This window comes from Micromonospora sp. NPDC001898, from assembly GCF_042891255.1.
Lineage (GTDB): Bacteria > Actinomycetota > Actinomycetes > Mycobacteriales > Micromonosporaceae > Micromonospora.
This window is the reverse complement of record NZ_JBIATC010000001.1, coordinates 274,132-385,908: the sequence shown is the minus strand read 5'-3', so window position 1 is coordinate 385,908 and position 111,777 is coordinate 274,132. Positions and strand designations below refer to the sequence as shown.

109 protein-coding genes, 1 pseudogene and 1 riboswitch (2 of these 111 cut by a window edge) are annotated in these 111,777 nt (G+C 73.8%); of the genes and pseudogenes, 48 read left to right on the top strand and 62 right to left on the bottom strand.

Going from position 1 to position 111,777, the window contains the following annotated elements:
* Positions 1 to 585 carry the 5' portion of an ROK family protein gene (locus ACFYZF_RS01865; protein ID WP_387014795.1) on the bottom strand. The gene continues 180 nt to the left of window position 1, outside the view, so only the first 585 of its 765 coding nucleotides appear in the window; its start codon is at positions 583 to 585; the stop codon falls past the left edge of the window.
* A 108-nt stretch (positions 586 to 693) separates the two neighbouring features.
* Here ACFYZF_RS01865 and ACFYZF_RS01860 point away from each other — a divergent pair, with 108 nt between their 5' ends.
* The 3 genes from ACFYZF_RS01860 (at position 694) to ACFYZF_RS01850 (ending at position 3,527) form a co-directional block, all read left to right on the top strand.
* On the top strand, positions 694 to 2,331 hold the full coding sequence (locus tag ACFYZF_RS01860; RefSeq protein WP_387014792.1) for an ABC-F family ATP-binding cassette domain-containing protein: 1,638 nt from the start codon (positions 694 to 696) through the stop codon (positions 2,329 to 2,331).
* A gap of 39 nt (positions 2,332 to 2,370) precedes the next feature.
* Positions 2,371 to 2,688 carry a hypothetical protein gene (locus tag ACFYZF_RS01855; protein WP_387014790.1) on the top strand — a complete coding sequence of 106 codons (318 nt, stop codon included), beginning with the start codon at positions 2,371 to 2,373 and terminating at the stop codon, positions 2,686 to 2,688.
* Positions 2,689 to 2,801: 113 nt separating this feature from the next.
* Positions 2,802 to 3,527 carry a methyltransferase domain-containing protein gene (locus ACFYZF_RS01850; protein WP_387014787.1) on the top strand — a complete coding sequence of 242 codons (726 nt, stop codon included), beginning with the start codon at positions 2,802 to 2,804 and terminating at the stop codon, positions 3,525 to 3,527.
* Between the two features lie 41 nt (positions 3,528 to 3,568).
* On the opposite strand, the gene ACFYZF_RS01845 is transcribed toward ACFYZF_RS01850, so the two are convergent.
* Entirely contained in the window at positions 3,569 to 5,044 is a 1,476-nt protein-coding gene (locus tag ACFYZF_RS01845; protein WP_387014784.1) for an amino acid permease, read from the bottom strand.
* 331 nt (positions 5,045 to 5,375) lie between these two features.
* Between ACFYZF_RS01845 and ACFYZF_RS01840 the strand changes: the two genes are divergently transcribed.
* Complete coding sequence (locus ACFYZF_RS01840) at positions 5,376 to 7,040, top strand: glycoside hydrolase family 10 protein (RefSeq protein ID WP_387014781.1); 1,665 nt, start codon at positions 5,376 to 5,378, stop codon at positions 7,038 to 7,040.
* Between the two features lie 54 nt (positions 7,041 to 7,094).
* On the opposite strand, the gene ACFYZF_RS01835 is transcribed toward ACFYZF_RS01840, so the two are convergent.
* Positions 7,095 to 9,977 (bottom strand): ATP-binding protein, encoded by a 2,883-nt coding sequence (locus ACFYZF_RS01835; RefSeq protein ID WP_387014778.1) that lies wholly within the window; start codon positions 9,975 to 9,977, stop codon positions 7,095 to 7,097.
* Positions 9,978 to 10,191: 214 nt separating this feature from the next.
* Positions 10,192 to 10,407: a zinc ribbon domain-containing protein gene (locus ACFYZF_RS01830; RefSeq protein WP_387014776.1), complete on the bottom strand. Its 216-nt coding sequence runs from the start codon at positions 10,405 to 10,407 to the stop codon at positions 10,192 to 10,194.
* A 38-nt stretch (positions 10,408 to 10,445) separates the two neighbouring features.
* On the opposite strand from ACFYZF_RS01830, the gene ACFYZF_RS01825 reads away from it, so the two are divergent.
* The 3 genes from ACFYZF_RS01825 to ACFYZF_RS01815 all read left to right on the top strand — a co-directional run bounded on the left by ACFYZF_RS01825 (position 10,446) and on the right by ACFYZF_RS01815 (position 16,564).
* Positions 10,446 to 12,077 (top strand): lytic transglycosylase domain-containing protein, encoded by a 1,632-nt coding sequence (locus ACFYZF_RS01825; RefSeq protein ID WP_387014774.1) that lies wholly within the window; start codon positions 10,446 to 10,448, stop codon positions 12,075 to 12,077.
* Positions 12,078 to 12,149: 72 nt separating this feature from the next.
* The gene (locus ACFYZF_RS01820) at positions 12,150 to 13,166 is read left to right on the top strand and encodes a GNAT family N-acetyltransferase (RefSeq protein WP_387016012.1); all 1,017 of its coding nucleotides are present in this window, start codon (positions 12,150 to 12,152) and stop codon (positions 13,164 to 13,166) included.
* A 122-nt stretch (positions 13,167 to 13,288) separates the two neighbouring features.
* Complete coding sequence (locus ACFYZF_RS01815) at positions 13,289 to 16,564, top strand: lamin tail domain-containing protein (RefSeq protein ID WP_387014771.1); 3,276 nt, start codon at positions 13,289 to 13,291, stop codon at positions 16,562 to 16,564.
* Positions 16,565 to 16,620: 56 nt separating this feature from the next.
* On the opposite strand, the gene ACFYZF_RS01810 is transcribed toward ACFYZF_RS01815, so the two are convergent.
* From ACFYZF_RS01810 to ACFYZF_RS01785, 6 genes are all read right to left on the bottom strand, one after another.
* Positions 16,621 to 17,121, bottom strand: a complete 501-nt coding sequence (locus tag ACFYZF_RS01810) for a helix-turn-helix transcriptional regulator (protein ID WP_161686104.1) — start codon at positions 17,119 to 17,121, stop codon at positions 16,621 to 16,623.
* A gap of 568 nt (positions 17,122 to 17,689) precedes the next feature.
* Entirely contained in the window at positions 17,690 to 18,673 is a 984-nt protein-coding gene (gene hemB / locus ACFYZF_RS01805) for a porphobilinogen synthase (protein ID WP_387014767.1), read from the bottom strand.
* A gap of 18 nt (positions 18,674 to 18,691) precedes the next feature.
* A complete protein-coding gene (locus ACFYZF_RS01800) occupies positions 18,692 to 20,272 on the bottom strand; it encodes a uroporphyrinogen-III synthase (RefSeq protein ID WP_161686108.1) in 1,581 nt (526 codons plus the stop codon).
* Positions 20,269 to 21,237 (bottom strand): hydroxymethylbilane synthase, encoded by a 969-nt coding sequence (hemC, locus tag ACFYZF_RS01795; protein ID WP_387014763.1) that lies wholly within the window; start codon positions 21,235 to 21,237, stop codon positions 20,269 to 20,271. The genes ACFYZF_RS01800 and hemC overlap by 4 nt, the downstream gene beginning before the upstream one ends.
* Complete coding sequence (locus ACFYZF_RS01790) at positions 21,234 to 22,577, bottom strand: glutamyl-tRNA reductase (RefSeq protein ID WP_387014760.1); 1,344 nt, start codon at positions 22,575 to 22,577, stop codon at positions 21,234 to 21,236. Before ACFYZF_RS01790 ends, hemC begins: the two co-directional genes overlap by 4 nt.
* Positions 22,574 to 23,347 (bottom strand): redox-sensing transcriptional repressor Rex, encoded by a 774-nt coding sequence (locus ACFYZF_RS01785; protein ID WP_350887746.1) that lies wholly within the window; start codon positions 23,345 to 23,347, stop codon positions 22,574 to 22,576. Before ACFYZF_RS01785 ends, ACFYZF_RS01790 begins: the two co-directional genes overlap by 4 nt.
* Positions 23,348 to 23,699: 352 nt before the next feature.
* On the opposite strand from ACFYZF_RS01785, the gene ACFYZF_RS01780 reads away from it, so the two are divergent.
* Positions 23,700 to 24,995 carry a sensor histidine kinase gene (locus ACFYZF_RS01780; RefSeq protein WP_387014758.1) on the top strand — a complete coding sequence of 432 codons (1,296 nt, stop codon included), beginning with the start codon at positions 23,700 to 23,702 and terminating at the stop codon, positions 24,993 to 24,995.
* 47 nt (positions 24,996 to 25,042) lie between these two features.
* Entirely contained in the window at positions 25,043 to 25,699 is a 657-nt protein-coding gene (locus ACFYZF_RS01775) for a response regulator (RefSeq protein WP_387016010.1), read from the top strand.
* A 10-nt stretch (positions 25,700 to 25,709) separates the two neighbouring features.
* Here the strand turns inward: ACFYZF_RS01775 and ACFYZF_RS01770 are convergent, their stop codons facing one another.
* The 3 genes from ACFYZF_RS01770 to ACFYZF_RS01760 form a co-directional block, all read right to left on the bottom strand.
* Positions 25,710 to 26,360 carry an HAD family hydrolase gene (locus ACFYZF_RS01770; protein WP_387014755.1) on the bottom strand — a complete coding sequence of 217 codons (651 nt, stop codon included), beginning with the start codon at positions 26,358 to 26,360 and terminating at the stop codon, positions 25,710 to 25,712.
* 64 nt (positions 26,361 to 26,424) lie between these two features.
* The gene (locus tag ACFYZF_RS01765) at positions 26,425 to 26,679 is read right to left on the bottom strand and encodes a glutaredoxin family protein (protein ID WP_350887738.1); all 255 of its coding nucleotides are present in this window, start codon (positions 26,677 to 26,679) and stop codon (positions 26,425 to 26,427) included.
* Positions 26,680 to 26,819: 140 nt separating this feature from the next.
* Positions 26,820 to 27,314 (bottom strand): hypothetical protein, encoded by a 495-nt coding sequence (locus ACFYZF_RS01760; protein WP_387014751.1) that lies wholly within the window; start codon positions 27,312 to 27,314, stop codon positions 26,820 to 26,822.
* A gap of 495 nt (positions 27,315 to 27,809) precedes the next feature.
* On the opposite strand from ACFYZF_RS01760, the gene ACFYZF_RS01755 reads away from it, so the two are divergent.
* The 3 genes from ACFYZF_RS01755 to ACFYZF_RS01745 all read left to right on the top strand — a co-directional run bounded on the left by ACFYZF_RS01755 (position 27,810) and on the right by ACFYZF_RS01745 (position 31,088).
* The gene (locus ACFYZF_RS01755) at positions 27,810 to 28,760 is read left to right on the top strand and encodes an ECF subfamily RNA polymerase sigma factor, BldN family (RefSeq protein ID WP_387014748.1); all 951 of its coding nucleotides are present in this window, start codon (positions 27,810 to 27,812) and stop codon (positions 28,758 to 28,760) included.
* 374 nt (positions 28,761 to 29,134) lie between these two features.
* The gene (locus tag ACFYZF_RS01750; RefSeq protein WP_387014746.1) at positions 29,135 to 30,028 is read left to right on the top strand and encodes a DUF5667 domain-containing protein; all 894 of its coding nucleotides are present in this window, start codon (positions 29,135 to 29,137) and stop codon (positions 30,026 to 30,028) included.
* Positions 30,029 to 30,212: 184 nt separating this feature from the next.
* On the top strand, positions 30,213 to 31,088 hold the full coding sequence (locus tag ACFYZF_RS01745) for an HAD family hydrolase (protein WP_387014743.1): 876 nt from the start codon (positions 30,213 to 30,215) through the stop codon (positions 31,086 to 31,088).
* 20 nt (positions 31,089 to 31,108) lie between these two features.
* On the opposite strand, the gene ACFYZF_RS01740 is transcribed toward ACFYZF_RS01745, so the two are convergent.
* The 6 genes from ACFYZF_RS01740 to ACFYZF_RS01715 all read right to left on the bottom strand — a co-directional run bounded on the left by ACFYZF_RS01740 (position 31,109) and on the right by ACFYZF_RS01715 (position 35,556).
* Positions 31,109 to 31,945, bottom strand: a complete 837-nt coding sequence (locus tag ACFYZF_RS01740; RefSeq protein WP_387016009.1) for a lysophospholipid acyltransferase family protein — start codon at positions 31,943 to 31,945, stop codon at positions 31,109 to 31,111.
* 287 nt (positions 31,946 to 32,232) lie between these two features.
* Complete coding sequence (locus ACFYZF_RS01735; RefSeq protein ID WP_387014740.1) at positions 32,233 to 33,306, bottom strand: NAD-dependent epimerase/dehydratase family protein; 1,074 nt, start codon at positions 33,304 to 33,306, stop codon at positions 32,233 to 32,235.
* 119 nt (positions 33,307 to 33,425) lie between these two features.
* Positions 33,426 to 33,527, bottom strand: a complete 102-nt coding sequence (locus ACFYZF_RS01730) for a 30S ribosomal protein bS22 (protein ID WP_007465623.1) — start codon at positions 33,525 to 33,527, stop codon at positions 33,426 to 33,428.
* Positions 33,528 to 33,763: 236 nt separating this feature from the next.
* Positions 33,764 to 33,973 (bottom strand): helix-turn-helix domain-containing protein, encoded by a 210-nt coding sequence (locus ACFYZF_RS01725; protein WP_007465625.1) that lies wholly within the window; start codon positions 33,971 to 33,973, stop codon positions 33,764 to 33,766.
* A gap of 537 nt (positions 33,974 to 34,510) precedes the next feature.
* On the bottom strand, positions 34,511 to 34,972 hold the full coding sequence (locus ACFYZF_RS01720) for a VOC family protein (RefSeq protein ID WP_387014738.1): 462 nt from the start codon (positions 34,970 to 34,972) through the stop codon (positions 34,511 to 34,513).
* Positions 34,969 to 35,556, bottom strand: a complete 588-nt coding sequence (locus tag ACFYZF_RS01715) for a DinB family protein (protein WP_387014736.1) — start codon at positions 35,554 to 35,556, stop codon at positions 34,969 to 34,971. The genes ACFYZF_RS01720 and ACFYZF_RS01715 overlap by 4 nt, the downstream gene beginning before the upstream one ends.
* A gap of 62 nt (positions 35,557 to 35,618) precedes the next feature.
* On the opposite strand from ACFYZF_RS01715, the gene ACFYZF_RS01710 reads away from it, so the two are divergent.
* Positions 35,619 to 36,617: a helix-turn-helix transcriptional regulator gene (locus ACFYZF_RS01710; RefSeq protein WP_387014733.1), complete on the top strand. Its 999-nt coding sequence runs from the start codon at positions 35,619 to 35,621 to the stop codon at positions 36,615 to 36,617.
* Here the strand turns inward: ACFYZF_RS01710 and ACFYZF_RS01705 are convergent.
* Together ACFYZF_RS01705 and ACFYZF_RS01700 are read right to left on the bottom strand one after the other, a co-directional pair.
* Complete coding sequence (locus tag ACFYZF_RS01705; protein WP_387014731.1) at positions 36,593 to 37,897, bottom strand: hypothetical protein; 1,305 nt, start codon at positions 37,895 to 37,897, stop codon at positions 36,593 to 36,595. The genes ACFYZF_RS01710 and ACFYZF_RS01705 overlap by 25 nt on opposite strands.
* 62 nt (positions 37,898 to 37,959) lie before the next feature.
* Positions 37,960 to 38,880, bottom strand: coding sequence for a proline dehydrogenase family protein (locus tag ACFYZF_RS01700; protein WP_387014726.1), 921 nt, complete (start codon positions 38,878 to 38,880; stop codon positions 37,960 to 37,962).
* 110 nt (positions 38,881 to 38,990) lie between these two features.
* Here ACFYZF_RS01700 and ACFYZF_RS01695 point away from each other — a divergent pair, with 110 nt between their 5' ends.
* From ACFYZF_RS01695 to ACFYZF_RS01685, 3 genes are read left to right on the top strand one after another with little or no spacing between them, the layout of a single operon-like run.
* A complete protein-coding gene (locus ACFYZF_RS01695) occupies positions 38,991 to 39,269 on the top strand; it encodes a hypothetical protein (protein ID WP_387014724.1) in 279 nt (92 codons plus the stop codon).
* A gap of 1 nt (position 39,270) precedes the next feature.
* The gene (locus ACFYZF_RS01690) at positions 39,271 to 40,452 is read left to right on the top strand and encodes a glutathionylspermidine synthase family protein (protein WP_387014722.1); all 1,182 of its coding nucleotides are present in this window, start codon (positions 39,271 to 39,273) and stop codon (positions 40,450 to 40,452) included.
* 4 nt (positions 40,453 to 40,456) lie between these two features.
* Positions 40,457 to 41,029: a CGNR zinc finger domain-containing protein gene (locus tag ACFYZF_RS01685; RefSeq protein ID WP_387014719.1), complete on the top strand. Its 573-nt coding sequence runs from the start codon at positions 40,457 to 40,459 to the stop codon at positions 41,027 to 41,029.
* Between the two features lie 56 nt (positions 41,030 to 41,085).
* Here ACFYZF_RS01685 and ACFYZF_RS01680 read toward each other — a convergent pair whose 3' ends face one another.
* Positions 41,086 to 41,892: a sugar phosphate isomerase/epimerase family protein gene (locus tag ACFYZF_RS01680; RefSeq protein WP_387014716.1), complete on the bottom strand. Its 807-nt coding sequence runs from the start codon at positions 41,890 to 41,892 to the stop codon at positions 41,086 to 41,088.
* A gap of 76 nt (positions 41,893 to 41,968) precedes the next feature.
* Positions 41,969 to 42,913, bottom strand: coding sequence for a Ppx/GppA phosphatase family protein (locus ACFYZF_RS01675; protein ID WP_387014713.1), 945 nt, complete (start codon positions 42,911 to 42,913; stop codon positions 41,969 to 41,971).
* A gap of 74 nt (positions 42,914 to 42,987) precedes the next feature.
* Here ACFYZF_RS01675 and ACFYZF_RS01670 point away from each other — a divergent pair, with 74 nt between their 5' ends.
* Positions 42,988 to 43,794 (top strand): hypothetical protein, encoded by an 807-nt coding sequence (locus ACFYZF_RS01670; protein WP_387014710.1) that lies wholly within the window; start codon positions 42,988 to 42,990, stop codon positions 43,792 to 43,794.
* Positions 43,795 to 43,855: 61 nt separating this feature from the next.
* On the opposite strand, the gene ACFYZF_RS01665 is transcribed toward ACFYZF_RS01670, so the two are convergent.
* Both ACFYZF_RS01665 and ACFYZF_RS01660 read right to left on the bottom strand, forming a co-directional pair.
* Complete coding sequence (locus ACFYZF_RS01665; protein ID WP_387014708.1) at positions 43,856 to 44,539, bottom strand: response regulator; 684 nt, start codon at positions 44,537 to 44,539, stop codon at positions 43,856 to 43,858.
* A 22-nt stretch (positions 44,540 to 44,561) separates the two neighbouring features.
* The gene (locus ACFYZF_RS01660) at positions 44,562 to 45,860 is read right to left on the bottom strand and encodes a sensor histidine kinase (RefSeq protein ID WP_387014705.1); all 1,299 of its coding nucleotides are present in this window, start codon (positions 45,858 to 45,860) and stop codon (positions 44,562 to 44,564) included.
* Positions 45,861 to 46,073: 213 nt separating this feature from the next.
* Between ACFYZF_RS01660 and phoU the strand changes: the two genes are divergently transcribed.
* A complete protein-coding gene (gene phoU, locus ACFYZF_RS01655; protein WP_387016007.1) occupies positions 46,074 to 46,727 on the top strand; it encodes a phosphate signaling complex protein PhoU in 654 nt (217 codons plus the stop codon).
* Between the two features lie 59 nt (positions 46,728 to 46,786).
* On the opposite strand, the gene ACFYZF_RS01650 is transcribed toward phoU, so the two are convergent.
* Entirely contained in the window at positions 46,787 to 47,554 is a 768-nt protein-coding gene (locus ACFYZF_RS01650) for a phosphoglyceromutase (protein WP_387014703.1), read from the bottom strand.
* A 151-nt stretch (positions 47,555 to 47,705) separates the two neighbouring features.
* On the opposite strand from ACFYZF_RS01650, the gene ACFYZF_RS01645 reads away from it, so the two are divergent.
* Together ACFYZF_RS01645 and ACFYZF_RS01640 are read left to right on the top strand one after the other, a co-directional pair.
* Entirely contained in the window at positions 47,706 to 48,980 is a 1,275-nt protein-coding gene (locus tag ACFYZF_RS01645) for an MDR family MFS transporter (RefSeq protein WP_387014700.1), read from the top strand.
* 158 nt (positions 48,981 to 49,138) lie between these two features.
* Positions 49,139 to 50,428, top strand: a complete 1,290-nt coding sequence (locus ACFYZF_RS01640; protein WP_387014697.1) for an MFS transporter — start codon at positions 49,139 to 49,141, stop codon at positions 50,426 to 50,428.
* A 492-nt stretch (positions 50,429 to 50,920) separates the two neighbouring features.
* Here the strand turns inward: ACFYZF_RS01640 and ACFYZF_RS01635 are convergent, their stop codons facing one another.
* From ACFYZF_RS01635 to mshA, 3 genes are all read right to left on the bottom strand, one after another.
* Positions 50,921 to 51,778 (bottom strand): hypothetical protein, encoded by an 858-nt coding sequence (locus ACFYZF_RS01635; protein ID WP_387016005.1) that lies wholly within the window; start codon positions 51,776 to 51,778, stop codon positions 50,921 to 50,923.
* A gap of 287 nt (positions 51,779 to 52,065) precedes the next feature.
* The gene (locus ACFYZF_RS01630) at positions 52,066 to 52,602 is read right to left on the bottom strand and encodes a YbjN domain-containing protein (protein ID WP_387014695.1); all 537 of its coding nucleotides are present in this window, start codon (positions 52,600 to 52,602) and stop codon (positions 52,066 to 52,068) included.
* Positions 52,603 to 52,699: 97 nt separating this feature from the next.
* Positions 52,700 to 54,064, bottom strand: a complete 1,365-nt coding sequence (mshA, locus tag ACFYZF_RS01625) for a D-inositol-3-phosphate glycosyltransferase (RefSeq protein WP_387014693.1) — start codon at positions 54,062 to 54,064, stop codon at positions 52,700 to 52,702.
* A 191-nt stretch (positions 54,065 to 54,255) separates the two neighbouring features.
* Here mshA and ACFYZF_RS01620 point away from each other — a divergent pair, with 191 nt between their 5' ends.
* The gene (locus ACFYZF_RS01620) at positions 54,256 to 55,023 is read left to right on the top strand and encodes an SDR family oxidoreductase (RefSeq protein ID WP_387014691.1); all 768 of its coding nucleotides are present in this window, start codon (positions 54,256 to 54,258) and stop codon (positions 55,021 to 55,023) included.
* Between the two features lie 42 nt (positions 55,024 to 55,065).
* On the top strand, positions 55,066 to 55,845 hold the full coding sequence (locus ACFYZF_RS01615) for a class I SAM-dependent methyltransferase (RefSeq protein WP_387014688.1): 780 nt from the start codon (positions 55,066 to 55,068) through the stop codon (positions 55,843 to 55,845).
* 16 nt (positions 55,846 to 55,861) lie between these two features.
* On the opposite strand, the gene ACFYZF_RS01610 is transcribed toward ACFYZF_RS01615, so the two are convergent.
* The gene (locus ACFYZF_RS01610) at positions 55,862 to 56,953 is read right to left on the bottom strand and encodes a UDP-N-acetylmuramate dehydrogenase (protein WP_387014685.1); all 1,092 of its coding nucleotides are present in this window, start codon (positions 56,951 to 56,953) and stop codon (positions 55,862 to 55,864) included.
* A 68-nt stretch (positions 56,954 to 57,021) separates the two neighbouring features.
* Here ACFYZF_RS01610 and ACFYZF_RS01605 point away from each other — a divergent pair, with 68 nt between their 5' ends.
* The 5 genes from ACFYZF_RS01605 (at position 57,022) to ACFYZF_RS01585 (ending at position 61,681) form a co-directional block, all read left to right on the top strand.
* Entirely contained in the window at positions 57,022 to 57,780 is a 759-nt protein-coding gene (locus tag ACFYZF_RS01605) for a maleylpyruvate isomerase family mycothiol-dependent enzyme (protein WP_387014682.1), read from the top strand.
* A gap of 127 nt (positions 57,781 to 57,907) precedes the next feature.
* Positions 57,908 to 59,287 carry a GH1 family beta-glucosidase gene (locus tag ACFYZF_RS01600; RefSeq protein WP_387014679.1) on the top strand — a complete coding sequence of 460 codons (1,380 nt, stop codon included), beginning with the start codon at positions 57,908 to 57,910 and terminating at the stop codon, positions 59,285 to 59,287.
* A 19-nt stretch (positions 59,288 to 59,306) separates the two neighbouring features.
* A complete protein-coding gene (locus ACFYZF_RS01595) occupies positions 59,307 to 60,314 on the top strand; it encodes a LacI family DNA-binding transcriptional regulator (protein WP_387016003.1) in 1,008 nt (335 codons plus the stop codon).
* A gap of 57 nt (positions 60,315 to 60,371) precedes the next feature.
* The gene (locus tag ACFYZF_RS01590; protein WP_387014677.1) at positions 60,372 to 60,788 is read left to right on the top strand and encodes a RidA family protein; all 417 of its coding nucleotides are present in this window, start codon (positions 60,372 to 60,374) and stop codon (positions 60,786 to 60,788) included.
* Positions 60,785 to 61,681 carry a GNAT family N-acetyltransferase gene (locus tag ACFYZF_RS01585; RefSeq protein WP_387014674.1) on the top strand — a complete coding sequence of 299 codons (897 nt, stop codon included), beginning with the start codon at positions 60,785 to 60,787 and terminating at the stop codon, positions 61,679 to 61,681. Before ACFYZF_RS01590 ends, ACFYZF_RS01585 begins: the two co-directional genes overlap by 4 nt.
* A 411-nt stretch (positions 61,682 to 62,092) precedes the next feature.
* Here the strand turns inward: ACFYZF_RS01585 and ACFYZF_RS01580 are convergent, their stop codons facing one another.
* The 3 genes from ACFYZF_RS01580 to ACFYZF_RS01570 all read right to left on the bottom strand — a co-directional run bounded on the left by ACFYZF_RS01580 (position 62,093) and on the right by ACFYZF_RS01570 (position 64,091).
* Positions 62,093 to 62,605, bottom strand: a complete 513-nt coding sequence (locus tag ACFYZF_RS01580; protein ID WP_387014671.1) for a hypothetical protein — start codon at positions 62,603 to 62,605, stop codon at positions 62,093 to 62,095.
* Positions 62,606 to 62,707: 102 nt separating this feature from the next.
* Positions 62,708 to 63,220 carry an O-acetyl-ADP-ribose deacetylase gene (locus tag ACFYZF_RS01575; RefSeq protein ID WP_387014670.1) on the bottom strand — a complete coding sequence of 171 codons (513 nt, stop codon included), beginning with the start codon at positions 63,218 to 63,220 and terminating at the stop codon, positions 62,708 to 62,710.
* A gap of 1 nt (position 63,221) precedes the next feature.
* Positions 63,222 to 64,091 (bottom strand): EI24 domain-containing protein, encoded by an 870-nt coding sequence (locus ACFYZF_RS01570; protein ID WP_387014667.1) that lies wholly within the window; start codon positions 64,089 to 64,091, stop codon positions 63,222 to 63,224.
* A gap of 64 nt (positions 64,092 to 64,155) precedes the next feature.
* Here ACFYZF_RS01570 and ACFYZF_RS01565 point away from each other — a divergent pair, with 64 nt between their 5' ends.
* Positions 64,156 to 65,145, top strand: coding sequence for a helix-turn-helix transcriptional regulator (locus ACFYZF_RS01565; RefSeq protein ID WP_387014665.1), 990 nt, complete (start codon positions 64,156 to 64,158; stop codon positions 65,143 to 65,145).
* 149 nt (positions 65,146 to 65,294) lie between these two features.
* Positions 65,295 to 65,987, top strand: coding sequence for a DNA polymerase beta superfamily protein (locus ACFYZF_RS01560; RefSeq protein ID WP_387016002.1), 693 nt, complete (start codon positions 65,295 to 65,297; stop codon positions 65,985 to 65,987).
* Positions 65,988 to 65,994: 7 nt separating this feature from the next.
* Here the strand turns inward: ACFYZF_RS01560 and ACFYZF_RS01555 are convergent, their stop codons facing one another.
* The 4 genes from ACFYZF_RS01555 to ACFYZF_RS01540 all read right to left on the bottom strand — a co-directional run bounded on the left by ACFYZF_RS01555 (position 65,995) and on the right by ACFYZF_RS01540 (position 68,616).
* On the bottom strand, positions 65,995 to 66,882 hold the full coding sequence (locus ACFYZF_RS01555; protein WP_387014662.1) for an alpha/beta fold hydrolase: 888 nt from the start codon (positions 66,880 to 66,882) through the stop codon (positions 65,995 to 65,997).
* Positions 66,879 to 67,196 (bottom strand): DUF2516 family protein, encoded by a 318-nt coding sequence (locus ACFYZF_RS01550; protein WP_387014659.1) that lies wholly within the window; start codon positions 67,194 to 67,196, stop codon positions 66,879 to 66,881. Before ACFYZF_RS01550 ends, ACFYZF_RS01555 begins: the two co-directional genes overlap by 4 nt.
* A gap of 80 nt (positions 67,197 to 67,276) precedes the next feature.
* Positions 67,277 to 68,002 (bottom strand): hypothetical protein, encoded by a 726-nt coding sequence (locus ACFYZF_RS01545; protein WP_387014656.1) that lies wholly within the window; start codon positions 68,000 to 68,002, stop codon positions 67,277 to 67,279.
* Complete coding sequence (locus tag ACFYZF_RS01540) at positions 67,999 to 68,616, bottom strand: helix-turn-helix domain-containing protein (RefSeq protein ID WP_387014654.1); 618 nt, start codon at positions 68,614 to 68,616, stop codon at positions 67,999 to 68,001. Before ACFYZF_RS01540 ends, ACFYZF_RS01545 begins: the two co-directional genes overlap by 4 nt.
* Before the next feature lie 112 nt (positions 68,617 to 68,728).
* On the opposite strand from ACFYZF_RS01540, the gene ACFYZF_RS01535 reads away from it, so the two are divergent.
* A complete protein-coding gene (locus ACFYZF_RS01535) occupies positions 68,729 to 69,526 on the top strand; it encodes an alpha/beta fold hydrolase (RefSeq protein WP_387014651.1) in 798 nt (265 codons plus the stop codon).
* A 53-nt stretch (positions 69,527 to 69,579) separates the two neighbouring features.
* On the opposite strand, the gene ACFYZF_RS01530 is transcribed toward ACFYZF_RS01535, so the two are convergent.
* The 6 genes from ACFYZF_RS01530 to mtfM all read right to left on the bottom strand — a co-directional run bounded on the left by ACFYZF_RS01530 (position 69,580) and on the right by mtfM (position 74,003).
* Positions 69,580 to 70,539 (bottom strand): asparaginase, encoded by a 960-nt coding sequence (locus ACFYZF_RS01530; RefSeq protein ID WP_387014649.1) that lies wholly within the window; start codon positions 70,537 to 70,539, stop codon positions 69,580 to 69,582.
* 94 nt (positions 70,540 to 70,633) lie between these two features.
* Positions 70,634 to 71,467, bottom strand: coding sequence for a 3-keto-5-aminohexanoate cleavage protein (locus tag ACFYZF_RS01525; protein WP_387014646.1), 834 nt, complete (start codon positions 71,465 to 71,467; stop codon positions 70,634 to 70,636).
* Between the two features lie 56 nt (positions 71,468 to 71,523).
* The gene (locus tag ACFYZF_RS01520; protein WP_387014643.1) at positions 71,524 to 72,636 is read right to left on the bottom strand and encodes a YgfZ/GcvT domain-containing protein; all 1,113 of its coding nucleotides are present in this window, start codon (positions 72,634 to 72,636) and stop codon (positions 71,524 to 71,526) included.
* Entirely contained in the window at positions 72,633 to 73,109 is a 477-nt protein-coding gene (locus ACFYZF_RS01515; protein ID WP_387014640.1) for a Fur family transcriptional regulator, read from the bottom strand. The genes ACFYZF_RS01520 and ACFYZF_RS01515 overlap by 4 nt, the downstream gene beginning before the upstream one ends.
* A gap of 65 nt (positions 73,110 to 73,174) precedes the next feature.
* Entirely contained in the window at positions 73,175 to 73,768 is a 594-nt protein-coding gene (locus ACFYZF_RS01510) for an FABP family protein (RefSeq protein ID WP_387014637.1), read from the bottom strand.
* A gap of 130 nt (positions 73,769 to 73,898) precedes the next feature.
* Positions 73,899 to 74,003 (bottom strand): small membrane protein MtfM, encoded by a 105-nt coding sequence (gene mtfM / locus ACFYZF_RS01505; RefSeq protein WP_036376929.1) that lies wholly within the window; start codon positions 74,001 to 74,003, stop codon positions 73,899 to 73,901.
* A 23-nt stretch (positions 74,004 to 74,026) separates the two neighbouring features.
* Between mtfM and ACFYZF_RS01500 the strand changes: the two genes are divergently transcribed.
* Positions 74,027 to 74,389, top strand: coding sequence for a DsrE family protein (locus ACFYZF_RS01500; protein WP_350888332.1), 363 nt, complete (start codon positions 74,027 to 74,029; stop codon positions 74,387 to 74,389).
* 31 nt (positions 74,390 to 74,420) lie between these two features.
* Here the strand turns inward: ACFYZF_RS01500 and ACFYZF_RS01495 are convergent, their stop codons facing one another.
* From ACFYZF_RS01495 to ACFYZF_RS01485, 3 genes are all read right to left on the bottom strand, one after another.
* Positions 74,421 to 75,269, bottom strand: coding sequence for a hypothetical protein (locus ACFYZF_RS01495; protein WP_387014633.1), 849 nt, complete (start codon positions 75,267 to 75,269; stop codon positions 74,421 to 74,423).
* Between the two features lie 370 nt (positions 75,270 to 75,639).
* Entirely contained in the window at positions 75,640 to 76,650 is a 1,011-nt protein-coding gene (locus ACFYZF_RS01490) for a hypothetical protein (RefSeq protein ID WP_387014630.1), read from the bottom strand.
* A 56-nt stretch (positions 76,651 to 76,706) separates the two neighbouring features.
* Entirely contained in the window at positions 76,707 to 77,057 is a 351-nt protein-coding gene (locus tag ACFYZF_RS01485; RefSeq protein ID WP_387014628.1) for a PadR family transcriptional regulator, read from the bottom strand.
* Between the two features lie 447 nt (positions 77,058 to 77,504).
* Here ACFYZF_RS01485 and ACFYZF_RS01480 point away from each other — a divergent pair, with 447 nt between their 5' ends.
* Positions 77,505 to 78,308, top strand: coding sequence for an SDR family oxidoreductase (locus ACFYZF_RS01480; RefSeq protein ID WP_387014625.1), 804 nt, complete (start codon positions 77,505 to 77,507; stop codon positions 78,306 to 78,308).
* A 138-nt stretch (positions 78,309 to 78,446) separates the two neighbouring features.
* Here the strand turns inward: ACFYZF_RS01480 and ACFYZF_RS01475 are convergent, their stop codons facing one another.
* The 6 genes from ACFYZF_RS01475 to ACFYZF_RS01450 form a co-directional block, all read right to left on the bottom strand.
* The gene (locus tag ACFYZF_RS01475) at positions 78,447 to 78,686 is read right to left on the bottom strand and encodes a winged helix-turn-helix domain-containing protein (RefSeq protein WP_387014622.1); all 240 of its coding nucleotides are present in this window, start codon (positions 78,684 to 78,686) and stop codon (positions 78,447 to 78,449) included.
* A gap of 364 nt (positions 78,687 to 79,050) precedes the next feature.
* Positions 79,051 to 79,371: a DUF1416 domain-containing protein gene (locus tag ACFYZF_RS01470; RefSeq protein WP_387014620.1), complete on the bottom strand. Its 321-nt coding sequence runs from the start codon at positions 79,369 to 79,371 to the stop codon at positions 79,051 to 79,053.
* A gap of 3 nt (positions 79,372 to 79,374) precedes the next feature.
* Complete coding sequence (locus tag ACFYZF_RS01465) at positions 79,375 to 80,223, bottom strand: sulfurtransferase (protein WP_350888343.1); 849 nt, start codon at positions 80,221 to 80,223, stop codon at positions 79,375 to 79,377.
* Positions 80,224 to 80,427: 204 nt separating this feature from the next.
* Complete coding sequence (locus tag ACFYZF_RS01460) at positions 80,428 to 80,499, bottom strand: Ms5788A family Cys-rich leader peptide (protein ID WP_387016000.1); 72 nt, start codon at positions 80,497 to 80,499, stop codon at positions 80,428 to 80,430.
* 110 nt (positions 80,500 to 80,609) lie between these two features.
* A complete protein-coding gene (locus ACFYZF_RS01455; protein ID WP_387014618.1) occupies positions 80,610 to 81,398 on the bottom strand; it encodes a DUF2993 domain-containing protein in 789 nt (262 codons plus the stop codon).
* A gap of 164 nt (positions 81,399 to 81,562) precedes the next feature.
* Complete coding sequence (locus ACFYZF_RS01450) at positions 81,563 to 82,618, bottom strand: hypothetical protein (RefSeq protein WP_387014615.1); 1,056 nt, start codon at positions 82,616 to 82,618, stop codon at positions 81,563 to 81,565.
* 268 nt (positions 82,619 to 82,886) lie between these two features.
* On the opposite strand from ACFYZF_RS01450, the gene ACFYZF_RS01445 reads away from it, so the two are divergent.
* The 7 genes from ACFYZF_RS01445 to pstB all read left to right on the top strand — a co-directional run bounded on the left by ACFYZF_RS01445 (position 82,887) and on the right by pstB (position 90,152).
* A complete protein-coding gene (locus tag ACFYZF_RS01445; RefSeq protein ID WP_387015998.1) occupies positions 82,887 to 83,585 on the top strand; it encodes a winged-helix domain-containing protein in 699 nt (232 codons plus the stop codon).
* Positions 83,586 to 83,822: 237 nt separating this feature from the next.
* Positions 83,823 to 84,713 (top strand): polysaccharide deacetylase family protein, encoded by an 891-nt coding sequence (locus ACFYZF_RS01440; protein ID WP_387014612.1) that lies wholly within the window; start codon positions 83,823 to 83,825, stop codon positions 84,711 to 84,713.
* Positions 84,714 to 84,811: 98 nt separating this feature from the next.
* Positions 84,812 to 85,738, top strand: coding sequence for a mycothiol synthase (gene mshD, locus ACFYZF_RS01435; RefSeq protein WP_387014609.1), 927 nt, complete (start codon positions 84,812 to 84,814; stop codon positions 85,736 to 85,738).
* Positions 85,739 to 86,025: 287 nt separating this feature from the next.
* Positions 86,026 to 87,132 carry a phosphate ABC transporter substrate-binding protein PstS gene (pstS, locus tag ACFYZF_RS01430; RefSeq protein ID WP_387014606.1) on the top strand — a complete coding sequence of 369 codons (1,107 nt, stop codon included), beginning with the start codon at positions 86,026 to 86,028 and terminating at the stop codon, positions 87,130 to 87,132.
* A 46-nt stretch (positions 87,133 to 87,178) separates the two neighbouring features.
* Entirely contained in the window at positions 87,179 to 88,270 is a 1,092-nt protein-coding gene (gene pstC, locus ACFYZF_RS01425) for a phosphate ABC transporter permease subunit PstC (protein ID WP_387014603.1), read from the top strand.
* A complete protein-coding gene (gene pstA, locus ACFYZF_RS01420) occupies positions 88,267 to 89,355 on the top strand; it encodes a phosphate ABC transporter permease PstA (protein ID WP_387014601.1) in 1,089 nt (362 codons plus the stop codon). Before pstC ends, pstA begins: the two co-directional genes overlap by 4 nt.
* A gap of 20 nt (positions 89,356 to 89,375) precedes the next feature.
* Complete coding sequence (gene pstB / locus ACFYZF_RS01415; protein ID WP_387014599.1) at positions 89,376 to 90,152, top strand: phosphate ABC transporter ATP-binding protein PstB; 777 nt, start codon at positions 89,376 to 89,378, stop codon at positions 90,150 to 90,152.
* A 129-nt stretch (positions 90,153 to 90,281) separates the two neighbouring features.
* On the opposite strand, the gene ACFYZF_RS01410 is transcribed toward pstB, so the two are convergent.
* Positions 90,282 to 91,115 (bottom strand): NUDIX hydrolase, encoded by an 834-nt coding sequence (locus ACFYZF_RS01410; RefSeq protein ID WP_387014596.1) that lies wholly within the window; start codon positions 91,113 to 91,115, stop codon positions 90,282 to 90,284.
* Positions 91,116 to 91,194: 79 nt separating this feature from the next.
* Between ACFYZF_RS01410 and ACFYZF_RS01405 the strand changes: the two genes are divergently transcribed.
* Positions 91,195 to 92,163, top strand: a complete 969-nt coding sequence (locus tag ACFYZF_RS01405) for a Gfo/Idh/MocA family protein (protein ID WP_387014594.1) — start codon at positions 91,195 to 91,197, stop codon at positions 92,161 to 92,163.
* A 47-nt stretch (positions 92,164 to 92,210) separates the two neighbouring features.
* Here ACFYZF_RS01405 and ACFYZF_RS01400 read toward each other — a convergent pair whose 3' ends face one another.
* The 4 genes from ACFYZF_RS01400 to ACFYZF_RS01385 form a co-directional block, all read right to left on the bottom strand.
* Positions 92,211 to 93,218, bottom strand: a complete 1,008-nt coding sequence (locus ACFYZF_RS01400; RefSeq protein WP_387014591.1) for an anion permease — start codon at positions 93,216 to 93,218, stop codon at positions 92,211 to 92,213.
* 4 nt (positions 93,219 to 93,222) lie between these two features.
* A complete protein-coding gene (locus ACFYZF_RS01395) occupies positions 93,223 to 93,849 on the bottom strand; it encodes a DUF47 domain-containing protein (RefSeq protein WP_161686268.1) in 627 nt (208 codons plus the stop codon).
* 154 nt (positions 93,850 to 94,003) lie between these two features.
* Complete coding sequence (locus tag ACFYZF_RS01390; RefSeq protein WP_387015996.1) at positions 94,004 to 94,960, bottom strand: PPK2 family polyphosphate kinase; 957 nt, start codon at positions 94,958 to 94,960, stop codon at positions 94,004 to 94,006.
* Between the two features lie 137 nt (positions 94,961 to 95,097).
* Positions 95,098 to 95,604 carry a DUF402 domain-containing protein gene (locus ACFYZF_RS01385; protein WP_387014588.1) on the bottom strand — a complete coding sequence of 169 codons (507 nt, stop codon included), beginning with the start codon at positions 95,602 to 95,604 and terminating at the stop codon, positions 95,098 to 95,100.
* Positions 95,605 to 95,714: 110 nt separating this feature from the next.
* Between ACFYZF_RS01385 and ACFYZF_RS01380 the strand changes: the two are divergent.
* Positions 95,715 to 97,904: pseudogene (locus ACFYZF_RS01380) on the top strand (ATP-dependent DNA helicase); the annotation flags it as partial.
* 72 nt (positions 97,905 to 97,976) lie between these two features.
* Here the strand turns inward: ACFYZF_RS01380 and ACFYZF_RS01375 are convergent.
* The gene (locus ACFYZF_RS01375; RefSeq protein WP_387014585.1) at positions 97,977 to 99,338 is read right to left on the bottom strand and encodes an AI-2E family transporter; all 1,362 of its coding nucleotides are present in this window, start codon (positions 99,336 to 99,338) and stop codon (positions 97,977 to 97,979) included.
* Positions 99,339 to 99,479: 141 nt separating this feature from the next.
* Between ACFYZF_RS01375 and ACFYZF_RS01370 the strand changes: the two genes are divergently transcribed.
* Positions 99,480 to 99,827, top strand: coding sequence for a GroES family chaperonin (locus tag ACFYZF_RS01370; RefSeq protein WP_387014582.1), 348 nt, complete (start codon positions 99,480 to 99,482; stop codon positions 99,825 to 99,827).
* Between the two features lie 136 nt (positions 99,828 to 99,963).
* Positions 99,964 to 100,131: a hypothetical protein gene (locus tag ACFYZF_RS01365; RefSeq protein ID WP_350888362.1), complete on the top strand. Its 168-nt coding sequence runs from the start codon at positions 99,964 to 99,966 to the stop codon at positions 100,129 to 100,131.
* A gap of 18 nt (positions 100,132 to 100,149) precedes the next feature.
* On the opposite strand, the gene ACFYZF_RS01360 is transcribed toward ACFYZF_RS01365, so the two are convergent.
* Complete coding sequence (locus tag ACFYZF_RS01360) at positions 100,150 to 101,643, bottom strand: PrsW family intramembrane metalloprotease (RefSeq protein WP_387014578.1); 1,494 nt, start codon at positions 101,641 to 101,643, stop codon at positions 100,150 to 100,152.
* 24 nt (positions 101,644 to 101,667) lie between these two features.
* Positions 101,668 to 101,787, top strand: a riboswitch (SAM riboswitch).
* Positions 101,788 to 101,834: 47 nt separating this feature from the next.
* On the opposite strand from ACFYZF_RS01360, the gene ACFYZF_RS01355 reads away from it, so the two are divergent.
* On the top strand, positions 101,835 to 103,106 hold the full coding sequence (locus tag ACFYZF_RS01355; protein WP_387014576.1) for an aminotransferase class V-fold PLP-dependent enzyme: 1,272 nt from the start codon (positions 101,835 to 101,837) through the stop codon (positions 103,104 to 103,106).
* A gap of 7 nt (positions 103,107 to 103,113) precedes the next feature.
* On the opposite strand, the gene ACFYZF_RS01350 is transcribed toward ACFYZF_RS01355, so the two are convergent.
* Positions 103,114 to 104,373, bottom strand: coding sequence for an aromatic acid exporter family protein (locus ACFYZF_RS01350; RefSeq protein ID WP_387015994.1), 1,260 nt, complete (start codon positions 104,371 to 104,373; stop codon positions 103,114 to 103,116).
* A gap of 66 nt (positions 104,374 to 104,439) precedes the next feature.
* Here ACFYZF_RS01350 and ACFYZF_RS01345 point away from each other — a divergent pair, with 66 nt between their 5' ends.
* Positions 104,440 to 105,102: a metal-dependent phosphohydrolase gene (locus tag ACFYZF_RS01345; protein WP_387014573.1), complete on the top strand. Its 663-nt coding sequence runs from the start codon at positions 104,440 to 104,442 to the stop codon at positions 105,100 to 105,102.
* Between the two features lie 263 nt (positions 105,103 to 105,365).
* Here ACFYZF_RS01345 and ACFYZF_RS01340 read toward each other — a convergent pair whose 3' ends face one another.
* Complete coding sequence (locus ACFYZF_RS01340; RefSeq protein ID WP_387014570.1) at positions 105,366 to 105,638, bottom strand: DUF4031 domain-containing protein; 273 nt, start codon at positions 105,636 to 105,638, stop codon at positions 105,366 to 105,368.
* A gap of 35 nt (positions 105,639 to 105,673) precedes the next feature.
* On the opposite strand from ACFYZF_RS01340, the gene ACFYZF_RS01335 reads away from it, so the two are divergent.
* Positions 105,674 to 107,074 carry an FAD-binding oxidoreductase gene (locus ACFYZF_RS01335; RefSeq protein WP_387014568.1) on the top strand — a complete coding sequence of 467 codons (1,401 nt, stop codon included), beginning with the start codon at positions 105,674 to 105,676 and terminating at the stop codon, positions 107,072 to 107,074.
* A 24-nt stretch (positions 107,075 to 107,098) separates the two neighbouring features.
* On the opposite strand, the gene ACFYZF_RS01330 is transcribed toward ACFYZF_RS01335, so the two are convergent.
* Positions 107,099 to 108,967 (bottom strand): glycerol-3-phosphate dehydrogenase/oxidase, encoded by a 1,869-nt coding sequence (locus ACFYZF_RS01330; RefSeq protein WP_387014566.1) that lies wholly within the window; start codon positions 108,965 to 108,967, stop codon positions 107,099 to 107,101.
* Positions 108,968 to 108,994: 27 nt separating this feature from the next.
* Here ACFYZF_RS01330 and ACFYZF_RS01325 point away from each other — a divergent pair, with 27 nt between their 5' ends.
* Positions 108,995 to 111,484 carry a S8 family serine peptidase gene (locus ACFYZF_RS01325; protein ID WP_387014563.1) on the top strand — a complete coding sequence of 830 codons (2,490 nt, stop codon included), beginning with the start codon at positions 108,995 to 108,997 and terminating at the stop codon, positions 111,482 to 111,484.
* Between the two features lie 147 nt (positions 111,485 to 111,631).
* Positions 111,632 to 111,777 carry the 5' portion of a GNAT family N-acetyltransferase gene (locus ACFYZF_RS01320; protein WP_387014560.1) on the top strand. 793 nt of this gene lie beyond the right edge of the window, so 146 of the gene's 939 nt are visible here — the first part of the coding sequence; it begins with the start codon at positions 111,632 to 111,634; its stop codon lies off the right edge, out of view.

The window sequence follows — 111,777 nt, the reverse complement described above, 5'->3', positions numbered from 1 at the left end:
CACCACCTGCCGGATCCGGCGGGACCAGAACGCGTCGCCGAGGCGGCGGCGCTCCGGCTCCCCCACGTACGTGTCGTAGGTGGTGCCCCAGCGCACCGGGGCGTGGGACAGCTCCAGGTGCGGGGCGAGCACGCCGCCGTCGAAGACGGCACTGCCCAGCCCGGTGCCGAGGGTCAGCACCAGCTCCAGGCCGGTGCCGGCCACCACCCCGGCGCCGTGCACCTCGGCGTCGTTGAGCACCAGGGCGGGCACCCCGAAGGCGTCGGCGACCGCCGTACGCGCGTCGAAGCCGGACCACTCGGCCAACAGGTCGGGGTCGACCCGGCTGCGGGGGCCGGCCCGGGTCACGTAGTGCGGCGTGGCCACCACCACGCCGTGCCGGAGCATGCCGGGCATCCCGACGGTCACCCGGTCCGCCGTGGGCAGCCGGCCGCCGAGGTCCAGCAGGGTCTTCACGAACAGCGCGGGCGGCAGGGGGTACGGAGTGGGCTCCCGCAGCGGCCGGGCCCGCATCGTCCCCGCGCCGTCGAGCACCGACGCCTTGATCCCGCCGCCGCCGCAGTCGATCGCCAGAGTCGTCGCCACGCCGGTGAGTCTGCCCCGCGCGGGGCGGGCGCGGGTGCCGGGTGCCGGAACCGACCGCCGGACCGGCCGCCGAACGCCGATGGGCGCGACCGATAGGCTTGCCTTCTCATGAGCGCGACGATGGTGGTCAAGGATCTCGACGCCGGACACGGGGAGCGGCTGCTCTTCGCCGGGCTGGACCTGGTGGTCGCCCCGGGCGACGTGGTCGGCCTGGTGGGGGTGAACGGGGCGGGCAAGTCGACGCTGCTGCGTACCCTTGCCGGGCTGCTGCCGGTCGAGGCCGGCAGCGTCACCCTCAGCCCGCCCACCGCGGCGGTCGGGCACCTGCCGCAGGAGCCGGAGCGCCGGCCGGGCGAGACGTTGCGGGACTTCCTGGCCCGGCGGACCGGGGTGACGGCCGCCCAGGCTGCGCTGGACGCGGCCACCGAGGCGCTGACCGCCGGGGCGCCGGGGGCCGACGACGCGTACGCCGACGCGCTGGAGCGCTGGCTGGGCCTCGGCGGGGCGGACCTGGAGGAGCGGGCCGAGCAGGTGGCCGCCGAGCTGGGCCTCGCCGTCGACCTGGACCACCCGATGACCGGCCTCTCCGGCGGGCAGGCGGCCCGCGCGGGGCTGGCCTCGCTGCTGCTCAGCCGGTACGACATCTTCCTGCTCGACGAGCCCACCAACGACCTCGACCTGGCCGGGCTGGACCGGCTGGAGCAGTTCGTCACCGGGCTCCGCGCCGGCACGGTGCTGGTCAGCCACGACCGGGAGTTCCTCAGCCGCACGGTGACCCGGGTGCTGGAGCTGGACCTGCACCAGCAGCAGGTCCGGCACTACGGCGGCGGCTACGCGGCGTACCTGGAGGAGCGGGAGGTGGCCCGCCGGCACGCCCGCGACGAGTACGACGAGTACGCCGACACCCGGGCCGGGCTGGAGGCCCGCGCCCGCACCCAGCGGTCCTGGATGGAGAAGGGCGTGAAGAACGCCCGGCGCAAGGCCACCGACAACGACAAGATCGGCCGCAAGTTCCGCTCCGAGGCGAGCGAGAAGCAGGCGGCGAAGGCCAAGCAGACCGCGCGGCTGATCGAACGGCTGGACGTGGTCGAGGAGCCGCGCAAGGAGTGGGAGCTGCGGATGGAGATCGCCGCCGCGCCCCGCGCCGGCGCCGTCGTGGCCTCGCTCCGCGACGCCGTGGTACGCCGGGGGGACTTCACCCTCGGCCCGGTGACCCTCCAGGTCGACTGGGCCGACCGGATGGCGATCACCGGTGCGAACGGGTCCGGCAAGACCACCCTGCTCGGGGCGTTGCTGGGCCGGCTGCCGCTGGACGCCGGGCACGCCGCGCTGGGCCCCGGCGTGGTGGTCGGCGAGGTCGACCAGGCCCGGGGGCTGTTCCTCGGCGGCCAGCCCCTGCTGGACGCGTTCCAGCTGGCCGTACCGGAGCTGGCGCCGGCCGACGCGCGGACGCTGCTGGCCAAGTTCGGCCTACGGGCCGACCACGTGTTGCGGCCGGCGGCGTCGCTGTCGCCCGGCGAGCGGACCCGGGCGGCGCTGGCGCTGCTCCAGGGGCGCGGGGTGAACCTGCTGGTGCTCGACGAGCCGACCAACCACCTCGACCTGGCGGCCATCGAGCAGTTGGAGGCGGCGCTGGCCGAGTACCCGGGGACGCTGCTGCTGGTCACCCACGACCGGCGGATGCTCGAAGCGGTGGCCGTCAACCGCCGGGTGCGGGTGGACGCGGGACGGATCGCCGAGGACTGACGGCGTGCCGACCGGCGGTCCCGGGGTGACAATGACCCCATGCTCAAGTGGGAGTACGCGCTGTTGGTCCGCCGTCGCCAGGCGGCCAGCACCGACACCGGCTGGGAGATCGTCTTCGTCTGGTACGGCCCGGACGGCTCGATGGTCGACGTCACCCCGTACGGCGACACGTCGCTGGCCCATCTGAACCGGGCCGGCGACCAGGGCTGGGAGTTGGTGGCGATGAGCGAGGACCCGTCCATGCCGGGCAGCAGCGAGCTGCACCGCTACCACCTCAAGCGGCCCAAGGCGGCCACCCCGTCGCCCCGGCAGCGGATCCGGGGCCCCGGCCGCCCGGTCCGCCGCTTACCCGGCTGACCCGCCGCCTGCCCGGCTGACCGCCACCTGCCAGGCTGATCCGCCCGCAACGGGTCCGCCCCGGCGGGCATAGCCCCGGCGGATCCGGGTAACGCGGCCGGCGGAGGTGGCCCATGGTCGCGCTGGCCCTGACCCCGCCCTCGGCCGAACGGCTGCGGGCGGTCGACGACTTCCTCGCCGAGGCGTGGGCGGAACAGGCGTCCCACGACGAACGGCTGCGCGACCTCGCGGTGCGGGTGCGCTTCGACCAGGGGGTGGCCCACCTGACCGGCGAGGTCGACGACCCGGCGCAGCTCCGGCTGGTCCGGGACCTGGTCGGCCGGCTCGCCGGGGTGTTCGGGGTCTGGGGCCGGGTCCGGGTGGCCGGCCGGGACCCGGTCGTGGTCGACCTGGGCTGCGGCGGCACCAAGCAGTACCCGGGCAACCTGGGGCTGGACCTCTTCCCCGCCCCGGGGGTGGACGCGGTGGCCGACCTGTCCGGCTCGCTGCCGCTGGCCGACGACTCGGTGGACGTGCTCTTCGCGGTGCACATCCTGGAGCACCTGATCGACTTCCTGCCCCTGGTGGACGAGTGTCACCGGGTGCTCCGGCCGGGCGGTGTGCTGCATGTGATGAGCCCCTGGTGGGGGCACGTGAACGCGGTGGCCGACCCGACCCATGTCCGGCTGCTCGACGTGCAGACGTTCAAGGGCATCTGCCTCCAGCGCCCGCCGGGCAACCCGCGTTGGTACCCCCTGCACGCGGGCTGCGACGGTGCCAGCATCTTCGCCGACCTCACGCCCCTCCCCCCGAACGCCACCCCACCACCCACCCCGCACCTCGCCCGCTTCTTCACCTGACCCCCACCCACCCCGGGTCCGGGGTGGGGCGGGGAACGTGGTCAGGGGTTGGCGTGGGTGGCGAGTCGGTTGCGGCGGTAGCCGTAGCCGAAGTAGATGAGCGTTCCGAGCAGCATCCAGATCAGGAACCGGAGCCAGGTTTCCACCGACAGGTTGAGCATCAGGTAGAAGCAGGCCAGCGCGGAGACGATCGGCAGCACCGGGGAGAACGGAACCCGGAAGGGCCGGTCCAGGTCGGGGCGCTTACGGCGCAGGATCGGGACCGCGACCGACACGAGCACGAACGCGCAGAGCGCGCCGATGCTGACCAGGTCGGCCAGCGCGGACAGCGGCAGGAAGCCGGCGAGCAGCGCCACGGCCACGGTCATCACGGCCGAGATCCGGTACGGGGTGCCCCAGCGTGGATGGATCTTGGCGATCGACGGCGGGATCAGCCCGTCCCGGCTGATCGCGAAGCCGATCCGGCCCATGGCCACCAGTTGCACCAGGACCACGCTGGTCAGGCCGGCGACGGCGGCGATGGAGACGAGGACACCGGCCCAGCCCGCGCCGACCGCGTTGAAGGCGGAGGCGATCGGGGCGCCCCGGTCGATCTCGGTGTACGGGACCATGCCGACCACCACGAGCGAGACGCCGATGTACAGCACCGTGGAGATCAGCAGGGTGCCGAGCAGTCCCAGGGGAAGATCGCGCTTGGGCCGCCTGGTCTCCTCGCCGAGGTTGGCCACCGCCTCGAAGCCGGTGTACGCGAAGAAGACCACCGCGGCGGCGCTGAGCACCCCGACGAACCCGAAGACCGAGGGCTCCAGCCCGAACAGGGCCTGGGTGACGGGCTGCTTGATGCCGTCGTCGCCGGCCCCGGCGGGCTCGGACGGCGGGATGAACGGGGTGAGGTTCGCGGCCTTCACGAAGAACAGGCCGGCGACCACGACGAACACACAGATGGCCACCTTGACCAGCACGAGCAGGTTGGTCACCCGGGCGGACTCGCGGATGCCGACGATCGCCACGACGCCGAGCAGCAGAACAATGCCGATCGCTCCGAGGTTGACCACGCTGCCCTCCTCGCCGAACCAGGCGGTGGGCAGGCCGAACAGCTCGGCGAGGTAGCCGGACCAGCCCCGGGCCACCACCGCGGAGCCGAGGGCGAACTCCAGCAGCAGGTCCCAGCCGATGATCCAGGCGACGATCTCGCCCATGGTCGCGTACGCGTAGGTGTAGGCGCTGCCGGCGGCCGGGACGCTGGACGCCAGCTCGGCGTAGCAGAGGGCGGCGAGCAGGGCGACCACCCCGGCGATGGCGAACGAGATCACCACGCCCGGCCCGGCGCTGTCCCGGGCCTCGATGCCGGTGAGCGTGAAGATGCCGGTACCGATCACGATGCCGATGCCGAAGCCGGTCAGGTCGACGGCGCCGAGCCGGCGCTTCAGGCCGGGCCCGCCGTCGCTGCCGTCCGCCTCGCCCTGGGCTATCACGTCCCTGATCGGTTTGGTACGCAGCACGGACACCGCACTCACCCCTCCCACCGTGCGACCACCACCGCGGCGGCCGGTGACCGGCCAAGCTACCCAGCCGGCCGAGCCGCGAACCCCGACCGTCGGTGTCGGTGAGGTCACGGTCCGACAGATGGGTGGGTCACACCCGGGGCGATCGGGTGGCCGGTCGGCGCGGATCTGGCCGGAGGACTTGCGCCACCCCTGCCCGGTGTGAAAATTTCCTACCAGCGACAGATTTCCATCGGCGGATGTTGCCGAGGGTGTGTGCCACGCGCAACGGCCGGGGTCGGCCGCGCGGGGTCCGTCGCCACCCGACCCCGTCATGCCGAGCCCCAACGAAGGGACGCACCGGATGAAGGCAACTCGGCTCAGAGCCGCCGGGCTGGCCGTAGCCCTGCTCGGGGCGCTCGTCGCCGTCTCCCCCACGGCCGCCAGCGCGGCGGGGACCGACGCGAACGACGCCGCCACCACCTCCTGCACCACCGACCCGGCCACCCCGAAGCGACAGTTCCGGGCCATGTGGATCTCGTCGGTGGTCAACATCGACTGGCCGAGCAAGGCGTCCCAGACCGCCCCGGACCGGATCGCCGCCCAGCAGGCGGAGTACCTGGGCCTGCTCGACCTGGCGAAGAAGCTGAACCACAACGCGGTGGTGGTGCAGGTCCGGCCCACCGCCGACGCGCTCTGGCCCTCGCCGCACGAGCCGTGGTCGGAATACCTGACCGGGGTACGCGGGCAGGACCCGGGCTGGGACCCGCTGGCCTTCCTCGTCGCCGAGTCGCACAAGCGCAACCTGGAGTTCCACGCCTGGTTCAACCCGTACCGGATCTCCATGCCGGCTCCCGGCGGCGCGGGCGCGGACCTGGACAAGCTGGCCCCGAACCACCCGGTCCGGCAGCACCCGGAGTGGACCTTCGCGTACCCGCCGGCCGGGGTCGCCGGCAGCCGGCTCTACTACAACCCCGGCATTCCCGAGGCCCGCGAGTTCGTCCAGACCGCGATGATGGACGCCGTCACTCGGTACGACGTCGACGGCGTGCACTTCGACGACTACTTCTACCCGTACCCGAGCGGCACCCACCAGGTGCCGGACGACGCGGCGTTCGCCGAGTTCAACCGGGGCTTCACCAATCGGGCCGATTGGCGGCGCGACAACATCAACCTGCTGATCCAGGAGATGAGCGCCAAGATCAAGGCCGCGAAGCCGTGGGTGAAGTTCGGGGCCAGCCCGTTCGGCATCTGGCGGAACAAGTCGGCGGACCCGCTCGGCTCGGACACGACCGGCAGCCAGTCGTACGACATCATCTCCGCCGACACCCGCAAGTGGGTGAAGGAGGAGTGGATCGACTACATCGTGCCGCAGCTCTACTGGTACATCGGCCAGTACCCGGCCGCCGACTACGCCCGGCTGGTGCCGTGGTGGGCCGAGACGGTGCGCGGCACCCGCGTACAGCTCTACATCGGGCAGGCCGACTACAAGAGCGGTGACCCGGCGTACGGGTCGTTCTGGATGAACCCGCGCGAGTTGTCGGACCACCTGACGCTCAACCGGTCGTACCCGGAGGTGCTCGGCAACTCGCACTTCTCCGCCGTACAGGTGCGGGCGAACCGGCTCGGCGCGACCGACATCTACGCCGCCGAGCACTACTCCCGCCCGGCCCTGGTGCCGGCGATGCCGCACCTGCCGGCCAAGCCGCTGCTGCCCCCGGTGGTGACCGGCGCGCAGCGGCAGGACGACGGCGTGCGGCTGAGCTGGCGGCAGTTGGCCGACGGCGTGGGCCCGCTCGGCAAGGCGGCCTCGTACGCGATCTACCGGTTCGACGGGAACGGCCTGGTCGGGAAGTGCGGCTTCGCCGACGCGTCCCACCTGGTCGGCACGGTCCGGGCCACCCCCGGCGCGGTGCAGTCCTGGGTGGACGCCACCGCCGAGGCCGGCCAGCGGTACACGTACCACGTGACCGCGCTGGACCGGCTGTACAACGAGAGTTTCGTCAGCCCACCGCGCTTCGTGCGCTGACAGTGGAAGCGAATGCCCCGGGCCGCCCCCAGCGGCCCGGGGCATTCGCCTGTCTCAACTGATGTCACCGGCTGCCGGCGGGTGGGCGGCCCGGGTCAGGCGCGTTCCGGGTGGCTCGCCGAGCGGCGGTCCGGTTCGTGAGCCGAGTTGGCGCGGTACGGCCGGGCCGGCGCTCCGGAACCGGGTCGAGTCCGCGCCCAGGTCGGGGTGCTCCACCGCCAGAGCCAGCGCCGCCGCCTCCTCCAGCCGCAGCTCGCCGCCCTCGCCGTACGCGTCGTCGAAGGCCGCGTCGCCCAGCGTCCGGCGCAGCACCGCCTGCTGCTCCAGCCAGTACGGGCCGCAGATGCCGGGCGTCGACCGCATGCTCGCCCGAATCGCCTGGGCCGCGCCGAAGAGCCGGGCGGCGGTCAGCGGGTCGCCCCCGGCGGCACACCGCGCCGCGATCGCGTTGAGGGTGTCGCAGGCCCGGCGGTGGAACCCGTGGGTCATCCGGGAACGCAGCGCGACCAGTAGGTGTTCGTGCGCCGCGACCAGGTCACGCCGGGCCAGCGCCACCAGGCCGAGCAGCATGTCGACCGACCGTCGTCCCCGGTAGGCCGGGCGGGCCGCCTCGACCGGACGGGCCGCGCCGAGCAGTTCCGCCGCCTCCGCCAGGGCACCGCGCCGCCAGAGCAGCTCGGCGAGGCTGAACACGGCGAGCAGCGCGTCGGGGACGACGTCCCGCTCGTGCGCCCAGTCGATGACCTCCCGGCAGACCCGCTCGGCCTCGGCGAACTGTCCCATGTCGATCAGCGGCCCGGCCCGCCCGGCCAGCACCCGGGCCAGCAGGCCGGCGTCGCCGGCCTGCCGGGCCACCGCCTCGGCCCGCTGGGAGTAGCGCAGTTCCTCGGTGAACTCGCCGTCCGCACCGGCGTGCAGCGAGTGCATGTGGTACGCCGCCGCCAGCTCGTCCTCCGGGACGACCTCCCCGGTCTCGGCCATCCGGCCGTACAGCCGGAACAGCCAGAGCCGCCCTTCCCGGGCCAGCCCACGTTCCCGCCACCACTGGTCCAGCCCACCGGCCAGGCGCAGCCCCGCCCGGGCGCTGCCGCCGGTGGCACACCAGCGCAGGGCGGCCCGCAGCTCGCCGGCGAGCGGGTCCAGGGCGTACAGGGAGAGGGTGACCGGCCGACCGTCCGGCCCGAGATGCGCCTGCCGCAACGCGTGCGCGGACCACGCGAGGTGCCGGTCCCGGGCGGCCCGCTCCTCCCCTGCCTGCACCAGCCGGCGCGCCGCGTACGCCCGGATCGGGTCGAGCATCCGGTAGGTGCCCCCCGCGGCGTGCGGCTCGGCCTGGATCATGGACTTGTCGACCAGCACCGACAGCGGGTCGATCGGGTCGTCGTCGAGCAGCCACTCCACGGTCGGCAGGTCCACCGGCCCGGCGAAGACCGCGAGCCAGCGCAGCAGCCGGGCCGCCCGGGGCCCGATCGTCCGGTAGGACCAGGTGACGGTGGCCTGCATGGTGAGGTGCCGCTCGCGGGCCGAACGCCGCATCGCCCGGACGGCCGGGGTGGGCGGCGCACTGCCCCGGGACGCCGCCACCAGGTCGACGGTGTCCTGCTGGTTGCCCGTCCAGCCGCGCTCGGGCCGGGGCGGGCCGGGGTCGTCCCGGCCGGCGTCCAGGGTGCCCAGCACGTCGTCCAGGCGCTCGGCGAGCTGCCCCACGGAGAGCACCCGCAGCCGGGCGGCGGCCAGCTCGATGGCGAGCGGGAGCCCGTCCAGTCGCCGCACCACCCGCCGCAGGTCCGCCGCCTCGGCCGGGTCCGGCTGCCGCCCGCCCCGGGCCGCCACCGTTCGGTCCAGCAGCAGCGCCACCGCATCGCTCTCCGCGCCGTCGGGCCGGGGCTCCACGGACAGCGGCGGGATCCGCCACACCACCTCGCCGGGCAGGCCGAACGACTCGCGACTGGTGGCGAGCACCCGGGTTCCGCCCCCGCCGGCGAGCAGCCGGGAGATCAACTCAGCTGAGGCGGACGGCTGGGCGTCGCAGGTGTCGAGCAGGACCAGCATCCGGCGGGCGGCGGCGTACTCGACGAGGGTGTCCACCATCGGGCGGCCGGGCTCCGGACGCAGCCCGAGCACGGCGGCGACCGCGAACGCCACCAGCCCGGGGTCGGTCACCGCGGCGATGTCGACGAACCAGACCCCGTCCGGGTGGTCCTCCACCATCCCGGTGACCAGCTCGACGGCGAGCCGGGTCTTGCCCGCCCCGCCCGCACCGAGCACCGTGACCAGCCGGTGCCGCTCGACCAGGCGGCGCAGCTCGGCCCGTTCGGGCTCCCGGCCGACGAACGAGGTGACCTGGGTCGGCAGGTTGTGCGCCACCGCGTCGGCGGTGCGCGGCCGGGGGAACTGCCGCTCCAGGCCGGGCGCGACGAGTTGGAACAGTCGTTCCCGGTCGTCGAAGCCGCGCAGCCGGTACAGCCCGAGGTCGATGAGGGACGCGCCCGCCGGCAGTGGGTCGGCGTACCGGGCGGTGGACCCCGAGCAGAGCACCTGCCCGCCGTGCGCGGCGGCGGCTACCCGGGCGGCCCGGTGCACCTCGGCGCTGGCGTACTCGCCGTCGCGCGGCTCGGCCCAACCCGTGTGCAGGCCCATCCGGACCCGGGGCGCGGCCTCGGGTGCCGGCCAGTCGTGGGTGGACAGCGCACGCTGTGCGGTGAGGCAGGCGGTGAGCGCCACGCCGGCGTCGGGGAACGCGATGAAGAACGAGTCGCCCTCGGTCAGCAGCTCCGCGCCGTCGGTGCCGGCCAGGGTGTGGCGCAGCAGGCGGCGGTGTTCCCGCAGCACCGGGCGGTACTCCGGGCCGAGCAGCTGGGCCAGTCGTGTCGAACCCTCGATGTCGGTGAACACGAAGGTCACCCAACCGCTCGGGAGGTGGTTCCCTGGCGACATAAGTCGAACCTCCGCCCCCGTTACGACGGGTTCATGCTGCCCCATGTCCGCGCCGTCACGCATCGTGAGAACGGCCGGGCGGAATCAGACCCAAGGTTCCATCCAGGGCCGTAACCGGCAGGTCGGGCGGTACGCCCCGCGCGAAGAGCACGACGAGCGTCGGCTCTGCTCGGACGGTGCCGGCGGGCGGAACCGGCGGCCGGAGCGGACGGGGTCAGCAGCCGCAGCCCCCGCCGCAGCAGCCCCCGCCGGAGGGGGCCGGCGCGGACGTGCCGGCGCCGCCCCGACCGGTCACGGCCACTGCGGAGAGCAGCTTGACCGTGTCGTCGTGCCCCTGCGGGCAGGGCGCCGGCTCGCCGGCTTGCGCCATCGGACGGTTGATCTCGAACGTGTCGCCGCAAGCGCGACAGCGGAACTCGTACCGGGGCATGGCACAAGAGTACGACCGGTCCTGACGGGACGCGGGACATGGGTGATACTCGACGGGTGGTGGACGGCGAGGACAAGTCGACGGTTCGACCCCTGCGGCCGGCCGCGCCGCCCGAGGACCCGGGCGGGCACCCGGCGGGCGGCTGGCTGCCCCGCCCCCGCCGGCCCTGGCTGCGGTCGACGGCACCCGCCGACGCGGCCCCCCAACCCGCCGCCCCGCCACCGGCCGCCCCCCAACCCGCCGCTCCCCGGCCCGCCGACGCCTCGGGGCCGGCGGACGCCGGCCAGACCGACGCCGCAGCGGTGACCGGGCCGGAGGCCGGCACGACGGCGACGGCCGCCACGATGGCTGGACAGGGCGACCCCACCCACCCGGCAGAGCAGCCGGAGCCCGGCGCGCCGGCGACGGCCGCCACCACGGCAGCGACGGCCGACGCCGCCGACCCGACGGGGAGACCGGCCGGTGCCGCAGAGCAGACCGACGGCACCGAGCTGGCCGACGGCACCTCGAAGGCCGACACCGACAGGAAGACCGACACCGACAGGAAGACCGACACCGACGGAAGAGCCGACACCGACGGGAAGGCCGACACCGACGGGAAAGCCGCCGGGACCGGCAAGGCCGACGCCGACCAGAAGGCCGCCGGGAGCGACAAAGCCGACGAGGGCGAAAAGGCCGAGAAGGCCGACGCGACGGTCGCGGCCGGAGACGGGCGGGCGAGGAGGTCCCGGCGTCGGGTGCCGTTCGCCCACGCCGTACGCATGCCTCCGCCCCGGCAGGCGGCCCTCTCCGCCGCCCGGGCCACCCGGGCCTGGTCCCGGCGCCCGAGCGGCCGGCTCACCCTGCCCGGGCTGTTCCTGCTCGCCCTGGTCGGGGCGACCGCCGCGGCCGGCGCCCTGCTGGTGCCGGCGGCCGCGCCGGAGTCGCGTCCGGTCGCGGTCGACGCGACCGCCACCACCCCGGAGGGCGGCACGGCGGCGCCACCGGGCGGGGTGGTGCCCGGCGTCACCGGCACCGCGCTGCCGCCCGACGCGACGGCGCTGCCCGGCGCGACCCCGGGCCTCGGCGGCCTGCCGGGCGGGCCGGTGGTCACCGGCCGGCCCGCCGACGCGCTCGCCGGGTGGGCGCAACAGACCGGGGCGAAGGCCGGCATCTCGCCGGTGGCCGTCCAGGCGTACGGCTACGCCGAGCTGGTCCTCGCGCAGAGCAACCCCGGCTGCCGGCTGAGCTGGACCACGCTCGCCGCCATCGGGTACGTCGAGTCGCGGCACGGCCAGGCCAACGGCGCCAGCCTCGGCACGGACGGGCGGGCGCTCCCGGAGATCATCGGCGATCCGCTCGACGGCAACGGCGGCCGGTCGAGGATCCTGGACACCGACCGGGGGCTCTACGACCGGGACACCGTCTACGACCGGGCGATCGGGCCCATGCAGTTCATCCCGACCACCTGGCAGGAGATCGGCGCGGACGCGGACAACGACGGCCGCAAGGACCCGCACGACCTCGACGACGCCGCCCTGGCCGCCGGGAACTACCTGTGCAAGGGCGGCCGGAATCTGACCGTCCCGGGCGACTGGTGGGGGGCCATCCTGTCGTACAACGACGTACGCCGGTACGCCCAGGACGTCTTCGACAAGGCCAACGAGTACGGGTTGGCCAGTCGCACATGACGTGATCATCCGCATACATTGGCGAACTGGACACTTCCGTCACGCTGCCGTTAGCGGCAAGCTAGACGGGTGATGGTGCGCGAATGGGATCCCCGGACCGCGTCGTCCGCCGAAATCGCGTCGCTGCTGGACACGCTGAACGCGGTGCTGGCGGCCGACCTCCCGCAGGATCCGCCGTGGCAGGAGAGTTCCCTGCGGGAGTACCTCTCCGAGGTGATGCCCGGCGAGCGGCGGATCTCCTGGGTGGTCCAGGCCGAGCCGACCGCCGGGAACACGCCCGGCGCGATGCTCGGCCACGTCCACGTGTTGCTGCTCGGCGACATCGGCGTGCTGGAGGTGCTGGTACACCCGACGGCACGCCGCACCGGCCTGGGCCGCGACCTGGTCCGGCTGGCCGCCCGCCGGGTCTACCAGGAGGGGTTCCGGTCGATCGGGGTCGAGGTGGTCGGCGAGACCCCGGCGGTGGCGTTCTACGAGGCGCTCGGCTTCTCCCGGGAGTACGTGGAGACCCGCAGCGTGCTGGACCTGTCCGCGGTGGACTGGACGGCGCTGGCCGAGATGGCCACCGCCGTCGGCGCGGGGTACCGGCTGGAGTTCTGCCCCGGCGGCCCGCCCGACGACCTGATCGACGCGTACGCGCGGGCCAAGGCCGAGGTGCGCGACGTGGACGACGGCGAGCTGCGCCCCAGCTCGTACGACCCGCAGCGGCTGCGGGACAGCCTGGACACGCTGCACCGGCGAGGGATGAAGCCGTACATCGTGCTCGCCATCCACGAGCGCACCGGCGAGGTGGCCGGGCTGACCGAGGTGGTGGTGCCGGCGCAGCACCCGACCCGCGCCGACCAGTACGACACGATCGTGGTGCAGGGCCACCGGGGCTACGGCATCGACCGGGCGATCAAGGCGCGGATGCTGCTGGAGCTGCGCTCGGCCGAGCCGGAGCTGGCCGAGGTGCAGACCTGGAACGCGCAGGCCAACGAGGCGATGCTCAAGGTCAACGCCGAGCTGGGGTACCGCTCCGACCGGGAGTGGTGCGAGTACAGCGTGGACGTGGCCGAGCTGGTGCACCACCTCGACCCGGCCCGCTGACCCGACGACCCGGCGCGGAAGGCGTGGGTCAGGTATCCACCAATGCGCCCTAGGGGGATGGACGGCGGACAGCGCCGCGCCTTAACGTGCGTTGGTTCCCGACCATCCATCGTGGAGGCCCCATGCGCACGCGCCGCAGATACGCCGCGCTAGCGACCGCCGCTGCCGTCACCATCCCGGTCATCGGCATCGCACCCCCCGCGGCCAGCGCCGCGCCCACCGATTTGTTCATCTCCGAATACGTCGAAGGCTCGTCGAACAACAAGGCGATCGAGCTGTACAACGGCACGGGCGCCCCTGTCGACCTCGCCGGCGGCGGCTACCAGCTCCAGCTCCACTTCAACGGCAGCACCACGGCGACCACGCTGGCGCTGGCCGGCACCGTTGCCCCGGGCGACACGTTCGTGTTCGCCGCCGCCTCCGCCTCCCCGGCGATCCTCGCCCAGGCCGACCAGACCACCACCGCTAGCCTGTTCAACGGCGACGACGCGATCGTGCTGCGCAGGGGCGACGCCGTGGTCGACTCGATCGGCCAGGTCGGCGTCGATCCGGGCACCGAGTGGGGCAGCGGCCTCACCAGCACCGCCGACAACACGCTGCGCCGGCTGCCCACGGTGACCTCCGGCGACACCGACCCGTCGGACGCGTTCGCCCCGGCCGCCCAGTGGGCCGGCTTCGCCACCGACACCTTCGACGGGCTCGGCTCCCACACCGTCGACGGGGGTGGCCCCGTCGACCAGCCCGCCACCGTCACCTGCGGGGGCACGCTGACCACGGCCGCCGGCACCGCCGCCAGTCGCGAGGTCACCGCCACCGACCCTGACGACACGATCGTCGACCTGGCGGTCACCTCGGTCAGCCCGGCCCCGGCCACCGGCTCGATCACCCGGACCGGGTTCACCCCGGCCGACGCCGTCGGCGGCACCGCCCGCGCCACCGTCGCCACCAGCGCCGACCTGGCCGCCGGGGCGTACACGGTGACCCTGACCGCCACCGACGCCGACGGCGGCACCGCCACCTGCACGCTGGCCGTGACCGTGACCCGGGAGCTGACTGTCGGCGAGGTGCAGGGCCCGACCACCGACGCCGAGTCCGGCCCGGCCGACCGGTCGCCGCTCGCGCCGGCCTCCGGCAACGGCACCAGCAGCAGCCTGTACGACGTCAGGGGCGTGATCACCCAGCTCACCCTGGCCCGCACCTCGGCCGGGGCGGAGCAGCGCGGCTTCTTCCTGCAGAGCCGTGCCGACGCCACCGACGCCGACCCGACGTCCTCGGACGGCATCTTCGTCTTCGTGGGCTCCTTCACCTCGCTGCCCGGCGGCTACGTGCCGACCGTCGGCGACGAGGTGGTGCTCCGGGCCCGGGTGTCGGAGTACTTCAACTCCACCCAGCTCTCCGGCGCCTCCCTGGTCCGCAGGGTCGCCTCGGGGCTGGACGTGAACGCCGTCGTCACGGTCGACGACGCGGTGCCCCCGGCCGACATGGCCGCCGCGCAGCGGTTCTGGGAGCGGCACGAGGGTGCCCGGCTGCGGGTCCGCGCCGGCAGCGGCGCGGTGAGCGGGCGGGGCGTCTTCCCGTCCACGGCCGACGCCGAGACCTGGGTGGTCGACCGGGACGACCCGTTGCTGGACCGCGCCGACCAGTACGCCCGCCGGGTGTTCCGGGACGCGCACCCGCTGGACAACGACCCGACCCGGCGCTTCGACGACGGCAACGGCCAGCGGATCATGCTGGGCAGCATGGGCGTCAAGGGCGCCGCCGGGGACAGCACCGCGATCCTGCCGCCGTCGAGGACCTTCGACACCCTCGGCGAGGACGCGTACGGCGCGATCTACTACTCGTTCGAGAAGTACGGCGTCCAGGTCGAGGAGGCCGTCTTCGCCGCCGGCGCCGACCCGTCGCGGAACAACCCGCCGAAGCCGGCCGACCGGTCGCAGGAGATCGCGATCGCGACGTACAACGTGGAGAACCTGTACGACCACCGGGACGACCCGTTCGACGGCTGCGACTTCACCGGGAACCCCGGCTGCACCGGGGTCCGCCCGCCGTTCGACTACGTGCCGGCCAGCGAGGCCGACTACCGGGAGCACCTGGCCTCGCTCGCCGACCAGATCCGCACCGACCTGCACGCGCCGGACCTGATCCTGGTGCAGGAGGCCGAGGACCAGGACATCTGTTCCGTCTCCGGTACGGAGCTGGTCTGCGGGGACACCGACAACGCCGACGGCGCCCCGGACACCCTCCAGGACCTGGCGCTGACCATCGCCGCCGCCGGCGGCCCGGCGTACGCCGCCGCGTACGACCGGACCGGCGCGGACGCCCGGGGCATCACCGCCGGGTTCCTGTACCGCACCGACCGGCTGTCGCTGGCGGCGGCGACCGCCGCAGACCCGCTGCTCGGCTCCGCGCCGGTGGTGCCGTACCGGTCGGCGGGTCTGCCGTCCAACGCGGACGTGCAGAACCCGAAGGCGCTCAACGCGGTGCTGCCGGCCGACACCGACACCTCGACCGGCAAGGACGGCAACAACGTCTACACCCGGGCCCCGCAGCTCGGCAAGTTCCTGGTCCGGGCAACCCCCGGCGGCGCCGAGGGATACCACCTGTGGGCGCTGAGCAACCACTTCTCGTCCGGGCCGGACAGCCGGGTCGGGCAGCGCGCCGAGCAGGCCGCGTACGGTGCCGCGCTCGTCACCGCGATCCACAATTCGGACCGGAACTCCCGGGTGGTCTACGGCGGCGACCTGAACGTCTTCCCCCGCCCGGACGACCCGATCGCCACCGGGGCGGACCCGACCCCGTCGGACCAGCTCGCCTCGCTGTACGACGCGGGCCTGCACAGCCTCTGGGACGACCTGGTCGCCGACGTGCCGTCGTCCGCGTACTCGTACAGCTTCGAGGGGCAGGCGCAGACGCTGGACCACCTGTTCGTCAACGACGCGCTGCGCGACGACCTGGTCCAGGTCCGGGCGGCGCACATCAACGCCGACTGGCCGGCGGAGTTCACCGGGGACGGGTCGCGCGGCTCCAGCGACCACGACCCGCAGGTGGCCCGGTTCCGGTCCCGGGCGTCGCTGAGCGTCGGCGACGCCACGGTGGTCGAGGGCGACAAGGGCACCCGCCCGCTGACGTTCACCGTCACCGTGTCCCGGCCGCTGTCCCAGCCCGTGCTGCTCTGCGCCGCCACGTTCGGCACCACGGCGCAGGCGGGGTCGGACTACGACCCGTACGTCGGCTGCAAGACGCTCGCGGCGGGGCAGACCTCGCTGACCTTCGCGGTGACCGTGCGCGGTGACCGGAAGCGGGAGGCCGACGAGAAGGTGAACCTGCTGGTGGCCGGGGTTCCGGGCCTGCGCCTGGCCGACCCGCTCGCCGTGGGCACCATCGCCAACGACGACTGACCCCGCTCCGGCCGACGACGGCCCCCGCCCGGGTACCCGCCCGGGCGGGGGCCGTCTCAGTAACGCTCCCGCATGTCCTTCGGCGGTGGCACGTTGCGGTACTGCGCCACCCTCACCTCCCACTGGCTGCGTCGCCGACGCGCCTCGCGGTCCACCGGACAGCGGTGGAACGTCTCTGGTGGCCGGGCCAGGCCGTAAATGTCGGCCCACCAGTCGCCCGGCTCGGGGTCGAGAATTGTGTCCAGGTGGGACGGGTAGCGTCGCCCCGCACCGTCGCGGGTGTCGTCCCAGTCCGCCATCGGCTGGATCACCCGGCCGTCCTGGTCGACGACGGCGAGGTAAAGGCCGGCCGCGCCGAAGAGTCGTTCCAGCACCGCGAGGCTGGGTGTCATGGCGCCGGTCTCCACCCGGCCCACGGTCGACGGCGCCACCTTCGCGAAGCGCGCCATCTGGCGCTGCCCCAGGCCGGCGATGCGCCGAGCCTTGCGCACCAGCCCGGCGATGGGGAACGGCCCGACCGTCGGACCGGTCGGTGGTGGATCAAGTGCGGAAGCCATGCCGAAAGCCTGCCGACCCCGGCAGGCGGTCGACAATCCCTGTGGACAAACCTGTGGACAACTTGCCCTCATCAACGCGTCGCATCCTGGTTGCGGGGCATCTCTCGACACGCTGGGTAACGAAAGTAAGTCGAGCTGGAAAAACACTCTGCGTTACGCCGACCCCACCCTCCAACACCCCCGCGCACGCTTTGCTCTGCTGCCATCCAGGCAACACCAGCTGCGAACAGGATCGATGGCCGATCGCCACGTGGGCCCCTGTACGCGAGCGTGGACACTGAGTAACTGTTGCCTCCGCTGCAGCAGAGCAAAGGAACCGAGGAGGGGTGGGCGGAGATTAGTCAAGGTAACGCCGAGTGGCGGACTGGGGAACTGAAGGGCCCGCTCGGTACCTGCGACGATCAGGCGAGGGCGGTGCAACCGCGCGACACCGGCATCGGCATCGGCGACACCGCCGCGCTCATCGTGTTCCAGCACCTGCCGGTCGGGGTGCGCAATCCATCCCCTGCCCGGCTCCAGCACGCGCACGATGCCGCCGCGTCGCCCTCGCCGGCCGGCGCGGCGCGGCTCAGTAACGTCGGTCGAGCAGGGTGGCGGCCTCGACCGCCCAGTAGGTGAGGATGATCTGGGCGCCGGCCCGGCGGATCGAGGTGAGCGTCTCCAGCATCACCCGCTCCCGATCGATCCAGCCGTTCGCGGCGGCGGCCTCGACCATCGCGTACTCGCCGGAGACCTGGTAGGCCGCGACCGGGACGTCCACGGCGGCCCGGACCGCCGCCACCACGTCGAGGTAGGGCAGGGCCGGCTTGACCATCACCAGGTCCGCGCCCTCGGCGACGTCCAGCGCGACCTCGCGCAGGGACTCCCGCAGGTTCGCCGGGTCCTGCTGGTAGGTGCGTCGGTCGCCGTCGAGGGCCGACTCCACGGCGTCCCGGAACGGGCCGTAGAACGCGGAGGCGTACTTCGCCGCGTACGCGAGCACGGCGACGTCGGTGTGCCCGGCGGCGTCCAGGGCCCGGCGGACCACACCGACCTGGCCGTCCATCATCCCGGACGCCCCGACCATGCCGACCCCGGCGTCGGCCTGGGCCACCGCCATCTCGGCGTACGCGGAGAGGGTCGCGTCGTTGTCCACCACGCCGTCTCCGGTGAGCAGCCCGCAGTGCCCGTGCGAGGTGAACTCGTCCAGGCACAGATCGCTCATCACCACGGTCGCGTCACCCACCTCGGCGACCACGTCCCGGATGGCGACGTTGAGGATGCCCGCCGGATCGACGCCGCCCGAGCCGCGCTCGTCACGCGACGCCGGCACCCCGAACAGCATGATCCCGCCCACGCCGGCCTGGACCGCCTCAGCCGCCGCCTTGCGCAGCGAGTCCCGGGAGTGCTGGAGCACCCCCGGCATCGACGCGATCTGCCGCGGCTCGGTCAGCCCCTCCTTGACGAACATCGGCACGACCAGCTCGGCCGGGTCGACGCGGGTCTCGGAGACCAGCCGCCGCACGGCTGCGGTGCGGCGCAGCCGGCGGGGCCGGATCTCGGGGTACGGCATGGGGGGCCTCCCTAGCGACTAGCGGAACCTCAGGGCGGTCGGCCCCTGCACCTTCGAGCCGCGACGCTGCTTGGCCGGCATGGCGGCGAGCTTCTCGCGCAGCTCGACGGCGTAGGCGGCGAGCGCCTCCACCAGGTCGGGCACCGAGGCGTGCGGTGGCTGGACGTCGACCCGCAGGCCGAACTCCGTCGCGGTCTCCGCCGTCTTGGGCCCGATGACGGCAACAACGGTACGCGCGTGCGGCTTCCCGGCGATGCCGACCAGGTTCCGGACGGTGGAGGACGAGGTGAACAGCACGGCGTCGAACCCGCCCGACTTGATCGCGTCCCGGATCTCGGCGGGCGGCGGGGCGGCCCGGACCGTCCGGTACGCGGTCACGTCGTCGACCTCCCAGCCGCGCTCGGTGAGCCCGGCGGCGAGCGTCTCGGTGGCGATGTCGGCGCGCGGCAGCAGCACCCGGCCCACCGGGTCGAGGATCTCGTCGTGGGGCGAGAACTCGGCCAGCAGCCCCTCGGAGGACTGCTCCCCGGCGGGGACCAGCTCCGGCTGGATGCCGAACGCGCGGACCGCGTCGGCGGTGGCCTCGCCGATGCAGGCGATCTTGACCCCGCCGAAGTGCCGGGCGTCCAGCCCGTGCTCGGCGAACTTCTCCCAGACCGCCCGGACGGCGTTCACCGAGGTGAAGATCACCCAGGCGTACCGGCCGTCGACCAGGCCCTTGACCGCCCGCTCCATCTGGGCGGGGGTACGCGGCGGCTCGACCGCGATGGTCGGCACCTCGCACGGGATCGCCCCGTACGCGCGCAGCCGGGCACTCATCGCGCCGGCCTGCTCCTTGGTCCGGGGGACGAGCACCTTCCAGCCGTACAGCGGCCGGTTCTCCCACCAGCTCAACTTGTCCCGCTGGCCGACGCCCTCGCCGACGGTGAGCACCACCCGGCCGGTGAAGCCGAGCGCCGCCGCCACGAACGAGTCGACGGTCGACGTGGTCGTGTACTGGGTGTCCCCGGTGCCGTCGCCGGTCACCCCGACGCCGGTGGTGCCGTCGATCCCGGCGGCGAGCAGGCCGTCGCGGACCGCAGCCAGGTCGCCGGCGTCCACGGCGAGCGCGAGCGAGCCCCGGCCCACGGCCGCGGCCAGCGCGTCGAAGTCCAGCGTGGTGACGTCCTCGACGTCGGCGGCGGTGCGGACGCCCGGCAACGGCACGCCCGCGTACGTGGCGACGCCCTCGGCCTGGCCGACGCCCGGGACCACCTCGAAGTGCGCGGCGGTACGCGCGACCGCCTGCACCTCCTTGACCACCGAGTCGTGGCCGAACGGGTCACCGGCGACCAGGTGCACCGCGTTCTGGCCGGAGCGGGCGGCCGAGATCAGCACCTTCGCCACGTCTCCCGGCACGCCCTCCGCCGGGGTGAACTGGGCGTCGGACCGGGCCTGGGCGCGGACGGCGTCGAGCAGCGACTCGGGGACTCCCCGGTCGTACACCACCTGATCGGCGTCCACCAGGGCGTCGTGCGCCCGGCGGGTCAGCAGGCCCGGGTCGCCGGGACCGGCCCCGACGAACGCGATGCGACCGACGGGCTTACGGGTGCGGGTCATTCTGTGCTCCCAAATTGCTGGGTCCCCGGGCCGGCGTGTCCGTCTAGGCCGAGGATCGAGTCGGCGCCGAGGTCGAGGAGTTCAGCGGCGAGTGCCTTGCCGATCTCCGCCGCGTCGGCGGGCGTTCCGGTGCGGGACAGCCGAAGGTCTCTGGAACCGTCCGGGCTGATCACCGCCCCGCGCAGGTATATCTCCTCGCCGACGTCACCTTCGGCGAGTTCCGCATAGGCGGCCACGGGTGCGCTGCACCCGGCCTCCAGGGTGGCCAGCAACGCCCGTTCCGCGGTGACCGCGGCGCGGGACGGTGCGTGGTCGAGCGCAGCGAGCAGCTCGACCAGGTCCGGGTCGTCGACCCGGCACTCCACGGCCAGCGCGCCCTGGGCGGGCGCGGGCAGCATGAGCATCGGGTCGAGCGTCTCGGTGATCACGCCGGCCCGGTCGAGCCGGGTCAGACCCGCCCGGGCGAGGACGACCGCGTCGAGGTCGGCATCCGGGCCGAGGACCCGCGCCAGGCGGCTGTCCACGTTGCCACGGATCGGGGTGACCTCAAACTGGAGCCCGAGCGCGTGCAACTGGGCGATGCGGCGCAGCGCGCCGGTGCCGATCACCGCGCCGGGCGGCAGCTCGGCGAGGGTGCGCCCGCCTGTGGCGACCAGCGCGTCGCGCGGGTCCTGCCGGGCCGGCACCGCCGCGATGTGCAGCCCGGGGGCCGCCGCGGTGGGCAGGTCCTTGTAGGAGTGCACCGCGAAGTCGATGGTCCGGGCGGCCAGGGCGTCGCGCAGCGCGGAGACGAACACGCCGACGCCGAGCCGGTGCACGGGGGCGACCGAGCGGTCACCGGCGGTGATCACCTCGACCAGCTCCACCTTCCGGCCGGTCGCTTCGGTGAGCGCGGCCGCGACGTGGCCGGACTGGGCCATCGCCAGCGCGCTGCCCCGGGTGCCGAGGCGCAGGGGGGCGGTCATCTCTCGCCTCCGGGGTATGGGGTGGGGTCGGTGTCGACCACGTCGGGGACGGTGTCGACCGGGGAGGTCTGCGGGACCTGGAGGTCGAACAGCTCGCGCAGCAGCGCGGCGTACTGGTCGCCGCCGGGCTCGGCGGCGAGCTGACGGACCTTCACCGTGGGCTGGTGCAGCAGCCGCTGCACCACCCGGTGCACCGTCCGGGCCACCTCGGCGCGCTGGTCGGCGCTGAGTTCGGGGCGGCGCTGGCCCAGCCGGCGCAGCTCGACGGTCACCACGTCCTCGGCCCGGCTGCGCAGCGCGGCCACGGTCGGGGCGACGTCGGCGCCGCGCAGCCAGGTGAGGAAGGACTCGACCTCACCCGCCACGATCCGGTCGACGGCCGCGGCGTCGGCGACAGCCGGCCCGTCGGCCAGGATCGCCGCCATCCGGTCGATGTCGATCACCTCGACGCCGGGCAGTGCGGCCACGCCGTCCTCCACGTCGCGCGGGACGGCGAGGTCGAGCAGCACGAGTGCCCCCCGGTCGGGGTCGCGGTCGGCGAGCGCCCGGCTGACCACGTCGCGGGTGAGGACCGGTTCGGTCGCCGCCGTAGCGGCCACTACGATGTCCACTGTGGAAAGCACGTCGGTCAGCTCGGCCATGGGTATCGCGCTGGCCCCGTACGACTCGGCCAGCCGCATGGCCCGGTCGGCCCCCCTGTTGGTCACGGTGAGCGGGCCCGCGCCGAGCCGGGACAGGCTCGCAACGCCCAACGCGCCCATCGCACCGGCCCCGACCACCAGTGCCGGGCGCCCGGCCAGTTCGCCGTCGAGCTGCGTGGCGGCCAGGCCGAGCGCGGCGCTCACCACGCTCTGGCCGGCCCGGTCGATCCCGGTCTCGGCGTGCGCCCGCTTACCCACCCGCAGCGCCTGCTGCATCAGCTCGTGCAGCAGGCGGCCGGCCGAGTCCGCGCCGGTCGCCCAGTGGTACGCGTCACGGAGCTGGCCGAGGATCTGCGCCTCGCCGACCACCATCGAGTCCAGCCCGGCGGCGACCCGGAAGACGTGGTCCACGGCGACGGCGTCGTAGTGCACGTAGAGGTGACTGGCCAGGCTGCTGGCCGGAGCGCCGGCCTGCTCGGCGAGAACGGCGCAGATGTTGCCGAGCCCGCCATGGAAGCCGGACACGGCGGCGTAGACCTCCACCCGGTTGCAGGTGGAGACCAGCACCGCCTCGCTCACGTACGACTGGGCGACCAGGCGGTCCAGGGTGCGGGTGAGATCGGCGGGGGCGACGGCCAGCTGTTCCAGGGTGGCGACGGGAGCGGTGCGGTAGGACGCGCCGACGACAAGCAGTTTCACGTGCCGATCGCCTCCTGGGGATCAGTGGCCGCGAGCCCGCCGGGCAGGGCGGTGAGGGCGGAGCCGCCGGTGGCGGGCAGCGCGGTCAGGGACGCCTTGCGGTGCTCGTGGAAGGACAGGATCTGGAGCTCGATGGCGAGGTCGACCTTACGCACGTCGACCCCCTCCGGCACCGAGAGTACGCACGGCGCGAAGTTGAGGATGCTCGTCACGCCGACGGCCACGAGCTGGTCGGCGACCGCCTGGGCGGCGGGCACCGGGGTGGCGATCACGCCGATCGCGATGGACTCCTCGGCGACGACGGCGGGCAGCTCGTCGACGTGCCGTACGACCATCCCGTTGATCTCCTCGCCGACTCGGGACGCGTCCGCGTCGAGCAGCGCGGCGATCCGGAATCCGCGGCTGGCGAACCCGGCGTAGCCGGCCAGGGCGTGACCGAGATTACCCACCCCGACCAGGGCGACGGCCCGCCGCTGGGTGAGCCCGAGCACGAACTCGATCTGGTCGACCAGCAGGGCGACGTCGTAGCCGACCCCCCGGGTGCCGTACGAGCCGAGGTGGGACAGGTCCTTGCGGAGCTTGGCGGAGTTGACCCCGACCGCGGCGGCCAGGCCCTCGCTGGAGACGGTCTCGTGGCCGGACTCGGCGAGGTTGTGCAGGGCGCGAAGGTACTCGGGAAGCCGCGCGACGGTCGCCTCGGGCAGGTCCGGAAGCGCCGGTACGGCACCGGCGCGGCCGGGCGCGCCAGGGTGACGGTGCTGCTGACTCATGAGACTCCGTGCGGTGCGATCCTCGGTCAGCTCAAGAGGCCGGCCGTATCGGGACTCCCGCTGACGACCGAGATTGCCGGCTGTGCTAGCAGGACGCGTCGGAACTACAGAGTAGGCGCTTGTGAACAGACGCACAAATCGCGATCTTGAAGACCCCCGACCCGCCTCCACCTGCCCCTCCGTTCCACAAGATCGATCCGGCGGCCCCGCACCGCCCAGCCGATTATTGCTCAATCCCGACTTCCCTCACCAATCGCGCGCTGGCCAGGCGGCACCTGGTAGGGCTGCCCCTACAGGGGAGAGGCCGGGCGGCGGGATGGGGCCGAACGGTCCGGCTGCCTAGCCTCGAACCATGACCGCCGCTACCGTCGCCGACCCACCCACCACCTCGCCCAGCGTCCCCCGCCAACTCCTGCACGATTCCAACTACGTGCTGCTCGGCCTGCCCCTGGCGCTGGCCAGCTTCGTGGTGTTGCTGGTGGGGCTGGCGCTCGGCCTGGGACTGGTGGTGACCGTAATCGGCCTGCCGGTCCTCGCCGGCACCCTGTACGCCGCCCGTGGGCTGGCCGACATCGAGCGGCTGCGGTTGACCGCCGTGCTCGGCCAGGCCCGGATCCGGCCGGACTACCGGCAGCCCGAACCCGGGGCGGGCGCCTGGCGGCGGATCTTCATGCCGATCCGGGACGCCCAGTCCTGGCTCGACCTGGCCCACGGCATCCTCAAGCTGATCGTGTCCCTCCTCACCTTCGTGGTGACCGTCGTCTGGTGGGCCGGGACCCTGCTCGGCTGCCTCTACTGGGCGTACGACTGGGCGCTGCCGCAGAGCCCCGACAACCAGGGCCTCAACGAGCTCCTCGGCCTGGGCGACTCCCCCGCCGCCCGGATCGGGCTGAACACCGCGATCGGGGTGTTCTTCCTGATCACCCTGCCGATGGTGGTCCGGGGGTGCGCGCGGCTCCAGGCCGGCTTCGCCCGCGCCCTGCTCACCGGGGTGGCCGAGATGCGCAACCGGATCACCGTGCTGGAGGAGCAGAAGCGGGCCGCCGTCTCCGCCGAGGCCGCCGCGCTGCGCCGGCTGGAGCGGGACATCCACGACGGCCCGCAGCAGCGCCTCGTCCGGCTGGCGATGGACCTGAGCCGGGCCCGCCAGCAGCTCGCCACCGACCCGGAGGCGGCCGGCCGGACCCTGGACGAGGCGGTCACCCAGACCCGCGACACCCTCGCCGAACTGCGCGCCCTGTCCCGGGGCATCGCCCCGCCGATCCTGGTCGACCGCGGGCTGCCCAGCGCCCTGGCGGCCCTGGCCGGCCGCGGGCTGGTCCCGGTCGAGCTGCGGATCGACCCTCAGCTGGAGGTCCCGGGCGGACGGCTCGACCCGGCCGTGGAGAGCACCGCCTACTTCGTGGTCGCCGAGGCGCTCACCAACGTCGCCAAGCACAGCGGGGCGACGGAGTGCGCGGTCGCGGTGACCCGGCACGAGCGCCGGCTGGCCGTCGGCGTGACCGACGACGGCCACGGCGGGGCGCACCTGGCCAAGGGGCACGGCCTGGCCGGGATCGCCGACCGGGTGCGGGCGGCCGGTGGCCGGCTGGACGTGGTCAGCCCGGCCGGCGGCCCGACGGAGGTCCGCGCGGAACTGCCACTGTGAGCGTCGACGGCCCGGCTCCCTGCTCGGACGTGGTAGACATCAGCATCATGCGGGTGGTCATCGCGGATGACGCCGTGCTGCTCCGGGAGGGGCTGGTGCGGCTGCTCACCGAACAGGGGCACGAGGTGGTGGCTGCCGTCGGCGACGGCGACGCGCTGGTCGAGGCGGTGGTGACCCACCGTCCGGACGTGTCGATCGTCGACGTGCGGATGCCGCCGTCGCACACCGACGAGGGGCTGCGCGCCGCCGTGGAGGCCCGCCGGCTGGTCCCGCGTACGCCGGTCCTGGTGCTCTCCCAGTACGTCGAGGTGTCGTACGCCGACGACCTGCTCGCCACCACCGGCGGGTCCGGCGGCGGCGGGGTGGGTTACCTGCTCAAGGACCGGGTGGCCGACATCGACGAGTTCATGGACGCGCTGGCCCGGGTGGCCGCGGGCGGCACCGTGCTCGACCCGGAGGTGGTGGGCCAGCTGCTGGTCCGCCGTCGGCGCGACGACCCGCTGCGCGAACTGACCCCCCGCGAGCGCGAGGTGCTCTCCCTGATGGCCGAGGGGCACTCCAACACGGCCATCGCCCGCGCACTGGTGGTCACCGACGGGGCGGTGGAGAAGCACGTCCGCAACATCTTCACCAAGCTGGACCTGCCCCCGGACACCACCCAGCACCGCCGCGTCCTGGCCGTGCTGACCTACCTGCGCACCTGACCGGCCCCGGTCACCGGAGGGTGGCGGCGAGGGTGACCGCCTCGGTGAGGGTGTCGGCCACCGGGTGCCCGGACGCGCGCAGCCGGGCCTGGTCGGTGAACCCGCCCGTGTAGAGCACGGCCCGGCCGCCGACCGATTCGGCGGCATCGGCGTCGTCGATCGAGTCCCCGATCAGCACCACGTCGCGGCCGTTGACCCCCAGCTCGGTCAGGTGCCGCTCCAGCGACTCGGCCTTGCGGTCCCCGCCGACCGTGGCGCGCAGCCCGTCCACCCGGGCGAACCGGTCGGTCAGCCCGTGGGTGTGCACCGCCGGCACCAGCTCGTCGTGGAACCACATCGACAGCAGCGACTGGCCGCCCGGCCAGGCAGCCATCGCCACCGCCGCGTCGTCGGCAAGCACGCAGGTGGTCAGCCCACTGCGGTACGCGTCGTGGAAGATCCGGTCCAGCTCGCCGAACGCCGCGTCGTCGACGGCCCGGCCGAGCACCTCGGCGTAGTAGTCGGCGATCGGGCGGCGGAACCGCACCCGGTGCTCGTCCGTGCTGACCGTCGGGCCGCCCACGCTGGCGAAGACGGCGTTGGTGGCCGCCACCACCAGATCGAGGTCGTTGAGCAGGGTGCCGTTCCAGTCCCACACGAGATGGGGGCGCGCAGGGGTCATCCCAGCACGATAGGACCGCACCGACGCGCGGGGAAGGGCGGGGCGGAGACCGGCGGGGCGGGCCTCAGAGCTGCGGGGTGGTCAGGTCCCGCAGCAGCCGTTCCTCCTCCACCCGCCAGTAGCCGTGCTCCTTGCCGTCGAGCAGCACCACCGGCAGCCGGTCGCCGTACTCGCGCTCCAGCTCCACGTCGCCGGTCACGTCCCGCTCGATCCACCGGTCCCCGGTGACCGCCACCACCCGGTCGAGCGCCACCTTGGCGTCCTCGCAGAGGTGGCAGCCGGGGCGGGTGATCAGGGCGAGTCGGGCGTCACTGGACATCGGGAACCTCCGTGCGGATGTCGGCCGGCGCCGCCGGGGACGGTGTCGGCCTGAGCGGGGTCTTGCGCACCCTGCCGATCGCCGAGTACGGCAGCGCGTCGACGAACTCGACGGCGGTCGGGCGCTTGAACCGGGCCAGGTTACGTGGCGCGGTGGGCGAGCAGTTCCTCCCCGGTCACCGGGTGCCCCGGCGCCGGCACCACGTACGTCCGGACAGTCTCCCCGGTCCGCGGGTGCGGCACACCCGGTACCGCCGACTCGGCCACCCCCGGATGCGCGGCAAGCACCGCCTCCGCCTCGCGCGGGTGGACGTTGAAGCCGGTGACGGTGATCAGCTCGCCGAGCCGGTCGACCAGGTGCAGGTCGGCGTCGACGTACGCGACGTCGCCGGTGGCCCGCCGGCCGTCGGCGTGCGGTGGGTCGCCGGCCAGCACGGAGGGTGAGCGAGGTGCCGGGACGGTCGGGCGGCCGGGTGCGGCCGGGGCGTGCGCGACCACGGTCACCGGGGCGTCCAGTTGCGACCATGTCAGGGTGGTGTCCCGCCGGCGCGACGCGGGACGGCAGCCGTGGTCGACCGCCGCCCGGCGGAGTCGGTCGACGAGGTTCGGCGCGGAGTCGTCGGCCACGTCCTGCACGGTGGCAGAGTCTGGCGCAGCCTCGGCTCAGCGGCCCGGCCCGAGCCGGGCCCGACGCCGCGTCCGGGGCCCCGCCGGCATCGTCGCGCCGGCCCGGTCGCCCGCCGTCCGGCGGCCCGCCGGAGGGCTGGCATCAGCCCGGTGACCTGGGGTTCCATTGCGGACCAGCTCCCCCGGCGAAAGTCAACCACACGCGACGGACAACCGGTCCGCCATCGGTGCGACGGGTCGGGAAATACTTCCGCTCTGTGTAACGGACTTGCCACGCGCGGGTGACGTTGGCCCTATCATCACTCGGGTCGGCTCACCCCATTTGCCGTGAGTCGACACCCCTCAGCCCGAGGAGGCCCCCGTGCCTGTGAGCGCATTGGACCAGCACCTCAATGGGACCTGCCGCCCGTCGGCAGGTCCCGGAAGGACTCTGCCCGACCGCCATGGCCCCGCCCGCGCGGCGGCGGCCCGGCGGCCGGCGTGGTACCGGACCGGGGAGGCACGGTGACCAGTTTCGGCTACGCAGAGCGACTGGGCGGCCTGGCCGGGACGGCCCGCGCCGCCCTCAACGAACGGCTGGGCGCGCCGCGCGGCTCGGACGACATGTGCAGCCAACCTGTGCGCGGCGACGGGGCGTCCAGACGCCTGCCCAACCGCTCGCACCACAACGAGGCCCCACCTCGCCCGGCCGCACCCGGGGGCAATGGCGGACGGGTCGCCTCGCCGGCCAGGCCGATGATGCCGGCCCAGGGCCGGCGCACCGGCGACACGCCACCGGCGACCGACCCGGCGGCGACCGAGACCGCGGTGCTGCCGGCGGTGCCCGCCGGGCCACCGGCCGGGCCTGGCGGCACCTCGACCGGCTACCCGAGCCGGCCCGACCCGTCCGACCCGGCCACGGAGGTCTGGAAGCTGATCGAGCGCGCCCAGGCCGGCGAGTCCGAGGCGTTCGGGCTGATCTACGACCGGTACGTGGACACGGTCTTCCGCTTCGTCTACTTCCGGGTGGGCAACCGACAGCTCGCCGAGGACCTCACCTCCGACACGTTCCTGCGCGCCCTCAAGCGGATCGGCAGCTTCACCTGGCAGGGCCGGGACCTCGGCGCGTGGCTGGTCACCATCGCCCGGAACCTGGTCGCCGACCACTTCAAGTCCGGGCGGTACCGGCTGGAGGTCACCACCGGCGACGTGCTGGACGCCGACCGGGAGGACCGCGGGCCGGAGGGCAGCCCGGAGGCTGCCGTCGTCGAGCACATCACCAACGTCGCGCTGCTCACCGCCGTGAAGCAGCTCAACCCGGAGCAGCAGGAGTGCATCGTGCTGCGGTTCCTCCAGGGATTCTCGGTCGCGGAAACCGCCCGGACGATGGGCAAGAACGAGGGCGCGATCAAGGCGTTGCAGTATCGGGCGGTCCGGGCCCTGGCCCGGCTCCTGCCGGACGGCTTCCAGCCCTGATCCGACCGCCGCGACGAGCCCCGACCCGGTTCCCCGGTCGGCACCGACCCGGTCGCCACGGCACGCGGGGCTTCCCGGTCGACACCCGCGGCAGCGAAGGCTGCCCTGCTCACCCGTCCCCTGGGCGATGGATCGACGCCCACCGCGGCGTGACGACCATCACTCTTCGTGGCTTCGCTCCCGCCGGCCCCGTAACCCGTGCACGGCGCGGAGCGTTTCTCCGGGTGCGACCGGTGGTTGCCCCGGCATCCCCGGGCCCCACGGTCCGGACAGCGCGGCCGACCACGGCCTTTCGTTCGTCGGCGCGCGCTGCCGCCGGTCGCTGGTGAGGACAGCGGCCGACCGGCCGTGACCAGCGAGAGGAGGTGCCTGCGGTGGACAGTAACCTCTTCTCCCGCCGGCGCGCCGAGCGCTTCGCGCAGCTTCTCGACGAAGCCAACGGCGGCCGACGTCACCACGTCAGGTCCCGGGCCGACGACCAGCTCGCCGCGCTCGTCGCGGTCAGCCGGCAGCTCAGCGCCGATCCCCCGACCGTCGAGATCGACACCGGCTTCCGCACCGGGCTGCGGGCGATGCTCGTCGCCACTGCCGAGCGGGAGGGTGTCGGTGCCACGGCGACCGGGTCGACCGAGGCGGGGCCGGCCGGCCACCGGGGCGCGGTCGGCGCCGGGCAGCGCGGCTCGTTCCTGCCCGCCGTGACCGCCCGCCGGGCCCGCGCCCGGGGCGCCATCCTGGTCGGGGTGGCCGCCGGCGCCATCGCCGTCTCCGGCATTTCCGCCGCCAGCGAGAACGCGGTGCCCGGCGACGCCCTGTACGGCATGAAGCGCTCCACGGAACGGGCCCAGCTCGCGCTGGCCAGCTCGAACCTCAGCCGGGGCCAGCTCTTCCTCGACTTCGCCCGCACCCGACTCGACGAGGCCGCCGCGCTGCGCGGGGACCGGCTCGGGTTCGAGGCTGTCCTCGACGACATGGACTCGGACAGCCGCCAGGGCGTACGGCTGCTGACCAGCGCCGCCGCCCAGCGCACCGACCCGGCCGGCCTGGACGCGGTGAACACCTTCGTCGCCGGGCAGCGCCGGGCGGTCGGCGACCTGCTCGACGGGGCCAGCCGGGCGGAGCGGGACCGGGTCCGCCGGTCGCTCGCCCTGCTCGACGCGATCCGGAAGCGCTCCGACGCCCTGCGCGCGGCCATCGACTGCGAGCTGCCCGCCCCGGCCGGCAGCGACGCGCTCGGCCCGACCCCCGCGGCCTGTCCCGGCGACCGCTGAGCCACCCACCCACCGCTCCGCCGCGCGGCGGCCCCGGCCCAGCCCGCCATGGGGTGCCGACAGGGCCTCTCACCAGCGGACGGGCATTGTGCGCCACAGTTCCCGCTCGCCGGGCCGGAGGGCCGCCCGGCCCGGTTACTCTCGCGGGAGGCACTGGTCGTGGTCGTCGAGCGAGGGAGGTCGCGTGGCCCGTACCCGCAAGGTGACGGTCAGCACCGACCGCCGCGGTCACACGGCCGGCTGGGCGGAGACCGAGGCCGCGCCGGCCACCCCGATTGCCCCCGACCCGGGTGCCGCCGCGTTCTTCGACGTGGACAACACGATGATGCGGGGCGCGTCGATCTACTGGTTCGCCCGCGGGCTCGCCGCCCGGAAGTACTTCACCACCGGCGACCTGGCCCGGTTCGCCTGGCGGCAGCTTCGGTTCCGGGTGCTCGCCACCGAGCACGCCGGGGACATGTCGCAGGCCAAGGAGGCCGCGCTGGCCTTCATCGAGGGCTGGCGGGTGGACGACGTGGAACGGCTCGCCGAGGAGATCTTCGACGAGCTGATGGCCCCCCGGATCTGGGCCGGCACCCGCCGGCTCGCGCAGCGGCACCTCGACTCCGGCGAGCGGGTCTGGCTGGTCAGCGCCGCGCCCGTCGAGATCGGCCGGGTGATCGCGGCCCGGCTGGGCCTGACGGGGGCGATCGGCACGGTTGCCGAGGTGGTCGACGGCGCGTACACCGGCCGGCTGGTCGGCGACCTGATGCACGGCCCGGCCAAGGCCGAGGCGGTGGCCCAACTCGCCGAGGTCGAAGGGCTGGACCTGTCCCGCTGCTCCGCCTACAGCGACTCCGCCAACGACCTGCCGATGCTCTCCACGGTCGGCCGGGCGGTGGCGATCAACCCGGACGGCGCCCTGCTGCGGCAGGCCCGGCAGCAGGGCTGGGAGGTACGGGACTTCCGCACCGGCCGGCGGGCGGCCAGGATCGCCCTGCCGTCGACGGCAGCGGCCGGGGTGCTGGCTGGCGCAGTGAGCGCCGGCCTGGCCCTGCACCGCCGCCGCCACGCCCACTGACCCACCCCGAACCGGGCGGGTCAGGGGCCGAAGGGGTCGGGGCGGCGCTCCAGCAGGCTGTGCAGGGTCTGCTGGATGGTCTCCCGCACCTGGTCGGCGAGGTTGAACACGACCAGCGGGTCGTCGGCGGAGTCGGTGAGGTGGGCGGTCGGGATCGGCGGGCAGAACTCGATCAGCCACTTGCTCGGCAGCGGCACCATCCCCAGCGGGCCGAGCCACGGGAACGTCGGCGTGACCGGGAAGTACGGCAGCTTGAGCAGCCGCGCGAGGGGCTTGATGTCGGCGAGCATCGGGTAGATCTCCTCGCCGCCCACGATGGCCACCGGCACGATCGGGGTGCCGGTGCGCAGCGCCGCCGAGACGAACCCGCCCCGGCCGAAGCGTTGCAGCTTGTACCGGTCGGAGTAGAGCTTGCCGACGCCCTTGAACCCCTCGGGGAAGACGCCCACCAGCTCGCCGGAGCCGAGCAGCCGCTCGGCGTCCGGGTTGCAGGCGACCGTCCCGCCGGTCTTGCGGGCGACCGCGGAGAGCACCGGCATCCGGAAGACCAGATCGGCCCCGAGTAGCCGCAGGTAGCGGTGGGCCGGGTGCTGGTCGTGCAGGGCTGCCGAGAGAATCAGCGCGTCCAGCGCCACCGTGCCGGAGTGGTTGCCGACCACCAGGCCGGCCCCGGCCGCCGGGACGTGCTCCAGGCCGGTGACCTCGGTGCGGAACCAGTCCCGGTAGAGCATCCGCAGCAGCGGGTGGAAGACCGACTCGGTCAGGTCCGGGTCGAAGCCGAACTCGTCCACCGGGTAGTCGCCGGAGAACCGGCGCCGCAGGAACGCCAGCCCGGACGCGACCCGCCGGTCCCACACGTCGCCGGGCCCGTCCGGGACCGCCGGCTCCTCCGGCCCGGAAGCCGCCGGCTCACCCGTCGGGACGGCGTCCGAGGAGGACCGGTCGGCGTCCGGGATCGGGGCAGCGTCCGAGACCGGGCCGGCGTCCGGGGCAGGTGCGGAGTCCGGGGCAGGGGCAGGGGCGGCGTCCGGGGCAGGGTGACGGCCGTTGCGCCGCGCCGGATCCCCGTTCTCGCCGGCCACGTTCAGTGGTATGTCGTACCGGCCGTTGGCCCCGGCACGCCCGCCCTGCTCGTCCGGCCGGCTCACGGCTGCTCCCGTACGGCCGCGCGCACCTGGCGGATGCCGTCGAGGACGGCCCGTTCGGCGGCGGCGAGGTACTCCCGGGTGACCACCACCCCGCCCTGGTGGGCGCGGATGAAGTCGTCGAACGCGGCGACGGTTGACCGGGGCGTGAAACCGTACTCGCGCTTCAGCGCGGAGGTGTCGACCACCCGGCCGTGCACGAAGAGGTCGACCTGGTCCAGGCCGTACCCGCCGAAGCCGAGGTTGCGGGCCATCGCGGCGGCCCCGGACAGGCCCGGTTCGAGCACCGGGACGCCCACCCGGCCGGCCCGCCGGATCGCCTGGGACAGGGCGAGCACGCCCGGCCCTGCCACGTTGTACGTCCCCGGGTGGTCCTCGGCGACCGACCGGTGCAGTACCTCCAGCGCGTCGTCGAAGTGCACGAACTGCAGCCGGGGGTCCCGCCCGAACACCGTGGGCACGAACGGCTGGGAGAAGTACCGGGTCAGCGTGGTGTCGGCGGTGGAGCCGATGAACGGCGCGAACCGCAGCACGGTGGCGGTGACGTCGGGACGGCGGCGGCGGAAGCCGCGGACGTACCCCTCGATGTCGAGGATGTCGCGGCCGAAGCCGCCGCGCGGCACCTCGCGCGGCTCGGTCTCCTCGGTGAAGACCGCCGGGTCGCGGAACGATGCCCCGTAGGCGGCGGTCGACGAGCGAACGACGAGCTTGCGCAGCCGGGGCGCCCGCTGGCAGGCGGCGAGGAGCTGCATGGTGCCGATAACGTTCTGCTCCTTCATCGCCGACCGCCCGCCCTGCTGCTGGTCGGGGGCCGTGGCGAGGGCCAGGTGCACGACGGCGTCGACGTCGAGGTCGGCGAGGAGGCTGCCGAGGGAGTCGAGGTCGATCCGGATCAGCTCGACGCCACCGAGCAGGCCGGCCAGCTCCGGGTTCGGATCGGCCGGGTCGACGCCGATCACCCGCTCGATCCGGGGGTCGGCGGCGAGGCGAGCCGCCACGTGGGCACCGAGGTAGCGACCGGTCCCGGTGACGACGACCACCCCCGGGGCACCTGGGGTGCCACCGGGGGTCATGTCGTGCACCTACCTCGGCAGGGAAGATCGAGCCGGGGCAACCGCGGCCTGATCACCTGAGCCTCCGAGGGTCGACAGTTGGCAAGCGACGTCGGTGCCGGGCCAGGGCCCGGCCCGGGTCACTTGCCGAGACGGCGACGCTGGACGCGGGTCTTGCGCAGCAGCTTGCGGTGCTTCTTCTTAGCCATGCGCTTGCGGCGCTTCTTGACCACCGAGCCCATACGACGACAGCCTTTCGATTGCAACGTGCGGGGCGGACCGGATAACACCACGCAGTGGCGTCGACGACCGCTTGCGGACAACGGACCGGACCGACTGGCGGGCGGTGGGGCGCACCGGTGTCAGGTCACGATCCGGTCCAGGGTAACCGTAGAGCGTCAGCAGGACCAACGCGCCCCCGTCGATGCCCGTTACGTCGCATCCGGCCGGGTGGCCGGGAACGGATCAAACGGACGGATCAGGCGGTCTCCTGGAAGGCGCCCCGCAGGTACTCGTGCACCGCGTGCTCGGGCACCCGGAACGACCGGCCAACCCGCACGGCGGTCAGTTCACCGCTGTGCACGAGACGGTAGACCGTCATCTTGGACACCCGCATCACCGTCGCCACCTCGGCGACGGTGAGGAACTTGACCTCCGACAGCCGACCGTCGGACTGTGACCCGGCCATGGCTCACCGACCCATCCCATGCCCGGCGCGTGCCGCCGGACGGGATGCTCCCGCCAGGACGGGCTACGCGCGTGTTACCAGTACGGTAGCGGGACGGCTGTGACCGGCGCGATCCCTTCCCACAACTGATCATGCCGGATGGTCGTTTCCCGGCCGGCCACCTGGCATTTTCCGCCCGGACGAACCCGCTGTCCCGCCCGCCCATGATCGACTCGATCGTCAGAAGAAGGGGGCATCCCCGCCCCCGGAGACCGCGATGTCAGTGACACGGTGCTGCGGCCGCCTGCACCTACGGCCGCCTGCGAGCGCGGAAGGCGTCCGGTGGCTCCGGCGGCGCCACCGGAGCCACCGGACGGGTGCCCTGGCCCGCTTCCGGACGCGTACCAGGGCTCCGCGCTGGGAGCGCGCCTAGTGTCTCAGGCCCACCCGGCGGCCCCGACAGCGGTCGATCATGGGGGCTGGGGCACCTCGCCACCGCCGGGCCACATCTCGGCCGCAGGACTGGCCGCGGGTCCCGCGATCACGGCTGAGCTGCCATCAGTCCAGGCAGAACTCGTTGCCCTCCGGGTCGGTCATCACGATGAAACCGGCGCCCATCGGGGGATCGGGCTCGTAGCGACGTACCCGCGTCGCTCCCAGCGCGGCGAGCCGGTCGCACTCGGCCTCCAGCGCCGCCATCCGCTCCTCCCCCCGCAGGCCGGGAGCCGCCCGGACGTCGAGGTGGACGCGGTTCTTGGCGACCTTGTCCTCCGGCACCTGCTGGAAGAAGAGCCGTGGGCCGCGCCCGTCCGGATCCTCGATCGCCGAACTCGTGTTGCGCTGCTCCTGCGGCACGCCGATCCGCGCGAGGAAGTCGTCCCACGCGGCCATCGGGTCGGCGTCCTCGGGCAGGTCGACCCCGGGCGGGCCGGGATGGACGTAGCCCAGGACCTCACGCCAGAAGAACGACAGCGCCCGCGCGTCGTGTGCGTCGAAGGTGACCTGGAACTCGCGGCTCATCGGGCTGCTCCGTTCGTAGCGGGTTGCGAATGCGGGTAGAGGTCGCGCAGCAGGCAGACCTCGGACAGGTGGTGGATCAGCTCGCGATGGATGTGCAGCACCAAATCGGCCATGGGCAACTCGGGGAAGGGCTCCTTCGCGCCGACGGGCACCCGGAGCCCGGCCTCGCCGAGGTCGCGCACCCCGGCCAGCCACACGTCGAGCTGGGCCTCGAGCTGGTCGAGCGCGGTGGCCGCGCTGCCGGCGTACTCCCAGGTCTCGTACGACGCCGCCGGCGCGCCGAAGTGCGCGGCGTTGCGGGTGGCGAGCACGCCGACGATGACGTGGCCGAGCCGCCAGGCGATCGTGGTGACGGCCGCCGGGACCGGCGCGGGAAAGGCGTAGTCGATAGTGAAGTCCCCGGCGCCGCCCTGCACGGGCGCGGTCGAGCTGCCGCGCGGGCGCACGCTCCAGGCATCCGGCACCGGCGACCAGAAGTACTCGTCGTCGGTGAGGCCGGCGAGCCGGGCTCGGAGCTGATGGTTCCAGTGGAACTCCCACTGCTCGCGCAGCGTCCGGTTCCAATCGAGTGCGTTCGCGTCCATGGAGCCACCCTGACACCCCTGGCGGACGGATTCGGTCCGCTATTCCTGACAGGGTGGGCGACATGGGAGTGGCGCGCGGTGACGAGCGGGGCACGACGGAGCGGGTGCTCACCCTGCTCGGGCTGTTGCAGCAGCGCCAGGTCTGGACCGGCCCCGAGCTCGCCGACCGGCTCGGGGTCACTCCGCGCACGGTACGGCGTGATGTCGAGCGGCTACGCAGGCTCGGCTATCCGGTGCATGCCAGCCAGGGTGTCGGCGGCGGCTACCAGCTCGGCCCGGGACAGGACCTCCCGCCGCTGCTTCTCGACGACGAGGAGGCGATCGCCACCGCGGTCTCGCTGCTCGCCGGCGCGGGTGGCGGGGTCGCCGGCGCCGGCGACGCCGCACTCCGGGCGCTGACCAAGCTCGACCGGGTGCTGCCCAGCCGGCTGCGGCACGAGGTGCGTGCGCTCTCCGGCTCGGTGGAGTCCTTCGGCGGCGGCCACCCGCCGGTCGACCCCGAGGTGCTCATGACGTTGGCCAGAGCCTGCCGCGACGGGGTCGAGGCCGGCTTCGACTACCCGTCCCGGGGCGAGGCGCGGCGTCGGGTCGAGCCCTACCGCCTGGTCGCCTCCGACCGACGCTGGTACCTCCTCGCCTACGACCTCGACCGGGACGACTGGCGCAGCTTCCGCGTCGACCGGATGGTCGAGGTGTCGGCACGGACCTGGCGCTTCCGTCCGCGCGCCGTGCCCGATGCGGCGACGTACGTGCAGGAGGGTGTGGCGAGCCGGGCCTACCCGCACCAGGCGCGCTTCCTCGTGTACGCGTCGGCCGACACGGTGCGCGCGCAGATTCCGGCGTCGGCGGCCGTCGTACGAGGGCGCGGGAGCGAGCTCTGCGAGGTGCTCAGTGGCGCCGGCAGCCTCGACTTCGTGCTCATGCACATGCTCCTGCTGGGGCACGACTTCACGGTGCTCGACCCCCCGGAGCTCGGGAGGCGCTGTCGCGCGCTGGCGGAGAGACTGCTGTCGGCCGGTGGCCCGCCCGGCGGGGGTCAGCCGGCCGCCGAACGGGCGTAGTTGACGCACTCGTCGTGCAGCCCCGCCCAGAGCTCGCCGAACGCCTGCACGGAGGCCTTCTCCGGCGTCCGCCGGTCGTGCACCACCGCCCTGAAGAACTCCAGGAACCGCTGCTCGCCGAACCGGTCGACGAGGTGCCGCACGGCGAGGTAGCCGACGCCGTAGCTGCCGCCGACCCGCAGGGCGGGGGCGTCGTCAGCCGGGGCCAGGTCGTCCAGCCGGCCGTTCCAGCCGCCGCCCGGGGCGAGCATCTTGCGCACCTCGGCCAGCCCCTCGTACCGGCCGACCGGCGTTGCGCCGCTGCCCGCGTACTCGGCGATCCCCTCCACCATCCACCAGATGGACGTGCCCGGGTAGCCGCGCTCGGGCAGGGACGCGGCGTGGGTCAGCTCGTGCCGGAGCAGGTCGTCAGCGCCGGTGGCGGAAAGTCCGTCGGCGTTGAGCACCACCTCGTAGTGGCCACCGCCGACGGTGACCGCGTACCCGCCGGTCCACGTCGCCCGGCCGCCGCCGTACCAGCTCAGCCACTCGGCGCGGCCGGCGTAGAAGACCCGGTACCGGTCGGGCGGCGCGCCCCCGACCGCGTACCCGTCGGCGACCCGGGCCGCCGCCTCGGCCTGGCGGAGCAGGCCGGGCAGCTTCCCACGCAGCGCCGGGGTGGTGGCCACGACGGTACGCGGACCGACCGCGACCACCAGCTCGCTGACCTCCCACGGCCGGGTGCCGGTCTCGACGGACCGGGACTCCTCCATGGCGACCAGCAGGGGCGCCCCGGCGGCGTCGCGCCACCGGGTGTTGATCAGCACGGGGCTCGGCCGGCAGCCGGGCACCACGATGCAGTACTGGAAGCGGACCATGATCCGCCACTCGTCGGGCCGGCCGGGGACCAGGGTCGGCAGGCCGGTCTGCTCGGGCCGCCAGACGGTGACCCGCAGCGCCCGCAGGGCGCCGTACCGGCGGGCGAGGGCGGGGCGGGCGGCCGGCTCGGCGACGGCGAGGAACCCGGCCAGGTCACCGCCGAGCAGGGCGGTGGCCTGGCGGTCGAGCTGGGCGGCGATCCGCTCGCCGAGCTGACCGGCCGCCAGGGTGGCGGGGTCACCCGCGTCGGCGGGCCCGAGCTTGCCGACCACGGACCGGCCGGCGGCCTCGTGCAGGACGCCGACCAGCAGCACGGCCGGGAGGCCGCAGGTGAGCAGCAGGAGGACCACGCCGAAGGCGACCAGGAGCGGCCACGGCTTGCGTCGCCGCGGTTCGTCCCACCTGTCCAGCCCATCGGTCACCCGCCGAAGGTTACGACCTTCGGGCCGTTCGGGCGAACGCCGCCACGGCCGTCCGGGCCCGCCTACTTCTTCGAGACGAGGGCCCGGCCGAAGAAGGCCAGGTTGGCGGGGCGCTCGGCGAGCCGGCGCATCAGGTAGCCGTACCAGTCGGTGCCGTACGGCAGGTAGGTGCGGACCCGGTAACCCTCGCCGACCAGCCGGGCCTGCTCCTCCGGCCGGATGCCGTAGAGCATCTGGAACTCGAAGCGGTCGGACCCCCGGTCGAACCAGCGGGCCCGGTCCTCGCCGATGGCGATCAGGCGCGGGTCGTGGGTGGCCAGCATCGGGTACCCGTCACCGGACATCAGGATGTTCATGCACCGCACGTACGACTTGTCCACCTCGCGGGCGGACTGGTACGCCACCGACTCCGGCTCCTTGTACGCCCCCTTGCAGAGCCGCACCCGGGACCCGGCCGACGCCAGCTCCCGGCAGTCCGACTCGGTCCGCCGCAGGTACGCCTGGAGCACCGCGCCGGTCGACGGGAAGCTCTTGCGCAGCCTGGCCAGCACGTCCAGGGTCGAGTCGGTGGTGGTGTGGTCCTCCATGTCGAGGGTGACCGTGGTGCCCGCCTCGTCCGCCGCCGCGCAGATCGCCCGCGCGTTGTCGTACGCGAGCTGCTCGTCGAACATCTGGCCGAGCGCCGAGAGCTTCACGCTGACCTCGGCGGCGGGGGTGAGCCCGGCGCCGGAGAGCAGCCTCAGCAGCCTCAGGTACTCGTCCCGGGTGGCGGTGGCCTGCTCGGGGGTGACGGTGTCCTCCCCGAGGTTGTCGAGGGTGACCGTGAGGCCGTCCGCGACGAGTTCGCGGGTTGCGCGTAACGCGTCGTCGGTGCCGGAGCCGGCGACGAAACGGCGGACGACGTCCCGGGTGAACGGGGCCGTCGCGACGAGCCGCTCGACCTGGGATGACCGGGAGGCGGCAAGGATGACGGAACGGAGCATGCGCCGAGGGTAACGCCCGGGCCTGTCCCCGCGCCGGGAGGCGGGCACCGTACGCCGACGCCGGGCCCCCGGGGCTGCCGAGGTGGCGCGGATCGGCTACAACGATCCACGTGGAAGAACGTCCTCGACGCCGACTCCGGTCGGCCACCGTGCAGCTCGGCGCGCTGACCGCCCTCGCGCTCACCCTCTCCGGCTGCAACATGTCCTCCGACGACGATGACGACTGCGCGCTCGGGCCGGTCGATGGGGGGACGACCGTGGCGCTGGCGATGAACGTGCCCGCCGCCGCCAGCGCCGCCACCGCCGCCCGCACCGAGCCGGGGCCGGTCACGGCGGCCGTGCCGGAGCGCGGCGGGTTCGGCACCCACCTCGCCTCCTGCGGGGGCTGACGTGCGGCGCGAGGCGGTCACCCCCCGCCCGGACTGGGACGCCACCGTCCGCTCGCAGGGCCTGGTCTACATCGACACCGAACTGCCCGACGGCGGGATCATGTCGTACTGGGACGAGACCGCGGCGTACGTCTTCGGCCTGGAGGAGGTGCTCCGGCTGGAGGAGGCGACCGCGGAGCTGCACCGGATGTCCGTCGCCGCCGCCGAGCACATCGTGGCCCGCAACCGGTACGCCGAGCTGGGCATCCCGGCCTGGGCGGTCGAGGCGGTGGCCCGGTCGCTGCGGGAGGCGCCGCCGAGCCTCTACGGCCGCTTCGACCTCTGCTACGACGGCACCTGGCCGCCGAAGCTGCTGGAGTACAACGCCGACACCCCGACCTCGCTGGTCGAGGCGAGCATCGTCCAGTGGTACTGGCTGGAGCAGACCCGCCCCGAGGCGGACCAGTGGAACAGCCTGCACGAGCGGCTCGTCGCCGCCTGGGCGAGGTTCGGCGCCGACCTGCACGACAAGCAGGTGCACGTGGCCTGGTCGAACGAGGAGGAGTCCGGCGAGGACCAGATCACCGCCGGGTACCTGGCCGAGACGGCCCGGCAGGCCGGGCTCGCGGCGGAGCTGCTGCCGATCCAGGACGTCGGCTGGGACGGCCGGCGCTTCGTCGACGCCGCCGACCGGCCGGTCACCACCTGCTTCAAGCTCTACCCCTGGGAGTGGATGCTCGCCGAGCCGTACGGCCCGCTGGCGCTGGACCCGGGCACCCCGACCACCTGGATCGAGCCCGCGTGGAAGCTGCTGCTGTCCAACAAGGCGCTGCTCGCCGTGCTGTGGGAGCTGTACCCCGGCCACGAGTACCTGCTACCGGCGTACCTGGACTCGCCGCGCGGCATGACCGAGTACGTGGCCAAGCCGCTGCTCGGCCGGGAGGGCGGCTCGGTGCGGATCGTCACCGGCGGCAAGGAGATCACCAATCCGGGCAGTTACGGCGACGAGGGCTTCTGCTACCAGGAGTTCCGGGCCCTGCCTGAGTTCGCCGGCAATCACGTGGTGCTGGGCTGCTGGATCGTCGACGGGCAGCCGGCCGGCGCGGGGGTCCGGGAGAGTCGGAGTCTGATTACCGACGGCTACGCCCGGTTCCTGCCGCACTACATCGACACACCGCGACTCCCCGGAGTCGTCTACGGTTGAAGGCGTGAACTTCGACGCGTACGCCCGGACCGGGGTTGACCTCGTCAATGCCCGACTGGACGACCTCGACGACCTGCGGGCCATCTTCCCTGACGACAACGCGTGGATGCGCGACGAGGTCGCGGAGCGGGACCTCGCGATCTTCCGGCGGGCACAGAAGCGCCTGCGCGACATCTTCGACTACGGCACCTCCGGGCGGGACCCCCAGGCGGTGGCCGAGCTGAACACGCTGCTGGAGGCGTACCCGGTTCAGCCGCGCATCTCCGGCCACGACTCCAACGACTGGCACATGCATGTGACCAGCCGGGGCGCATCGGTGAGCGCGGAGTACCTGGCCGGCGCCGTGTGGGGGCTGTCGGTCTGGCTCTGCGAGTACGGCAGCGCCCGGTTCGGGGTCTGTGCCGACGAGCGCTGCGGCAACGTCTACCTGGACACCTCGTCGAACTGTTGCCGGCGGTTCTGCTCGGAGCGCTGCGCGACCCGCTCGCACGTGGCCGCGCACCGGGCCCGCAAGCGCGCGGCGATCGGCGAGCAGGTCGCCGCGCCGGCCGACGAGTCCCTCAGCCCGGTGAGCTGACCCCACCCGCCGGCCGTCGGCGGCTCGGGGCGGGGAACCGGCCGCGCCGGGGGCGGTCAGGCGTCGACCGGGGACGGGGCGGTGAGGTGCGCGCGGGCGAACTCCAGGGCCTCGCGCAGGTCGGCCTCGCGGACCGCGCGGCTCTTCGCGCCCCGGGTGGTGACCTCCACGGCGACCGAGCCGGTGAAGCCGCGCCCGGCGAGCGACCGGAGCAGCTCGGCGCAGGGCTGCGTGCCGCGCCCCGGGACCAGGTGCTCGTCGCGCCCCTCGCCGGTGCCGTCGCCGAGGTGCACGTGGGCCAGGGCACCGCCCATCCGGTCGGCCATCTCCAGCGAGTCGGTGTGTGACGCGGCGCAGTGCGACAGGTCGAGCGTGTACGACGGGTAGCCGGTCTCGGTCGGGTCCCAGCCCGGCACGTACGGGACGAACTGCCGGCCGGCCATCCGCACCGGGTACATGTTCTCCACCCCGAAGCGCAGGCCGTCGAACCGGTCGGCGATCGTCGCCAGCCCGTCGGCGAAGTTGCGGGCGTAGTCCCGCTGCCAGGTGAAGGGCGGGTGCACCACGACGGTCGGCGCTCCCAGCGTCTCGGCCAGCTCGCCGGCCCGACGCAGCCGCTCCCACGGGTCGGGGCTCCACACCCGCTGGGTGACCAGCAGGCAGGGCGCGTGGACGGAGAGCACCGGCACCCCGTAGTGCTCGGCCAGGCCGCGCAGCGCGCCGGCGTCCTGGCTCACGGCGTCGGTCCAGACCATCACCTCGACGCCGTCGTAGCCGAGCGCCGCGGCCAACTGGAACGCCGCCGCGGTCCGCTCAGGGAAAACCGAGGAAGTGGACAGGAGCACCGGCACGCGGGAAGTCACACCAGCCAGCGTAGCCCGGTCCGGTTGCGGCATCGTGACGAGCGGTCGCAAACCACCGCGTAACGGCCACGGTTTCTCACATCGGCGTGAGCTGATCCAGCCGGCGCAGGATGACCCCCTCGCGCAGCGCCCACGGGCAGATCTCCAGCGACCGCACGTCGAGCCGGCGCATCACCGCCTCGGCCACCACCGCCCCGGCCAGCAGTTGGTGTGCCCGCCCGTCGCTCACCCCCTCCAGCTCGGACAGGTGGCGCGGCGGAATGTGCCGGACGAAGCCGAGCACCTGCCGCAGGCCGTCCCGGGTCAGGCTGCGCCGGACCCGGAGCCCGGCACCGGACGGGGCCGCGCCGGCCAGCCGGGCCAGCGTGCGGAACGTCTTCGAGGTGGCCACCGGGCGTTCCCAGCGGACCTCGGCCATCTTCTCCGCCACCGGGTCGAGCAGCCCGTCGACGTACTCCCGGAGTTCCTCCACGGCCTCGGCGGACGGCGGGGCCGCGCTGTCGGGGTCGACCCGGAGCCGGTCGCGGGTCAACCGGCCCGCGCCGAGCGGGAGGGACACCGCGACGTCCGGGTACTCGTCGATGCCTGCGGCGATCTCCAGCGAGCCGCCGCCGATGTCCAGCGCCAGCAGCCGCCCGGCCGACCAGCCGAACCACCGCCGCACCGCGAGGAACGTCATCCGCGCCTCGTCCGCGCCGGAGAGCGCCTCCAGGCGTACGCCGGTCTCGTCGCGCACCCGGGCCAGCACCTCCTGCGCGTTGGTGGCCTCGCGCACGGCGGAGGTGGCGAACGCGATCAGGTCGACGGCGTCCAGCCCGGCGGCGGCGGCCCGGGCCGCGCCCACCGCCTTGACCAGGCCGTCCGCCCCCGCCTCGGTGAGCGCGCCGTCGGGGCCGATCTGCTCGGCGAGCCGGAGCACCACCTTCTCGGAGTGCGCGGGCCAGGGGTGCGCGCCGTGGTGGGCGTCGACCACCAGCAGGTGCACGGTGTTGGACCCGACGTCGAGGACTCCCAGTCGCATGCTGAAGACAGTAGGGCCTGGTCGGATCGTCGGCTCGCCGGTGGGACCGGGCAACCGGGCGTACGCTGGGCCGGGTGACGAGCCAGATCGAGATCCGGGCCCTGGTCGACGAACCCGACGACCCGCGCAGCCGGGAGGTCGGGCTGGACTTCCCCCGGGAGTGGATCGAGTTCGTCGACCCGGCCGACGCCACGCACGTGGTCCGGGCCGACCTGACCTGGCTGCTGTCCCGCTGGACGTGCGTGTTCGGGAAGGGCTGCCACGGCATCGTCGCCGGCCGGGCCGCCGACGGCTGCTGCTCGCACGGCGCGTTCTTCACCGACCCGGACGACGAGAAGCGGGTCCGCGCGGCGGTCAGGCGGCTCACCCCGGGGACCTGGCAGCACTTCCGGCGCGGGTTCAGGAACTGGACCTCCGAGGACACCATCGACGGCGAGAACCCCGCCCGGCGCACCGCCACCCGCGACGTCGACGCCCCGTGCGTGTTCCTGAACGACGCCGACTTCCCGGCCGGCGGCGGCTGCGCGCTGCACGCCCAGGCGCTGCGCGACGGGGTGCACCCGCTGGAGTACAAGCCGGACGTCTGCTGGCAGCTCCCCGTCCGGCGGGACCAGGAGTGGCACAAACGCCCGGACAACACCAAGGTGCTGATCTCCACCCTGACCGAGTTCGACCGCCGGGGCTGGGGCGCGGGCGGTCACGACCTGGACTGGTGGTGCACCTCGTCGACGGACGCGCACGTCGGTGCCGAGCCGATGTACGTCTCGTACGGCCCGGAGCTGACCGCGCTGATCGGCGCGCCCGCGTACGCGAAGCTCGCCGAGCTGTGCACGGCCCGGCTGCGCCAGGGCCAGGTCGCCCCGCACCCGGCCAGCGGCTGAGGCCCCGCGGCGGCCAGCCGGGTCGGGCCCGCCGCCCCGCACGCCGGGGCCCCCGGTGCGGTCACGGCTCGAACTTGTAGCCCAGTCCGCGGACGGTGACGATGAACCGCGGCGTGGACGGCTCCGGCTCGATCTTCGAGCGCAGCCGCTTCACGTGCACGTCCAGGGTCTTGGTGTCGCCGACGTAGTCGGCCCCCCAGACCCGGTCGATGAGCTGCCCCCGGGTCAGCACCCGGCCGGCGTTGCGCAGCAGCAGCTCCAGCAGCTCGAACTCCTTGAGCGGGAGCTGCACGCTGCCCCCGTCCACGGTGACGACGTGCCGCTCGATGTCCATCCGCACCGGGCCGGCGGTCAGGGTCGGCGTGCCCGAGTCGGTCGCCTCCTGGCTCTGCCGGCGCAGCACCGCCCGGATCCGGGCGACCAGTTCCCGGGGCGAGTACGGCTTCGTGACGTAGTCGTCGGCCCCGATCTCCAGGCCGACCACCTTGTCGATCTCGCTGTCCCGCGCCGTGACCATGATGATCGGCACGTGCGAGCGCTGGCGGAGCTGCCGGCACACCTCGGTGCCGGACATCTCGGGCAGCATCAGGTCGAGCAGCACGATGTCGGCACCGGTCCGGTCGAACTCGGTGAGGGCTGCCGGGCCGGTGGCCGCGACCGAGACCTCGAAGCCTTCCTTGCGGAGCATGTACGACAGGGCGTCGGAGAACGACTCCTCGTCCTCGACCACCAGAACGCGGCTCAACGGGTTTGTCCTTTCATCGCGGTCATGCCTGCCGGAGCTCGGCCGGGCCGGCCTCGATCCCACCGGACGGCGTTGGCGGCAGGAGGTCGTCCGGTGGACGGGCGGGCAGCCGGAGGGTGAACGTCGACCCACCCCCTAGAGTGCTCGACACCTCGACCCGGCCGCCATGGTTGCTGACGATGTGTTTGACGATGGCCAGGCCGAGCCCGGTGCCACCGGTGGCCCGGGACCGGGCCTGGTCGGCGCGGTAGAACCGTTCGAAGACCCGCTCGACGTCGGTCGGCGCGATCCCGATCCCCTGGTCGGCGACGGAGATCGCGACGTGTTCGCCGTCGGCCCGGGCGGTGACCCGGACCGTGGTGTCCTCGCCCGAGTAGTTGACGGCGTTCTCGACCAGGTTGGCCACGGCGGTGGCGATCTGGGAGTCGCTGCCGTACACGGTCAGCCCGCGCTCGCCCTCGATGATCACCTCGACGCGGCGGGCGGCGGCGCTGGTGCGGGTGCGGTCGAGCACCTCAGCGACCACCCAGTCCACCGCGACCGGCTCGGGCGCGGGCTGCGGCTCGGCCCCCTGGAGCCGGGTCAGCTCCAGCAGTTCCTGCACCAGCCGGCCCAGCCGGGTCGACTCGTGCTGGATGCGCTCGGCGAACCGGCGGGCGGCGACCAGGTCCTCGGGGAGGTCGAGGGCCGCCGAGCCGGCCGGCTCGGTGGCGTCCAGCAGCGCCTCGGCGAGCAGTTGCAGGGCCCCGATCGGGGTCTTCAGCTCGTGGCTGACGTTGGCCACGAAGTCCCGGCGGACCTGGGCCAGCCGGTGCGACTCGGTGACGTCGGCCGCCTCGACCGCCACGTGCCCGCCGCCGACCGCCATCGCCCGCAGGTGCACGCCGAGCGGGCCCGGGCCGGCGTTGTCGCGGCCACGCGGCAGGTCCAGCTCGATCTCGCGCCGCGCGCCCGTGCGGCGCACCTGCCCGGCCAGCGTACGGATCAGCGGGTGCGCGGCGATCGTGCCGGGGGTGGCCCCGGTGCGCAGCAGCCCCATCGCCCGGGCCGCCGGGTTGACCAGTACCGGCACGTCGTCGGTGTCGAGCACCACGACGCCGGCGCGCAGCGAGTCCACCGTCCGGCGGCCGAGGCTGGACAGGACGGCCTGCTGATCGTCGACCATCGCGGGCCTCCCCCTGGTCCGGAGCAGGCGGCCGAACCCGCTGCCCCCTGCGGCCGGGCCGCGACGGTGCCACGCCCCCACGAGCCGGGGCAGCAGCGCCCCGATGGCCAGCCCGGCCACCAGCGCCACGACCACCGCCGTCACCGCCCATTCCACCCGGCGATCGTAGGGTCATTGTTCACCGGGGTATCGCCATAAACAGGATGAAGCGCCCTCGCTTCCGGCAATGTTCACTCCTCGGCCCCGCGCCGTTCACCGGCGTTCACCTCCGGGCATCTCCCCCGACCTACGGTGGTCGCACACCTGCTCGACCCCTGCGCCGACGCCCGGACCCACCGGGCCGGCGACCACCGACCACAGGACGTGATGATGCGCGACGAGTTCCGGGCCGACCTCCAGATCGTCAGCCAGTTGCTGGTGGACATGGCGGAGGCCATCCGTGCCGCCATGCGCGAGGCCACCCGCGCCCTGCTCACCGCCGACCGTCAGGCGGCCGAGACCGTGATCGAGCGGGACGCCGAGATCGACGACCTCTACCGGAACGTCGAGGAGAGGGTCTGCGACCTGCTCGCCCGGCAGGCGCCCGTCGCGTCCGACCTGCGGGCCATGATCACCGCCCTGCACGTCGCCGCCGATCTGGAACGGATGGGCGACCTGGCCGACCACGTGGCGAAGACCGCGTTGCGCCGGCACCCGTCCCCGGCCGTCCCGGCGGAGCTGCGGACGGTCTTCACCGACATGGCGTCGATCGCCGACCGGATGGCCGAGAAGATCGGCAAGGTGCTGGCCGAGCCCGACGCCGACCTCGCCGCCGAGCTCGACCGCGACGACGACACGATGGACGACCTGCACAGGAGCCTGTTCGCGGTGCTGCTCGGCGACGACTGGCCGTACGGGGTGGAGACGGCGATCGACGCCACCCTGCTGGGCCGCTTCTACGAGCGGTTCGCCGACCACGCGGTCAACGCCGGTGAGCGCGTGGTCTACCTGATCACCGGGGAGCCCATCGCGTCGGCCGAGTGAGCCGGTCCGGAAGGGGCCCCTGCCGCGCGAGGCGTCGGCAGGGGCCCCTTCCGGCGTCGTCAGCGGCCCTGGTTCGCGACCGCGGCGGCGGCGGCCTTGGCGGCGGTCGGGTCGAGGTACGTCCCGCCCAGGGTGAGCGGGCGCAGGTGCGGGTCCAGGTCGTAGCGCAGCGGGATGCCGGTCGGGATGTTCAGCTTGGCGATCGCGGCGTCGCTGATCTGGTCGAGGTGCTTGACCAGGGCGCGCAGCGAGTTGCCGTGCGCGGCCACCAGCACCGTCCGGCCCGCCAGGATGTCCGGCACGATCGAGTCGTACCAGTACGGCAGCATCCGCTCGACGACGTCCTTGAGGCACTCGGTGCGCGGCATCAGTTCCGTCGGCAGCAGCGCGTACCGGGGGTCGCCGACCTGCGACCACTCGTCGTCGTCGGCGATCGGCGGCGGCGGCGTGTCGTACGACCGGCGCCAGAGCATGAACTGCTCCTCGCCGTACTCGTCCAGGGTCTGCTTCTTGTCCTTGCCCTGCAACGCGCCGTAGTGACGCTCGTTGAGCCGCCACGACCGACGCACCGCGATCCAGTGCCGGTCGGCGGCGTTCAGCGCCAGCTCGGCGGTGCGGATCGCCCGGCGCATCACGCTGGTGTGCACGACGTCCGGCAGCAGGCCGTGCTCGCGCATCAGCTCGCCGCCGCGCCGCGCCTCGACCTCACCCTTGGCGGTCAGGTCGACGTCGACCCAGCCGGTGAAGAGGTTCTTCGCGTTCCAGTCGCTCTCGCCGTGCCGCAGCAGGACCAGCGTCCCGATGGTGGGCCCTTCGCTCGCAGTCATGCCGATCATCCTGCCGTACGCCTCCGGCGGACACGCGGGGACGGGCGGTGACGACCACCACGTGGAAAAGCTGGTGACCGGCGATCACTGGCGAGACTAAGTTGTAAGGCGCTTTGAATAGTTCGGTCATTACCTAGGCGGGGGCGCGAGCGTGCGGACGATGCGGGGCTGGTTCCGGGACACCACCGGCGGGCTGCCGAGGACCTTCTGGTACCTGTGGGCCGGCACCCTGGTCAACCGGCTCGGCTCGTTCGTCCTGATCTTCCTGGCCATCTACCTCACCCAGGAGCGCGGCTTCGACGAGCTCGCGGCCGGCCTGGTGCTCAGCCTCTGGGGCGTCGGCGGCGCGGTCGGCACCACGCTGGGCGGGACGCTCGCCGACCGGTGGGGCCGGCGGCCTACGCTGCTCACCGCCCACCTCGGCGCGGCGAGCATGATGCTCGTCCTCGGCTTCGCCCGGGAACTCTGGGCGGTCGCCGTCGGCGCGCTGCTGCTCGGCCTGTTCGCCGAGGCTGCCCGGCCGGCGTTCGGCGCCATGATGATCGACGTCGTCCCGGAGCGGGACCGGCTGCGCGCGTTCTCGCTCAACTACTGGGCGATCAACCTCGGCTTCGCCAGCGCCGCGATCCTCGCCGGGCTCGCCGCCGAGGCCAGCTACCTGCTGCTGTTCGTGATCGACGCGATCACCACCCTGGCCACCGCCGTGATCATCTTCGTCAAGGTGCGGGAGACCCGCGTCCCGGCCGTCGCGGTGAAGCTCGCCACCGGGGCGGCCCGCCCCCGGGGTGCGCTGCGCACCATCCTCACCGACCGGGTGTACCTGGGCTTCGTCGCACTCAACCTGCTCGGCGCGCTGGTCTTCCTCCAGCACATCTCGATGCTGCCGATCGCCATGGCCGACGACGACCTGAGCCCGCCCACCTACGGCACGGTGATCGCGCTCAACGGGGTGCTGATCGTGGCCGGGCAGCTCTTCGTCCCCCGGCTGATCCGGGGGCGCAGCCGCTCGCACGTGCTCGCCCTGGCCTCCGTGGTGATGGGGGTCGGCTTCGGGCTCACCGCGTTCGCGGACGTCGCCTGGTTCTACGCGCTGACCGTGCTGGTCTGGACCGTCGGCGAGATGCTCAACTCGCCGTCCAACTCCACCCTGATCGCCGAGCTCTCCCCCGCCGAGCTGCGCGGCCGGTACCAGGGGGTGTTCTCGCTGTCCTGGCAGGTCGCCGGGGCCGCCGCACCGCTGCTCGGCGGCCTGGTCCGGCAGCAGGCCGGCAACGGCGCGCTCTGGCTCGGCTGCGCGGTGATCGGCGCGGTGATGGCGGTCGGCCACCTGGTCTCCGGCCCGGCCCGGGAACGGCGGGCCGTCGCGCTGCGCCCACCGGCCGCGCCGGACACCCCCGTGCGGCCCCCGGCGCCCCAGGCGGCCTAGGCCGCGCCGGTCGGGTCCGCCACCGACGGGTACGCCCCGTAGCCCGACCGGGACCGCCGGGCCGCCCCGAGCCGGTGACCAGGGACACCCTGGCGCACCCGGCCCCGACTTCCTACCGTCGACGCCGGAACTGTCAACAAGCTTTACCGGGAGGTCAGGTGCATCCCCTGCGGCGCTGGTGGCATGACTCCGCAGGCGGTCTCCCCGCCACGTTCTGGTACCTCTGGGCGGGTCTGCTGATCAACCGGGCCGGCGCGTTCGCCATGCTCTTCCTGCCGCTGTACCTGGCCGAGGCGCGGGGGGCGAGCGCCGCGCTTGCCGGCGCGGTGGTCGGGGCCTACGGGGCCGGCGGGGCGGTCGGCGCGCTGCTCGGCGGGGTGCTGGCCGACCGGTGGGGGCGGCGGGCCACCCTGCTCGCCGCGCACCTGGCCACCGCCGGGCTGATGGTCGGGCTGGCCTTCAGCCGGCACCTGGCCGCCATCGCCGTGCTGGCCGCCCTGGTCGGGGTGGTGCACTCCATGCCCAGCCCGGCCTTCGTCGCCGCGATCGTCGACGTGGTGCCGGAGCACCGCCGCTCCCGCGCGTTCAACCTCCAGTTCTGGGCGTTCAACCTGGGCATGGCCGTGGCCTCGCTGCTGGCCGGTCTGCTCGCCGAGGCGAGCTTCCTGGCGCTGTTCCTGGTCGACGCGGCGGCCACCCTCGCCGCCGCCGTCGTGATCGGGTGGAAGGTCCCCGAGACCCTCACCCGCGCCCGGTCCGCGCGGTCCCCGGACGGCCACCCGACCGCCCGGACGGGAGGCACCCGGAAGCCGCGCCGGCCCGGGCTGCACACCGCGCTCACCGACCGGACGTTCCTGGTCTTCGTCGGGCTCACCTTCGTGCTGGCCGTGCTCACCATGCAGACCTCGACGATCATGCCGCTGGCGATGCGCGCGGACGGGCTGGGGCCATCGTCGTACGGGGCGGTGGTGGCGCTCGGTGGCACCCTGATCGTGCTCGGCCAACTCTTCGTGCCCCGGCTGGTCGACCGGTACCGCAAGGGCGTCGTGCTCGCCGCGTCGACCGCGCTGCTCGCCCTCGGCTTCGGCGCCCTGGCCTTCGCGGGGACGCTGCCGGCGTACCTGGCCGCCGCGGTGGTCTGGACGGCCGGCTCGATGCTCGCCGCCCCGCCGAACGCGCAGATCAACGCCGACCTCGCCCCGGCCGAGCTGCGCGCCCGCTACCAGTCGGTGTTCTACCTGGCCTTCCCGGCGGCGGCGTTCGTCGCGCCGGCCCTGGGCGGGCTCAGCCTCCAGCACCTCGGCGACCGGCACTGGCTGATCGTCGGCGCGCTGGGCCTGCTGGCCGCCGGGGGCCACCTCCTGGCCGGCCCGCCTCGGGAACGCCGCGTGGCGGCCCTGCGGCACGGGGAAGGGCAGCACCCCGCCAGGACCGCCGTTGTTCCATGATCGTCTGTCGTTCAGCGACAACGGGCCCGGCGTGTCGTGTCCGTATCCAGCAGACGATCATGGCGGGCCGGACGGCCACGCGGGCTGGGGAAAGAGGCAGCCGGCCTGGACTGGCCCATGGAACGCGCAAAGCGCCCACCTCGACCTTGGCCGTGGTGGACGCTCGCAACGTGCCCGGCGGCGGCGGGCGACCCTCACCCCCGTAAGCGTCGCCCGCTCGCGCCGCCGGATCCCCCGGATGGCACCGTCCCCCAACGGTGTGACCCATCCGTTCCCCCGCGCCTCGCCCGTGCACGGATCTGATCGATCCGCCGCTCCCCCGAACGTTTCCGAGCGTGGCGCGGTGCAATAAAGCTAGTTCGCCCAGATTGCGGATTCAACCCGGATCGGCTGTCTCGCCGGTCACAGCACGGTCGTCCGAAACCGGGACCTGCACTTCTCGGCCTCGCCTTGAGCCAACAGCGTCTACCCGCCGGACATTCCCGCAAACCCTCAGGCGTCAGCCCGATCGGGTGACTCCGTGCGGAAGAAGTTGCTCTGCCGGCCGTCACGCAACTGCTCCTGATAGATGAGGTTCAGCCGGCGTACGTCGAAGGTGTTGAACCACTCGTCCCAGGTGATCTCACGCATCCGGCTGCTCTCCCGGTAGCCCGGCATGTTGAACGTCAACACCCCCGCCCGGCCCTCCCGCTCGGTCCCGGCGATCGTGGCCGGCCGCGCGCCGCGCTCCCGCGCCCAGCGCCGGATCACGTCGTGGTCGGTGGTGACCAGGCTGCGCCCCGGGCGCTCCGGCCGGTCCTGGAGCGACGTGATGGGCTGCGAGGACCGCACCGATCGGGACGTCGAACCTCCGGTCCGGACGGCCGACCGCTGGTTCGCGGCGGCCTTCCGGGCCCCGGCGGGGGCCGCCCGCCGGGGGCCGGCCGCCGTGGTGGTCGTCCCGCGAGCCGGGGCCGCCTTCCGGGCCGGGGCGGAAGCCGCCTTGGCCCGGGCCGGGGCCGCCTTCGCCCTCGCCGGGGCCGCCTTCGCCCTCGCCGGGGCCGCCTTCGCCCTCGCCGGGGCCGCCTTGGCCCGGGCCGGGGCCGCCTTCGCCCTCGCCGGGGCCGCCTTCGCCCGCGAACCCGTGGCCTTCGCCCGTGCCGGGGCCGCCTTCGCCCGAGCCGGGGCTGCTGCCTTGCGGGCCGGGGCCGCCTTCGCCCGCGAGCCCGTGGCCTTGGCCCGGGCCGGGGCCGCCTTGCGGGCACCCCCGGTCGCCTTGCGCGCGCCGGCTGCGGCCTTCGTGCCACGGGCCCGGCCCGCCGGCCCGGTGCTGCCCCGCGCCGCGCCGCCGGAGCGGACCTCGGCGCGCAGCGTCCGGGTCAGGGTCTTCACCAGTTCCGGCTTGCGCAGGGCGGAGATCCCGGAGACGCCGCGGCGACGCAACTGGCCACGGATGTCGTCGGCCCTCATCCGGGAGATCTCCGACTCGGAGATCCCCGGCGTGTTCGGGGTCTGGTTGCCCGCCTGCCGTTTCGTCCTGGTCGCAGTCCCGCCGCGACCTGAGCTGTTTCGCTGAGCCATGGGATGCACGCTCCTCGACAGTCCGTCCTCGGCGCGCGGTCGGTCCCAGTGCCGCACCGCGCGGTGCGGCATACCCCTCAGGACGGCTCCGAACCCCCCGCCTGCGCCGACGTCGCCGACGACGGCTCGAAGAGGTGTGCGAACGCAGCCAGGTTGGCGGTCGACTCGCCGCGCTTGACCCGCCACTCCCACTCCCGCCGGATGGCGGCGCCGAAGCCGATCTCCAGCATCGTGTCGAAGGACTCGTCGGCGTACGTCAGCACCGCGCCGAGCAGCCGGTCCAGCTCGGCCTCGTCGAGCCCTCCGAGGTTGACCCGGCCGGTCAGGTAGACGTCGCCGGCCGCGTCGATGGAGAAGGACACCCCGTACATCCGGGCGTTGCGTTGCAACAGCCAGGCCCACAGTTCCTCGCGCCGCTCGTCCGGCTGGCGCATCACGAACGCCTCGACCCGCAGCGCGTGCTCACCGACGATGAGGTTGCAGACCGTCTTGAGCTTGTGGGTGCCGGGCAGGGTGACCGCGTACGACGCCTCGCCGGTGGACTCGGCAACCAACTCCCGCTCCGCGCACACCGACTCGATCAGGGCGGCGACTTCGCTCTTCGCGCTGCTCATCCGCCCCACTCTACGGCCGCCCCGCCCCGCCCACCGGACGGTCGCCGCCGGCGAAGGGGCACCGAAGGCCTCGATGGACAGGGTGCCCCGCCCCGTCTCACCACGAACAGCTCAGGGCGGGGTCGCCGGCGAGTTGGGCGGCCATCCGGCCGCGTCGCTCGGCGATCGTCTCGCCGTACACGTTGAGCAGGTGGGAGACCGTCCGGTCCCAGGAGAAGTTGCGGGCGTGCCGCTCGGCGCCCAGGCCCAGGGTGGCCCGGCGCACCCGGTCGGGCAACAGGCGGGCCAGCTCACGAGCCCAGTCGACCGGGTCGTGGCCGTCGATCAGCACCCCACTGACCTGGTCCCGGACGGCGGTGACCAGGCCACCCACGGCGGCGGCCAGCACCGGCGTACCGCACGCCTGGGCCTCCAGGGCGACCAGCCCGAACGACTCGTTGTGCGACGGCACCGCGACCAGGTCGGCGGCCCGGTACACGGCCGGCAGATCGTCGCCCGTGCACGGCGGCAGGAAGCGCAGCCGGTCGGCGACCCCGAGCGAGCCGGCCAGCTCGATCAGGGCGGTCGGCCGGTCCAACCCGCTGCCGCTGGGGCCACCGACGATCACCACGGTCAACTCGTCGGCGAGCAGCGGGTCGCGCTCACGCAGCGCGGCGGCGGCACGGATCAGCACGTCGGGGGCCTTCAGCGGCTGGATCCGACCGACGAAGGCCACCACGTACCCCTCGGCGGGCAGCCCCAGCCGGCAACGGGCGGCGAGCATCGCGGCGTGCCGGTCCCCGGCGGCAGGACGGAACCGGCCCAGGTCGACGCCGGGCTCGACCACGGCGACCCGGGCCGGGTCGGCGGCGTACCGGTGGAGCAGGTCGCGGGCCTCGACCTCGGTGTTGGCGACCAGCCGGTCGGCCTCGGCGACCACCTGCTCCTCGCCGATCACCCGGGCCTTCGGCTCCGGCCGGTCCCCCGCCGCAAGCTGTGCGTTCTTCACCTTGGCCAGGGTGTGCGCGGTGTGCACCAGCGGCACCCCCCAGCGCTCCTTGGCCAGCCAGCCGATCTGCCCGGAGAGCCAGTAGTGGGAATGGATGAGGTCGTAGTGGCCCGGCGGGCGGGCCGCCTCGGCCCGCAGCACCCCGGCCGTGAACGCGCAGAGCTGGCCGGGCAGCTCCTCCTTCGTCAGCCCTTCGAGGGGGCCGGCGGTGACGTGCCGGACGTGCACGCCGGGTGCCATCTCCACCACCGGCGGCAGGTCCCCGGAGGTGGCCCGGGTGAAGATCTCCACCTCGACGCCGGCCTCGGCCAACCGCCGGGCGACCTCCAGGATGTACACGTTCATCCCGCCCGCGTCGCCCGTGCCGGGCTGGTGCAGGGGTGAGGTGTGCACCGACAGGGTGGCGATGCGCCGGGGCAGCGGCCACGGCCGGGCACCTCGCTGACGACCGATACCGGTGTGCAATTCCGCCACGTCCGCTCCCTCTGTCACGGTTGACGCCGTCCCGCACGACCGGCGCTTCTCGGTCAACCTGCGCGCCGGGTGTCATCTTCCCCATCGGGTATCGGAAATGCGTGCCGCCAACCCCCGAGCGTGACGGACCTCATCGGCGCACGCGTCCGCCCGTTGGCACCGGGCCGGCCCGGCCGGGCGAGAATGGCGGGATGACCTCTGTCGCGATCGTCACCGGAGCGTCCAGCGGGATCGGCGCGGCCACCGCCCGCCGGCTGGCCACCGAGGGTTTCCACGTGCTCGCCGCCGCCCGCCGCACCGACCGGCTGGCCGAGTTGGTCGCCACAATCGAGGCGGCCGGCGGGGCGGCCACCGCAGTGGAGTGTGACGTCACCTCGCAGGAGTCGGTCGCCGGCCTGGCCGAGGCCGCCGCGGCGGCTCCCGGCCCGGTCACCCTGCTGGTCAACAACGCCGGGGGCGCACGTGGGCTGGACCCGGTGGAGTCCGGCTCGGTGGACGACTGGCAGTGGATGTACGACGTGAACGTGCTCGGCACCCTGCGGGTCACCCAGGCGCTGCTGCCGGCGCTGGAGGCGTCCGGCGCCGGCACCGTCGTGGTCGTCTCCTCCACCGCCGGCTTCATCGTGTACGAGGGCGGGGGCGGGTACTCCGCCGCGAAGCACGCGCAGACGGCGATCGCCGGCACGCTGCGGCTGGAGCTGTGCGGCCGGCCGGTCCGGATCATCGAGATCGATCCGGGGATGGTGCGGACCGACGAGTTCGGGCTGGTCCGCTTCGGCGGCGACGCCGGGCGGGCGGCGGCGGCCTACGCGGGGGTGGCCGAGCCGCTGGTCGCCGAGGACGTCGCCGACTGCATCGCCTGGTGCGCGACCCGCCCGCAGCACGTGAACATCGACCGGCTGGTGGTCCGCCCGCTGGCCCAGGCCGCCCAGCACAAGGTGCATCGGACGACCCCGTGAGGCACCCGGAGTGATCCGATCCCGCGGACGGCGGCGGCACTGATGCGGCCCCAGGGCATGGCCACCCGGGGCACGACGAACCCCAACCGGCTGCGCCGGGTGGACAACTGGATCGTCGAGACGTGCGGCGACCGGCTCCGGGCGGCGTCGGACCCGCTGGTGGTCGACCTCGGCTACGGCGCCACGCCGGTCACCGCCGTGGAGCTGCGCGCCCGGTTGGCCGCCGGGGTCCGCGCCGACGTGCGGGTGGTCGGGCTGGAGATCGATCCGGTACGCGTCGCCGCCGCCCGGCCCGCCGCCGATCCGCCGGGGCTCACCTTCGCCCGGGGCGGGTTCGAGCTGGCCGGGCTGCGGCCCGTCCTGGTCCGGGCGTTCAACGTGCTCCGCCAGTACGACGAGGGTGAGGTCGCCGACGCCTGGCGCACGGTCACCGACCGGCTGGCCCCGGGCGGGGCACTGGTCGAGGGCACCTGTGACGAACTGGGCAGGCTCGGCGGCTGGGTGCTGGTCGACGCCGCCGGCCCGCGAACGCTCACCCTGGCCGCCAGGCTCACCACGCTGGGCAGCCCCGCCGAGCTGGCCGAGCGGCTGCCGAAGGCGCTGATCCACCGCAACGTGCCGGGCGAACCCATCCACGCCCTGCTCGGCGACCTGGAGGACGCCTGGCGGGCCGCCGCAGCGTACGCCCCCTTCGGCCCCCGCCAGCGCTGGCTGCGGACGATCGCGGCGACCCGCGCCTCGGGCTGGCCGATCGAGTACCGCCCGCGCCGCTGGCGCCTCGGCGAACTGACCGTCCCCTGGCCCGCCGTCGCCCCCACCTGACCCCACGCGGGGCGGGTCAGAGGGTGCAGTTGATGAGGACCGGTTCGGGGTGGAGGGTGACCGCGAAGCGGGCGTGGACGCCGTCGCGGATGTCGCGGGCCAGGGCGATCAGGGCCGCCGTGCTGGCGGTGCCGGCGCGGTTGGTGAGGGCGAGGGTGTGCTTGCCGGAGATGGCCACCCCCTCCGGGCCGGGGTGGCCCTTGGCGAACCCGGCCCGGTCGATCAGCCAGGCCGCGCTGACCTTGACCGTGTCGCCGGCCCCGGGCCAGTGCGGCGGCTCGCCGAGGTCGGCGGCGCGCTCGCGCAGCAGCTCGTAGCCCTCCCGGTCCAGCACCGGGTTGGTGAAGAAGGAGCCCACCGACCAGGTGTCCGGGTCACCGGCGTCGAGCACCATGCCCTTGCCGGCCCGCAGCCGCAGCACGGTCGCCCGCGCGTCGGCCAGCGGCACCCGGTCGCCGACCTCGACGCCGAGCGCCCGGGCCAGCTCGGCGTAGCGGACCTGGCCGGACAGCGGGGACCGGGCGAGCCGGAAGTCGACCGAGAGGACCACCCAGCGCTCGCTGTACTTGAAGATGCTCGACCGGTACGCGAAGCCGCAGTCGCCCGCCTCCACCCGGCCCACGGTGCCGTCGGCGTGGTCGTACACCTGGACGCCGGTGATCGTCTCGGCCACCTCCTGGCCGTACGCGCCGACGTTCTGGATCGGGGTGGCGCCGGCGGAGCCCGGGATGCCGGACAGGCACTCCAGCCCGGACCAGCCGTTGGCCACGGTCGCGGCGACCAGGTCGTCCCACGGCTCGCCGGCCTCCACCCGTACGGTGACGGTGTCGGCGTCCTCGGCGACCACCCGCAGCCCCCGGGAGCGCACCAGCACGACGGTGCCGGGGAAGCCGGCGTCGCCGATCACCACGTTGCTGCCCCCGGCGAGGACAAGCACCTGGTCGTCCCGTAGGCGCGCCTGCTGCACCTTTTGTACGATCTCCTCGGCGCTGGCAGCGGTCTCGACCCGTCCCGCCGCGCCACCGAGGCGCAGGGTGGTGTATCTCGCCAACGACATCGGGTCGGCGGCGTGGGTTTCGGTGGCCGGCTGGGCACTAACGTCTGACACGCCTTTCACCCTAGGCTGAGGGGCAGCCGCGGCACCCACTGGTGGCCCGGTCGCCCGGAAGGATCCTGATGAGCAGACTGCACGGCACGAAGGACTTCTGGATCGGCGCGCTCCGGGCGGAGGGGCCCGCGTTCGCCGCCGCCGTCGCGGAAGCGCCTCCCGAGACACCCGTGCTGTCCTGCCCCGGCTGGACGATCACCGACCTGACCCTGCACCTCGGCGAGGTCTACCGCCGGGTGCAGATCTACGTCACGGCCAACAGCACCACCCGGCCGGAGGGTGTCGAGGCGGGCGGGCCGCCGCCGGAGCTGACCCCGTTGCAGTTCTTCCAGCAGGGGTACGACCGGCTGATGACCACGTTCGACGGGCTGGACCCGGAGGCCCCGGCGTGGAACTGGGCGCCGCAGCCGAAGAAGGCGGGGTTCTGGCCCCGCCGGGTGGCGCACGAGACGTCGGTGCACCGGTGGGACGCCCAACTCGCCATCGCCGCCGGCGAGCCGATCGAGGCCAAGCTCGCGGCCGACGGGGTGAGCGAGGTGCTGGACACCTGGCTGCCCGCCGGCAGGCGGACGGCGACCGGCCAGTGGCATGGGGTCGTGCACCTCTCCGCGCCCGACGCCGGCCAGGACTGGTACCTGCGGCTGCGCGGCGGGGGCGTCGCGCTGCTGGACACCGACACCATCCTCGACCACGACGAGCACCACGCCCGGGCCGAGGTCACGGGCACTGCGAGCGACCTGCTGCTGGCCCTGATGGGCCGGGTCAGCTTCGACACCCTCCGCGTGGCCGGGGACCGGCCGCTGCTCGACGGCCTCCGCACCGGCTGAGCGCGCTTTGAGAGCGCTCTCTTGACATTCGGTGACCGGAACACCACGCTCTTGTGAGAGCGCTCTCTTAGGCATCCGGAGCATCCGGACAGATCAGCGGCGGGATCATGGAAGGTGCGGTCAAGGCGTGAGTGAACTCCGATTCCCCGAAGGCTTCGTCTGGGGTGCGGCCACTGCGGCGTACCAGATCGAGGGCGCGGCCCGCGACGACGGCCGGGGACCGTCCATCTGGGACACCTTCAGCCGTACGCCGGGCAGGGTCTTCGCCGGCCATACCGGCGACGTCGCCTGCGACCACTACCACCGGTACGCCGACGACGTGGCCCTCATGGCGGAGCTGGGCCTGAGGGCGTACCGGTTCTCGGTCGCCTGGCCGCGGATCCAGCCCGACGGCACCGGGCCGGTGAACCCGCGCGGCCTCGACTTCTACGACCGGCTGACCGACGCGCTGCTGGACCGGGGCATCGACCCGATCGTCACGCTCTACCACTGGGACCTGCCGCAGACCCTCCAGGACCGGGGCGGCTGGACCAGTCGGGAGACCGCCGAACACTTCGCCACGTACGCGGCGGCGGTGCACGGCCGGCTCGGCGACCGGATCCGCACCTGGACCACGCTCAACGAGCCGTGGTGCTCGGCCTACCTCGGGTACGGCAACGGGGTGCACGCCCCCGGCGTGCGGGACGCGGGGGCGGCCTTCGCCGCCGTGCACCACCTGCTGCTCGGGCACGGCCTGGCGGCCCGGGCGCTGCGCTCGGCCGGCGCGGAGGTCGTCGGGATCACGCTGAACCCGGCGGACGTGCAGCCGGCGGACCCGGACAGCGCGGCGGACGCGGCGGCGGTCCGGCTGGTCGACGGGTTGCAGAACCGGATCTTCCTGGACCCGCTGACCGGCGCCGGCTACCCGGCCGACGTGCTGGAGCACGTCTCCCGGATGGTGGAGCCGACCTTCATCCGGGACGGGGACGAGAAGCTGATCGCCGCCCCCATCGACCTGCTCGGGATCAACTACTACGCCCCGACGTACGTGGCCGGTCGGCCGGACGGCGCCGGCGGCGAAGCGTACCCGGGGACCGAGCGGGCGGTGGAGTTCCTGCCGGCGACCGGGCCGCTGACCGAGATGGGCTGGATGATCGAGCCGGCCGGACTGACCCGCCTGCTGGAGCGGCTCGCCGCCGACTACCCGGGCCTGCCGCTGATGATCACGGAGAACGGCGGGGCGTTCCCGGACCGGGGCGGCGAGGCGGGGCCGGGCGAAGCCGGGCGGGTGGCCGACACCGACCGGATCGCCTACCTCGACGGGCACCTTCGGGCGGCACACGAAGCCATTGGCCGGGGAGTGGACCTGCGCGGCTATCTCGTATGGTCGTTGTTGGACAACTTCGAGTGGGCCGAGGGGTACCGCAAGCGGTTCGGGATCGTCCACGTCGACTACCTGACCCAGCGACGCACACCGAAGGCCAGCGCCCGGTGGTATCAGGGGGTGATCTCCCGGAACGGGCTGTGACAAGGTGGTGAGCACTCCGTTGACGACGGTCCAGCGGCCGACCCTGGAGGCGGTGGCCCGGCGGGCCGGCGTGTCCCGGGCGACGGTCTCGCGGGTGGTGAACGGTTCCACGACCGTCGCCGAGCCGATCCAGGAGGCGGTCCGCCTGGCGGTGGCCGAGCTGGGGTACGTGCCGAACCTGGCCGCCCGCAGCCTGGTCACCCAGCGGACCGACTCGGTCGCCCTGGTCCTGCCCGAGGAGGCGACCCGGGTGTTCTCCGACGACCAGGTGTTCCCGAGCATCATCCGGGGGGTCGCCCAGGAGCTGGAGGCAGCCGACAAGCAGCTCGTGCTGATGCTGGCCGGCTCGCCGGCCGGGCACGCCCGGGTGGAGCGGTACACCACCGGGCGGCACGTCGACGGGGCCATCTTCGCCTCGCTGCACGGCGCGGACCCGCTGCCGGGGAAACTGGCCCGGCTGGGCATCCCGGTGGTGTGCAGTGGCCGCCCGCTCGGCGACGTCGGGGTGCCGTACGTCGACGTCGACCACGTCGGCGGGGTGACCCGGGCGGTGCGGCACCTGCTCGACACGGGGCGGCGGCGGATCGCCACCATCGCCGGCCCGCAGGACATGATCGCCGGGGTGGAGCGGCTCACCGGGTACCGGGAGGCGGTCGCCGAGGCCGGGCTGCCCGAGCGGGTGGCGTTCGGGGACTTCACCCGCGAGTCGGGGGCGGCGGCGATGCGCCAACTCCTCGACACGTACCCCGACCTGGACGCCGTCTTCGCCGCGTCCGACCTGATGGCACACGCGGCCATGCGGACGCTGCGCGAGGCGGGTCGGCGGGTGCCCGACGACGTCGCGATGATCGGCTTCGACGACATCGAGACCGCCGCATACACCGAGCCGCCGCTGACCACGGTGCGGCAGCCGCTGCTGGAGCTGGGCCGGGAGGCCGCCCGCCAACTGCTGCGGATGGCGGCCGGTGAGGAGGTCGAGGTGGCCCTCGTTCTCCCCACTGAGCTGGTCGTCCGCGCCTCCACGTGAGCCGTGGTGCGGTAATGCCGTGGCGGCGGGGCCGACGGGCGCACTAGCGTCGCGCGAATGAGCGATGCCGTGGCGCTGGTGCGCGTACCCGAGCTGTCCGACGTCGCCGAGTACGCGTACGCGGCCACCGTCGACCCGCCGGCCCGGCTGGTGTTCACCACCGGGGCCTGCCCGCTCGACGCCGAGGGTCGCACGGTCGCGCCGGGCGACCCGGCGGCCCAGGCCCGGCAGGTGATGGCCAACCTGGAGGTCGCGCTCGCCGCCGCCGGGGCCCGCCTCGCCGACGTCGTCAAGACCACCGTGTACGTCGCGTCGCCCCGGCAGGTCGACCTGGTGGCCGCGTGGGAGGTGGTCCGGGACGCGTTCGGCGACCACGATCCGCCGAGCACCCTGCTCGGGGTGGCCGTGCTCGGGTACACCGACCAGCTCGTCGAGGTGGAGGCCGTCGCCGCCGTCCGGGATAGGACCCGATGACGATCCGCGTCGCCCGGCCGGACGACGCCGCCGACGTGGTGGCTCTGCGGGCGCTCGTGTTCCCGTACCTCGTGCGGAGTGTGGCCTCGACCCGGAAGATGATCACCGAGCCGTCGCCCGGCGAGGACTGGACCGCCTTCGTGGCCGAGGTCGACGGCGCGGTGGTGGGCTGGGTGTCGGCGTACCGCGACGGTCAGACGTCCGAGGTAGGGTCCGGCGACGTGTCGCTGCTGCACGTCCACCCCGGGCACCGGGGGCGGGGCATCGGCTCCGGGCTGCTGGCCGCCGCGCTGGACCACCTGGCCCCGCTCGGCATCCGCCGGGTGCACGGCTGGGCGCTGGCCAAAGGGCTGCCGTTCGCCCGTCGGCACGGCTTCACGGCGGGCCGGGAGCTGCGCTACTCGGCGGTGGAGCTGCGCTCGGCTCCCCCGCCGCCGGCCGCGCCACCGCACGTACGCCTGTCCCCGCTGACCGACGTCGACCCGTACCAGGTCTACCTGGCCAACCGGGCGGCGGCCGTCGACGAGCCGGGCGACGTGCCGAGGGACGCCATGACCTACGAGAGCTTCCGGTACGAGGTCTGGGACAACCTGGGCCTGGACCGGGAGGCCAGCACCGCCGTCGAGGCCGACGGGGCGGTGCTCGCGTTCAGCCTGGTCAAGCGGGACGGCGACCGGATGTGGTCGGACTACACCGCCACCGTGCCCGAGAACCGGGGCCGGGGACTGGCCCGGCTGGCGAAGACGACCGCCCTGCACCGGGCCGCCGCCTCGGGGGTACGCGTCGCGTACACCTCGAACGACGCGGCGAACGCCCCGATGCTGGCGATCAACGAAGCGCTCGGGTACCGGCCCGTGGCCACCCAGTGGTCCTGCCTGCGCGAGCTGCCCTGACGATGAGCGGAGACCTACCAGCTCCGGAGCGTTCCGGGGCCGGACGGCCTCCCCGACACCGCCGACGATCGGCCAGACGTGCAAGATCGTGCTCGATCCCGGAAAGTGGGGCTTCCCACCCGCAACGAGGCCCCACTTTCCCTGATCAAGCACGATCTTGCTCCCTGATTCAGCGCGATCGTGTGCGCTCGTAGGACCCAGCCCACGCCCGGATGCTCGCCAGGGCCCACCCCTGCAGAGAACAAGTTTGAACGCCGGAACGGGCCGGGCCCCGGCGAACCCCACCCCGCTTTCACCCAAGCCGAACCGACAGCGCCGAGCCGAGGTAGGCCGACTTCGACACAGGCTTTAGGGGTCGGCCCCCCCGAGGGCCGCGCCGAAGGCGTGCCGGCTGACCGGCTCGCCGGCCCCTCAGGGCGACGGCCGGCTGGCCGCGCAGACGCGGGCGAGCACGAAGCTGTCGGCGTCCCCGGCGATCGTCGCCGTGCCACCCACCAGCGTCCAGCCGGCCGGCAGGCGGAGCCACGCCAGACTGGCGCCATGATCGTCGACGATCGCGCCGCCCTCGGCCGGGACGGCGGTGACGACCCGCCCCTGGTCTCCGGTGGCGAACGCGGGCGTCACCGCGATGAACCGGGCCGCGACCGCACCGGCCGGCAGGCCGAACACCCAGACGTCCTCGTCGGGGTGGGGGCCGCCGCCCAGCTCCGGCGTGCAGGCACGCTCCCGGGTGGCCTCGACGGTGGGCCCGGCGGCGGGGTCCAGCCCGATCGTGGTCCGGGGGCCGGGCGGAGGCGGCACGGGGCGCTCGGCACCAGCGGGTACGGCCTCCCGCGACCTGGCCCGGGCCAGGTCTGCCGCGCCGAGCACCAGCAGACAGGCCGTGGTCGCCCAGACGGCGGACCTGAGCCGGGCAGCTTCCACGCGACGCACTCCTGACGGCTTTGCACCTTTTGGCACCTATCAAGATAGGGCCCCGCGCCGCCGACTGCCGCTTTTATGCTGTTTGCCCGAATATTTGGCCGGTCAGGAGGAGGCAAGCCGCCGGGCCGCCGCGTACGTCTCGGCCCCGAAGAGGACCAGACGGGCCTCGGTGACGTGCGCGGGCGCCGCCGCGCGGAGTACCGCGAGGGCCTGACGTACGGCGTCCTCCACCGGCCAGCCGTAGACGCCGGCCGAGATCAGCGGAAACGCCACCGTGGCGGCCTCCAGCCCGTCGGCCGCCGCCAGGCTGTTGGCGTAGCAGTCCCGCAGCAGCGCCGACCGGTCCTCGGTGGCCGAGAAGACCGGCCCGACCGTGTGCACCACCCAGCGGGCCGGCAGCTCACCGGCGGTGGTGGCGACAGCCTGGCCGGTCGGCAGGCCCCGGCCGTACCGGGACGCCCGCAGCGCCCGGCACTCGGCCAGGATGGCCGGGCCGCCCCGCCGGTGGATCGCGCCGTCCACGCCCCCGCCGCCGAGCAGCGAGGAGTTGGCCGCGTTCACGATCGCGTCGACCCGCTGGGCGGTGATGTCCCCCTCGACCAGGATGATCTCCACGTCAGCCCTCCTCGACGGATCGGTGCGGCGACTCGAAAGGCCGGTGCGGCTGCCCCGTCGGCCCACCGGCGGACCGGTGCGGCTCCTCGACGGGCTGGCCGAGGGAGCGGCGGGTGAGCAGGGCCGCGCCGGCCACCGCCGCCGGCATGATCAACACTGCCCCGAGCGGGATCAGGAAGCAGACGAAGACGGCCACCCCGAAGCCCAGGGTGGTGGGCCGGTCGACCTTCAGCCGCGATCGCCGGTCCGGCAGCCGTAGGCCCCGCCGGGAGAACGCCGCCCCGGTCAGCTCCAGGGCGAGGAGCCAGCCGCCCACCGCCGCCCCGATCACCGGCACGACCGTCTGGCCGACCACCGGGATGAACCCGGCCGCGAAGAGCGGGATGCCGACCAGCACGGAGATCGCGACCAGTCGCAGCGAGTCGACGAGGCTGCGGCGCAGCGACACCCAGAACGGCACCTCCACCGCGCCGGGGGTGCCGCCGTACCGCTCCTCCACCCGCTCGGAGATCTTCTCGTAGAACGGGTCGCCGATGACCAGGGTGACCGCGGTGAAGGTGAGCACCCCGAGCAGCCCGCCGACCCCGAGGAAGGCCAGCCCGGCGATCACCCGGACCAGGCTGCGGGCGGTGGCGGACCAGTCGTCGGCGAACGGCGTGACCAACGCGGCCAGGTCGTCCACGAAGTACACCAGGGTGGCGAACGCTCCCACGAACAGCGCCCCGGAGAGCAGCGCCGGGACGATGCCGAGCAGCATCAGGCCGGGGCTGCGGACGTACAGGCCGAGGCCGCGCAGGAGCAGGCCGACCCCGGAGAAGAACCGACCGACGGCGCCGGTCACCGGCGCGGTGATGTTGCTGGGTACGTTCACGACCGCTGAGCCTAACGGCGACCGGCACATCCGGCCCGTCGTCCCTGCCCGACACAATGGGTGGGTGCGGGCCTCTCGGTTGATCTCGTTGGTGCTGCTGCTCCAGTCCCGGGAGACGATGACGGCCGCCGAGCTGGCCCGGGAGCTGGAGGTTTCCGAGCGGACCGTGTACCGGGACGTGCTGGCGCTCTCCGCCGCCGGGGTGCCGGTCTACGCCGATCGGGGCCGCTCCGGCGGGTACCGGCTGGTCGGCGGGTACCGGACCCGGCTGACCGGGCTGACCCGGGACGAGGCGGAGGCGCTCTTCCTGACCGGACTGCCCGGCCCGGCCGGGGACCTGGGGCTGGCCGACGCGGTCGCCTCCGCCGAGCTGAAGGTGCTGGCCGCGCTGCCGCCCGCGCTGCGCGACGCGCCGGCCCGCGTCGGGCAGCGGTTCCACCTCGACGTGCCGGGCTGGTTCCGGGACGCGACGCCGCCGCCGTGGCTGGCCGAGCTGGCCCGTGCGGTGTGGCGGGACCGGGTCGTCGAGCTGCGCTACCGGCGCGGCGAGCGGGAGGTCGCCCGGCGGCTGGAGCCGTACGGGCTGGTGCTCAAGAGCGGGGTCTGGTATTTGGTCGCCCGGGTCGGCGACACCACCCGGACGTACCGGGTGGACCGGGTGGTCGACGTGCTGACGGCCCAGGAGACGTTCGACCGGGACGAGGGCTTCGACCTGGGCGGCCACTGGCACGACCAGGCCGAGGCGTTCCTGCGGAGCATGCAGCGGGCCGAGGTCGGCGTCCGGCTCAGCCCCGCCGGCCTGCGCGCGCTCCGCCGGGCCCCGGAGGCCCCCTTCGGGTACGCCGAGGCGACCCGCGCCGCCGGCGAGCCCGACGGGCGGGGCTGGGTGGTCACCCGGCTGCCCGTCGAGTCCGTCGAGGTGGCGTACGAGTTGCTGCTGCGGCTCGGGCCGGAGGTGGAGGTGCTCGACCCGCCCGAGCTGCGGGAGCGGGTGGCCGACGCCGCCGCCCGGCTCGCCGCGCTGTACGGCGGGCCGGGCGACGGGGCGCAGTGACGGGGGCGACCGGCGGCCCTACTGCTCCCCGGCGACGAGCGCGATCTTCCCTGACAGGGGTTTCGTCGTCATTCGGTCGACCCTGAGAGCAATACCTGACAGCCGAAGTCCGGTTTCGCGAACGGGTGTCCTGCGTCATGCTCGGCGGTATGCACCTGCTGCTCTCCGGCATCGTCGGCTCGGTCGCGTACGGGCTGGCCGGGCCCGGGTCCGACGTCGACCGGATCGGGGTGTACGCCGCGCCGACGGTCGCCTTCCACGGGCTGCGCCCGCCCCGCGAGTCGGTGGTCACCACCGACCCGGACGTCACCCTGCACGAGGCCGGCAAGTACGCCCGGCTCGCGCTCAGCGGCAACCCGACCGCCACCGAGTTGATGTGGCTGCCCGACGACTGCTACGAGACCCGCACGGGGCTGGGCGACCGGCTGATCGCCATCCGCTCGGCGTTCCTGAGCGCGCCCCGGGTCCGCGACGCCTACCTCGGGTACGCCACCCAGCAGTTCCGCAAGCTGGCCTCGCGAGGCGACGGGACGTTCTCGGCCGACACCCGGCGGCGGACGGCCAAGCACGCCCGGCACCTGGCCCGGCTGGTGCACCAGGGTCAACTGCTGTACGCCACCGGCGTCCTGGAGATCCGGTTGGCCGACCCGGAGCGGTTCCGGGCGTTCGGCGACCGGGTGGCCGGTGGCGAGCTGGACGAGGCGCGGGCCCTGCTCTCCGAGGCGGAACGGGACTTCGACACCGTACGTACCCCGCTGCCGGACCGGCCCGACGAGGCCACGGTCGAGCGGTGGCTGCTCGACGTGCGGGCGGCCCACCTGCCGCCGGAGCCGACCGGCTGACAGCAGGTCACCCGTTGAGGAACGTGGAGATCCGTTCCCGCAGGTCGGCGCGTTCCGACCAGAGCACGCCCGGGCGGTCGTACACGTGCAGGGTGGCCCGGGGCAGGGCGGCGGCGAGCTGCTCGGCGACCTCGACCGGATGCAGGTCGTCGCCCGCGCAGGCGAGCACCAGTGCGGGGGCGTCCACCGCCGCCAGCGCCGCCCGGTCGTCGAGCGGAACCTGGTCGGGCAGCCCGGCCAGGCCCGCCGCGAGGCCGTCGCGCAGGAGCTGGTCCAACCGCTGCCGCAGGTACGCCCACCCGGCGGGGGTGTTGCGCACGGCGGGCGGCAGCTCCACCGCGACGACGTCGGCGACGGCCGAGGCGTCGCCGCTCTCGACTGCGGCGACCAGGTCGGTGATCCGGTCCCGGGCAACCTGGCCCCGCGGCCGGTCGAGCGCGGCCGGGAGGAAGAAGACCAGCCGCTCGAAGCGCTCCGGGCTCTCGGCCAGCAGCCGGCAGAGCGCGCCCGCGCCGAGGCTGGCCCCGAACGCCCGGGTGGCCCCACCGAGGTCGGCGACGGCCCGCAGGTCACGGGCGAGGTCCAGGTAGCTCCACGGGCCGGGCGGCGCGTCGGAGCGGCCGTGCCCCCGGAACTGGAAGAAGACCTTACGGCCGGTGACCCCGCTGCCGAACGGGCGGGTGGTGGCGATGCCGTTGCCCAGCCCGTGCGCGAACACGGTGGCCGGGACGCCGACGCCGGTGACGAGCTGTTCGAGCCGGACCCCGTGCGGGGTGGTGACCAGCTCGGTCTCCGGCTCGGGCAGGGCGGGCCGGCCGGTACGCGGGGCACCGGGGCCCGGGCCCCAGGTCCGTGGCCCACCGTCCGGCGGCGGGGGCCAGCGGAACCCTCTCACCAGGACGACCCCCGGCCGCCGTGCAGGTCGCGCAGCCCGGCCCGGACGTCGAGCAGGTAGATCAGGGCGGCGGCGATGCCGATCAGGCCGAAGATGTTGAGCACGTCTTTGGTCAGCAGGGTGAGCACCAGGCAGACCGCGAGGATGGCGATCCACCCGCCCTTGGGCAGGGTGCCGATTGCGGCGAAGCCCTCGCCGCGCTGGGTGATCGCGTGCACCAGTGCCACCCCCTCGATGACGAGGGCGAACACCAGCAGCAGAATGGTGATCCAGTACTGGACCTCGAAGGCGAAGATCGGCGCGGCGTAGGCCATGCCGGCAAGCTTATGCCGACGACCCCGGATCCGTCCGTCAGGACGCATCCGGGGTCGTGCCGCACGGGTCGGCGGGGTTGCTACTCGGCGGCCGGGCGGGTGCGCCGGGTGGCCTTCGGCAGCACGGCCGACGGGGTGTCGGCGGCGGCCTGCGGAGCCGTCTTGCCGGTCGCCTTGGCCGCGGTCGCCTTGGTGGCCCGGGTCCGCGGGGTCTTCGCGGCGGCCGGCTTGGCCTCCACGACCTCGGCCACGTCGGCCGGGGTCGGGAAGTCGGGCTTCGGCGTCACCGGGGCCTCGGTCACCGCCGGGGTCACGGTCAGCTCCGCCTCGGTCGCCTCGATGTCGGCGTTGACCGCGTCGGCGGCGTCCAGCACCCCGGCGCCGACCACCCGCTCGCCGCGGGCGACCAGCTCGCCGTACGCGGCCAGGGCCCGCACCTGGGCGGCCTGCGCGCCGGCGACGACGACGGCGGCGTTGCGGGTGGCCAGCTCGCGGATCCGGTCGAGGTCGGCGGCCTCGCGCAGCCGGTTGACGTCGGCCGCCTCGCGCAGGCGGTTCAGCTCGGCCTGGACGCCCTTCCCGCTCAGCTCGGTGGCGGTCTGGTTGGCGGTGCGCAGCGTCTCGGTGGCCCTCTGGCGCAGCTCGAAGCCGGTCACGACGGCCTTGCCGCCAAGTCCGGCGACGACTTTGCCGCCCAGGTCGGTGAAGACCGTCGGCAGCTTGCGCAGCTGCTCGATCGCCAGGTCACCGGCACCGGCGGCGGCGTAGAGCGGGGCCGGGATGCGGTTGGTCTTCGGCTGGGTCATGACTTCTCCTCCTCGACCGCGGCGGCGGTCTTGTCGTCGTCGACCGCGGCGGCGGTCTCGTCGGCCGCCTGCGGGGCGGCCTTCCTCGCTGGGCTGTTGCTGCGCGGGGCCGGCGCCGAGCCCGCCTCGGTGACGGCGACCGACTCCAGGACCGCCTCGGTCGGGGTGCCCTCCGGCGTGGTGGGCCCGGTCGCGGCCGGGGTTGCCGTGGCGGGGGCCTGCGGCGCGCTGGCCGGCGCCGGGGCGTCGGCGTCGGCCGTCGCCTCGGCGAGCCGGGCGTTCTCCCGGCGGAACGTCTCGTAGATCTGGGTGAGGGACTGCTTCTGCGCCATGGTCAGGTCGGGATCGACCGCGATGGCGGCGAGCACGCCCTGCCCCTCTTTGTCGTCGAGCAGGCCGGCGCGCAGGTACATCGCGGGGGTGGAGACCCGCAGCGCGCTGGCGAGCTGCTGGAGCACCTCCGCGCTGGGCCTGCGCAGGCCGCGCTCGATCTGGCTGAGGTACGGGTTGCTGACGCCCGCCTGCTCGGCGAGCTGCCGCAACGAGATCTTCGCGTTGCGTCGCAGGTCACGGATGAACCCGCCGACATCGGGTAGGTCCTTGGAGCTGGCCATGGCCCCACGCTAACCGGGACCGCTAGCTCCTGCAAGCAGAATGCTTGCCAGAGTTAGCGAGGTCTCAGAACCGGTTTGCGCACCGCCTGTCCGGTCCGTACCTTTTCCCGTCGTGACGAAGATCGAGATCAATGGCGCGAACCTCGCGTACGACGACACCGGCAGCGGAACCCCCGTCGTGCTGCTGCACGCCGGCATCGCCGACCGACGGATGTGGCGGGAGCAGGTGCCCGCCCTGGCCGCCCGGCACCGGGTGATCACCGTGGACCTGCGCGGCTACGGCGACTCCGAACTACCTCCCGACCCGTTCGCCCACCACGACGACGTCGTGGGGCTGCTGGACGCGCTGGACCTGCCCCGGGCCGCGCTGGTGGGCTGCTCGTTCGGCGGAGCGGTGGCGGTCGACACCGCCCTGGCGCACCCGGGCCGGATCCGCGCGCTCGCGCTCCTCGGCACGGCGATCGGGGGCAACGAGTGGTCCGAGGAGACCAACGACCTCTGGGACGACCTCGTCGGCGAGACCGACCCCGAGGACTTCGCGGCCGGCGCGGCCGGCGAGGTGCGGTTCTGGGTGGTCGGCCCGGGCCGCCGCCCGGAGGACGTCGACCCGGCGCTGGTCCGGTTCGCCGAGGAGATGGACCGCGCGGCGCTCGCCGCCGAGCTGGCGTTGAGCGCCGTGGACGTGGCCGAACTCGACCCGCCCGCGATCGAGCGGCTCGGCGAGCTGCGCGTACCGGTGCTGGTGGCCGCCGGGGCGGCCGACGTGCCGGACATCCGCCGGCTCGCCGACCGGATCGCCGCCGAGGTCCCCGGCGCGGTCCGGCTGCCGGACGTTCCCGACGCCGGCCACCTGCTCCCCCTGGAGCACCCGGACGCCGTCAACCCCGCCCTGCTCGACTTTCTCAGCTGAGAACCGGCCCCCTGGTGTGAGTGAAGAGCCGCCCGGCCAGGGCGCCCGCCCGATCACCAGAGCGGGCGGACCGCCCCGACCGGGAGGCCACCGCCGAGCAGCGGCAGCTCGGCGTACTCGTCGAGGACCGGCGCCCTGACGCCCAGCCGGCGCAGCGCGGAGACCAGGACCGGCATCCGGGCCCGTGCCGCCCCGTCGTCGATCTTCACGGCGACCGCGCCGACGCCGGGCAGCGCGGCGGCGATCACCCCCTCCGCGCCGATCTTGACGAGCGCGCCGGGCAGGCCGCGCATCAGCCTGCTGTCCTCCGCCCAGGTGCCGCCCACGACCTCCGGGTACGCCCGCATGGCGTCCGCGACCGTCCGCGCCGCCGAGCCGGGCTCGGCGGTGACCAGCCGCAGGAACGCCCGGGCCAGCCCGGTCAGCGAGACGGCGAGCACCGGGGCCCCGCAGCCGTCCACCCCGACGGCCGCCGCCCGCTCCCCGGTGAACTCCTCGACGGTCTCCCGCAGCCGCTGCTGCAACGGGTGCTCCGGACGCCAGTAGCCCTCCCGGGGCCAGCCGGCGGCCAGGCAGGTGAGCACCATGCCGGTGTGCTTGCCGGAGCAGTTCATCCGGGCCCGGGTGGGCCCGCCGCCGGCCCGCAGCACGGCCTCCCGGGCCAGCTCGCCCATCGGCAGGTCGGGCGGGCAGCCGAGGGCGGACTCGTCCAGCCCGGCGGCGGCCAGCAGCGCGCCCACCCGGGCCACGTGGAACTCCTCCCCCGCGTGGCTGGCCGACACCAGCGCCACGTCGGCCGGGTCGCTCAGCGGCAGCCCGGCGCGGAGCATGCCGATCGCCTGCATCGGCTTGCTCGCCGAGCGGGGAAAGATCGGGGAGGTGACGTCCCCGGTGCCGGCCACCGGCTCGCCGGCCGCGTCGAGCACCGCCACCGAGCCGCGGTGCAGCCCCTCCACGAATCCCGAGCGGACCACCTCGGCGAGCGGCGCGCCGCCCTCGTACGTCGTTCTCACAACGTGGACGGTACCGACTGGGCGGCGGCGGCCGGAACGAGGGTGAGCAGGCCGGTTGCCCGCCCGACGACAGGGGCGCGGGCCGAAGCGGGACTTACCGGCGGATGCCGAGCAGGTCGCGGGCCGCCGCCGTGGTCAGCGGCGGGCGCTGGGCGAGCTGGGCGAAGCCGACCGCCCGCGCGACGAGCTGCATGTTCGACTCGACGGGCTGCCCCTTCGCGTACGTGGTGGTGTCCTCCATCCCCACCCGCAGGTGCCCGCCGGCCGACAGCGAGGCCAGCATCACCGGGATGCTGCTGCGGCCGATGCCGGTGGCCGTGAACGTGGTCCCCTCCGGCAGGTCGCGCAGCGCCTGGTGGGCGGCGACCAGCGCCTGCGTGGTGCCCGGCATGCCGCCCGGCACCCCCATCACGAAGTCGACGTGCACGTGCCCGCCGTGCGGCAGGCCGTACTTGCCGAGCAGGCGTTGCAGGGCGGTCAGGTGGCCGAGGTCGAAGATCTCGTACTCCGGGACGATGCCGCGCTCCTGCATCCGGGCGTGCAGGTCGACGATGAACTCCCAGCGGTTGAGGAAGACGTCGTCGCCGAAGTTGAGCGTGCCCATGGTGCAGGAGGCCATGTCCGGCCCGGCGTCCAGCACGGCCAGCCGGTCGGCCTCGGGGTCGGTCACCGCCCCGCCGGAGGAGAGCTGCACGACCAGGTCGGTGCTCTCCCGCAGCGCGGTCACCGTCTCCCGCAGCCGCCCCTGGTCGAGGGTGGGCCGCGCGTCGTCGTCGCGGATGTGGATGTGGATCACGGCGGCGCCGAGCGCCTCGCACTCCTTCGCGGTCAGCAGCAGCTCGTCGAGGGTCACCGGCAGCGCCGGGACCTCCGCCTTCGCCGACTCCGCGCCGGTGGGGGCAACCGTGATCAACGTCCCTGTCGTCATGTCGGCGATCCTAGACGGCCCACCCGGGCAGGTCGACCGTCTGACTGAACGCCGATTCAGGAAGGGTCGATCGCGGCGGCCGTCTCGCCGACCAGGAGGCGGGCGTCGTCTCCGACGTTGCGCTTGACCACCGCCAGGGCGACCTGGCCCAGCTCGTGGTGGTGCACGGCGGTGCCGACGAAACCGACCGCCCGGCCGTCCACGGTCACCGGGGTGCCGGCGGCCGGCAGCAGGTCGGTGGTCACCCCGTCCAGGTGCAGCAGTACGAGCCGACGCGGCGGCCGCCCCAGGTTGTGCACCCGGGCGACGGTCTCCTGGCCCCGGTAGCAGCCCTTGTCGAGGTGCACGGCCGGCGCGATCAGGTCCACGTCGGCCGGGATGGTCCGATGGTCGGTGTCCACCCCGACCCGGGCCCGCCGGGCGGCCACCCGGATCGCCTCGTACGCCCACAGCCCGACCACCGGCACCCCGGCCCCGCGCAGCTCGGCGACCACCTGGTCCATGGCCACCCGGGGCACCAGCAGGTCCACGCCGAGCGGGCCCCGGCGGGCCCACCCGCCGATCGGCAGCGGCGCGACGGCGTACCGGACGGTGGGCCGGGACGGCATCTCGCCGGAGCGGAACTTCGGACCCGGCACCCCGACGGCGTCGGGCTCGGCCAGCCCGGTCACGCCCAGCGTGCCGAGCGCGCCGGTCGCCTCCGGGCCGACCAGAGAGAGCAGGGCATGCTCGGCGGTGGCGTCACGCGGCTCGACCTTGCTGAAGAACCGCATCCGCTCCAGGTACGTCAGCAGACCGCCCGTGGCGCCCGGCTCGGTGTCCAGCCAGGTGGTCTCGCCGTCCTCGGCGACCATCGCGTGCTGCTCGACGTGGCCGTGCGGGGAGAGCACCAGCAGCTCCGTGCCCTCGCCGGCCTTCAGCGTCGCCAGGTGCTGGGTGGTGAGGGTGTGCAGCCAGCCGATCCGCTCCTCGCCGGGCACGGCGACGATCCCCCGGTGCGACCGGTCGACCAGTCCCACGGCGGTGTCGAGGGTGCGCTGCTCCCGCATCGGGTCGCCGTAGTGGGCGGCGACCCCGCGCACCCCGGCCGCCCGGTGCGCCGGCTCCGGCTGGTCCCGCGTCTGTTCGTCGATGGCCTCGGCCGCGACCGCTCCCGCGATGTCGATCATTTCCGCTCCCCGTCCTCGCAGCGACCGCAGACGCCGAAGAGCGCCACGTGCCCGATGTCCACCCGGAACCCCCGCTCGTCGGCAAGCCGGTCGGCGAGTGGCCGGAGCATCTCCCGGTCGATCTCGTCGATCGCGCCGCACTCCCGGCAGACCAGGTGGACGTGCTGGTGTTCACCGGCCGCGTGGTAGGTGGGCGAGCCGTGCGACAGGTGGGTGTGAGTCACCAGGCCGATGCGTTCCAACAGCTCCAGCGTCCGGTAGATGGTGGTGATGTTGACGCCGGCGGCGACCTCACGGACCGCACCGTGCACCTGCTCCGGTGTGGCATGCCCGAGGTCCAGCACCGCCTGGAGGATCAGCTGCCGCTGCGCCGTCAGCCGCAGCCCACGGGCGCGGAGCACTTCCGCGAGGGAGGATTCGGACACCGTCCGACTATAGTTCGCCGCCACCCCCAACCCCCCTCCCGCTCCCATGGATCACGAGATTTGCGGCACGGGGCGGCCCGACGTGCCGCAAACCTCTTGATCATGGGGTGGGATCAGCCGGCGGTGCGGAGGAGGCGGGCGGAGAGGTGGGGGGTCAGCGGGTGGCCGACGGCGGCCATGTCCTGGGCGTACAGCAGGGCGCCCTCGACGATGCCGAAGAGCCGGTGCCCGGCCGTGACCTCCTTGGCGGTGGAGGTGCGGACCACGGCGTCGGTGACGAACTCCAACTGGGTGCCCTTGCGCTTGCCGATGTGCAGCTCCATCACGCCCGTCGGCACGGACATCAGGGCCTCCAGCTCGTCGGTGGCCCGGCCGTCGCCGTCGAGCACCGGACGCCACCAGCCCACCTCGCGGCCGGCGGGGCGCACCGGCCGGCTCTCCTCGTCGAGGATCCAGGCCCGCGACTCGTAGGACAGGAACGGCCGGCCGTCGTGGCTGATCCGGATCTCCTGGGCGTAGTCGAAGTCCTCGATCGTCGGGTACCCGCCCCGACCCCGGCCCCGCCACACCCCGACGTAGGGCAGCAGTCCGTCCAGCGTCGGGTGCAGCTTCGGGCCCACCCGCAGGTCGTGACTCTCCTCGTACGGGTACGGGTCGACCGGGGGGGCGTTCAACCACGGAGGCTGTAGAGCATTCTCGCCGCTCACAGGTTCATCTCCGTTCGCGACTGCGGGGCTCGCAAACCCGGCTCATTCCTCGCGCTCACCAGGCCCACCTCCGTTCGCGACTGCGGGGCTCGCAGACCCGGCTCACTCCTCGCGCTCACCAACGTCGCGCTCACCAACGTCCTCTCGACATGCGTACGGCAAGGTAGACCAAGCCACCGGCGAGTGCGCCCAGGCCGGCGACCAGCAGGCTGACGAACCCGATCTCGGTAACCATCCGGGCCATCCTATGCTGGCGCCATGGCCCGCACTCTCGTCGTCAAGGTCACCGCCGGCGCGGACGCGCCGGAGCGGTGCGCACAGGCCTTCACCGTCGCCGCCACCGCCGCGGCGTCCGGGGTGGACGTCTCACTCTGGCTGACCGGGGAGTCCACCTGGTTCGCGCTGCCCGGACGGGCGCAGGAGTTCGAACTGCCGCACTCCGCGCCGCTGGCCGAGCTGCTGCACGTGATCATGACCACCGGCAAGGTGACGGCCTGCACGCAGTGCGCGGCCCGCCGGGACATCGGCCCGGACGACGTGCTGCCCGGCGTACGGATCGCCGGGGCGGCGGTCTTCGTCGAGGAGGCGATGGCCGAAGGGGCGCAGGCGCTCGTCTACTGACGGCCGGTCCCCTGACCCGCCGCCAGGTGGGTCAGCCCCCGCAGCCGGTGCTGGCGGTGAGCTCGGTGCCGGCCAGGGCCACGATGACCGGGCCCTGTCGGTAGGCGTACCCCTCGGTGGCGTCGAACAGGACGGTGCCGGCGGCGACCGGAGCGAGCGCGCGGGCCGGTTCGGCCGGGGCGGGGTCGAGGGTGACGCGGGCGGTGCGGGCCGGCCCCCCACCGCCGGGACACGGCGCGGCGACCAGCACGGGAGCCGGCGCGGCCGGGGTGCCGAGTGCCCGCAGGGCGGCGGCGAGGGCGGCCACCTCCGGGCCGCCCTGGGCGGCGGGGGCGCGGTAGCCGTCGCCCACCGGGCGGCACCCGGTGCGGACGCTCAGCCGGACCCGGCCGTCACCGGCCGGACGCCCCTCCACCAGCACGAACTCCCCCGCGTCGGCACGTAACCGGGGGCCGTCGCCGGTCACCCGGACGCCGGCCCGCCAGGCGGCCGGAAGCCGGTCGGAGATCTCGGTGAGCACGGCGCGCGGGTCCGCGCCGGGCGCGACGACCTCCACCGCGCGCGCCAGCGTCGCGCCGTCGAGCAGGGGCGTCACCGTGCAGCCCTGCTCGATCCGGTCCGGTACGAGCGCGACGGCCCGGTCCCCGGCAGCCGCGACCAGCTCGCCCACCGCGCGGTCGACCACCGGCCCGGCCTGGGCCAGGGTGCGCTGCTCGCGGACGGTCGGCCCGTCGTCGCGGACCGAGACCCAGGTCAGTACGCCCAGCAGCACCGCCCAGGCCACGGTCGCGGCAAGCAGCCAGTGGGACCGACGGCGGGCGGGCGTCGGCTCTCTGGGACCGGTCGGCGGGGCGTATCCCGGCTGTGCAGCACCACTCACCGGGCCATCGTGTCACGCGGTGTCCCCACCCCGTCCGGCGCGCCGGCTCCGTCCGCCGGTGCAGGCGACCGCCGAAGCGCTCTCTTAAGAATGTTAAGATCAACTTATTGAAAGTTTAAGTTAAGCCGGGTAAAGACTTAGATATGACAGATCAGGCGATGGACTGGCAGAAACCCACGAACCTGACCCGGGGCCAGCCGTTCGTCGTCGAGCGGGTGCGCCTGGCAGACAACGGCGTCGCGATCGAGGGCGAGTTCGAGCTACCGCAGCTGGCTCAGCTCAACGTCGAGGATCAGGTCTTCGTCACGGCGTTCGTGCGGTGTCACGGGTCCATCAAGGAGATGGAGCGGCGCTTCGGTCGTGCTGTGGACTACGCGGGCGTCGAGGGTGCGCCGCAGGTAGGGCAATGGTGCCGGCCCGTGCCGCGCGAACGGCGGCCCGGCGACCAACGCCCCCGTGCCACAAGGGCGAGCGACACCAGCATCGGTCCAATCGTGACCGCCAGCACCGACGCGACGACCATGGATGACCACTCCGGAATCACGGCCCGGCCAGGGCCGGAGCCGGAGTCGAGCACCGCGCCAAGCGGGTTCACCGCGAGCATCCCGATCGGGGCGAGCAGAATCAGCAGCGCCCAAGCACCGCGAAAGTCGCGCCGGGCGGCCAGGCCGAGCGCGATCAGCAGCGTGCCGATCAGCAGCGCGACCGCAGCGGCGGGCAAGGCCGTCATGGTGAGATCGAAGTAGCCGGTCATAAAATCTAGGCTGGGAGCGGTACCGATGGTGATCGGCAGGACCGCCGCCGCAGCGGCGATCGGCATGAACCGGACCCACCATTGGCGCTGGCCCGCCGCACCGAGCGCGACGACACCGAGCACGATCTGGGGCAGCAGCACCGCCAGCGGCGGGCGGGGCAATCCGGTCAGCGCTGCGGCCGGCACGATGCCGACAGTCACCAGTACGGCCAGGCCAACCGCCCAGCGCAACCATCGGCTGCTCGCCGCGACATGTACCACGGCGGCGAGCAACCAGGCCCCCCACGCCGCAACAGCGAGTGAGAGAAACGGCCCGACCCGCGAAGACCAGGGCGGTATGGGGGCAAGCACTTCAAAACCGGCCCACCAGGTCGCGAACGCGGTCGCCGTCATCAACGCGAGCAAGCCAGCGAGGTGGAAACCGGGACCGAGTCCCTGCGCGATCCTCAGATGCTGCCGCAGTCCACCGACCGCAAGGTCAGCGACGTCGCTGACTGAGGGTCTCCTGCGTCCGGGCGCCGCCAGGGACAGGTAAGTGCCCACCAGTTCCGAACCGCGCTCCCGCCGATAGTCGACCGGATAGAACAGCACCGTCCACCGCGCATAGCGGCGTTCCAGCCCGGTCACGGCAGAGCTGCCTCCATCCTGTTCTCCAGTGCGGTTATGCCAGCTCTCCACCGGGATCATGCGAGTCCACCACTTAGGCGAGGCAACGGCATAATGGCGCGCAGCCGGGCGGTCGCCGCCTCGACGTTGCGGCGCATACGTTCGGTCTCGACGGCCAGTACCTCACCACCCGGCTCGGCGAGTCGGTAGTAGCGGCGCAACCGGCCGTCGACGATCTCCTCCCGTTCGACGGCCACCAGGCCAGCGTCGACCAGCCGGTCGAGTGCGCCGTACAGCGTGCCGGGGCGCAGCGAGATACGGCCGTCGGAAAGCCGGGCCACCTCAGCGATCAAGCCATACCCATGCATCGGCTCACCGGCCAGGGCGGTGAGAATCAGGAACGTGGGTTCGCGCAACGGAGTCTCCACACACGGCAATATAACGGCTGCGAAGGTATACCGAAAGATCGCCATCACAGCGGCCGTGGGAGCACTCCACGCGTGCCGGATCACTGCATCCCGAACCAGCTCAGTGATACGGCGGTCCGGCATCCGCTACGCACGGCACACTCGACTGCGATACGCGCATCCGCTTCTGCCGCGTAGCGCTCGTCACGGAAGGCAACCGATCGCCGGTGCCTGCATCCGGACGTGCCGAGATGAGGGCGTAGTCGGAGAAGTTGTGCTTACCGAGGTGTCTATCTGCCGGTGAAAGCCAAGGGCGTGCCGTGGGTAGGCCAGCCGGAACCGGAGAGCTCGAAGCAGCTTGCCGCATCTGTGGGCGAGCGCCGTTCTGTGAGAGGCGATTCGCTTGATCGAGCCTGCGCGGCGAAAGGCGATTGCGCGGTCTCTTGGCGATCGAGGAGGATTCCCGTCATGGCGAGCCCTGGGCAGAGACCGGACGGCACTCCACCCGCGACGTCCGGCGGGTCCCGGCCGACAGCACTCATCACGGGGGTTGGCCGCACGACCGGTATCGGCGCTGGCATCGCAAGCCAGCTGGCGGCCTCAGGATGGGATATCGCCTTCACCTTCTGGACCGCGTACGACGAGCGCATGAGCTGGGGCATCGAAGCCGAGGCCACCGACGCCATCGCGCAAGCACTGACCGCGCGCGGCGCAGCCGTCTCCGCCATAGAAGCGGACCTCACCGACACCACGGCACCCACTGCGATCTATGACGAGGCCGAGCGCAAGCTCGGCCCAGTTACCGCCTTGGTGATGTGCCACTGCGAATCAGTCGACTCTGGACTACTCGACACCACCGTGGAGAGTTTCGACCGACACTTCGCCGTTAACGCGCGGGCGACATGGTTGCTGATTCGTGAGCACGGGCGGCGCTTCCGCGGCCGGCACGGCGACGGTCGCATCATCGCCCTCACCAGTGATCATACCGTGGGGAACCTGCCGTACGGCGCCAGCAAGGGCGCACTCGACCGCATCACCCTGGCTGCGGCCCACGAGTTGGCACACCTCGGCATCAGCTCGAACGTCATCAATCCCGGCCCTGTGGACACGGGCTGGATGACAGAGGCGGGAAGAGCCGGTTGCATCCGGCAGACACCACTCGGCCGCCTCGGCACCCCACAGGACACCGCATATCTGGTTGATTTCTTGTGCTCGCCACAAGGTCAGTGGATCAACGGTCAACGGCTGTTCAGCAACGGCGGATTTGCCTGACCGCCCCACGGGACTTCTTAACACCACACCCTCATGCCGCCGGCCGGGCGTCACGCGGCGTCCAGCCGGTCGATCAAGACGATGCTCGATGGCCGCCTGGGCAGGCCCATGCGGACCCGAAGAAGTGACAGCTACCGGTCAGGGCTTACGCAGCCAGGTCTCCGGATCGGTGATGAAGATGCCCTTGCCCTGGTGACGGCTGATCACCCCGAGCGCCTCCAGCCGCACGTTGACAAGGTTGATCGTTGACGCACTGACCTTGAACTGGCCGCACTGCTCACTGATCGAGGGCAGCTTGCCCCCCGGCTTGTACTTACCCGACCTGACGTCGGCAACTATCTCGTCAGAGATCCTGAGGTAGTCCGGGGTCGCAGGCATGGCACTCCTCGCGTGGCACCTCCGATTCGATCACGCACTCATCACCACGTGCAACCACGCACTGCAACCAGTCGTTGACTCTTTCCAGTTATCCAAATGGGCGCGCCGGACACGCAGCATCAGGTCTTCTGCGACCGACGGCTCGGCGGGCGACGCCGCTGCATCCGGCGGGTCGGCCATCCGGGCGGCTGCACCTCGTGAACGCCCCGCCCGATGCCCGCCGTCGGCGGTCTCGGTTATCGCTAAACGGCTAGGGCCGGCCACCCCGTTCAGGGGCGGCCGGCCCGAGCCGATCCACGCGGTGCCGGTGTCAGGAGGGGCCCTTCCTATACGGAAAGCGTCAACAAGGTGCCCTTCCTTACCCTCAGGCGACCGTTACGGCGACCTCGTTGATTCCGCGCGCGGCGGTGACGGCGGCGTCGCCGTTCCCGTGCCGGGAGAGCGCCCGCAGCGTCCAGGTGCCGGGCGCGGCGAAGAAGCGGAACTGGCCGACCGGGGAGGTGACCACCTCGGCGGTGAACTCACCGGTCGAGTCGAGCAGCCGGACGTACGCGCCCGCGACGACCTCGCCCGCCTCGGACCGGACAACGCCGGTGATGACGGTTTCCTTCTCCAGGTCCAGGCCGGCCGGCAACGGGGCGGCCTGGTCGGGCGCGGCGCACCCGGCAGCAGTGGGAGCAGTCATGACTCAGGCCTCCCCGGGCTCGTCGCCCAGCACGACCGGCACGCCGATCAGCGAGCCGTACTCGGTCCAGGAACCGTCGTAGTTCTTCACGTTGGGGTGGCCGAGCAGCTCCTGGAGCACGAACCAGCTGTGCGAGGAGCGCTCGCCGATCCGGCAGTAGGCGATGGTCTCCTTGCCGTCGTCCAGCCCGGCAGCGGCGTAGATCTTGCGCAGCTCGTCGTCGGACTTGAAGGTGCCGTCCTCGTTGGCAGCCTTGGACCACGGCACGCTGATCGCGGTGGGGATGTGCCCGGCCCGCTGGGCCTGCTCCTGCGGCAGGTGGGCGGGGGCGAGCAGCCGGCCGGCGAACTCGTCGGGGCTGCGCACGTCGACCAGGTTCTTGGTGCCGATCGCGTCGACGACCTCGTCACGGAAGGCGCGGATCTTGTTGTCCGGCTCCTGCGCGACGTACTCGGTCTTCGGCCGGGTCACCGCGTCGGTGACCAGCGGGCGGGCGTCCAGCTCCCACTTCTTGCGACCGCCGTCGAGCAGCTTGACGTCGCCGTGGCCGTAGAACTTGAAGTACCAGTACGCGTACGCGGCGAACCAGTTGTTGTTGCCGCCGTACAGGACGACGGTGTCGTCGTTGCCGATGCCGCGCGCGGAGAGCAGCGCCTCGAACTGGCTCTTGTTGAGGAAGTCCCGGCGGACCTGGTCCTGGAGGTCGGTCCTCCAGTCCAGCTTGATCGCGCCGGCGATGTGGCCGGTGTCGTAGGCCGAGGTGTCCTCGTCGACCTCGACGAAGACGACGCCCGGGGCGTCGATGTTCTTCTCGGCCCATTCGGCCGAAACGAGTGCGGTGTCGCGACTCATCAGATCACTCCCTGGTGAGGATGGATGGTGAGCCTGCGCGGGATCGAATAGGTGACTGTCGCACCACGCGCGGGACCCAGTGGGAAGGACGGGATCACGGGTTCGTGCGACGGCGCCGCTGCCGGGCGAAGAGGGGGAGAACCGGAGGGTACGCAGACCCTGTGGCCGGTGGCCGCCGTCAGGCGGCCGAGGACAGCCCCGCCGTCAGATGACGGGGCGACACAGGCAGGTGGCCACGCGACACAGGTCGATCGCGCGCCGTTTGGTGAGGTGCATCCCCATGAACAGGGAGGCTACCAGCCGTCCCGGGGAGCGCCACCGGCCCGACCAGCATCCGGGACGACCGTCCCGGCCGGGCGACACCGTCCCGACCGGGGCCGGGCGGTTCAGCCGGCCGAGTTGATCGGGACGTCCTTCGCGGCGGCGGTCACCGCGAGCCCTCCGGGCAACGGCCTGACCTCGCGCACGACGAGCTGGAACGGCAACTCGGGGAGGGGCACGTCGATCGAGATGCCCTTGGCGTAGTTGTTGAGCAGGGTGCGGGCCAGCGGGATGTTCGGCAACCCCTCGGCGTCGAGGTCGGCGAAGCTCAACGACACCTGTCCCTCCTTGCCGACGGTCACCTTGGCGGTGCCGGTGACGGTCAGCTTCTGCCCGAGAATGTCGACCGGGGCGGTGACGGCGAGCTGGCCGTCCCGCTCGCCGAGGGTCAGGCCGGGCCGGTCGAGAAGCTTGGCCAGGCTGTCGTACGTGATGGTGCCGGTGCCGTCGACGGTCTCGGCGACCACGTCGCCCTGCTGGGTGCGCAGGGTGTCCAGGGAGGCCCGCACGTTGCGGGCGTCGACGTCCAGCGTCGGCAGGCTGACCGCGTCACCCCGCACCGCGCCCTGCACGTCGCGCAGCTTGATGGTGATCCGCTCGTACCTGCCGTCGAGCACCTGGTTGAGGAAGGGGAAGCCGCCAACCTCGACCTCGGGCGCCGAGGACTGCGCGTCCTGCTTGGCGAGCGCCTTGGTGACCTGGTCGGCGATGGCCCGCTCGGCGACCCCGACGGCGATCCGGTCGGCGGCCACCAGCAGCCCGGCCAGGATCACCAGCAGGACCAGGAGCGTGATGAGCACCTTGCGCCCACGTCGCCGGGGGCGCTCCTCGTGCGCCGGGTAGGCCTCCGCCACGCCCGCCTCCTTCTGTCCTGGCCGGCGCCCGTGGGACGTCGACGGTCCGGTTTCTGCCACCGACGGCTGCTGCCGCCCTGCGGCGCACCGCACAGTACCCGGGTGGAGGAACCCTCAACCGTTGGCCGATCCCGGCCGGCGGGCGGGCGCCGCCGGCCGGTCGCTCACAGGAACAACACGCACATCGCGTACGCCGCCGGGGCGGACAGGGCGAAGCCGCCGAGCGGGCCCTGCATGTGCCGGGCGGCCCACATCGTCGGCGGCTCGCCGGCCATCAGCCGGCCCGCCTCGGCGTACCCGACGGCGAGGTCGGCCAGCACGGCGGTGGCGGCGGCGACCAGCCCGATCACCGCACCGCTGGTCGGGGTGAAGCTGACCAGGAAACTGCCCAGCACGGCGCTGGCCAGGGTGCCGGCCATCGCGCCGGCCACCACGCCCGCCGCGCCCCGGGGCACCTGCGGCGCGAGCCGGGGCCAGGGCAGCACCGCGTCGGTGAGCCGGGCGACGGTCAGCGCGACGCCGGTGGCGGTGAGGCAGACGGTGATCGCCTGGGTGCCGGCCGGGATCCGGCTGAGCACGATGAGCGTGGCGAAGGCGACCACGCCGACCACGATCAGCAGGGTGGTGCCGAGCGAATCGGTGACCCGGACCCGGTCGACCCGGCGGACGAGCTGCCCGAGCACGCCGAGCAGGAAGCCGCCGGCGGCCAGGTACCCGAGCGGGGCCAGGCCGGCGATGTCGGACTGCACGGCGGCGGTGTCGGCGGCGGCGGCCACCACCGCGCTGACCAGGGCGACCAGCAGCAGCGCGGGCGGGCGCATGGCCATCGTCCAGGCCAGGACGAAGATCAGCTGCACGCCGAAGATGATGAACGCGAACGGCAACCGGTGCCCGGGCCCGGCGGTCTGCGCGCCGAGCACCAGGCCGACGCCGAGCAGCGCGGCGAACCCGGCGACGGTGAGCGAGAGCGGCCGGCGCACCTCGACCGGCTCGAACTCCTCCTCGTCGACGTCGTCGTCGGCCTCGTCGTCGGGTCGCCAGCCCGGGTCGCCGCTGCGGCGCAGCCGGCGGGGGCGACCCCGCCGGGCCGGGGGACCGTCGTCGTCGGCGCCCGGGCCGGTGCGCGGGGCCGGTGGGTGCGCACGACCGGCCGGCCCTGGTGGGACGTCGTCGTCGACCCACGGGTCCCGGCCGGCCTCGGAGGAGGTCGGGGGATACACGTCCCGATCGTGCCAGACCCGGGTCGCACTCCGGTGGCCACGGTTTCGGCAACGTTAAAACCTGCGGCACGATCACGGGCAAGGCGGACAAAGAGGAAACGACACGGAAGCGCAGGCAGGGCGATCAGTTAGGCTCAAGCCGATACCCGCCCGTCAGCGACGCCGGGACCCACGCAAGTTCTCAGCGCCGCCCCCACGCAGGGGTGCCGCTGGTCGCGCGCGGCCGCAGGGCCGCCGGGACGGAGGTGATCGTGTGGAGATCCTGCTGATGGTGACCGCACGCGCAGGCGAACCATCGATGGTGCTGCCGGCGCTCGACCTGCTGCCGCACTCGGTGCGTACCGCGCCGCGCGACGTCCGCACCCTGGTCGCCGGGCCCAGCCCGGACGCCGTGCTGGTGGACGCCCGATCGGAGCTGAGCGAGGCCCGGGCCACCTGCCGGATGCTGCACGCCACCGGGCTCGGCGTGCCGCTGGTCGCGGTGGTCACCGAGGCCGGGCTGATCGCGCTGAACGCCGACTGGGGCGTCGACGACGTCATCCTGGCCGGCGCCGGGCCGGCCGAGGTCGAGGCCCGGCTGCGACTGGCGGTCGGTCGACTGAGCAACGCCACGGCCGGGGCCGGCGGCTCGATCCGGGCGGGCGAGCTGACCATCGACCCGGACACCTACGCCGCGAAGCTCAAGGGCCGGCCGCTCGACCTGACGTACAAGGAGTTCGAGCTGCTGAAGTTCCTGGCCCAGCACCCGGGCCGGGTGTTCACCCGGGACCAGCTCCTGCGCGAGGTCTGGGGCTACGACTACTTCGGCGGAACCCGGACGGTGGACGTGCACGTGCGGCGGCTGCGGGCCAAGCTCGGCTCGGAGTACGAGTCGATGATCGGCACGGTCCGCCAGGTCGGCTACAAGTTCGTCGTGCCGCCGTCGCGGTCGCTGCCCGAGCCCGAGCACGCCCCGGTCCCGGTCTGAGTCGCGGTCCCGTTCTGAATCGCGGTCCCGGCCTGAGTCGCGATCGGCCGGGTCGGGGCCCTCACGGGTCCGGCCGGGGCTGCCCCGCCGGCTACACTGTTCCCAATTTGCCCTATTTGCGCGACTCGTCAGTCTTATTCTGATTGCCGGGCTGACGGCGGAAGGGGCGACGGTGCGTGCGATGACCACGGGGGCGAACAGGGGCCGGTCCCGGCGCCCGAACGGCGGTGTCGGCTGATGGCCCCCGCAGCGGGCGGGCGCTTCGTCGGGCTCGCCGCGGTCGTGGTGGCCGCGCTGCTCGGCTCCGCGTACGCGCTCGGGCAGAGCATGGCCCCCGAGCCGAGGCCACAGCCCACGGGGGTCTCGGCGACCGCGGACGCCCCGCCGTACGCCGACCAGCCGCCGGGGGACCGCTCCCGGCCTCCCGCCCCGACCTCCGGCCCCGCCGGGCCCACTGCCAGTCCCACCGTGGGCGGCCAGGCCGACGCCACCGGGCAACCGTCGGAGACAGCGGGCGACGGCCTGTTCGGCGCCCGCGCCGGCACGGGCTCGGCGAAGGTGGCACTCACCTTCGACGACGGGCCCGACCCGCAGTACACCCCGCAGGTCCTGGCCCTGTTGCGGGACTACGACGTCAAGGCCACCTTCTGCGTGGTCGGCGAGAACGCCCGGAACCATCCCGACCTGATCCAGGCGATCGTGGCCGACGGGCACACCCTCTGCAACCACTCCTGGCAGCATGACGTGCTGCTCGGCAAGCGGTCGCCGGACGTGATCCGCGCCGACCTGCTGCGCACCAACGCGGCGATCCGGGACGCCGTGCCCGGCGCCCCGATCGGCTACTTCCGTCAGCCCGGCGGCGCGTGGACCTACCCGGTGGTGTCGGTGGCCGAGGAGATCGGCATGATCCCGCTGCACTGGACCGTCGACCCGTCGGACTGGAGGGCGCCGGGGGCCGCGAGGATCGCCGCCGTGGTCTCGGCGGAGGTGCAGCCTGGCGCGGTCGTACTGCTGCACGACGCGGGCGGCGACAGACAGGGCACCGTGGACTCGCTGCACGGCCTCCTGCCGGACCTGACCGGCCGGTTCCGGCTGGAGGCCCTGCCCATCCCCGCCGGCGCCACCTGAGCGACCACTCCGCTGGCAGGGGACACCCCGACCACCGACGGAGACGGAGGCGGAGGCGGTGCGGCCACGGCCCGGGCCGCACCCGTTACGGTTACGGGATGAGCAGCGCCGAGCCGACGACCGACCGGGTGACCCACAGCGCGGCGCTTACGGCGGCCGAGGCGGCCGACGTGTTGGCCCTGTCCCGGGCGGCCGGGGACGCCGACGGGGCCGACCCGTTCGACGAGCACACGCTGCTGCGGTTGCGTGACCCGCGGGCCCCGGCCGTCCACCTCACCGCCCGCGCGCCGGACGGGACGCTGACCGGCTACGCCCACCTGGACACCACCGACCCGGCGGCCGGCGTCGGCGTGGAACTGGCCGTCCACCCCACCCATCGGCGGCGGGGCACCGGCCGGGTGCTGGCCCGGGCGGCGCTCGACGCGGCCACCGGGCCGGTGCGGGCCTGGGCGCACGGCGACCACCCGTCCGCCGCCGCGCTGGCCGTCGACCTCGGCCTCACCCGGTCCCGGGTGCTCTGGCAGCTACGTCGCCCGCTGGCCGAGCCGCCGGCCGAGCCGCCCCTGCCCGACGGGGTGGTCCTGCGCGCGTTCGTCCCCGGGGCGGACGACGACGCCTGGCTCGCGCTCAACGCCCGGGCCTTCGCCAGCCACCCCGAGCAGGGCCGGTGGACGGCAGCCGACCTGCGGTTACGCCTCAGCGAGCCGTGGTTCGACCCGGCCGGCTTCCTGCTCGCCGTCGAGTCCGCCACGGGGCGGCTGCTCGGCTTCCACTGGACCAAGGTGCACGAGCGGCCCGGATCGGCCCGGATCGGCGAGGTCTACGTGCTCGGGGTCGATCCGGCGGCGCACGGCGGCGGTCTGGGCCGGGCGCTGACCGCGGCGGGACTGGCGTACCTGCGGGACCGGCGAGGGCTGGACCGGGTGATGCTCTACGTCGACGAGTCGAACACCGCGGCGGTCGCGCTGTACGAGCGGACCGGCTTCGCCCGCTGGTGCGCCCACGTCAACTACCACCTGGGCTGAGGCCAGCGACCCCGCTACACGCGCGTCACGGCGATGTCACGCGGAGGCCTCGACGCATAACGGCCGACAGGACATATCGCATCATCAGCGATTCCAAGCCGCGCGTTCACTAATTGGACAACCCGTCCTCGGCCCATGGCCATCTGTCCGGCCGCACCTGTTCACCCCTCGTTCACTTCTGACGGGCGATCCGGCTACCTGGCGCTCCTAGCTTTCAGGTCAGCCGGTCACGCCGGCCCCGCCCCCATCCGGAGCGGCCCGTCCAGACGTGAAGGGAAACCCCTCAGGTGAAGCTCCAGCGGCACGGCACTATCGCCTGCCTCGCTCTCACTGCGGTGCTCGGTCTCAGTGCATGCGGCTCGGACAACAACGAGCCCGCCAGCGGTGCCTCGGCCTCCGGGTCGGCCGCCGCAGCCGACTGCGCCACCGGCACCCTGAACGCGCAGGGCTCCTCGGCCCAGAAGAACGCCATGGCCGAGTGGATCAAGGCTTACCAGCAGAAGTGTGCCGGCAGCACGATCAACTACGAGCCGTCCGGCTCGGGCGCCGGCATCCAGGCGCTGATCGCCGGCACCGCCGACTTCGCCGGCTCCGACTCGGCCCTCAAGCCGGAGGAGCAGCCGCAGGCCGACGCCAAGTGCTCCGGCGGCAAGGCCATTCACCTGCCGATGGTGATCGGCCCGGTGGCCGTCGCCCACAACGTCAGCGGCGTGGACAACCTCCAGCTCAAGCCGGCCACCCTGGCGAAGATCTTCGCCGGCAAGGTGACCAGGTGGGACGACCCGGCCATCAAGGCCGACAACCCGGACGCCAAGCTGCCGTCGACCACCATCCAGACGGTGCACCGCTCGGACGAGTCCGGCACCACCGACAACTTCACCAAGTTCCTGGCCAAGACCGCTGGTACGGACTGGACCTTCGAGAACGCCAAGGCGTGGAAGGCCCCGGGCGGCACCGGCGCCAAGGGCTCGGACGGCGTGGCCAGCTCGGTCAAGGGCGCCGACGGCTCGATCGGCTACATGGAGTGGTCGTTCGCCGAGAACGCCGGCCTGAAGATGGCGAAGGTCGGCAACGGCGCGGGCGAGTTCGCCGAGCTGACCGCCGAGAACGCGGGCAAGACCATCGCCGGGGCCAAGATCGAGGGCCAGGGCGACGACCTCAAGATGTCGGTCGACTACAACACCAAGGAGGCCGGGGCGTACCCGATCGTCCTGGTGACGTACGAGATCGTCTGCGGCAAGGGCCTCGCGGCCGACAAGCTGCCGCTGGTCAAGGGCCTGCTGGGCCACGCGGCCAGCGCCGAGGGCCAGGCCGAGCTGACCGACCTGGGCTACGCCCCGCTGCCGGACTCGGTCCGGACCAGGGTCGAGGCCGCGGTCAAGAACCTTTCCTGACCCCACGCCACGACACCACCTCCCTCAACTCGAAGCGAGCGAGCAGATGGGTGAAACCCCTCACCGATCGGCCGACGCCGGCACCGGCGGGATCCGCGTGGCCTCAGGCCAGGAGCGGCCCGCCGGCGCCTCGGCGCGGGTGGCCGAGTCACCAGTCAGCACCCGTACCCCGGGCGGGGACGGCCTCGGCGGCGGCGGTGGCCTGCCCCGGGCGCGGGCCTTCGGTGCGGAGCGCGCGTTCCGCGGTCTGACCCTGGCCGCCGGCACCACCGTCCTGGTGATCATCGCCGCCATCGCGATCTTCCTGATCGCCAAGGCGGTGCCGGCCCTGCGCGCCAACACCGCGAACTTCTGGACGTACGAGGGCTGGTCGCCGAACGACACCGCCCCGAAGTTCGGCATCGGCGCGCTCGCCTTCGGTACGGTGCTCAGCTCCGCGCTGGCCCTGCTCATCGCGGTGCCGGTGGCGCTGGGCATCGCGCTCTTCCTCTCCCACTACGCCCCGCGCCGGCTCGGCACCGCCCTCGGCTTCCTGATCGACCTGCTCGCCGCCGTGCCGAGCGTGGTCTTCGGGCTCTGGGGACGAGACGTCTTCGTCACCCCGGTCCGGGACTTCTCCGCCTGGCTGAACCAGTACTTCGGCTGGATCCCGATCTTCGGGGGCGACGGCCCGTTCGGTAAGTCGATCATGCTCGGCTCGCTGGTCCTGGCGATCATGGTGTTGCCGATCATCACCTCGCTCTCCCGCGAGGTGTTCCTCCAGACCCCGACCGCGAACGAGGAGGCGGCGCTCGCGCTCGGCGCGACCCGCTGGGAGATGATCCGCACCGCCGTCCTGCCGTACGGCCGCCCCGGCATCATCGCCGCGGTGATGCTCGGCCTGGGCCGGGCGCTCGGCGAGACCATCGCGCTGGCGATGACCCTCGGCATCACCTTCGGCATCTCGTTCAACCTCATCGAGAACGGCGGCAACACCATCGCCGCCAACATCGCCAACGCGTTCGGCGAGGCGAACGACACCGGGCGGGGCGCGCTGATCGCCTCCGGCCTGGTGCTGTTCACCATCACGCTGATCGTCAACATCACCGCCCGGGCGATCGTCCACCGCCGCCGGGAGTTCACGGAGTCGGCCGCATGACCAACACCGTCGCCAACCACCACACCCGGCCCCCGGCCCAGCTGCCCGACCTCCGGGCCAAGCGCCTGCCCCGGTACGCCGCCCCGGCGATCGCCCTGGCGGCCCTCGTGGTCGCCGCCGCGATCGTGTACGGCGCCGGCATCGGCGGCCCGGTCCTCGTCGTCGTCCTCGGCGCGCTGCTCCACCTGGCCGGACTCTTCGCGGCCAGCAACGCCGTCGAGGGGCGGCGCTCGGCCCGCAACCGCACCTGGAGCGCACTGATCCACTCCGCGTTCGTGCTGGCCGTCCTGCCCCTCGCCTCGGTGGTCTGGACGCTGGTCAGCAAGGGCGTCGAGCGTCTCGACGGCGACTTCTTCGGCACCTCGATGAACAACATCGGGGCCCGGGATCCGAACGGTGGCGCGTACCACGCGATCATCGGGACGCTGGAGCAGGTCGGCATCGCCGCGCTGATCACCGTCCCGCTCGGCGTCCTCTGCGCCATCTACGTGGTCGAGTACGGCCGGGGCCGGTTCGCCTTCGCGATCCGGTTCTTCGTCGACGTGATGACCGGCATCCCGTCGATCGTCTCCGGCCTGTTCGTGCTGGCGTTCTGGGTGCTGGTCGTCTCGCCGGTGTTCAACGACGGCCGGCCGGGCTTCTCCGGCTTCGCCGCCGCGCTCGCGCTGAGCGTCCTGATGCTGCCCACCGTGGTCCGCTCCACCGAGGAGATGCTCCGGCTCGTCCCCGCGCCGCTGCGCGAGGGGGCGTACGCCCTCGGCGTGCCGAAGTGGAAGACCATCCTGCGGGTCGTGCTGCCGACCGCGCTGCCCGGCATCGTCACCGGCGTCATGCTCGCCGTCGCGCGGGCGGCCGGCGAGACCGCGCCGGTGCTGCTCGTCGCCGGCGGCGGCGCGGCGATCAACTTCAACCCGTTCGAGAACAACCAGTCGTCGCTGGCCCTCTTCGTCTACCAGCAGGCCGGTGACGCGTCGCGGTACGCCCCGGCACGGGCCTGGACCGCGGCGCTGACCCTGGTCGCCCTCGTGCTGATCCTGACGGTCGCGGCGAAGCTGCTGGCCCGCCGGAACCGGCTCGGCCGATGAACCCCGGAGGTACCACCACCATGGCCAAGCGCATCGACGCCTCGAACGTCACCGCCTACTACGGCGCCTTCAAGGCGATCGAGAACATCAACCTGACCGTCGAGCCAAAGACGGTGACCGCCCTGATCGGGCCGTCCGGCTGCGGCAAGTCGACGTTCCTGCGGTCGATCAACCGGATGCACGAGGTGCTGCCGGGGGCCCGGGTCGAGGGCGACCTGACCATCGACGGGCAGAACATCTACGACCGCGATGTGGACGTCACCGCCGTGCGCCGGACGATCGGCATGGTCTTCCAGCGGCCGAACCCGTTCCCCACCATGAGCATCCACGAGAACGTGGTGGCCGGTCTGCGGCTCAACGGCGTGCGGAAGAAGTCGATCCTGGACGAGGCCGCAGAGCGGGCGCTGCGCTCGGCGAACCTGTGGGACGAGGTGAAGGACCGCCTCGGCAAGCCGGGCGCGGGCCTGTCCGGCGGCCAGCAGCAGCGGCTCTGCATCGCCCGGACGATCGCGGTCGAGCCGCAGGTGGTGCTGATGGACGAGCCCTGCTCCGCGCTGGACCCGATCTCCACGCTGGCCATCGAGGACCTGATGTTCCAGCTCAAGGACAAGTTCACCATCATCATCGTCACGCACAACATGCAGCAGGCCGCCCGCGTCTCGGACCGCACGGCCTTCTTCTCCATCGAGAAGACCGGCGACCCGGGCCGCCTCATCGAGTACGACAACACCCAGAAGATCTTCAGCAACCCGAGCCAAAAAAAGACCGAGGACTACATCACCGGCCGCTTCGGCTAACCCCACCCACCTCACCCCACCCCGCCCCACCCCCGCCCCGTCGATCTTGCAGTTGCGGCCCTCGTTTCGGGCGGTGTGCCGGATTTGACCGGGCCGGAAGTGCAAGATCGGCGAGGAGGGGGTGGGCGGTCAGTCGAGGACGAAGCGGGGTTCGCCGGTCTCCGGGAGGTCCAGGCGGGGGGTGATCGGGGTGGCGGCGTCGCGGGTGGCGGACGCGCGGGCCACCCCGGCGAGGTCACCGGCGGCGGCCACCTGGGCCAGGGTGACCAGGGTCGGCGGGAGCATGGTCAGCTCGCCGGCCTCCGCCCGGGCCAGGGCATCCGCCGGGCGCACCCACATCGTGTGGTCGGCCTCCCCGGAGACGTCCCGGGTCCGTTGCCCCTGCGGCAGCAGAGCCACGAAGAAGTACGTGTCGAAGCGGCGTGGCTCGAACTCCGGGGTGATCCACCGGCTCCACGGCAGCAGCAGGTCCGACCGGAGGGTGAGCCCCCGGCCGGCCAGCAGGTCGGCGAAGCCCCGGCGGCGGGCCTCCAGGTCCTGCCGCGCGGCCTCCCAGTCGTCGCCACTGACGTCGCCCACCACGGTCGCCGCGTCCGGGCCGGCCAGCAGCACCCCGGACTCCTCGAAGACCTCCCGGGCGGCGGCGCACACCACGGCCTGCGCGGCGTCCGGCGCGACGCCCAGCCGCCCGGCCCACGCCGCCGGCTCGGGGCCGGCCCAGTCGAGATGGGCCTGGGAGTCCGACGGGTCCACCCCGCCGCCGGGGAAGGCGTACACGCCGCCGAAGACCATCGCGGCGACGCGGCGGATGACGTACACCTCGAAGTCGACGCCGGCCGGGCGGAGCAGCAGCACGGTCGCCGAGACCCGGGGCCGCGCCGGCGGGTTACCCTCGGCGCGGAACCGGCGGGCGTGCTCGACCAGGGCCGGCGGGGCGGCGAAGCCGTCGCTGTCGATCGTCATGCGCCGAGGGTAGCCCGCAGGGTGGGCCGCCCGACTCGGCGGACGTCGGGCCCGGACCGGCCCCGACTAGCGTGGACGCATGACACGTTGGGGGATTCTGGCCACCGGCCACATCGCCGGCCGCTTCGCCGAGGACCTCCGGCTGGTGCCGGGAGCCGAGCTGGTGGCGGTCGGCTCGCGGACACCGGAGGGCGCGCGGCGGTTCGCCGACAAGCACGGCGCACAGCGGGCGTACGGCTCCTGGGCGGAGCTGGCCGCCGACGACGAGCTGGACGCGATCTACGTGGCCACGCCGCACGTCGCGCACCACGAGGCGACCATGACCTGCCTGGCCGCCGGCCGGGCGGTGCTGGTGGAGAAGCCGTTCACCCTCGACCTGGCGGACAGCACCGAACTGGTCGAGGCAGCCCGCGCCCGGGGGGTCTTCCTCATGGAGGCCATGTGGATGCGGACGAACCCGCTGATCCTGCGGGTGGTCGAGCTGATCGCCGAGGGGGCGGTGGGGCGGGTCACCGGCGTGCAGGCGGACTTCGGGGCGGCCGGGCCGTTCGCGCCGGAAAGCCGGATGCGGTCCCGCGCACTCGGCGGCGGGGCCCTGCTCGACCTGGGCGTCTACCCGGTCAGCCTGGCCCACCTGCTGCTCGGAGTCCCGCAGCACGTCCGGGCCTGGGCGAAGCTCGGCCCCGAGGGCGTCGACGAGAACACCGGCATGGTGTTCGGGTACGACTCGGGGGCGGTGGCGACGCTGAGCTGCGGCATGATCGGGGCCACCCCGATGGTCGCCTCGATCACCGGCACCGCCGGCCGGATCGACCTGCCCGCGCCGTTCTTCCGGCCGCCGTTGGCGACCCTGCACCGGGCCGGGGCCGACCCGGAGACGATCCCCGCCGACCTGACCGGCGGCGGCTACCAGTACGAGGCCGCCGAGGTGCAGCGCTGTATCGCCGCGGGGCTGACCGAGAGCCCGCTGGTCCCGCACTCGACCACCCTTGAGGTGATGGCCCTGCTGGACGCCGTCCGCGAGCAGATCGGCGTGCGCTACAAGTGAGTCGGAGGGGCTCCCCGTCGACGCGGGGAGCCCCTCCGAACCGGCGGTCAGCCGAAGAGCGGGCGGACCAGCAGGTACGCGACGCAGGAGATCAGCGCCGCGGCCGGGAACGTGATGACCCAGGCGATCACGATGTTGCCGGCGACGTTCCAGCGCACGGCGGAGAGCCGCTTCGTCGCCCCCACGCCCATGATCGCCGAGGTGATCGTGTGGGTGGTGGAGATCGGCGCGTGGAGCACCAGGGCGTTGAAGTAGAGCACCGCGCTGGCCACCGTCTCGGCGGCGAAGCCCTCCGGCGGACCCAGGTCGATGATCTTGCGACCCAGGGTCCGGATGATCCGCCAGCCACCGGCGTACGTGCCGGCCGCCAGCATGGCCGCCGAGGTCCAGAACACCCAGCCCGGGATGTGGCTCTTGTCGGCCTGGAAGCCGCCGGTGTAGAGGGCGAGCACCACGATGCCCATGGTCTTCGCGGCGTCCTGCATGCCGTGGCCGACCGACATGGCCGCCGCCGACGCGGTCTGCGCCCAGCGGAAGCCCCGGTTGAGCTTGCCCGGCTGCCCGTTGCGGAAGATCCACAGGATCGCCAGCATCAGCAGGTAGCCCAGGGTCAGGCCGATGATCGGCGAGAGCACCATCGGCAGCAGGATCTTCGCACCGATCGTGCCCCACTGCACCACCCCGCCGGCGGCCAGCAGGGTCGCCCCGACCAGGCCGCCGAACAGCGCGTGCGAGGACGACGACGGCAGGCCGAAGTACCAGGTGATCAGGTTCCAGGCGATCGCGCCGAGCACCCCGGCGAAGAGCACGCCCAGGCTGGCCACCCCGGTGGGCAGGATGACCAGGCCGTCGCCCACGGTCTTGGCGACGCCGGCGCCGAAGTGGGCGCCGACGAAGTTGCCGACCGCGGCGAGGGCAAGCGCCACCCGGGGGGTCAGGGCGCGCGTCGAGACGCTGGTCGCGATCGCGTTGGCGGCGTCGTGGAAGCCGTTGGTGTAGTCGAACGCCAGGGCCACCGCGATCACCGCCAGCACGGCGATGAGTTCGGGAGTCACAGGATCAGGACTCCTTGACCGCGATGGTCTCGACGGTGTTCGCCACGTGCTCGAAGGCGTCGCAGGCCGCCTCCAGCTCGTCGGCGACCTCCTTCATCTTGAGCACCGTCAGGGCGTCGTACTCGCCGGAGAAGAGGCGGACCAGCAGCATCCGGTACACCTGGTCGCCGTCGTTCTCCAGCCGGTTGCACTCGATCCAGTAGTCCTCGAGGTCCTTCATCGACTTCAGCCGGGGCATCGCCTCGGCGGTCAGCTTGGCCTGCTGGTCCAGCACGTTGACCAGGTCGTGCAGCTCACGCGGGAGCGACGGCAGCTTGGTCAGCCCGTACAGGTAGAGCAGGTTGCCCACGGCCTCCAGGTGGTCCATCACGTCGTCGAGCAGCGAGCCCAGGCGGTAGATGTCCTCACGGTCGAACGGGGTGATGAAGGTAGAGTTGATCTTCTTGTACAGGTCGTGAGTGATCTGGTCGCTGTCGTGCTCGACCTCGGTGAGCCGCTCGCTGACCGACTGCACGTCCACGCCGGGCAGGGCCAGCTCGTTCAGCAGCGCGGTGCCCCGTACCAAGTTCTGCGCGGCCCTGGTGAAGAGCTCGTAGAAGGCGCCCTCGGTGGGGCGGAAGGAAAACTTCACAGCCTGGACCTCGTCGTGTCGGTGGAAGGGCGGCGGACGCCCCGGGGGTGCCTGCATGGGGAATGCTAGGAAACGGCAGAACCCCGAATTCCTCGGCCCACCCTCGGCCAGCCGCCATTTACTGGTCGTTCACCTGTCGTTCACCTTGACTCGGTCAACCGCCGCACAACCGCCTACGCTCCGCCGCCACGTCGAAGTCGGCCGGCGGATACCCCAGATGCAGGTCGCCGAACGTCTCCCGCAGCAGGTGGGCCACCGCCCAGTCGCGGTACCACTTCCGGTCGGCCGGCACCACGTACCAGGGTGCGGCGTCCGTGCCGCACCGCTCCAGGGCCTCGGCGTACGCGGCCTGGTAGTCGTCCCAGCGGGCCCGGGAGTCCAGGTCGCTCGGGTTGTACTTCCAGTGCTTGGCCGGGTCGCTCAGCCGCTCCGACAGCCGTTCCCCCTGCTCGGCGTACGAGATGTGCAGCATCACCTTCACCAGGGTCACCCCGGCGTCCGTCAGCTCCCGCTCGAAGGCGTTGATCTTGTCGTACCGGGCCCGCCAGGTGGCCTCCGGCACCAGCGACTCCACGCGGGCGATCAGCACGTCCTCGTAGTGCGAGCGGTTGAAGATCCCGACGTACCCGGGCGGCGGCACGACACGCCGGATCCGCCACAGGAAGTCGTGCCGCCGCTCGGCGGCCGTGGGCGGGCCGAACGAGCGGATGTGCAGCCCGAGCGGATTCATCGCGCCGGCCACCCGCTTGATCGTGCCGTCCTTGCCGCCGCAGTCCATGGCCTGGAGCACCAGCAGCACCCGCCCGGGGCGACCCCGTCCCAGGCCCGCGTCAGCGGTCGTCGGGGCGCTCGCCGGGGCATTCGGGCCGGCCGCGCCCTTGGCCGCGGCGAACAGCATCTCCTGCTGTCGCCCCAGCCCCACGCCGGCCAACTCCACCTGCTGCCGCGCCCACGCCTTGCGGGCGCCGCCGCGGCCCGCCGCCGCGGGCAGCCCCGGCGTCGACCGGGGATCGACCACCCCCAGGTCCACCGCGCCGCCGCCCACCCGCAGCAACTCCCGCACCGTGCCGCCCTCCGGCGCCACGACCTCCACTCCACCGAACGCGTCCATCCCCGGATCATCGCCCACCCCGCCCCCTCCCGCCCGGCGAGCGCCCGAGGGGTGAGGTCACGTTCGGGGTGGGTGGGACGTGTTCGGCCAGGCCGGCCGCTACGGCGGCCGGGTGCGGGCCCGGCCGGCGGGCGGGCTCAGACCACCAGGGCCAGCCACTTCCGGTACGCCGCCGCGAACGGCTCGCTGCCGTCGCCGAGCGCGACCAGCAGCCGGCGGGACGCGGCCTCGGCCTCGGCGACCAGGTCGGCCGGGTAGCCGAAGCGCTCCCGGTGCTCGGCGAACTCGTCCTCGTCGCGCAGCTCGACCAGCCCGGTGCCCCGGCGGCGCACCACGTCCAGGTCCAGGTCGACCAGGTGGACGGTGTCGTCGCCCTCCCAGCGGGCCGGGGTGGTGATGTCGCAGTAGACCTCGCTGGTCCGGGGTGGCGGGTTGAACATCCCCGTCCACCAGCCGTGCCGCGGCACCAGCAACACGAAGGGGATCTGTTCCACCGAGGGCCGGCCGTGGTAGACCGACTCGGTGCCGGCCGGCACGCCGAGCCAGACGCCGAGGTCGTCCTCGGCCAGCCGACGGGCCGGGTAGTCGCGGTGGGCGCTGCCGTCGTACTTGCGGTAGATCACGCGGACCACGTCGCTCGGCATGATTCGCACCCTAGTCGATACCGCCCATCGGTCGCGCGGCAGAAGTAACCGGATGCGGCCCGTGGGATTCCGTAGGGTGACCCCGCCACGCGGGGCGGGGCGTGCCCGGCGTCGACGGCGGCGGGTACCGTCGCACGGTGACTCCGCCGCGCACCGCTCCCGGTTCCGCCCTCCCCCGCAGCGCATCCCGGCGGCGCGGGAATCGGGCGAGCGCCGGGGAGCTGCTCGCGGCGGCCGTCGGCGCGGTCCCCGGCGGGGCGGCCCGCCCCGGCCAGCAGGAGATGGCCACCGCGATCGAGGAGTGCGTGGCCTCCCGCGAGCACCTGCTGGTGCAGGCCGGCACCGGCACCGGCAAGTCGCTGGCCTACCTGACCCCGGCGCTGACCGTGGACGGCCCGGTGGTGGTCTCCACCGCGACCCTGGCGTTGCAGTCCCAGCTCGTCGACCACGACCTGCCCCGGCTCGCCGACGCGGTGGAGCCGGTGCTCGGCCGCCGGCCCACCTTCGCGGTGCTCAAGGGACGGCACCACTACCTCTGCCTGGCCCGGCTGGACAACTCGACCGAGGACGAGCCGACGGACACCCTCTTCGACGCCGTGGAGCCCCGGGCCGGCGGCGGGGGCGGGAAGTGGCTCGGCGAGGCCGGCCGGATGGGCAAGCAGGTCCAGCGGCTGCGGGACTGGGCGCTGGAGACCGACACCGGCGACCGGGACGAGCTGGACCCGGGCGTCGACGACCAGGCATGGCGGCTGGTCTCCATGCCGGCCCGGGAGTGCGTCGGGGCGTCCCGCTGCCCGTTCGGCGCGGAGTGCTTCGCCGAGGCGTCCCGGGCCCGGGCCCGCGAGGCCGACCTCGTGGTCACCAACCACAGCCTGCTCGCCGTCGACATGCTCGCCGGGCGGCACATCGTGCCGCCGCACAAGCTGCTCATCGTGGACGAGGCGCACGAGCTGGCCGACCGGGTCTCCTCCGCCGCCCAGGCCGAGCTGGTGCCGGAGCTGATCGACCGGTCCACCCGGCGGGCCCGCCCGCTGCTGCGCCCGGAGGTCGCCGAGCGGCTCACCGAGGCCGGCGGCGCCCTCGCCGCCGGGCTGGCCGAGGTGCCGGCGGGCCGGCTCACCGCCGGGCTGCCGGGGCCGCTGCGCGAGGCGTGCACGCTGCTCGACGCGGCCACCCGGGCCGCCCTGGACGGGATCGGCGACGTCAAGTCCGACGATCCGGACCCGGTGCGCAAGCAGCAGGCCAAGGCGGTGCTGGACGAGCTGTCCACCACCGCCCAGCGGCTCCTGGAGGAGGCCGAGCACGACGTGGCCTGGGTGGAGAAGCCGGACAACAACAGCCGCCGGGCGCTGGTGGTGGCCCCGCTCTCGGTCGCCGGCACCCTCGCCACCCACCTCTACGACGAGCGCACCGTCGTCGCCACCTCGGCGACCCTGGCGCTGGGCGGCCGGTTCGACACGGTGGCCCGGGCGCTGGGCCTGGACGCGCCGACGCCCTCCCCGCCGTCCCCGGCCGCCGCCGCGCTGGCCGTCGCCACGGCCCGTGGTGACGCCCCGCCCGGTGCCGCCCCGGTCGCCGCCGCGCCGGGCAGCCGCCCCACCACCGGCACCGTCCCGGCCACCGAGGGGCCGGGGTGGCGGTCGCTCGACGTCGGCTCGCCCTTCGACTACGCCCGGCAGGGCATCCTGTACGTCGCCGCGCACCTGCCCCGCCCCAGCGTCTCCGGGCTGCCCGAGGCGGCCGGCGAGGAGCTGCTGGCGCTGGTCGGCGCGCTCGGTGGGCGTACCCTCGGGCTCTTCTCCTCGCGGCGGGCCGCGCAGCAGGCGGCGGAGCTGCTGCGGGCGCGGACCGACCTGCCGGTGCTGCTCCAGGGCGAGGAGTCGCTGCCGCTGCTGGTCCGGAGGTTCCGCGAGGAGCGGTCGAGCTGCCTGTTCGGGGTGATGTCGCTGTGGCAGGGCGTGGACGTGCCGGGCGACGCCTGCCAGCTCGTGGTGATCGACCGGCTGCCCTTCCCCCGCCCGGACGAGCCGCTCGCGGCGGCCCGCGCCGCAGCCGTGGACGCGGGCGGCGGCTCCGGCTTCTCTGCGGTGAGCGTGCCGATCGCCGCCGTCCGGCTGGCCCAGGGGGTGGGCCGGCTGATCCGGGCCACCGGGGACCGGGGCGTGGTCGCGGTGCTCGACTCGCGGCTGGAGACGGCGCGCGGCTACGGCCCGTTCCTGCGCCGCTCGCTGCCCCCGTTCTGGTACACCACCCGCCCCGAGGTCGCCCGGGGTGCCCTGGAACGCCTCGGCCGGTCCTGACGTACGCGTCCGGCAGGAGACGGGCCCGCCCCGCGCGACGGCGGGGACGGGCCCGGTGGCTCCACGGAACGGTCAGGGCGCCTTCGAGGCGACCACCACGGCGTCCGGCGGGGTGTCCGGCACGGTACGCGCGGCGAGCCGGCGGACCGCCGTGTTGAGCACCGCGATCAGCGGCACCGAGACCAGCGCCCCGGTGATGCCGGCGAGCACCACGCCCGCCGCGATGCCGATGATCACCGCGAGCGGGTGGATGGCCACCGCCCGACCCATGATCAGCGGCTGGAGAATGTGCCCCTCGACCTGCTGCACGCCGATCACCACGCCCAGGATGATCAACGCGGTGACCGGGCCGCTGTCGACCAGCGCGACCAGCACCGCGACGACACCGGAGAGCGCCGCACCGACGATCGGGATGAACGCCCCGAGGAAGACCAGCGCGGCCAGCGGGAACGCGAACGGGATGTCGAAGATGACCAGGAAGGTGCCGATGCCCACGGCGTCGATGAACGCGACCAGCACGGTGGCCCGGACGTAGGCGCCCAGGGTCTCCCAGGACGCCCGGCCGGCGTCGTCGACCTTCCACCGGGCGGCCACCGGCAGCAGCCGGACCAGGAAGCGCCAGATCCGGCTGCCGTCGCGCAGGAAGAAGAACGTGGCGAAGAGCACCAGCACGATGCCGGTCAGCACCTCGGCCAGGGTCGCCGCGGTGGAGACGGCCCCGCTGGTGAACTTCTCGGTGTTGTTGTTGATCCAGTCCTGCGCCTCGTCGATGTACCGGGTGAGCTGGCTGTCGGACAGGTGCAGCGGGCCGGTCTTGAGCCAGTCCTGGATCTGCCGGACGCCCTCGGACGACTTCTTGCTCAGCTCCGGCACGCCCTTGATGAACTCGTTCACCACCAGCGTCAGCGTGCCGATGACGCCGACCAGGCCGCCGACCAGCACCACCGCCGTGGCCAGCGAGCGGGGCAGCCGCGCCCGCAGCAGCCAGCCGACGGCCGGCGCGAGCAGCGCCGAGAGCAGCAGCGCGATGGCCAGCGGGATGATCACGATGCTGATGGTGGCGACGACCTTCAGCAGCGCCCAGAACACCACACCGACGACGATCAGCCGCCACGACCAGGCGGCGGCGATCCGCAGGGCGTGCGGCACGTCGGCGTCGTCCCGGCTGGCGGTGGAGTTGTGCATCGCGGCGGGCGGCTCGGCGCCGACCACCGTCGCCGACGGCGGGGCCGCCGGGCCCGGCGAGGTGGGAGATGCCACCCCGGCCTCCCCGGTGGAGTCGACGCCGCCCGTCGCCGCGGCACGGCCCGGTCCCCCGTCGGCGACGGTGGTCGGATCGGCGCGGGCCCGCCGCACCGACTCCCGGCCCGACTCGTACGCGCGGCGGAGCCGTCCGCGTACCCGCTCGAAGCGGCTCAAGCGCACCTCCCGCATCAGATTCAACCTGCCCACAGGACAGGGGGGACAGGATACGTCCGTCGCCCCAGCCTAGGGCGGTTCCGCCACACATTGCCCCGGTCGGCGTCCGCGTAACCACCAGCGGGGTGGCCCGGTTGGACGCGGTACCGTTCCGTCGTGACCGCCGACCAGAACCTCGACTCCGGCCTGCCGATCCGTCTGCTGCACGACCGCGTGCTGGTGAAGGTGGACGGCAGCGAGGGTGAGCGCCGCTCCACCGCCGGCATCGTGATCCCGGCGACCGCCGCCGTGGGCAAGCGACTGGCCTGGGCGACCGCCGTGGGCGTGGGGCCGCACGTCCGCTCGATCGTCTCCGGCGACCGGGTGCTCTTCGACCCCGACGACCGCTCCGAGGTCGAGCTGCACGGCAGGGGGTACGTCCTGCTGCGCGAGCGGGACGTGCACGCCGTCGCCGCCGAACGGATCGAGTCGGAGTCGAACGGCTCCACCGGCCTGTACCTGTAACGCCTGCGGCAGGCCCTTCCGCTTTCCTCCCCCGGGTCCGTCCCGGCCTGCGCCGTCGTCGCCCCGGTCGGCGACGCGTCGTTTGCGGCTGCCGACTACGGGAAGCCAGGCACGTCCAGCGCCCTGGGGAGGGATCGTGCCGGTATTCGTGAAGAAGGTTCTCCTCTGGGGAAGCGTCGCGTTCCTGATCTACTTCGTGGCTTTCCGGCCGGACAGCGCGGCGCAGATGTGCAAGGCGATCGGGGCGGGCCTGGCGGCGATGGCCGTGGGCATCGGTGACTTCCTCACCGGCCTGATGACCTGACCGGCCGACCCGCCCCCGTCAGGCGGCGCCCGGCGGCCAGGGGGCGGCCGGGCGGGGGCCGTACCAGCCGGGCGGGCCGTAAGGCCCCGGGTGGGCCGGGGGCGGCGGCGGGGCGAGCACCACCGGGATCGGCACCACGGGCTCGTCCGGGGCGTCGACCGGCCGCTGCGACCCGTCGGGGAATCGCAGGTGGTAGCGGTGGCCGTCCCAGCTCCCGACCGGCACCTGCGGATCCCGGCCGACGAAGAAGGACCGGTACGCGGTGATCGCGTCCAGCAGCTCCCGTTCCTCCCACGCGGTCCGCTCCCGGTCGGCCGGCCGACGGTCCAGCCCTCGGTGCATCCCGTCGCGCAGCAGCGCCAGCCGGGTGGCGGAGAACTGGTATCCGCGCATCGCCTTGAGCCCCGCGTCGCCGGCCACCCGCCGGGCCCAGGTCCGGGCGGCGTGCCGCCGGCCCAGGCTGCCCAGCGCCGCCACCTCCGGCGGGGTCAGCCACCCGGCCCGCACGTATTCGGGCAGGGTGCGCTCGGTCAGCCGCCCCTCCCAGCCGCGCAGCCAGACCGCCAACCCGACCATGCCGAAGAAGATCGGCACCATCACCCCGAGGTAGCCGTACAGGGCGACCATCGTCTGCCCGGTGGCCTGGGCCAGCGACGGCAGCAGGTTCCAGGTGCCGTGCAGCATCATCGCCAGCAGCAGGCCCGCGACCGGGGCGAGGAAGCGCACCCGACGGTCGGCGGTCCGGGCGGCGATGCCGAGACCCACGCCGGTCATCGAGGTGAACAGTGGGTGGGCGAAGCCGAACAGCAGGATCCGGACGATGAAGATCGCGATGACCTGCCGCGCCCCGGTCGCCGGACCGTACTCGTTGACGCCGGAGGCGTAGCCGTAACCGCCCAGGTAGAGGATGTTCTCCACCATGGCGAAGCCGACCGCCGACAGCCCGCAGTAGACCAGGCCGTCGGTGATGCCGGACCATTCCCGGCGGCGGAAGATCAGCAGCAGGATCGGGCCGATCGCCTTGGTCAGCTCCTCGATGAACGGGGCGACCAGCACCGCGGTCAACGCGTCGGGCAGCCCCCAGTCGGCGAACCGGGCGGCGAAGAACCCGTTGACGGTCAGCGAGGCGGCCGTGGAGACGAACGCGCCCCAGACGAAGCAGAAGATCAGATACTTCAACGGCTCCGGCTCGTACCGGTCCAGCCACAGGAAGCAGGAGACCAGCACCGGCACCGGCAGGATCGCGGCGACCACGCCGATCAGCAGCGCCTCCGGCCCCAGGTTGAAGCCGAGCTTGAAGAGCATGTAGACCGCGCACGCCGCGATCAGCAGCACCACCAGGACCACCACCAGGATCCGCTGCCAGCCCAGCCGGCGCACCGGCATCCGGGGGGCGGCCCCACCGGGCTGCGAAGGGAGGTCGTGCGGGGTCCACGGCGACGCGGCGCCGCCGGGCGGGGTGTCGGCCATTACATCAGCGTAGTCATCCCCCGCCGGCTGTTCCGGCCGCATCGGTCGACCGTTATCCTGTCGTCAGGTCACGAGCGCCAGCATCAAGCCCCGGCTTGCTGGCCGGCAACCCTCGTCGAGTTCGCGGTGGGGTGCCCCGGGTGATGACCGGGCCCAGCCCTGTCCGGCGCTGGGCAAGCGCGGACCCCGTCCCGGTGGTGTCACCCGGGGTCCCTGGACCCGGAGGTCGTGCCATGACCATCACCCTCGTACCCTCGCTCACGCCGCCGCCCGCGCGGACCGTGTCGGCGTCGTCGCGGTCGCTCGACGTGCTCGGCGTGCCGGGCCAGATCAACCTGGACTACGCCGCCAGCGCGCCGTGCGCGCGGGCCGCGGCCGACGCGGTGGCCGAGCTGCTCCCCTGGTACGCCAGCGTGCACCGCGGTGCCGGCGCGCTGTCGCGGCGCTGCACGCTGGAGTACGAGCGGGCCCGGCAGACGGTCGGCGACTCTTTCGGCGCCCGCGCCGGCGACCACGTGGTGTTCACCCGCAACACCACCGACGCGCTGAACCTGCTGGCCCGGACCCTGCCCGCCGGGACCACGGTGGTGACGTTCGCCGGGGAGCACCACGCCAACCTGCTGCCCTGGCCGCGCGGCTCGGTGCGGCTGCCGGTGCCGGCCGCCCCCGCCGAGGCGGTCCGGGCGCTGGACGCGGCGCTGACCGAGCTGCGCCGGGGCACCGCCGCCCGCCCGCCGGTGCTGGTGGCGGTGACCGGGGCGAGCAACGTGACCGGGGAGCGTTGGCCGGTGGCCGAACTGGCCCGGGTGGCCCGCCGGCACGGCGCCCGGATCGCGGTCGACGCCGCCCAGCTCGCCCCGCACGCCCCGGTCGACGTGGCCGCGCTGGACGTGGACTACCTGGCCGTCTCCGGGCACAAGCTGTACGCGCCGTTCGGCGCGGGGGTGCTGCTCGGCCGGGGCGACTGGCTGGACGCGGCCCCGCCGTACCTGGCCGGTGGGGGCGCCACCAGTCACGTCGGGGCCGCCACCCACGATGTGCGCTGGGCCACCGGCCCGGCCCGGCACGAGGCCGGCACCCCCAACCTGCTCGGCGCGGTCGCGCTCGCCTCGGTGTGCGCGGCGCTGGCCGGGGCGGACCGGGCCGCGCTGCACGCCCACGAGCAGACGCTGCTGGCCCGGCTGCGGGACGGGCTGGCCGCCCTGCCGCACGTGGTGGAGCTGCGCACCTTCGGCCCGGACTCGCCCCGGGTGGGCATCGTCTCGTTCGTGCTGGCCGGGCGGGACTCGGCCGAGGTCGCGGCGGAGCTGGCCATCCGGTACGACATCGGGGTCCGCGACGGGTTGTTCTGCGCCCACCCGCTGGCCCGTCGGCTGCTCGCCGAGGCCGCCGCGCGCAGTGGGCACCGGGACCTGCCCCCGACCGCCCTGCGGGCCAGCATCGGCCTGGGCAGCACGCCGGAGCACGTCGAGAGCCTGCTCACCGCCCTCTCCGAGCTGGGCTGAGCGCGCCTCAGCCCAGCGGCGGGGCCGTGGGCGGCTTCGGGGCGGGGGTGCTCTCGGCCGGGCTGACGGTCGGTTTCTCCTGCTCGCCGAAGGACACCCGGATCAGCCGGTTGGCCTCCTCCTGGTCGATGCCGGAGGTGACCAGCAGGTCGCTGGCGGTGGTGCGCACCTGCGCGATCACCACGCTGCCGGAGAACCCGACCCCCTGCGCGTACGCCCGGCCGGCCTCACTGACCGCGCGCAGGGACCGTTCCCGGGCCTTCTCCGGCTCCGCCCCGATGGCGAACTCGTGGCGGAGCAGGCGGACCGACTCCGCGAGGTGGGCCACCGCGTCCGGCATCGGCTCCGGCACCGGCTCCCCGTCCTCGATCATCGTCACGGAACGCCGGATCAGCGTCCCGGTGTTGCGCATCGCGCGGTCGATGGGGTCGGCCGCCTCGGCGTAGTGGGTCAGCTCGCTGCGCCGGTGCCAACGGGCCGGGGAGAGGATGCTGGTCTCCTTCGCGCCCTCGATCGCCTCGATGAGGGTGCTCAGCTCCTCCTTGTTCGCGCGAAGCCGTTCCAGGGCCCGCTGGGCGCTGTCCCGGTCCTGCCCGCGCAGCGCCTCGGCGGTGGCGTCGAGCTGGTCGGCGAGCAGGTCCAGCGCGGGCCGGGCGGCCCGGTTGATCACCCGCAGCGGGTTCAGCGGCAACAGGACCGCTGTCACCACCAGCGCGATCCCGCCGCCGATGAAGGCATCGATGAAGCGCGGTATCTCCAGGTCCTCCGTGGACGGGCTGAGCGTGACGATCAGCACGGCGGTGGCGGCGGCCTGGATGACGACCGACACGCTCCCACCGAAGAAGAGGGTCAGCACGATGGACGCCGTCACCACCAGCCCGAGCTGCCAGCCCCCGGTGCCGACGAGGTAGATCAGCAGGTCGCCGAGGAACACCCCGACCGCCACCCCGATGATCAGCTCGACGGTCCGGCGCAGCCGCTGGCCGACCGACGCGGCCAGTGCGCCGACCGCCGAGATCGGCGCGAAGACCGGCTGCGGGTTTCCCAGCAGGTGGTGGGAGATGGCCCAGGCCAGCGCGGCGGCCAGCCCGGCCTGCACGGCCAGGCCCATCGCCATCCGGACCCGGTGCAGCCGATCGTGCAGGGTGGCTCTGCTGCGACGGCGAAGCTCCTCCATCGCCGCCGAGATCCGCGCCGAGTCGATGTCGGCCACGCCGTCGTGCAGGCCGGCGCGCCGCAGCAGCGACGATCGGCGGTCCCGGGCCACGGCCATGGCGGGGACTACCCACCGCGAGGGCGGTGAATCCTCGCCCGCTCCGGCAGACTCGGCCAGATGACGGACTCGGACGGCCGCCGGGAAACGGTGGAACTGATCGGCCGGTGGCGGGCGGCGGCCCGGGGCGCCGGGGCCGGGGACTCACCGGCGCTGACCGATGCCGGGGCGGGCCTGCTGGCCCGCTGGCGGGAACCGCACCGGCACTACCACACCGCCCGGCACCTGACCGCCGTCCTCGATGTCGTCGACGCGCACGCCGAGCTGGCCGACGTTCCCGACCTGGTCCGGCTCGCCGCCTGGTGCCACGACGCGGTCTACGACCCGCGTGCCGGCGGGGACGGCAACGAGCGGGCCAGCGCCGACCTCGCCGACGCGCTGCTGACCGGGGTCGGGGTGCCGACCGTGGCAGCGGCGGAGGTCCGCCGGCTGGTGCTGCTCACCGCCGGGCACGCGGTCGCGGCCGGGGACCGCGACGGCGCGCTGCTCTGCGACGCCGACCTGGCCGTGCTGGCCGGTCCGCCCGACGAGTACGACCGGTACGCCGCCGCCGTCCGCCGGGAGTACGCGCACGTGCCGGAGCCGGTGTTCCGAGCCGGGCGGGCCTCGGTGCTCGACGGCCTGCTGGCCCTGCCCACCCTCTATCGGCTGCCCACCCTGGCCGCCCGCTGGGAGCACCCGGCCCGCGCCAACCTCCACCGCGAACTCACCACCCTCCACTAACCCACCCCCACCCCACCCCACCCCACCCCGCGCCCCGCGCCCCCGCGATCTTGCAGTTGCGGCCCCCGCATATGCCACCTAAGGCGCAAAACGAGGGCCGCAAGTGCAAGATCGCGGGACGGAGGGCGGTGGAGCGGTGGAGCGGTGGAGCGGTCGGGCGGTGGGCGGTGGGCGGTGGCCGCCTCCGCCGCCTCACCGCCCCGCCGCCCCGCCGAGGGGCGTTCTCGTGGTGGGTGGGGCGGGGGCGTGCGGAGGGGGGTGGGTCAGGGGGTCGGGTGGGTCAGGTGTTTGGGGCGGCGGAGTCCGGAGGCGCGCAGGAGGCGGACCAGTTCACGGCTGGGGACCACCCTGGCTCCGAGGTGCACCGCCATGGCGTACCGCTCGGCGGGGATGTCGTAGTGATCGCGGTCGAACGCGCGGCGGGGCGCGCCGAGCGCCTCGGCGAAGGCGTGCAGCTCGGCGGACGAGACGTCGCTGATCAGATGCGACCAGAGCCGCCCACGGGCCGGCCAGGCGGGCCGGTCAAGATACAGCATGGTCGCCAAACTAGCCGGGGGTTAGCCTCTGCTGCATGGTTGCCTCACCCCTCCTCGCCGACCTGCGCGCCGTGCTCGGCGATGACGCCGTCCTGACCGACCCGGACCTGCTCCGGATGCACGAGCGGGACGAGGCCGACCTGTGCGCCTCCGGGACGCCGCTGGTGGTGGTCCGCCCACGCGGCACCGACGAGGTGGCCGGCGTAATCCGGGCGGCGGCGCGGTACGGCGTACCGGTGGTGCCGCAGGGGGCGCGGACCGGGCTGGCCGGCGCGGCGAACGCGGTGGACGGCGCGATCGTGCTGAGCACCGTGGCGATGGACCGGATCCTGGAGATCGACCCGGTGAGCCGGATCGCGGTGGTCCAGCCCGGCGTGGTGAACGCGACGCTGGCCGGGGCGGTACGGCGGGAGGGGCTGTACTACCCGCCGGACCCCGGCTCATGGGAGTCGTCGACCATCGGCGGCAACGTCTCCACCAACGCGGGCGGCATGTGCTGCGTCAAGTACGGCGTGACCACCGAGTACGTGCTCGGCCTTGAGGTGGTGCTCGCCTCCGGCGAGGTGCTGCGCACCGGCCGGCGCACCGCCAAGGGCGTCGCCGGGTACGACCTGACCAGCCTCTTCGTCGGTTCGGAGGGCACCCTCGGGGTGGTCACCGAGGTGACCGTCGCGCTGCGGCCCGCCCCGGAGGCGTCGCTCACCCTCGTCGCCGTGTTCGAATCCACGGCGGAGGCCGGCGTGGCGGTGGCGGAGATCGCCGCGAAGGGGCTGACCCCGAGCCTGCTGGAACTGCTCGACCGGACCCACCTGGCGGCGATCGAGGCGTACCAGCCGATGGGGCTGCGCACCGACGCGCAGGCGCTGCTGCTCGCCGCCGTGGACACCGGGTCGCGGGCCGCCGAGGACCTGGCCCGGATCGCCGAGGTGTGCGAGGCGGCCGGGGCCGACGAGGTGTACGCGGCCACCGACGCGGCGGAGGCGGCGGCGCTGCTCCAGGCCCGCCGGCTGGCCCACCCGGCGATGGAGAAGTTCGCCGCCGACGCGTACCCGGGCGGGAACGGCGGGCTGATCATCGACGATGTGGCCGTCCCCCGGGGCTCGCTCGCCGCGCTGCTCGACGGGGTGGCCCGGATCGCCGAGGAGTGCGACGTGCCGATCGGCGTGGTGGGACACGCCGGCGACGGCAACCTGCACCCGAACATCGTGGTCGACCGCGCCGACCCGGCCAGCTTGGACCGGGGCCGGCGGGCCTTCGACGAGATCATGCGGCTCGGCCTGGAGCTGGGCGGCACCTGCACCGGCGAGCACGGGGTGGGGCTGCTCAAGCGGGACTGGCTGGCCCGGGAGATCGGCCCGGTGAGCGTTCGGGTGCACCAGGCGATCAAGGCGGCGCTGGACCCGGAGGGGCTGTTCAACCCCGGCAAGGTGCTCTGACGCCGGCCTGCGCCAGGGGGCCGGTCACCGGGGGAACGACGGGAGTTCGACGGGATCGCCGTCGGCGCCCCGGTCGGCCGCGAAGCCCCGCACGTCCGGCGCGCCGAGCCGGGCCGCGTCGGCGGTCGCGTCGTCCGGCATCAGCTGGGACTGCCGCTCCGCCTCCACCCGCGCCCGGTAGTGCTCGACCTCGCGCGCCCGGGTCGCGGCGTCCCAGCCCAGCACCGCGCCCATCAGCTCCGCGGCGTGCTCGGCGGACTCCAGGCCGCGGTGGGTGGTCTCGAAGGAGATCCGGGTACGCCGGGTCAGCACGTCCTCCAGGTGCAGCGCCCCCTCGGCGCGGGCCGCGTACGTCACCTCGGCCGCGAGGTATTCCGGGGCCCCGGCCAGCGGGGACGCCAGCAGCGGATCGGCGTCGACCAGGGCGAGCAGGTCGAGGGTCAGGGTGCCGTACCGCTCCAGCAGGTGCTCGACCACCCCGACCGGCACCCCGTGCCGGCGGGCCAGATCGGCCCGGTCCCGCCACATCGCGGCGTACCCGTCGGCGCCGAGCAGCGGCAGGTCGGCGGTGCGCGACGGGCGAGCCCCGCCGAGCCGGCGGGCCGCGCGGTCCACCACGTCGGAGGCCATCACCCGGTACGTCGTGTACTTGCCCCCGGCGACCAGCAGCAGCCCGAGCATCGGCTCGATGACGGCGTGCTCCCGGGACAGCTTGGAGGTGGAGTCGGCCTCGCCGGACAGCAACGGGCGCAGCCCGGCGTAGACGCCCTCGATGTCGGCGGTGGTGAGCGGCCGGTCCAGCACCGTGTTGACCTGGTCCAGCAGGTACGCGATGTCGCGGGCCGAGGCGGCCGGGTGGGACCGGTCCAGCCGCCAGTCGGTGTCGGTGGTGCCGATGATCCAGTGCCCGCCCCAGGGGATCACGAACAGGACGCTGGTGGCGGTGCGCAGGATCAGCCCCGTCTCGCCGGTGATCGCCGAGCGGGGCACCACGAGGTGCACCCCCTTGGACGCCCGGACCCGGAAGCCGGGGCGCAGCCCGACGTCGTTCAGCATCCGGGACATGTCGTCGCTCCACACGCCGGTGGCGGCGATCACCGTACGGGCGCGCACCTCGAACTCGGCGTCGGGCGAGCCGGGTGGGGCCTCCAGGTCCCGGACCCGGACTCCGGTCACCTCGCGGGCCTGCCGGATCAGGCCGACCGCGCGGGTGCTGTTGACCACGGTCGCGCCGAGGCTGGCCGCGGTGCGGGCCAGGGTGACCACCAGCCGGGCGTCGTCGACCTGCCCGTCGTAGTAGCGGATCGCCCCGGCCAGGGCGTCGGCGCGCAGGCTCGGGAAGATCCGCCGCGCCCCCTCCCGGGTGAGGTGCCGGTGCAGCGGCATCCCCCGGCCGCCCCCGAAGAGCCCGGCGAACGCGTCGTACGCGGCCACGCCGAGGCCGTAGTAGGACCGGCGGAAGGTGCGGGCCGGCACGTCCCGTGCGCCCCGGCCGGCGGGCAGCGGGATCAGGATCGGCACCGGCCGGACCAGGTGCGGGGCGAGCCGGGTGGCGAGCAGCCCCCGCTCGGTGAGCGCCTCGTGGACCAGGTGGAACTCGAACTGCTCCAGGTAGCGCAGGCCGCCGTGGATCAGCTTGCTGGACCGGCTGGAGGTGCCGGCCGCGTAGTCGCGTGCCTCCACCAGGGCCACCTTCAGCCCTCGGGACGCCGCGTCCAGCGCCGCCCCGGCACCGGTGACGCCGCCGCCGATGACCAGGACGTCGAACCGCTCGGCGCGCAGCCGGCGCAGGTCGGTGGCGCGGCGCGCCGGGGAGAGCTGACCGGCGACGGTTCGGGAGACGTTGGGGTCACGCACCCGTCCACGGTAGCCGCCCCGGCGGTCCGGCGGCATGTCGTGATCACGCCGTACTGTCTGGGCATGGAGGTCGGTCCCCCACCGTTCGCAGGTCAGCCCTTCCCTCCGGCCGTGCCGGGTCCGCCGCCGTCGGGTTCCGGCCCGTGGCCCGTGGTGGCGGCGGTGCTGGTCGGCTGCTGGGCGGTCGCGGTCACCGTCCCCGCCGAGCTGGCCGGCTGGCTGACCGACCAGGTCCTGCTGGCCAGCGGGCTGGACCGGGCGGTCTGGCTCTGGCCGGTGGTGGCCGGCGTCACCGTCCTGCTGGCCGGCGTGCCGGCGCTGCTGCTCACGCTGCTGCCCCGGTCCGGGGCGGTCCGGGCCACCGGCCGGGCCTGGCTCGCCGGGCTGCTGGCCGCCGGCGCGCTCATCCTGCTGCGCGCCCTGCCGCCGGTGCACCACGAGGCGTACCTCGCCGCGCTGGCCGTGGCGGCCGGCCTGCTCGCCGCCGTGCTCGGCCGGCTCGCCCGGGGCCACGCCCAGGCGTCCCCGGGTGCCGGGACGGTCGCTGAACCGGGCACGTCCGGACGGCCCGCCCCGGTGCCGCCGACCGCCGGCGGGAACGGGACGGTGACGCTGCTGGCGGTGGCCGCCGGGGTGGCGACCGTGCTGCCCTGGGCGTGGCTGGGGGCGCTCGGGGGGCTGCTGGAGACCGTCCTCGCGGCGGTCGCCGCCGCGGCGGTCGGCGTCCTCGCCGGGGCGCTGCTCGACGCCCGGTTCTGGGCGCACTTCGCGGTCGGCCGTCCGCCCCGGCCGGCCCGGCTGGTGCTGGTCGGTGGCCTGGTCGCCGGGGTGGCGCTGCTGCTCGTCGCCGCCGGGTCCGGGCAGTCCGGGGCGCAACTGCCCGCCCTGCTGACCCTGCCACCGCTGGGCTTCGTGCTGGCCGCCCTCCAGGCCCCCGCCGCCCGTGCGGGCGGGTCCGCCGGGCCCGGCCCGGCGCGCTGGCTCGTCGGGCTCGGCGTTCTCGGGCCGCTGGCCTTCGTCGACCCGGAGGAGAACACCCTCGTCCTGGCGGCCACTCGCGACGTGCCGTACTGGGTGGCGGCCACCGCCGCCGCCGGGCTCGCGGTGGCCGCGGTGCTGTCCGTCGCGTACGGCGTGCTGCTGGCCCGCCCGAGCGGCGGGACGCCCAGCCGGGCGGTGGCGGCGGCGACCGCCGTGGTCCTGCTCGCCGGGGCGGCGGTGGTGTACCTCGGGCCCGGCCGGCCCGGCCTGCACGGCGAGCGGCTGCTGGTGGTGCTGCGCGAGCAGGCCGACCTGAGCGGGATCCCGGCCGGCGCACCGGGCCGGGCCGGCCGGGACGCCCGGGCCGGGGAGGTCTACCGGCGGCTCGTCGCCACGGCCGAGCGCACCCAGCCCGACCTGCGCCGCGACCTGGCCCGACTGCGGCTCGGCCCGACTCCGTACTACCTGGTCAACGCGATCGAGGTGGACGGCGGCCCGGCCGTGCGGGCCTGGCTGTCCGGCCGGCCGGAGGTGGCCCGGGTGCTGGTCAGCCAGCGGCTGCGTCCGCTGCCGGCCGCCGCGCCGACCAGCCGGGGCGACGCGCCGGCGCCCGACGGGCCGGCCTGGAACGTGTCCCTGATCGGCGCGGACCGGGTCTGGTCCGGGCTGGGGGTGACCGGTGCCGGCGTGGTGGTGGGCAGCTCCGACTCCGGGGTGGACGGCCGGCACCCGGCGCTGGCCGCCGGCTTCCGGGGCGGCGACGACTCCTGGTACGACCCGTGGGACCACACGACGGCGCCGACCGACCAGGGCGGGCACGGCACGCACACGACGGGCAGCGCGGTGGGGCGCGGCGGCATCGGGGTGGCCCCGGCAGCCAGCTGGGTCGGCTGCGTGAACCTGGACCGCAACCTCGGCAGCCCGGCCCGCTACCTGGACTGCCTCCAGTTCATGCTGGCCCCGTTCCCGACCGGCGGCGACCCGTTCACCGACGGGCGGCCCGAGCGGGCCCCACAGGTGCTGACGAACTCGTGGGGCTGCCCGCCGATCGAGGGCTGTGACCCGGCGGCACTGCGCCCGGCGACGGCGGCGCTGGACGCGGCCGGCATCTTCGTCGTCGCGGCGGCCGGCAACACCGGGCCGCAGTGCGGGTCGATCGAGGATCCCCCGGCGCCGTACCCGGACGTGCTCACGGTCGGGGCGGTGAACCGGAACCGGAAGGTCGCCCGCTTCTCCAGCCGGGGGCCGGTGCCCGGCGGTAGCAAGCCGGACCTGGTCGCCCCGGGCGTCGGGGTGCTCTCTGCGATGCCGGGTGGCACGTACGCCACGCTGGACGGCACCTCGATGGCAGCCCCGCAGGTGGCCGGGGTGGTGGCGCTGATGTGGTCGGCGAACCCGACGCTGGTGGGCGACCTGGACCGGACCCGGCGGATCCTGCGGGACACCGCCACCCCGGCCGGCGCGACGTACCGCTCCCGCAACCCGGCGGACGCCTGCGGCGGCGACGCGAACATCACCGGCGCCGGCCTCGTCGACGCGTACGCGGCCGTCCGCGCCGCCCGCGACGGATGACCAACGCGGGGGCCCTCGTCGACGCCCACGGCGTGGGCCTCTCGCCCCCGCCGCCACCCGCCCGCCGGGGCGACAGGGCGCCGGCAGGTGCGGGCGGGGCGCTGTGGCAGGTGCGGCGGGGCGGTCGGTGATCTAGGGTCGGCGACCATGGACGCGAAGACCACCCTGGCCGAGCTGACCCCGGGCGAGCTGCCCGCCGTGGTGGACCTGTGCCGGCGCGCGCTGGACCTGCCGGAGGACGCGGCCGAGGCGGCAGCCGTGGTGGACACCCTGCACACCCGCGCCGGGGCGGA

Coding starts and splice junctions, on each gene's coding strand:
- ACFYZF_RS01560 (WP_387016002.1), top strand. CDS start 65,295: ATGCACCTGCTGCTCTCCGGCATCGTCGGCTCGGTCGCGTACGGGCTG.
- mtfM (WP_036376929.1), bottom strand. CDS start 74,003: ATGGTTACCGAGATCGGGTTCGTCAGCCTGCTGGTCGCCGGCCTGGGC.
- ACFYZF_RS01725 (WP_007465625.1), bottom strand. CDS start 33,973: ATGGCCGGGTCACAGTCCGACGGTCGGCTGTCGGAGGTCAAGTTCCTC.
- ACFYZF_RS01780 (WP_387014758.1), top strand. CDS start 23,700: ATGACCGCCGCTACCGTCGCCGACCCACCCACCACCTCGCCCAGCGTC.
- ACFYZF_RS01785 (WP_350887746.1), bottom strand. CDS start 23,347: ATGAGTCAGCAGCACCGTCACCCTGGCGCGCCCGGCCGCGCCGGTGCC.
- ACFYZF_RS01340 (WP_387014570.1), bottom strand. CDS start 105,638: ATGCTGTATCTTGACCGGCCCGCCTGGCCGGCCCGTGGGCGGCTCTGG.
- ACFYZF_RS01820 (WP_387016012.1), top strand. CDS start 12,150: ATGGTGCGCGAATGGGATCCCCGGACCGCGTCGTCCGCCGAAATCGCG.
- ACFYZF_RS01630 (WP_387014695.1), bottom strand. CDS start 52,602: ATGAGCAGCGCGAAGAGCGAAGTCGCCGCCCTGATCGAGTCGGTGTGC.
- ACFYZF_RS01830 (WP_387014776.1), bottom strand. CDS start 10,407: ATGCCCCGGTACGAGTTCCGCTGTCGCGCTTGCGGCGACACGTTCGAG.
- ACFYZF_RS01605 (WP_387014682.1), top strand. CDS start 57,022: ATGAGCAGACTGCACGGCACGAAGGACTTCTGGATCGGCGCGCTCCGG.
- pstA (WP_387014601.1), top strand. CDS start 88,267: ATGACCAACACCGTCGCCAACCACCACACCCGGCCCCCGGCCCAGCTG.
- ACFYZF_RS01520 (WP_387014643.1), bottom strand. CDS start 72,636: ATGATCGACATCGCGGGAGCGGTCGCGGCCGAGGCCATCGACGAACAG.
- ACFYZF_RS01590 (WP_387014677.1), top strand. CDS start 60,372: ATGAGCGATGCCGTGGCGCTGGTGCGCGTACCCGAGCTGTCCGACGTC.
- ACFYZF_RS01850 (WP_387014787.1), top strand. CDS start 2,802: ATGGTCGCGCTGGCCCTGACCCCGCCCTCGGCCGAACGGCTGCGGGCG.
- ACFYZF_RS01765 (WP_350887738.1), bottom strand. CDS start 26,679: ATGTCCAGTGACGCCCGACTCGCCCTGATCACCCGCCCCGGCTGCCAC.
- ACFYZF_RS01825 (WP_387014774.1), top strand. CDS start 10,446: ATGGGTGATACTCGACGGGTGGTGGACGGCGAGGACAAGTCGACGGTT.
- hemC (WP_387014763.1), bottom strand. CDS start 21,237: ATGACCGCCCCCCTGCGCCTCGGCACCCGGGGCAGCGCGCTGGCGATG.
- ACFYZF_RS01545 (WP_387014656.1), bottom strand. CDS start 68,002: ATGACCCAGCCGAAGACCAACCGCATCCCGGCCCCGCTCTACGCCGCC.
- ACFYZF_RS01855 (WP_387014790.1), top strand. CDS start 2,371: ATGCTCAAGTGGGAGTACGCGCTGTTGGTCCGCCGTCGCCAGGCGGCC.
- ACFYZF_RS01710 (WP_387014733.1), top strand. CDS start 35,619: ATGGGAGTGGCGCGCGGTGACGAGCGGGGCACGACGGAGCGGGTGCTC.
- ACFYZF_RS01735 (WP_387014740.1), bottom strand. CDS start 33,306: ATGACCCCCGGTGGCACCCCAGGTGCCCCGGGGGTGGTCGTCGTCACC.
- ACFYZF_RS01720 (WP_387014738.1), bottom strand. CDS start 34,972: ATGAGCCGCGAGTTCCAGGTCACCTTCGACGCACACGACGCGCGGGCG.
- ACFYZF_RS01650 (WP_387014703.1), bottom strand. CDS start 47,554: ATGACTGCGAGCGAAGGGCCCACCATCGGGACGCTGGTCCTGCTGCGG.
- ACFYZF_RS01840 (WP_387014781.1), top strand. CDS start 5,376: ATGAAGGCAACTCGGCTCAGAGCCGCCGGGCTGGCCGTAGCCCTGCTC.
- ACFYZF_RS01330 (WP_387014566.1), bottom strand. CDS start 108,967: ATGCCGCCGGACCGCCGGGGCGGCTACCGTGGACGGGTGCGTGACCCC.
- ACFYZF_RS01475 (WP_387014622.1), bottom strand. CDS start 78,686: ATGCCTGCGACCCCGGACTACCTCAGGATCTCTGACGAGATAGTTGCC.
- ACFYZF_RS01470 (WP_387014620.1), bottom strand. CDS start 79,371: ATGACTGCTCCCACTGCTGCCGGGTGCGCCGCGCCCGACCAGGCCGCC.
- ACFYZF_RS01480 (WP_387014625.1), top strand. CDS start 77,505: ATGGCGAGCCCTGGGCAGAGACCGGACGGCACTCCACCCGCGACGTCC.
- ACFYZF_RS01355 (WP_387014576.1), top strand. CDS start 101,835: ATGACCATCACCCTCGTACCCTCGCTCACGCCGCCGCCCGCGCGGACC.
- ACFYZF_RS01615 (WP_387014688.1), top strand. CDS start 55,066: ATGCGGCCCCAGGGCATGGCCACCCGGGGCACGACGAACCCCAACCGG.
- ACFYZF_RS01465 (WP_350888343.1), bottom strand. CDS start 80,223: ATGAGTCGCGACACCGCACTCGTTTCGGCCGAATGGGCCGAGAAGAAC.
- phoU (WP_387016007.1), top strand. CDS start 46,074: ATGCGCGACGAGTTCCGGGCCGACCTCCAGATCGTCAGCCAGTTGCTG.
- ACFYZF_RS01675 (WP_387014713.1), bottom strand. CDS start 42,913: ATGCGACTGGGAGTCCTCGACGTCGGGTCCAACACCGTGCACCTGCTG.
- mshD (WP_387014609.1), top strand. CDS start 84,812: ATGAGCAGCGCCGAGCCGACGACCGACCGGGTGACCCACAGCGCGGCG.
- ACFYZF_RS01360 (WP_387014578.1), bottom strand. CDS start 101,643: ATGCGGCCGGAACAGCCGGCGGGGGATGACTACGCTGATGTAATGGCC.
- pstC (WP_387014603.1), top strand. CDS start 87,179: ATGGGTGAAACCCCTCACCGATCGGCCGACGCCGGCACCGGCGGGATC.
- ACFYZF_RS01800 (WP_161686108.1), bottom strand. CDS start 20,272: ATGACCCGCACCCGTAAGCCCGTCGGTCGCATCGCGTTCGTCGGGGCC.
- pstB (WP_387014599.1), top strand. CDS start 89,376: ATGGCCAAGCGCATCGACGCCTCGAACGTCACCGCCTACTACGGCGCC.
- ACFYZF_RS01860 (WP_387014792.1), top strand. CDS start 694: ATGAGCGCGACGATGGTGGTCAAGGATCTCGACGCCGGACACGGGGAG.
- ACFYZF_RS01385 (WP_387014588.1), bottom strand. CDS start 95,604: ATGCCGAGCGACGTGGTCCGCGTGATCTACCGCAAGTACGACGGCAGC.
- ACFYZF_RS01390 (WP_387015996.1), bottom strand. CDS start 94,960: ATGGACGCGTTCGGTGGAGTGGAGGTCGTGGCGCCGGAGGGCGGCACG.
- ACFYZF_RS01730 (WP_007465623.1), bottom strand. CDS start 33,527: ATGGGCTCGGTGGTCAAGAAGCGCCGCAAGCGCATGGCTAAGAAGAAG.
- ACFYZF_RS01835 (WP_387014778.1), bottom strand. CDS start 9,977: ATGTCGCCAGGGAACCACCTCCCGAGCGGTTGGGTGACCTTCGTGTTC.
- ACFYZF_RS01715 (WP_387014736.1), bottom strand. CDS start 35,556: ATGGACGCGAACGCACTCGATTGGAACCGGACGCTGCGCGAGCAGTGG.
- ACFYZF_RS01410 (WP_387014596.1), bottom strand. CDS start 91,115: ATGACGATCGACAGCGACGGCTTCGCCGCCCCGCCGGCCCTGGTCGAG.
- ACFYZF_RS01375 (WP_387014585.1), bottom strand. CDS start 99,338: ATGCGGGAGGTGCGCTTGAGCCGCTTCGAGCGGGTACGCGGACGGCTC.
- ACFYZF_RS01525 (WP_387014646.1), bottom strand. CDS start 71,467: ATGACGACAGGGACGTTGATCACGGTTGCCCCCACCGGCGCGGAGTCG.
- ACFYZF_RS01775 (WP_387016010.1), top strand. CDS start 25,043: ATGCGGGTGGTCATCGCGGATGACGCCGTGCTGCTCCGGGAGGGGCTG.
- ACFYZF_RS01405 (WP_387014594.1), top strand. CDS start 91,195: ATGACACGTTGGGGGATTCTGGCCACCGGCCACATCGCCGGCCGCTTC.
- ACFYZF_RS01700 (WP_387014726.1), bottom strand. CDS start 38,880: ATGCTCCGTTCCGTCATCCTTGCCGCCTCCCGGTCATCCCAGGTCGAG.
- ACFYZF_RS01815 (WP_387014771.1), top strand. CDS start 13,289: ATGCGCACGCGCCGCAGATACGCCGCGCTAGCGACCGCCGCTGCCGTC.
- ACFYZF_RS01540 (WP_387014654.1), bottom strand. CDS start 68,616: ATGGCCAGCTCCAAGGACCTACCCGATGTCGGCGGGTTCATCCGTGAC.
- ACFYZF_RS01325 (WP_387014563.1), top strand. CDS start 108,995: ATGGAGGTCGGTCCCCCACCGTTCGCAGGTCAGCCCTTCCCTCCGGCC.
- hemB (WP_387014767.1), bottom strand. CDS start 18,673: ATGCCGTACCCCGAGATCCGGCCCCGCCGGCTGCGCCGCACCGCAGCC.
- ACFYZF_RS01620 (WP_387014691.1), top strand. CDS start 54,256: ATGACCTCTGTCGCGATCGTCACCGGAGCGTCCAGCGGGATCGGCGCG.
- ACFYZF_RS01810 (WP_161686104.1), bottom strand. CDS start 17,121: ATGGCTTCCGCACTTGATCCACCACCGACCGGTCCGACGGTCGGGCCG.
- ACFYZF_RS01500 (WP_350888332.1), top strand. CDS start 74,027: ATGGCCCGCACTCTCGTCGTCAAGGTCACCGCCGGCGCGGACGCGCCG.
- ACFYZF_RS01770 (WP_387014755.1), bottom strand. CDS start 26,360: ATGACCCCTGCGCGCCCCCATCTCGTGTGGGACTGGAACGGCACCCTG.
- ACFYZF_RS01585 (WP_387014674.1), top strand. CDS start 60,785: ATGACGATCCGCGTCGCCCGGCCGGACGACGCCGCCGACGTGGTGGCT.
- ACFYZF_RS01440 (WP_387014612.1), top strand. CDS start 83,823: ATGGCCCCCGCAGCGGGCGGGCGCTTCGTCGGGCTCGCCGCGGTCGTG.
- ACFYZF_RS01515 (WP_387014640.1), bottom strand. CDS start 73,109: ATGGGAGCGGGAGGGGGGTTGGGGGTGGCGGCGAACTATAGTCGGACG.
- ACFYZF_RS01345 (WP_387014573.1), top strand. CDS start 104,440: ATGACGGACTCGGACGGCCGCCGGGAAACGGTGGAACTGATCGGCCGG.
- ACFYZF_RS01335 (WP_387014568.1), top strand. CDS start 105,674: ATGGTTGCCTCACCCCTCCTCGCCGACCTGCGCGCCGTGCTCGGCGAT.
- ACFYZF_RS01445 (WP_387015998.1), top strand. CDS start 82,887: ATGGTGACCGCACGCGCAGGCGAACCATCGATGGTGCTGCCGGCGCTC.
- ACFYZF_RS01550 (WP_387014659.1), bottom strand. CDS start 67,196: ATGGCCTACGCCGCGCCGATCTTCGCCTTCGAGGTCCAGTACTGGATC.